The sequence below is a fragment of the Streptomyces zaomyceticus genome (assembly GCF_014656215.1).
GTDB classification, from domain to species: domain Bacteria; phylum Actinomycetota; class Actinomycetes; order Streptomycetales; family Streptomycetaceae; genus Streptomyces; species Streptomyces zaomyceticus.
Genome location: NZ_BNBZ01000015.1, coordinates 55,442 through 169,285 on the forward strand (window position 1 = coordinate 55,442; position 113,844 = coordinate 169,285).

At 72.9% G+C, this 113,844-nt stretch carries 94 protein-coding genes and 4 pseudogenes (2 of these 98 only partly in view); 58 read left to right on the plus strand and 40 right to left on the minus strand.

Annotation, left to right across the window (positions count from 1 at the left end):
- The 3 genes in view from IE311_RS20365 to IE311_RS20375 are tightly spaced (at most 52 nt apart) and all read left to right on the plus strand, a layout consistent with a single transcriptional unit that may run on beyond the window.
- Positions 1–1,011: the 3' portion of an NAD(P)-binding domain-containing protein gene (locus IE311_RS20365; protein WP_229902043.1), read on the plus strand. Its footprint begins 357 nt before the window's first position; only the last 1,011 of its 1,368 coding nucleotides appear in the window; its start codon lies beyond the left edge, outside the window; it ends in the stop codon at positions 1,009–1,011.
- Positions 1,012–1,063: 52 nt separating this feature from the next.
- On the plus strand, positions 1,064–1,531 hold the full coding sequence (locus IE311_RS20370) for an ArsI/CadI family heavy metal resistance metalloenzyme (protein WP_189833176.1): 468 nt from the start codon (positions 1,064–1,066) through the stop codon (positions 1,529–1,531).
- 7 nt (positions 1,532–1,538) lie between these two features.
- Positions 1,539–2,756: an MFS transporter gene (locus IE311_RS20375; protein WP_189833177.1), complete on the plus strand. Its 1,218-nt coding sequence runs from the start codon at positions 1,539–1,541 to the stop codon at positions 2,754–2,756.
- A gap of 31 nt (positions 2,757–2,787) precedes the next feature.
- Here the strand turns inward: IE311_RS20375 and IE311_RS20380 are convergent, their stop codons facing one another.
- On the minus strand, positions 2,788–3,651 hold the full coding sequence (locus IE311_RS20380) for a LysR family transcriptional regulator (RefSeq protein ID WP_189833178.1): 864 nt from the start codon (positions 3,649–3,651) through the stop codon (positions 2,788–2,790).
- A gap of 95 nt (positions 3,652–3,746) precedes the next feature.
- Between IE311_RS20380 and IE311_RS20385 the strand changes: the two genes are divergently transcribed.
- Positions 3,747–4,481 carry an SDR family oxidoreductase gene (locus IE311_RS20385; RefSeq protein ID WP_189833179.1) on the plus strand — a complete coding sequence of 245 codons (735 nt, stop codon included), beginning with the start codon at positions 3,747–3,749 and terminating at the stop codon, positions 4,479–4,481.
- A 55-nt stretch (positions 4,482–4,536) separates the two neighbouring features.
- On the opposite strand, the gene IE311_RS20390 is transcribed toward IE311_RS20385, so the two are convergent.
- Together IE311_RS20390 and IE311_RS20395 are read right to left on the minus strand one after the other, a co-directional pair.
- Positions 4,537–5,448 (minus strand): ADP-ribosylglycohydrolase family protein, encoded by a 912-nt coding sequence (locus tag IE311_RS20390; RefSeq protein WP_189833180.1) that lies wholly within the window; start codon positions 5,446–5,448, stop codon positions 4,537–4,539.
- 469 nt (positions 5,449–5,917) lie between these two features.
- A complete protein-coding gene (locus IE311_RS20395; protein WP_189833181.1) occupies positions 5,918–6,793 on the minus strand; it encodes an NAD(P)-dependent oxidoreductase in 876 nt (291 codons plus the stop codon).
- 48 nt (positions 6,794–6,841) lie between these two features.
- Between IE311_RS20395 and IE311_RS20400 the strand changes: the two genes are divergently transcribed.
- The 7 genes from IE311_RS20400 to IE311_RS20430 all read left to right on the plus strand — a co-directional run bounded on the left by IE311_RS20400 (position 6,842) and on the right by IE311_RS20430 (position 15,623).
- A complete protein-coding gene (locus tag IE311_RS20400; protein WP_189833275.1) occupies positions 6,842–7,252 on the plus strand; it encodes a MerR family transcriptional regulator in 411 nt (136 codons plus the stop codon).
- Between the two features lie 27 nt (positions 7,253–7,279).
- Positions 7,280–8,149, plus strand: a complete 870-nt coding sequence (locus IE311_RS20405; protein WP_189833182.1) for an oxygenase MpaB family protein — start codon at positions 7,280–7,282, stop codon at positions 8,147–8,149.
- A 25-nt stretch (positions 8,150–8,174) separates the two neighbouring features.
- Positions 8,175–10,406, plus strand: coding sequence for a serine/threonine-protein kinase (locus IE311_RS20410; protein WP_189833183.1), 2,232 nt, complete (start codon positions 8,175–8,177; stop codon positions 10,404–10,406).
- A 162-nt stretch (positions 10,407–10,568) separates the two neighbouring features.
- Positions 10,569–12,137, plus strand: coding sequence for a phytoene desaturase family protein (locus tag IE311_RS20415; RefSeq protein WP_189833184.1), 1,569 nt, complete (start codon positions 10,569–10,571; stop codon positions 12,135–12,137).
- Positions 12,138–12,373: 236 nt separating this feature from the next.
- Complete coding sequence (gene tdh, locus IE311_RS20420) at positions 12,374–13,408, plus strand: L-threonine 3-dehydrogenase (RefSeq protein WP_189833276.1); 1,035 nt, start codon at positions 12,374–12,376, stop codon at positions 13,406–13,408.
- A 3-nt stretch (positions 13,409–13,411) separates the two neighbouring features.
- Positions 13,412–14,611: a glycine C-acetyltransferase gene (locus tag IE311_RS20425; protein WP_189833185.1), complete on the plus strand. Its 1,200-nt coding sequence runs from the start codon at positions 13,412–13,414 to the stop codon at positions 14,609–14,611.
- 103 nt (positions 14,612–14,714) lie between these two features.
- Positions 14,715–15,623, plus strand: a complete 909-nt coding sequence (locus IE311_RS20430) for a LysR family transcriptional regulator (protein ID WP_189833186.1) — start codon at positions 14,715–14,717, stop codon at positions 15,621–15,623.
- 93 nt (positions 15,624–15,716) lie between these two features.
- On the opposite strand, the gene IE311_RS20435 is transcribed toward IE311_RS20430, so the two are convergent.
- Together IE311_RS20435 and IE311_RS20440 are read right to left on the minus strand one after the other, a co-directional pair.
- Positions 15,717–17,741 carry a sialidase family protein gene (locus IE311_RS20435; RefSeq protein ID WP_189833187.1) on the minus strand — a complete coding sequence of 675 codons (2,025 nt, stop codon included), beginning with the start codon at positions 17,739–17,741 and terminating at the stop codon, positions 15,717–15,719.
- 244 nt (positions 17,742–17,985) lie between these two features.
- Positions 17,986–19,791: a serine hydrolase domain-containing protein gene (locus IE311_RS20440; RefSeq protein WP_189833188.1), complete on the minus strand. Its 1,806-nt coding sequence runs from the start codon at positions 19,789–19,791 to the stop codon at positions 17,986–17,988.
- A gap of 118 nt (positions 19,792–19,909) precedes the next feature.
- On the opposite strand from IE311_RS20440, the gene IE311_RS20445 reads away from it, so the two are divergent.
- The gene (locus IE311_RS20445) at positions 19,910–21,037 is read left to right on the plus strand and encodes an NAD(P)H-dependent flavin oxidoreductase (protein WP_189833189.1); all 1,128 of its coding nucleotides are present in this window, start codon (positions 19,910–19,912) and stop codon (positions 21,035–21,037) included.
- Complete coding sequence (locus IE311_RS20450; RefSeq protein WP_189833190.1) at positions 21,034–22,590, plus strand: acyl-CoA synthetase; 1,557 nt, start codon at positions 21,034–21,036, stop codon at positions 22,588–22,590. The genes IE311_RS20445 and IE311_RS20450 overlap by 4 nt, the downstream gene beginning before the upstream one ends.
- Here IE311_RS20450 and IE311_RS36780 read toward each other — a convergent pair.
- Positions 22,508–22,896 (minus strand): annotated as a pseudogene (locus IE311_RS36780) (hypothetical protein); the annotation flags it as partial. The gene IE311_RS20450 and the pseudogene IE311_RS36780 overlap by 83 nt on opposite strands.
- A 190-nt stretch (positions 22,897–23,086) precedes the next feature.
- On the opposite strand from IE311_RS36780, the gene IE311_RS20455 reads away from it, so the two are divergent.
- Complete coding sequence (locus IE311_RS20455) at positions 23,087–23,791, plus strand: GNAT family N-acetyltransferase (protein ID WP_189833191.1); 705 nt, start codon at positions 23,087–23,089, stop codon at positions 23,789–23,791.
- Positions 23,792–23,806: 15 nt separating this feature from the next.
- On the opposite strand, the pseudogene IE311_RS20460 reads toward IE311_RS20455, so the two are convergent.
- Both IE311_RS20460 and IE311_RS20465 read right to left on the minus strand, forming a co-directional pair.
- Positions 23,807–23,923: pseudogene (locus IE311_RS20460) on the minus strand (TetR-like C-terminal domain-containing protein); the annotation flags it as partial.
- Between the two features lie 98 nt (positions 23,924–24,021).
- Positions 24,022–24,876 carry a nitroreductase/quinone reductase family protein gene (locus tag IE311_RS20465; protein WP_189833192.1) on the minus strand — a complete coding sequence of 285 codons (855 nt, stop codon included), beginning with the start codon at positions 24,874–24,876 and terminating at the stop codon, positions 24,022–24,024.
- Positions 24,877–25,029: 153 nt separating this feature from the next.
- Between IE311_RS20465 and IE311_RS20470 the strand changes: the two genes are divergently transcribed.
- Positions 25,030–25,434 carry a MarR family winged helix-turn-helix transcriptional regulator gene (locus IE311_RS20470; RefSeq protein ID WP_189833277.1) on the plus strand — a complete coding sequence of 135 codons (405 nt, stop codon included), beginning with the start codon at positions 25,030–25,032 and terminating at the stop codon, positions 25,432–25,434.
- 41 nt (positions 25,435–25,475) lie between these two features.
- Positions 25,476–26,573, plus strand: coding sequence for a calcium:cation antiporter (locus IE311_RS20475; protein ID WP_189833193.1), 1,098 nt, complete (start codon positions 25,476–25,478; stop codon positions 26,571–26,573).
- Here IE311_RS20475 and IE311_RS20480 read toward each other — a convergent pair.
- Complete coding sequence (locus IE311_RS20480; protein WP_229902056.1) at positions 26,563–28,959, minus strand: penicillin acylase family protein; 2,397 nt, start codon at positions 28,957–28,959, stop codon at positions 26,563–26,565. The two genes, IE311_RS20475 and IE311_RS20480, sit on opposite strands and share 11 nt — an antisense overlap.
- 235 nt (positions 28,960–29,194) lie before the next feature.
- Between IE311_RS20480 and IE311_RS20485 the strand changes: the two genes are divergently transcribed.
- Positions 29,195–30,712 carry a fatty acyl-CoA synthetase gene (locus tag IE311_RS20485; RefSeq protein WP_189833195.1) on the plus strand — a complete coding sequence of 506 codons (1,518 nt, stop codon included), beginning with the start codon at positions 29,195–29,197 and terminating at the stop codon, positions 30,710–30,712.
- Positions 30,713–30,772: 60 nt separating this feature from the next.
- Here IE311_RS20485 and paaK read toward each other — a convergent pair whose 3' ends face one another.
- On the minus strand, positions 30,773–32,068 hold the full coding sequence (gene paaK, locus IE311_RS20490) for a phenylacetate--CoA ligase PaaK (RefSeq protein ID WP_189833196.1): 1,296 nt from the start codon (positions 32,066–32,068) through the stop codon (positions 30,773–30,775).
- 184 nt (positions 32,069–32,252) lie between these two features.
- Here paaK and IE311_RS20495 point away from each other — a divergent pair, with 184 nt between their 5' ends.
- Both IE311_RS20495 and IE311_RS20500 read left to right on the plus strand, forming a co-directional pair.
- On the plus strand, positions 32,253–33,047 hold the full coding sequence (locus IE311_RS20495) for a GNAT family N-acetyltransferase (RefSeq protein ID WP_189833197.1): 795 nt from the start codon (positions 32,253–32,255) through the stop codon (positions 33,045–33,047).
- A 167-nt stretch (positions 33,048–33,214) separates the two neighbouring features.
- Positions 33,215–35,101 (plus strand): serine/threonine-protein kinase, encoded by a 1,887-nt coding sequence (locus tag IE311_RS20500; protein ID WP_189833198.1) that lies wholly within the window; start codon positions 33,215–33,217, stop codon positions 35,099–35,101.
- Between the two features lie 58 nt (positions 35,102–35,159).
- Here the strand turns inward: IE311_RS20500 and IE311_RS20505 are convergent, their stop codons facing one another.
- On the minus strand, positions 35,160–36,080 hold the full coding sequence (locus IE311_RS20505) for a pentapeptide repeat-containing protein (RefSeq protein ID WP_189833199.1): 921 nt from the start codon (positions 36,078–36,080) through the stop codon (positions 35,160–35,162).
- On the opposite strand from IE311_RS20505, the gene IE311_RS20510 reads away from it, so the two are divergent.
- Complete coding sequence (locus IE311_RS20510) at positions 36,079–37,599, plus strand: alpha/beta fold hydrolase (RefSeq protein WP_189833200.1); 1,521 nt, start codon at positions 36,079–36,081, stop codon at positions 37,597–37,599. The genes IE311_RS20505 and IE311_RS20510 overlap by 2 nt on opposite strands.
- On the opposite strand, the gene IE311_RS20515 is transcribed toward IE311_RS20510, so the two are convergent.
- The gene (locus IE311_RS20515; protein WP_189833278.1) at positions 37,596–39,263 is read right to left on the minus strand and encodes an acyl-CoA synthetase; all 1,668 of its coding nucleotides are present in this window, start codon (positions 39,261–39,263) and stop codon (positions 37,596–37,598) included. The two genes, IE311_RS20510 and IE311_RS20515, sit on opposite strands and share 4 nt — an antisense overlap.
- A gap of 184 nt (positions 39,264–39,447) precedes the next feature.
- Between IE311_RS20515 and IE311_RS20520 the strand changes: the two genes are divergently transcribed.
- The 8 genes from IE311_RS20520 (at position 39,448) to IE311_RS20555 (ending at position 48,486) form a co-directional block, all read left to right on the plus strand.
- Complete coding sequence (locus tag IE311_RS20520; protein ID WP_189833201.1) at positions 39,448–40,248, plus strand: crotonase/enoyl-CoA hydratase family protein; 801 nt, start codon at positions 39,448–39,450, stop codon at positions 40,246–40,248.
- A gap of 239 nt (positions 40,249–40,487) precedes the next feature.
- Complete coding sequence (locus tag IE311_RS20525) at positions 40,488–41,447, plus strand: Zn-ribbon domain-containing OB-fold protein (RefSeq protein ID WP_189833202.1); 960 nt, start codon at positions 40,488–40,490, stop codon at positions 41,445–41,447.
- Positions 41,444–42,502, plus strand: coding sequence for a thiolase domain-containing protein (locus tag IE311_RS20530; protein WP_189833203.1), 1,059 nt, complete (start codon positions 41,444–41,446; stop codon positions 42,500–42,502). Before IE311_RS20525 ends, IE311_RS20530 begins: the two co-directional genes overlap by 4 nt.
- Entirely contained in the window at positions 42,495–43,661 is a 1,167-nt protein-coding gene (locus IE311_RS20535) for a thiolase domain-containing protein (protein WP_189833204.1), read from the plus strand. The genes IE311_RS20530 and IE311_RS20535 overlap by 8 nt, the downstream gene beginning before the upstream one ends.
- Before the next feature lie 34 nt (positions 43,662–43,695).
- The gene (locus tag IE311_RS20540; RefSeq protein WP_189833205.1) at positions 43,696–44,091 is read left to right on the plus strand and encodes an ACT domain-containing protein; all 396 of its coding nucleotides are present in this window, start codon (positions 43,696–43,698) and stop codon (positions 44,089–44,091) included.
- Positions 44,092–44,492: 401 nt separating this feature from the next.
- Positions 44,493–47,546, plus strand: a complete 3,054-nt coding sequence (locus IE311_RS20545) for an ATP-binding protein (RefSeq protein WP_373313920.1) — start codon at positions 44,493–44,495, stop codon at positions 47,544–47,546.
- A gap of 56 nt (positions 47,547–47,602) precedes the next feature.
- Complete coding sequence (locus IE311_RS20550; RefSeq protein WP_189833206.1) at positions 47,603–48,103, plus strand: hypothetical protein; 501 nt, start codon at positions 47,603–47,605, stop codon at positions 48,101–48,103.
- 17 nt (positions 48,104–48,120) lie between these two features.
- Positions 48,121–48,486 carry an RNA-binding S4 domain-containing protein gene (locus IE311_RS20555; RefSeq protein WP_189833207.1) on the plus strand — a complete coding sequence of 122 codons (366 nt, stop codon included), beginning with the start codon at positions 48,121–48,123 and terminating at the stop codon, positions 48,484–48,486.
- A gap of 116 nt (positions 48,487–48,602) precedes the next feature.
- Here IE311_RS20555 and IE311_RS20560 read toward each other — a convergent pair whose 3' ends face one another.
- The 3 genes from IE311_RS20560 to IE311_RS20570 form a co-directional block, all read right to left on the minus strand.
- Positions 48,603–50,801, minus strand: coding sequence for a terpene synthase family protein (locus IE311_RS20560; RefSeq protein ID WP_189833208.1), 2,199 nt, complete (start codon positions 50,799–50,801; stop codon positions 48,603–48,605).
- A gap of 160 nt (positions 50,802–50,961) precedes the next feature.
- Positions 50,962–52,902 (minus strand): N-acetylmuramoyl-L-alanine amidase, encoded by a 1,941-nt coding sequence (locus IE311_RS20565; RefSeq protein ID WP_189833209.1) that lies wholly within the window; start codon positions 52,900–52,902, stop codon positions 50,962–50,964.
- 375 nt (positions 52,903–53,277) lie between these two features.
- Positions 53,278–54,405 (minus strand): aminoglycoside phosphotransferase family protein, encoded by a 1,128-nt coding sequence (locus IE311_RS20570; protein WP_189833210.1) that lies wholly within the window; start codon positions 54,403–54,405, stop codon positions 53,278–53,280.
- Positions 54,406–54,638: 233 nt separating this feature from the next.
- Here IE311_RS20570 and IE311_RS20575 point away from each other — a divergent pair, with 233 nt between their 5' ends.
- A complete protein-coding gene (locus tag IE311_RS20575; RefSeq protein WP_189833211.1) occupies positions 54,639–56,132 on the plus strand; it encodes a DNA-binding protein NsdB in 1,494 nt (497 codons plus the stop codon).
- A 186-nt stretch (positions 56,133–56,318) separates the two neighbouring features.
- Here IE311_RS20575 and IE311_RS20580 read toward each other — a convergent pair whose 3' ends face one another.
- Complete coding sequence (locus IE311_RS20580) at positions 56,319–57,788, minus strand: PP2C family protein-serine/threonine phosphatase (RefSeq protein WP_189833212.1); 1,470 nt, start codon at positions 57,786–57,788, stop codon at positions 56,319–56,321.
- Between the two features lie 371 nt (positions 57,789–58,159).
- Here IE311_RS20580 and IE311_RS20585 point away from each other — a divergent pair, with 371 nt between their 5' ends.
- From IE311_RS20585 to IE311_RS20595, 3 genes and pseudogenes are all read left to right on the plus strand, one after another.
- Entirely contained in the window at positions 58,160–59,518 is a 1,359-nt protein-coding gene (locus IE311_RS20585; RefSeq protein WP_308439822.1) for a hypothetical protein, read from the plus strand.
- Between the two features lie 56 nt (positions 59,519–59,574).
- Complete coding sequence (locus IE311_RS20590; protein ID WP_189833213.1) at positions 59,575–60,777, plus strand: threonine synthase; 1,203 nt, start codon at positions 59,575–59,577, stop codon at positions 60,775–60,777.
- A gap of 14 nt (positions 60,778–60,791) precedes the next feature.
- Positions 60,792–61,153: pseudogene (locus IE311_RS20595) on the plus strand (SDR family NAD(P)-dependent oxidoreductase); the annotation flags it as partial.
- A gap of 67 nt (positions 61,154–61,220) precedes the next feature.
- Here the strand turns inward: IE311_RS20595 and IE311_RS20600 are convergent.
- Positions 61,221–61,901 (minus strand): annotated as a pseudogene (locus IE311_RS20600) (NADPH-dependent F420 reductase); the annotation flags it as partial.
- Between the two features lie 153 nt (positions 61,902–62,054).
- Here IE311_RS20600 and IE311_RS20605 point away from each other — a divergent pair.
- A complete protein-coding gene (locus IE311_RS20605) occupies positions 62,055–62,615 on the plus strand; it encodes a GNAT family N-acetyltransferase (protein WP_189833215.1) in 561 nt (186 codons plus the stop codon).
- Positions 62,616–62,637: 22 nt separating this feature from the next.
- On the opposite strand, the gene IE311_RS20610 is transcribed toward IE311_RS20605, so the two are convergent.
- Positions 62,638–63,216: a YdeI/OmpD-associated family protein gene (locus tag IE311_RS20610; RefSeq protein ID WP_229902046.1), complete on the minus strand. Its 579-nt coding sequence runs from the start codon at positions 63,214–63,216 to the stop codon at positions 62,638–62,640.
- Between the two features lie 243 nt (positions 63,217–63,459).
- Here IE311_RS20610 and IE311_RS20615 point away from each other — a divergent pair, with 243 nt between their 5' ends.
- Positions 63,460–64,398: a carbohydrate kinase family protein gene (locus IE311_RS20615; RefSeq protein ID WP_189833216.1), complete on the plus strand. Its 939-nt coding sequence runs from the start codon at positions 63,460–63,462 to the stop codon at positions 64,396–64,398.
- On the opposite strand, the gene IE311_RS20620 is transcribed toward IE311_RS20615, so the two are convergent.
- The 3 genes from IE311_RS20620 to IE311_RS20630 form a co-directional block, all read right to left on the minus strand.
- Positions 64,376–65,665 carry an ATP-binding protein gene (locus IE311_RS20620; RefSeq protein WP_189833217.1) on the minus strand — a complete coding sequence of 430 codons (1,290 nt, stop codon included), beginning with the start codon at positions 65,663–65,665 and terminating at the stop codon, positions 64,376–64,378. The genes IE311_RS20615 and IE311_RS20620 overlap by 23 nt on opposite strands.
- A 339-nt stretch (positions 65,666–66,004) precedes the next feature.
- Positions 66,005–66,358, minus strand: a complete 354-nt coding sequence (locus tag IE311_RS20625) for a DUF805 domain-containing protein (RefSeq protein ID WP_189833218.1) — start codon at positions 66,356–66,358, stop codon at positions 66,005–66,007.
- A 190-nt stretch (positions 66,359–66,548) separates the two neighbouring features.
- A complete protein-coding gene (locus tag IE311_RS20630) occupies positions 66,549–66,908 on the minus strand; it encodes an SPW repeat protein (protein WP_229902047.1) in 360 nt (119 codons plus the stop codon).
- A gap of 373 nt (positions 66,909–67,281) precedes the next feature.
- Here IE311_RS20630 and IE311_RS20635 point away from each other — a divergent pair, with 373 nt between their 5' ends.
- A complete protein-coding gene (locus IE311_RS20635; RefSeq protein WP_189833282.1) occupies positions 67,282–67,650 on the plus strand; it encodes a cupin domain-containing protein in 369 nt (122 codons plus the stop codon).
- Positions 67,651–67,850: 200 nt separating this feature from the next.
- Here the strand turns inward: IE311_RS20635 and IE311_RS20640 are convergent, their stop codons facing one another.
- Both IE311_RS20640 and IE311_RS20645 read right to left on the minus strand, forming a co-directional pair.
- On the minus strand, positions 67,851–69,263 hold the full coding sequence (locus IE311_RS20640; RefSeq protein ID WP_189833220.1) for a sulfatase-like hydrolase/transferase: 1,413 nt from the start codon (positions 69,261–69,263) through the stop codon (positions 67,851–67,853).
- Positions 69,260–70,204, minus strand: coding sequence for a TauD/TfdA dioxygenase family protein (locus tag IE311_RS20645; RefSeq protein ID WP_189833221.1), 945 nt, complete (start codon positions 70,202–70,204; stop codon positions 69,260–69,262). Before IE311_RS20645 ends, IE311_RS20640 begins: the two co-directional genes overlap by 4 nt.
- A 575-nt stretch (positions 70,205–70,779) precedes the next feature.
- Between IE311_RS20645 and IE311_RS20650 the strand changes: the two genes are divergently transcribed.
- The 10 genes from IE311_RS20650 (at position 70,780) to IE311_RS20690 (ending at position 82,175) form a co-directional block, all read left to right on the plus strand.
- The gene (locus tag IE311_RS20650) at positions 70,780–72,012 is read left to right on the plus strand and encodes an ROK family transcriptional regulator (RefSeq protein ID WP_189833222.1); all 1,233 of its coding nucleotides are present in this window, start codon (positions 70,780–70,782) and stop codon (positions 72,010–72,012) included.
- A 76-nt stretch (positions 72,013–72,088) separates the two neighbouring features.
- Complete coding sequence (locus tag IE311_RS37345; protein WP_327166350.1) at positions 72,089–72,160, plus strand: putative leader peptide; 72 nt, start codon at positions 72,089–72,091, stop codon at positions 72,158–72,160.
- Between the two features lie 338 nt (positions 72,161–72,498).
- Positions 72,499–74,091 (plus strand): ABC transporter substrate-binding protein, encoded by a 1,593-nt coding sequence (locus IE311_RS20655; protein ID WP_189833223.1) that lies wholly within the window; start codon positions 72,499–72,501, stop codon positions 74,089–74,091.
- A 1-nt stretch (position 74,092) separates the two neighbouring features.
- Positions 74,093–75,037 (plus strand): ABC transporter permease, encoded by a 945-nt coding sequence (locus IE311_RS20660; RefSeq protein ID WP_189833224.1) that lies wholly within the window; start codon positions 74,093–74,095, stop codon positions 75,035–75,037.
- Between the two features lie 3 nt (positions 75,038–75,040).
- Positions 75,041–75,898 carry an ABC transporter permease gene (locus tag IE311_RS20665; RefSeq protein ID WP_189833225.1) on the plus strand — a complete coding sequence of 286 codons (858 nt, stop codon included), beginning with the start codon at positions 75,041–75,043 and terminating at the stop codon, positions 75,896–75,898.
- On the plus strand, positions 75,895–77,883 hold the full coding sequence (locus tag IE311_RS20670) for a dipeptide ABC transporter ATP-binding protein (RefSeq protein WP_189833226.1): 1,989 nt from the start codon (positions 75,895–75,897) through the stop codon (positions 77,881–77,883). Before IE311_RS20665 ends, IE311_RS20670 begins: the two co-directional genes overlap by 4 nt.
- On the plus strand, positions 77,880–78,809 hold the full coding sequence (locus tag IE311_RS20675; protein ID WP_457853427.1) for a formylglycine-generating enzyme family protein: 930 nt from the start codon (positions 77,880–77,882) through the stop codon (positions 78,807–78,809). Before IE311_RS20670 ends, IE311_RS20675 begins: the two co-directional genes overlap by 4 nt.
- Entirely contained in the window at positions 78,806–81,145 is a 2,340-nt protein-coding gene (locus IE311_RS20680; RefSeq protein WP_189833228.1) for an arylsulfatase, read from the plus strand. The genes IE311_RS20675 and IE311_RS20680 overlap by 4 nt, the downstream gene beginning before the upstream one ends.
- 83 nt (positions 81,146–81,228) lie before the next feature.
- Positions 81,229–81,738 carry a DinB family protein gene (locus tag IE311_RS20685; RefSeq protein ID WP_189833229.1) on the plus strand — a complete coding sequence of 170 codons (510 nt, stop codon included), beginning with the start codon at positions 81,229–81,231 and terminating at the stop codon, positions 81,736–81,738.
- A gap of 89 nt (positions 81,739–81,827) precedes the next feature.
- The gene (locus IE311_RS20690; RefSeq protein WP_189833283.1) at positions 81,828–82,175 is read left to right on the plus strand and encodes a nuclear transport factor 2 family protein; all 348 of its coding nucleotides are present in this window, start codon (positions 81,828–81,830) and stop codon (positions 82,173–82,175) included.
- Here the strand turns inward: IE311_RS20690 and IE311_RS20695 are convergent.
- Positions 82,166–82,531 (minus strand): hypothetical protein, encoded by a 366-nt coding sequence (locus tag IE311_RS20695; RefSeq protein WP_229902048.1) that lies wholly within the window; start codon positions 82,529–82,531, stop codon positions 82,166–82,168. The two genes, IE311_RS20690 and IE311_RS20695, sit on opposite strands and share 10 nt — an antisense overlap.
- Before the next feature lie 351 nt (positions 82,532–82,882).
- On the opposite strand from IE311_RS20695, the gene IE311_RS20700 reads away from it, so the two are divergent.
- From IE311_RS20700 to IE311_RS20710, 3 genes are all read left to right on the plus strand, one after another.
- On the plus strand, positions 82,883–84,106 hold the full coding sequence (locus tag IE311_RS20700; protein WP_189833231.1) for an MFS transporter: 1,224 nt from the start codon (positions 82,883–82,885) through the stop codon (positions 84,104–84,106).
- Positions 84,107–84,237: 131 nt separating this feature from the next.
- Positions 84,238–85,680 carry a carboxylesterase/lipase family protein gene (locus IE311_RS20705; protein ID WP_189833232.1) on the plus strand — a complete coding sequence of 481 codons (1,443 nt, stop codon included), beginning with the start codon at positions 84,238–84,240 and terminating at the stop codon, positions 85,678–85,680.
- 223 nt (positions 85,681–85,903) lie between these two features.
- Entirely contained in the window at positions 85,904–88,144 is a 2,241-nt protein-coding gene (locus tag IE311_RS20710) for a sulfatase-like hydrolase/transferase (protein WP_189833233.1), read from the plus strand.
- A 51-nt stretch (positions 88,145–88,195) separates the two neighbouring features.
- On the opposite strand, the gene IE311_RS20715 is transcribed toward IE311_RS20710, so the two are convergent.
- Both IE311_RS20715 and IE311_RS20720 read right to left on the minus strand, forming a co-directional pair.
- Entirely contained in the window at positions 88,196–88,612 is a 417-nt protein-coding gene (locus tag IE311_RS20715) for a universal stress protein (protein ID WP_189833234.1), read from the minus strand.
- Between the two features lies 1 nt (position 88,613).
- Positions 88,614–90,110: an APC family permease gene (locus IE311_RS20720; RefSeq protein ID WP_189833235.1), complete on the minus strand. Its 1,497-nt coding sequence runs from the start codon at positions 90,108–90,110 to the stop codon at positions 88,614–88,616.
- 219 nt (positions 90,111–90,329) lie between these two features.
- Here IE311_RS20720 and IE311_RS20725 point away from each other — a divergent pair, with 219 nt between their 5' ends.
- Positions 90,330–91,166 carry an RraA family protein gene (locus IE311_RS20725; protein WP_189833236.1) on the plus strand — a complete coding sequence of 279 codons (837 nt, stop codon included), beginning with the start codon at positions 90,330–90,332 and terminating at the stop codon, positions 91,164–91,166.
- A 44-nt stretch (positions 91,167–91,210) separates the two neighbouring features.
- Here IE311_RS20725 and IE311_RS20730 read toward each other — a convergent pair whose 3' ends face one another.
- Together IE311_RS20730 and IE311_RS20735 are read right to left on the minus strand one after the other, a co-directional pair.
- The gene (locus tag IE311_RS20730; protein ID WP_189833237.1) at positions 91,211–91,648 is read right to left on the minus strand and encodes an OsmC family protein; all 438 of its coding nucleotides are present in this window, start codon (positions 91,646–91,648) and stop codon (positions 91,211–91,213) included.
- Between the two features lie 78 nt (positions 91,649–91,726).
- On the minus strand, positions 91,727–92,596 hold the full coding sequence (locus IE311_RS20735) for a type 1 glutamine amidotransferase (RefSeq protein WP_229902049.1): 870 nt from the start codon (positions 92,594–92,596) through the stop codon (positions 91,727–91,729).
- A 185-nt stretch (positions 92,597–92,781) separates the two neighbouring features.
- Here IE311_RS20735 and IE311_RS36785 point away from each other — a divergent pair, with 185 nt between their 5' ends.
- The 3 genes from IE311_RS36785 (at position 92,782) to IE311_RS20750 (ending at position 96,186) form a co-directional block, all read left to right on the plus strand.
- Positions 92,782–93,129, plus strand: a complete 348-nt coding sequence (locus tag IE311_RS36785; RefSeq protein ID WP_229902050.1) for a hypothetical protein — start codon at positions 92,782–92,784, stop codon at positions 93,127–93,129.
- A 166-nt stretch (positions 93,130–93,295) separates the two neighbouring features.
- Complete coding sequence (locus tag IE311_RS20745; protein ID WP_229902051.1) at positions 93,296–95,692, plus strand: molybdopterin cofactor-binding domain-containing protein; 2,397 nt, start codon at positions 93,296–93,298, stop codon at positions 95,690–95,692.
- Between the two features lie 14 nt (positions 95,693–95,706).
- A complete protein-coding gene (locus tag IE311_RS20750; RefSeq protein WP_189833238.1) occupies positions 95,707–96,186 on the plus strand; it encodes a (2Fe-2S)-binding protein in 480 nt (159 codons plus the stop codon).
- An 87-nt stretch (positions 96,187–96,273) separates the two neighbouring features.
- On the opposite strand, the gene IE311_RS20755 is transcribed toward IE311_RS20750, so the two are convergent.
- Positions 96,274–96,648 (minus strand): MerR family transcriptional regulator, encoded by a 375-nt coding sequence (locus IE311_RS20755; protein ID WP_189833239.1) that lies wholly within the window; start codon positions 96,646–96,648, stop codon positions 96,274–96,276.
- Positions 96,649–96,711: 63 nt separating this feature from the next.
- On the opposite strand from IE311_RS20755, the gene IE311_RS20760 reads away from it, so the two are divergent.
- A complete protein-coding gene (locus tag IE311_RS20760) occupies positions 96,712–97,956 on the plus strand; it encodes an MFS transporter (RefSeq protein WP_189833240.1) in 1,245 nt (414 codons plus the stop codon).
- Between the two features lie 120 nt (positions 97,957–98,076).
- On the opposite strand, the gene IE311_RS20765 is transcribed toward IE311_RS20760, so the two are convergent.
- Both IE311_RS20765 and IE311_RS20770 read right to left on the minus strand, forming a co-directional pair.
- Positions 98,077–98,913: a hypothetical protein gene (locus tag IE311_RS20765; RefSeq protein WP_189833241.1), complete on the minus strand. Its 837-nt coding sequence runs from the start codon at positions 98,911–98,913 to the stop codon at positions 98,077–98,079.
- On the minus strand, positions 98,913–100,187 hold the full coding sequence (locus IE311_RS20770; protein ID WP_189833242.1) for a VWA domain-containing protein: 1,275 nt from the start codon (positions 100,185–100,187) through the stop codon (positions 98,913–98,915). Before IE311_RS20770 ends, IE311_RS20765 begins: the two co-directional genes overlap by 1 nt.
- Before the next feature lie 316 nt (positions 100,188–100,503).
- Between IE311_RS20770 and IE311_RS20775 the strand changes: the two genes are divergently transcribed.
- Entirely contained in the window at positions 100,504–100,917 is a 414-nt protein-coding gene (locus IE311_RS20775) for a hypothetical protein (RefSeq protein WP_189833286.1), read from the plus strand.
- A 118-nt stretch (positions 100,918–101,035) separates the two neighbouring features.
- Here the strand turns inward: IE311_RS20775 and IE311_RS20780 are convergent, their stop codons facing one another.
- The 3 genes from IE311_RS20780 to IE311_RS20790 form a co-directional block, all read right to left on the minus strand.
- On the minus strand, positions 101,036–101,752 hold the full coding sequence (locus IE311_RS20780) for a flavodoxin family protein (RefSeq protein ID WP_189833243.1): 717 nt from the start codon (positions 101,750–101,752) through the stop codon (positions 101,036–101,038).
- Between the two features lie 147 nt (positions 101,753–101,899).
- Positions 101,900–102,703: an N-formylglutamate amidohydrolase gene (locus tag IE311_RS20785; protein ID WP_189833244.1), complete on the minus strand. Its 804-nt coding sequence runs from the start codon at positions 102,701–102,703 to the stop codon at positions 101,900–101,902.
- Positions 102,704–102,772: 69 nt separating this feature from the next.
- Complete coding sequence (locus IE311_RS20790; RefSeq protein WP_189833245.1) at positions 102,773–103,198, minus strand: ATP-binding protein; 426 nt, start codon at positions 103,196–103,198, stop codon at positions 102,773–102,775.
- Positions 103,199–103,380: 182 nt separating this feature from the next.
- Between IE311_RS20790 and IE311_RS20795 the strand changes: the two genes are divergently transcribed.
- Entirely contained in the window at positions 103,381–104,253 is an 873-nt protein-coding gene (locus IE311_RS20795) for an RNA polymerase sigma factor SigF (protein ID WP_189833246.1), read from the plus strand.
- Between the two features lie 135 nt (positions 104,254–104,388).
- Here IE311_RS20795 and thpD read toward each other — a convergent pair whose 3' ends face one another.
- The 6 genes from thpD to IE311_RS20825 all read right to left on the minus strand — a co-directional run bounded on the left by thpD (position 104,389) and on the right by IE311_RS20825 (position 109,623).
- Positions 104,389–105,285, minus strand: coding sequence for an ectoine hydroxylase (gene thpD / locus IE311_RS20800; RefSeq protein ID WP_189833247.1), 897 nt, complete (start codon positions 105,283–105,285; stop codon positions 104,389–104,391).
- A gap of 140 nt (positions 105,286–105,425) precedes the next feature.
- The gene (locus IE311_RS20805) at positions 105,426–105,845 is read right to left on the minus strand and encodes an ectoine synthase (RefSeq protein WP_189833248.1); all 420 of its coding nucleotides are present in this window, start codon (positions 105,843–105,845) and stop codon (positions 105,426–105,428) included.
- A 61-nt stretch (positions 105,846–105,906) separates the two neighbouring features.
- Positions 105,907–107,178 (minus strand): diaminobutyrate--2-oxoglutarate transaminase, encoded by a 1,272-nt coding sequence (gene ectB, locus IE311_RS20810; RefSeq protein WP_189833249.1) that lies wholly within the window; start codon positions 107,176–107,178, stop codon positions 105,907–105,909.
- Between the two features lie 52 nt (positions 107,179–107,230).
- On the minus strand, positions 107,231–107,743 hold the full coding sequence (gene ectA, locus IE311_RS20815; RefSeq protein ID WP_189833250.1) for a diaminobutyrate acetyltransferase: 513 nt from the start codon (positions 107,741–107,743) through the stop codon (positions 107,231–107,233).
- 375 nt (positions 107,744–108,118) lie between these two features.
- Positions 108,119–108,922 (minus strand): endonuclease I family protein, encoded by an 804-nt coding sequence (locus tag IE311_RS20820; RefSeq protein WP_189833251.1) that lies wholly within the window; start codon positions 108,920–108,922, stop codon positions 108,119–108,121.
- A 236-nt stretch (positions 108,923–109,158) separates the two neighbouring features.
- Positions 109,159–109,623 (minus strand): Lrp/AsnC family transcriptional regulator, encoded by a 465-nt coding sequence (locus tag IE311_RS20825; RefSeq protein WP_189833252.1) that lies wholly within the window; start codon positions 109,621–109,623, stop codon positions 109,159–109,161.
- A gap of 132 nt (positions 109,624–109,755) precedes the next feature.
- Here IE311_RS20825 and IE311_RS20830 point away from each other — a divergent pair, with 132 nt between their 5' ends.
- The 3 genes from IE311_RS20830 to IE311_RS20840 form a co-directional block, all read left to right on the plus strand.
- Positions 109,756–110,871 (plus strand): asparaginase, encoded by a 1,116-nt coding sequence (locus IE311_RS20830; RefSeq protein ID WP_189833253.1) that lies wholly within the window; start codon positions 109,756–109,758, stop codon positions 110,869–110,871.
- Positions 110,872–111,243: 372 nt separating this feature from the next.
- Positions 111,244–112,677 carry an aspartate ammonia-lyase gene (locus IE311_RS20835; RefSeq protein ID WP_189833254.1) on the plus strand — a complete coding sequence of 478 codons (1,434 nt, stop codon included), beginning with the start codon at positions 111,244–111,246 and terminating at the stop codon, positions 112,675–112,677.
- 125 nt (positions 112,678–112,802) lie between these two features.
- Positions 112,803–113,844 carry the 5' portion of a GMC oxidoreductase gene (locus IE311_RS20840; RefSeq protein ID WP_189833255.1) on the plus strand. The gene runs 602 nt beyond the window's last position, so 1,042 of the gene's 1,644 nt are visible here — the first part of the coding sequence; it begins with the start codon at positions 112,803–112,805; its stop codon lies off the right edge, out of view.

Genomic DNA, 113,844 nt, shown 5'->3' on the forward strand with positions numbered 1-113,844 from the left:
CGCGACCGCGTCGTCGACGCCGACCGTGAGCAGCAGCCCTTCACCGTGCACATCCGGTACGGCGACGGACGCGAGGAGCGCGTCCTCGCCCGCGCCGTGATCGACGCCTCCGGTACGTGGTCCACCCCGAGCCCGGCCGGCGGGGACGGTCTCCCGGCCCTCGGCGAGCGCGCGGCGGCCGACCGGATCTCCTACCGCGTTCCCGACCTCAAGGACCCCGCCGTGCGCGCCCGTTACGCAGGCAGGTGCACCGCCGTCATCGGCTCCGGAGCCTCCGCCTTCACCGCGCTCGCCTCCCTCGCCGCCCTCGCGAAGTCCCAGGGCGGCGCGGACACCCGTGCGACATGGATCCTGCGGCGCGCCATCTCGGGCAACACCTTCGGCGGAGGCAGTGCCGACCAGCTCCCCGCCCGCGGGGCCCTCGGCCTTGCCGCCAAGGCCGCGGTCGACGAGGGGCACGCGGACGCCGTCACCGGCTTCCGTACGGACGCGATCGAGCGCGTCGGCGAGCGCCTGGTCCTGGTCGCCGAGGACGGCCGCCGCCTCGACCCGGTGGACGAGGTCATCGTCCTCACCGGCTTCCGCCCCGACCTGTCCTTCCTCGACGAGCTCCGCCTCGGCCTGGACGACCGTCTCCAGGCCCCGGTCGAGCTGGCTCCGCTGATCGACCCGAACCAGCACTCCTGCGGCACGGTCTATCCGCACGGCGCGAAGGAGCTGGCGCACCCGGAAGCGGGCGTGTACCTGGTGGGGATGAAGTCCTACGGCCGCGCTCCGTCCTTCCTCGCCCTCACCGGCTACGAGCAGGTCCGCTCCGTCGTCGCCGCCATCGCCGGTGACCGCGAGTCCGCCGAGCGCGTCGAGCTCGTACTCCCCGAGACCGGTGTCTGCGGCGGTGCCGGCCTCTTCGATCAGCCCGACGACACCCCGACCGACGGCGGCGGCTGCTGCGCGACCCCGACGGCGCTCCAGATCGGCGTCGGAGCCCCGGCCGCCTCCGGCGGCTGCTGACTCCCCGCCCCATCCATCCATCCATCCACCCATCCGCAGCTGGAGGAACACCATGTCCCGCGTACAGCTCGCCCTGCGCGTTCCCGACCTGGCGGCGTCCGTCGCGTTCTACACCAAGCTCTTCGGCACCGAACCGGCCAAACTCCGTGACGGCTACGCCAACTTCGCCATCGACCGACCGCCGCTCAAGCTCGTCCTCGTCGAAGGCACCGAGAACGAGGACACCCGTCTGGACCACCTCGGCGTCGAGGTGGACACCACCGAGGCGGTCCACGCCGCCACCGCCCGCCTGGCCGAGGCCGGTCTGCCGACGAAGGAGGAGAACGACACCACCTGTTGCTACGCCCTCCAGGACAAGGTGTGGGTCCACGGCCCCGGCCGTGAACCGTGGGAGGTGTACGTCGTGAAGGCCGACGCCGACACCCTGACCAGGCAACAGGGCAGCACCTGCTGCGCCGGCCCGGCGGCCACCGCCGACAACGAGGCGAGTGAACCGGTCGCCGTCGGCGGATGCTGCTGACCTCTCGATGACCGACGTTCACACCCGCGGAGCCGCGACCGGAACAGGGGACCGGTCGCGGCCCCGCGCCGTCCTGCCCGCGCTCTGCGCCACCCAGATCACCGGCTGGGGCATCGTCTACTACGCCTTCCCGGTCCTCAACCCGCAGATCACCGCCGACACCGGCTGGTCCACCGGCGGCACGACGGCGGCGTTCTCGCTCGCCCTGGTCGTCTCCGGCCTCGCCGGAATCCGGGTCGGCCGGATCATCGATCGCCGCGGCCCACGCACGGTCATGACGGCAGGCTCCGTGGCCGGGGTCCTGAGTCTGGTGATCGTGGCCCTGGCGCCGAACCTGCCGGTGTTCTTCGCAGGGTGGCTGCTGGGAGGGTCGGCCATGGCGGCCACCTTCTACCAGCCCGCGTTCGCCGCACTCACCCGCTGGTGGGCCCCCGATCACGTCCGCGCCCTCACGGTCGTCACCCTCGCCGGCGGTCTCGCCTCCACGGTCTTCGCCCCGCTCACCGCGGCCCTGTCCGACCGACTGTCGTGGCGCGAGACCTATCTGGTACTGGCGGCGATCCTCGGCGCCGTCACGATCCCGGCCCACGCGATCGCGCTCAAAGCCCCCTGGCCACCGGCACCACCCTCCTCGGCCGGTACGGACGCGAGCCCCGGCTCGGTCGCCCGCAGCCGACCGTTCCTCCTGCTCGCGGTCGCGTTCACTCTCTCGGCCTTCGCGATGTACGCCGTCGTCGTCACCCTCGTCCCCCTCCTGCTCGAACGCGGCTACACCACATCCCAGGCGGCCTGGGCTCTCGGCCTCGGCGGCGCGGGCCAGACCCTCGGCCGCACGCTCTACGCCCCGCTCGCCCGCCACACCGGCACGACAGTCCGCACCACGACCCTCATCGCCCTGGGCGCCCTGACCACCGCGGCACTCGCCGTCACGCCGGGCCCGTACGGCCTGGTGATCTCGGTGTCGATCGCGGCAGGCATGGTCCGCGGCAACCTCACGCTCCTCCAGGCGACCGCGATCACCGACCGCTGGGGCACACGGCACTACGGCAGACTCTCCGCGCTCCTCAGCGCCCCGGCCATGACGGCCTCGGCTCTCGCGCCCTTCGCCGCAGCCACCCTTGCCTCGGTTCTGGGAGGCTACCCGGAGTTGTTCGGAGTGCTTGCCGGCCTCGGGGCGGCGTCCGCTGTCGTGGCCACGGCTACATCCGCACGCGGCGAGAGCTAGTCGGATCCGATCAACCAGGGGCGGGAGCTGGTCATAGCCGTGCGGCCGTGCGGATCAGGCCGGCCAGGGCGGGGGAGCGGCTGTGGGCGGGCCAGGCGATGTGGGTCACCACGGGAGGTGCGTCGGTCAAGGGGACGGCCGTGTGCTCGGCCCACAACCAGGAGCGGGCGGAGTCGGGGACGATCGCCAGGGTGCGCCCGAGGGCGATCAACTGGGCCAGTTGCGTCTGGTTGTGGATCTCGGGGCCCGGGCCGGGTGCGTAGGTGCCGTGGGTGGGCCAGCGGGCGAGCGGCAGATCGGGGACGTCCCGGACATCGGCCAGGGACAAGGTCTCGCGGGCGGCGAGGCGGTGCCCGGCAGGCAGGACCGCGACCTGCCCCTCGGTCGTCAGCGCCTCGCTGTCGAACCCGGTGAGGGAGTTCCACGGCGTGTGCATGAGCGCGACATCGGCGCGTCCGTCGCGCAGCAGCTCCTCCTGCTCGGAGATGCCGCACGGCAGCACCTCGATCTCGGCGCTGTCCGGCTCGGCCGCGTAGGCGTCGAGAAGCTTCCGCAGCAGTTCGTGGGACGCGGCGGCCTTCACCGCGAGGACCAGCCGGCCGCGGGGACCTTCAGGGCTGTCGGCACCGCCGGCGCGCCGGGTGCGGCGAGCAGCGGCAGCGGTCGCGTCGAGGGCCGCCCGGCCCTCGCGCAACAGGACCTCTCCGGCACCTGTCAGGCGGACTCCACGCCGGTTGCGCTGCAACAGGCAGACTCCGAGGCGGCGTTCGAGCTGCTGGATCGCCCTCGACAGCGGCGGCTGGGCCATGCGGAGGCGTTCGGCGGCGCGTCCGAAGTGCAGTTCCTCGGCGACGGCCACGAAGTACCGCAGCTCGCGGGTCTCCAGGGTTTCCACGGCCGCAGCATACGCGGGGGTGATACCCGGCAGGTATCACAGGGCACCGTATCGGTGTTGGCCGCGCCACTCGTCCGCGCGCCACCATCATCGGCATGAGCGAAACGAAGATCGCGCTGGTGACAGGCGCGAACAAGGGCATCGGATACGAGATCGCGGCCGGGCTGGGCAGCCTCGGGTACCGCGTCGGCGTGGGAGCCCGCGACGAGACCCGACGCGAAACCGCCGTCGAGAAGCTGCGCGCCGCCGGCGTGGACGCGTACGGGGTACCGCTGGACGTGACCGACGACCGGAGCGTCACCGATGCCGCGGAACTGGTCGAACGGCAGGCCGGGCGCCTGGACGCCCTGGTCAACAACGCCGGAATATCGGGCGAGATGGACCCGGGGTGGGTACAGGACCCGACCGCGCTGGACCTGGAGGTGCTCCGCACGGTCGTGGACACCAACGTCATGGGTGTCGTCCGGGTGACCAACGCGATGCTGCCACTGCTGCGGCGCTCGGCCTCGCCGCGCATCGTCAACGTCTCCAGCAGCGTCGGCTCCCTGGCCCGGCAGGCGGACCCGGACACCGAGATCCCGATCATGGCGGCCTACGCGCCGTCGAAGTCGTTCCTCAACGCCCTCACCGTGCAGTACGCCCGGCAGTTCGCCGGTACGAACATCCTGATCAACGCCGCCTGCCCGGGCCTGGTCGCCACCGACTTCACGGGCTTCCAAGGACCCCGCACTCCTGAACAGGGCGCGGCCACGGCGATCCGGCTCGCCACGCTGCCCGACGGCGGTCCGACCGGTTCGTTCTTCGAGGACGACGGTGTCGTCCCCTGGTGACCGGTGTGAAGTCGCCGGCGGCCGTTCCTCCCGCACCCCCCGGAGTCGTCCGCGGTCAGGCGGGCATGATCGGCGGCAGCGGTTCGAGGGCGGTGTGCCAGGCGGCGGGGAGGGCGGCGACGCCCGTGCGGGCGGCGATCACCCCGCCGGCGACGGCGCAGGTGGTGTCGATGTCGCCGCGCCCGGCGACGGTGGTCCACAGGCCCTCGTGCAGATCGTCGAGGTGCCCCGCCGCGCACCACAGGGCGTAGGGGACGGTGTCGGGACCGGACATGCGATAGCCGGAGCCCAGGACCTCCGCGGCGTGCCGGACCGAGGTGTGCTCCGGCATCCGGGCCGCGACCCGCACCCCCGACCGCACGTCGCTCTCGGGGAGCAGTTCGGCGACCGCGTGGAGGAACTCGGGCCGGGCCGGAGCCGGCCCGCCCCGGCTGCGCGTGGCCAGCGCAGCGGCGAGGGCCACCGCCACGGCCCCGGCGACCGCCTCCGGGTGGTGGTGCGAGACGGCGCTCTGGCGGCCGGCCTGTTCCGCGACCACGTCGAGGTCGTCGGCGTGCCAGGCACCCAGCGGGGCGGCCCGCATCGCGGCCCCGTTGCCCCAGGAGCCCTGGCCGCAGAACTGCCCGGCGACCACCTCCCGCCAGGACTCGCCCGCACCGATCCGACGGAGAACGTCGTGCATCGAGGCTCCGTAACCGCGGTGCGTGTCGTCGGCGTAGGCCTCGGCGAAGCGCAGGGCGAGTCGGTCCTGGTCGACGGTGCCGTCGCCCTCGGCCAGTTCCCTTACCAGCACGATCGCCTGGGCGGTGTCGTCGCTCCACCGCCACAGCACCTCCGGGGGCGGCGTCCGCGCCTCCAGGGCCTCCGGCCCTTCCCTGCGCAGGATGCCGAACCAGCGGTCGCCGAAGGCGTCGCCGAACGCGAGCCCGTTCAGCGAGTCCAGCGCGGGGGGAGGGACGTCGATCATCGGAGCAGTATGACAATGCGCCGTCGAGTCGGCACGCTGTTATCCGGCGGTGGACGTGCGAACGAGAGGAGGGGCCCATGTCCCAGGAGGAACGCGACGCCAGGCTGGGTCTGACGGGCTTGACCGGTGCGGAGAGGCAAGCCCGAATCCGCCTGCTGACGGAGTGGATCGAGCGGGAGACCGCAGCGGCGAAAGAGGCCCTGCGGGTGCGGCGGGCGACGCGGGGGCTACTGCCGGAATCGCGGACAGGGACCTCCGAGGCCCGCTCCCCGCGCCCTCCGGAGGCGGACTGACCGCCGTCGCGGTGCCTGGCATCAACCAGCACCAGCACCAGCACCAGCAGCAGCACCAGCACCAGCAGCACCAGCACCAGCGCCCCCTCCTCCCGCGCGCCACCCCCGCGCTCTTGGTTCCGGAGGCAGACGGCGCCGCCTTCCGGACACGCCCTGGGGCGCGTCCGGAAACCCCGTCAGGGCTTGCTGAACTCCTCGATCAGTACCGGGTACTGCTCCCCGCCGTGACCCGCGGCGATCGCCCGGTCGGCCATCGCCTTGAACAGCTTGGGGAGCTCGGCGTTGACGCCCAGCGCCTCGCTCTCCTCGATCAGGTGTGCCATCGCCCGTGCGTCGGTCTCCAGGGCCGCCACCTCTGCGGGGAAGGAGCCCCGGTCGATCTGTTCGGCGTAGCCGGGCAGCCAGTCGGCCACGCCGGCGGCCATCCGGCGGGCGAACTGCGCGTACGTCGCGGCGTCGACGCCGGCGGTCCGGAGCATGGCGGTGCCCTGGAGCCAGGCGTTCAGGACGCTCCACATCATGGCGAGGCCGGCCACGTCGTACAGGGCCGCGAGGCCGTGGTCCTCGCCGAGGTGGGTGACGGCGCCGAGCGCTTCGAGGGTGGTCCTGTGCGTGTCGAAGTCGGCGTGCGGCCCGCTGAGCAGGATCGTCGCGTCGGCGGTGCCGACGACCGGGGGGACGGCCATGATGGCGCCGTCCAGGTAACGGGCGCCGTGCTGTTCGGCCCAGCGGGCGGTCTCCCGCGCCTGGGTGGAGTCGCCCGAGGTCAGGTTGAGCAGTGTCGTACCGGCGAGCCCGGCCTCGCTCGCGCCGAACAGTTCGCGCACGGCGCGGTAGTCGGTGACGCAGAGGACGGTCAGCGGGCTCGCCTCGAGGGCGGCGCCGACCGAGGGAGCCGATCGGGCGCCCCGGGCGACCAGTTCGGTGGCCCTGGAGGGCGAACGGTTCCAGACGGTGGTGGGATGTCCGGCCTTCAGGAAGGCGGTGGCGAGAGCCCGGCCCATCAGGCCGAGTCCGATGACGGTGACGGGTGCGGCGGTTCGGTTGGTCATGGCAGCATCGTCAACGTTGATACCGGTGTGAAGGTCAAGCGAGGTGCGATGCGGATCGGGGAACTCGGGCGTCGGACAGGTGTCCACACCCATCAGTTGCGCTACTACGAAGCCCAGGGCCTGCTGGACGCGGAACGCGGCGCGAACGGATACCGCGAGTACGACGAGAGCGCCGTGCTGCGGGTGAAGCAGATCCGGCACCTGCTCGGTGCCGGTCTGTCCTCCGAGGACATCGCGTACCTGCTGCCCTGCGCGGTCGGTGAGGTCCCGGAGTTGACGGGATGTCCGGAGCTGCTGGCGGCGATGCGGTCACGGATGCGGCGCATCGACGACCAGATGGAGCGGCTCGCCGAGTCCCGCGGCGCGCTCGCCGTCTACATCGACGCGGCCGAGCGCTCGGGAGCCGAGACCTATCCGCCCTTCGACGAGGCGGGTCTGGACGGGCGGGTTCCGGCATAGCCTGAAGAGGTCGAGGGAGGACGCGCCATGAGACAGGAAGCCGACCCGGGGCTCTTCGGCCCACGTTCCGTGACCTGGCAGGTGCACAGCGACCCCGTCATGTGGATCGCCGGTGTCCGGGCGCTGTGGCTGCAGGCGCTGCATCCCGTCGCCGTGCGCGGCGTCATGATCAACAGCAGCTTCCGGGAGGACCCCTGGGGGCGGCTCATGCGGACCGCGACCTTCGTCGGGACCCTGAGCTACGGGACCACCGAGGCCGCCGAGACGGCCGGGGCCAGGGTGCGTCTGATCCATCGGCGGCTCGGCGTGGACGACCCCGAACTGCTCCTCTGGGTGCACTGCGCCGAGACCGATTCGTACCTCTCGGTCGCCCGCCGCTCGGGCATCCCGCTCTCCGGCGCCCGCGCCGACCGGTACGTCGACGAACACCGCACCTCGGCCCGGCTCGTCGGGCTCGACCCGGCGACCGTCCCCGGGTCCACCGCCGAACTCGCGGACTATTTCGACGCCGTACGGCCCCGGCTCGCCGCCGGCCCGGACGCCCGCACCGTCGAGGAGTTCCTCCGCCGCCCACCCGTGGCACCGGCGCTCGTACCGGCGCGCGAGGTGATCTGGCGGCGCGTCGCGGCGCTCGCGTACGACACTCTGCCCCCTTACGCCCACGCGCTCTACGGCCGCCCCGCCCCGCCGGCCGAGACCGTCACCCGTCGTCTCGTCGCCACGGCCAACCTGCTCCGCTGCATCCCCTCCCGCCTGCGCTGGCGGCTGCCGCCCCAGCACATCCTCCGCGCCATGGACCGGCTCGGTCCGGAGACCCGGCCCGACCCCTTCGGGTACCCCGCCCCGTACCCACTGTCCGACCCGGCGTCCATACTGGAGAAGCCGGATAAGGCGTAGAAATCGACGGGGGCGGCAGCACACGATGGGGGACTCGAGACTGATCCAGGGCCGATACCGCCTGCACGAGGTCATCGGTCGCGGGGGTATGGGCGAGGTGTGGCGCGCCACCGACGAGGCGCTCGGCCGCGGTGTCGCCGTGAAGTGCCTCAAGCCGCTCGGACCGCAGCAGGACCCCCAGGTCCTCACCGTGGTCCGCGAGCGGTTCCGGCGCGAGGCCCGGGTGGCCGCCGCGCTCCAGCACCGGGGCATCACCGTCGTGCACGACTTCGGCGAGTACGACGGGGTGCTCTTCCTCGTCATGGAGCTCCTCGAAGGGCGCAACCTCAGCCAGCTCCTCGCCGCCAACGCACAGCACCCGCTGCCCGTCCAGGACGTCGTCGAGATCGCCGACCAGGTCGCCGACGCCCTCGCGTACACCCACGGGCACGGGATCGTGCACCGCGACCTGAAGCCCGCGAACATCATGCGGCTGCGGGACGGGACGGTGAAGATCTGCGACTTCGGAATAGCGCGCCTCGGCGCGGACGTGGGCTTCACGTCCAAGCTCACCGGAACCGGCATCGCCATGGGCACGCCCCACTACATGTCCCCCGAGCAGATCGGCGGAGGCGAGGTCGACCACCGCAGCGATCTCTACTCGCTGGGATGCGTGCTGTACGAGCTCGCCACCGGCGCCCCGCCGTTCGACCTGGGCGACTCCTGGGCGATCCTCATCGGGCACCGCGACACGGTGCCGAGTCCGCCGCGCGCGCACCGCGCCGAACTCCCGGACTACTTCGACCGGCTCGTCGTCGACCTGCTCGCCAAGGTGCCGGAGGAGCGGCCGGCCGACGCGGGCGACCTGCGCCGCCGGATCGTCTCCGGCCGGGTCTCGCCGCCCCTTCCGGCCGGTCCGCCCTTCCCCGGGGCCACGGTCGTGCCCGGCCCGGGCCCCGGCTTCGGTCCCGGCGCGCCCGCGCCCGTGCCCGCCTGGGTCCGGGCGATCACCGGCGGGCACCGGCCCGCCGGCGGCAGCACCCCGCGTCCCGTGGCCCACGACCCCGCCGCGGCCGTGCTCACCACCGAGTGGACCACCACCTCCGGCGGGCCCGCACCCGACGCGCGTCCGGCGGAGCGGGTCGTCCCGTCCGCCGAGCTGATCGCGGTGCTCGCCGGCCGATACCGGGCGGGCATGGGCCTCGGGCGTCTCGGCCGCTGGGGCGAGGCCGAGTCCGTGCACCGGTCCGTCGCCGAGCACCGGGCCGTGGCCCTCGGCGAGGACCACCCCGACACCCTGGCGAGCCACTACGAGGTCGGCTTCGCCCTCGCCCGGCTCGACCGCCCCGCCGAGGCCCTGGCCGTCTTCGACCGGGTCGCCGCGACCCGGTCCCGTGTCCTCGGCGAGGACCACCCCGACACTCTGGCGGCCCGGCAGGAGCGGGCCTACGCGCTCGGTCGCCTGGGACGGCACTCCGAGGCGTACGAGGTGTACGTCTCCGTGCTCGCCGCCCGTGAGCGCACGGTGGGCCCCGACCACCCCGACACCCTGCGCTGCCGGCACAACCTGGCCTTCACTCTCGGCCGCCTCGGCCGCGTCGAGGAGTCGTACCGCACGGCGCACGAGGTCGCGGAGGCACGGGCCCGGCTCCTCGGCGAGGACCATCCGGACACCCTTCTCACCCGGCAGGAAGTGGCGTACACCCTGGGCCGGCTGGGGCGGGGCGAGGAGGCGCTCGCCCAGTACCGCGCGGTCGCCGACGCGCGCGCCGCGGCCCTCGGCCCCGACCACCCGGACACCCTCGCCGCCCGGTACGAGACCGGAGTCTGCCTCGGCCGGCTCGGCCAGGCCGCGGACGCGCTCGACGTCTGTCTCGACCTCGTCGCCGCCCGCACCCGCGCGCAGGGCGCCGACGGCCCCGAGACCCTGCGCGCCCGGCACGCCCTCGCCGTCAACCTCGGCCGGCTCGGCCGCTGGTCGGAGGCGCTGACCGAGTCCGAGAGCGTCCACGCCGACCGCCTGCGGGTCCTCGGGCCCGACCACCCGGAAACACTCCTGAGCCGCCGCGAGACCGCCGTCGCCCTCGGCCGGCTCGGCCGCCGGGAGGAGGCACTCGAGTCCCACCGCGCCGTCGCCGCGGCCCGCACCCGGCTCCTCGGCCCCGCCCACCCCGACACCCTCGCGGCCCTCGACGACGAGGCCCACTGCCTGGAGCGCCTGGGGCGACACGCCGAGGCGGCCGCCCTCCACCTGAGAGCCGCGGGCCCACCGTCCTGAGCCCCTCCGGGCCCGCCGGGCCGATCCCCCGCGGGTCCGGCGGCGCGATCCCCGTCCTCCGAGTGCCTGACCGGCAGGATCCGAAGGAGACGACTTCGGCCATGTCCGGCGACCTCGCGCGGTCGGTCTTCCCCGGCCGTCGCCGGCGTGTGAGCATGAGCCATGACCGCCCCCGACACGCTCCCCGATGCCCGGACCGCCTCCCGCTCGTACGACGCCGTCGTCGTCGGAGGCGGCCACAACGGCCTGGTCGCCGCCGCCTATCTGGCCCGCGCCGGGCGTTCCGTCCTCGTCCTCGAGCGGCTCGGCACCACCGGTGGGGCGGCCGTCTCCACCCGGCCCTTCGCCGGGGTCGACGCACGGCTCTCCCGCTACTCGTACCTCGTCTCGCTCCTCCCGGAGAAGATCGTGCGCGAGCTCGGACTGCGGTTCGCCGTGCGGAAACGGTCCATCTCCTCGTACACCCCCAAGGGAGACGGGGGCCTGCTCGTCGGCGGTGGACCCGAGCGCACCCGTGCCTCCTTCGCCGCGCTCACCGGCTCCGACCGCGAGTACGAGGCCTGGCAGGCCTTCTACGACCGCACCGCCCGCGCCGCCCGCCGCATCTTCCCCACCCTCACCGAGCCCCTCCCCACCCGCGCCGAGCTCCACGCCCGCGTGGACGACGCCGACACCTGGCGGATCCTCTTCGAGGACCCCCTCGGGGTCACCGTCGAGCGGGAGTTCGCCGACGACCTCGTCCGTGGCGTGGTCCTCACCGACGCCCTCATCGGAACCTTCGCCGACGCCCACGACCCGGCGCTCCTCCAGAACCGCTGCTTCCTCTACCACGTCATCGGCGGAGGCACCGGCGACTGGGACGTGCCCATCGGCGGCATGGGCGCCCTCACCGACGCCCTCGCCGACGCGGCCCGCTCCGCCGGGGCCCACCTCCGCACCGGCCACGAGGCCACCCGGATCGAGACCGACGGGCAGCGCGCCACGGTCACCTACCGCACCGCCGACGGCGAGGGCACCGTCGACGCAGGCCAGGTCCTCGTCAACGCCTCCCCCCGCGACCTGGCCGTCCTCCTCGGCGAGGCGCCCCCGCCCGCCCCGGAAGGCGCCCAGCTCAAGGTCAACATGCTGCTCACCCGGCTGCCGAAGCTCCGCGACCGCTCCGTCGACCCGCACGAGGCCTTCGCCGGCACCTTCCACATCGCCGAGGGGTACGAGCAGCTCGCCACCGCCCATGCCGAGGCCGCCGCCGGCCGGCTGCCCTCCGCCCCGCCCTCCGAGATCTACTGCCACTCCCTGACCGACCCCACGATCCTCGGCCCCGGACTGGCCGCCACGGGTCACCACACCCTCACCCTGTTCGGGCTGCACACCCCCGCCCGGCTGTTCACCGCCGACAACGACAGCACCCGGACCGCGCTCCTCGCGGCGACCCTCGACCAGCTCGACGCCCATCTGGACGAGCCGATCGCCGACTGCCTCGCCGTCGACACCGACGGCCGCCCCTGCATCGAGGCGAAAACCCCGCTCGACCTCGAAAGGGAACTGCGGCTGCCCGGCGGCCACATCTTCCACCGGGACCTCTCCTTCCCGTACGCGGAGGAGGGCACGGGCCGCTGGGGCGTCGAGACACGCCACGCCAATGTGCTCCTGTGCGGAGCGGGCGCGATCCGGGGCGGCGGAGTGAGCGGCATCCCGGGGCACAACGCCGCGATGGCGGCACTGGGCCGCTGACGAGGGCGTCCGCCGCGGGGGCGCCACGGGCGCGCCCCCGGCGGGGGCTCTCCGTTCGGCCCCGTTGACGTCGCCCCGTCCCCGCCTGTGGTGTGAAGCTGATCTGCGAGCGCGCTTAAGAAATCCTCGATGGACCGCGAGCGCTCCGTACGGAAGATTCTCTTCCAGGGATCTTGGGCGCGCAGTCGCGCCCGTACCCCGCACATCACAGGACACGCACGTCGGGAGCCGTGGCATTGAAGGCATTGGTCAAGCTGAAGGCGGAGCCGGGACTCTGGCTCACGGACGTGCCCGAGCCGGAGACCGGCCCCGGAGACGTACTGATCAAGGTCAAGCGGACCGGCATCTGCGGGACCGACCTGCACATCCGCTCCTGGGACGGCTGGGCGCAGAAGTCGATCGCCACGCCGCTGACCGTCGGCCACGAGTTCGTCGGCGAGGTCGTCTCCGTCGGCCGTGACGTCGCCGACATCAACGTCGGCGACCTGGTCAGCGGCGAGGGCCACCTCGTCTGCGGCAAGTGCCGCAACTGTCTGGCCGGCCGCCGCCATCTCTGCCGCGCCACCATCGGTCTCGGCGTCGGCCGGGACGGTGCCTTCGCCGAGTACGTGGCGCTGCCCGCGTCCAACGTGTGGGTGCACCGCGTCCCCGTCGACCTCGACATCGCGGCGATCTTCGACCCCTTCGGCAACGCCGTCCACACGGCGCTCTCCTTCCCGCTCGTCGGCGAGGACGTCCTGGTCACCGGCGCCGGCCCGATCGGCATCATGGCCGCCGCCGTCGCCAAGCACGCCGGCGCCCGCAGCGTCATGATCACCGACGTCAGCGAGGAGCGCCTCGCCCTGGCGCGCAAGACGGGCGTCACCCTCGCCCTCAACGTCGCCGAGCACACCATCGCCGACGGCCAGCGCACCCTCGGGCTCAAGGAGGGCTTCGACGTCGGCCTGGAGATGTCCGGCAACCCCCGCGCGATGCGCGACATGGTCGCCAACATGACCAACGGCGGCAAGATCGCCATGCTGGGCCTGCCCAGCGAGGACTTCGCCGTCGACTGGGCGAAGATCGTCACCTCCATGATCACGGTCAAGGGCATCTACGGCCGCGAGATGTTCGAGACCTGGTACGCGATGTCGGTGCTCCTGGAGGGCGGTCTCGACCTCGCCCCCGTCGTCACCGGGCGCTACGCGTACACCGACTTCGAGGCCGCCTTCGACGACGCGGCCTCCGGCAAGAGCGGCAAGATCATCCTCGACTGGACTGCGGGAGCCTGACCCATGTTCGATTCCGTACGCGACGACATCCGTACCACCCTCGACGAGATCCGGCAGGCCGGGCTGCACAAGCCCGAGCGGGTCATCGGCACCCCCCAGTCGGCCACCGTCGCCGTCACCTCCGGCGGCCGCCCCGGTGAGGTGCTCAACTTCTGCGCCAACAACTACCTGGGCCTCGCCGACCACCCCGAGGTGATCGCCGCCGCCCACGAGGCGCTCGACCGCTGGGGCTACGGCATGGCGTCCGTCCGCTTCATCTGCGGCACGCAGGAGGTGCACAAGGAGCTGGAGGCGCGCCTCTCCTCCTTCCTCGGCCAGGAGGACACGATCCTCTACTCCTCCTGCTTCGACGCCAACGGCGGAGTCTTCGAGACGATCCTCGGCCCCGAGGACGCCGTCATCTCCGACGCCCTCAACCACGCCTCGATCATCGACGGCATCCGTCTCTCCAAGGCCCGCCGCTTCCGCTACGCCAACCGCGACATGGCCGACCTGGAGCAGCAGCTGAAGGAGGCCTCGGAGGGCGGCGCCCGGCGCAAGCTCATCGTCACCGACGGCGTCTTCTCCATGGACGGCTACGTCGCCCCGCTCGAGGAGATCTGCGACCTGGCCGAGCGCTACGACGCCATGGTCATGGTCGACGACTCGCACGCCGTCGGCTTCGTCGGCCCCGGCGGCCGCGGCACCCCCGAGCTGCACGGCGTCATGGACCGCGTCGACATCATCACCGGCACCCTCGGCAAGGCCCTCGGCGGAGCCTCCGGCGGCTACGTCGCGGCCCGCGCCGAGATCGTCGCCCTGCTGCGCCAGCGCTCCCGCCCGTACCTCTTCTCGAACACCCTCGCCCCGGTGATCGCGGCCGCCTCCCTCAAGGTCCTCGACCTCCTGGAGTCCGCCGGTGACCTGCGCGACCGGCTCCGCGCCAACACCGAGCTGTTCCGGATTCGGATGACGGCGGAGGGCTTCGACATCCTCCCCGGCGACCACGCCATCGCCCCCGTCATGATCGGCGACGCGTCCGAGGCCGGCCGCATGGCCGAGCTGCTCCTGGAGCGCGGTGTGTACGTGATCGGCTTCTCGTACCCGGTCGTGCCGCAGGGCCAGGCCCGCATCCGCGTCCAGCTCTCCGCCGCCCACTCCACGGACGACGTGAACCGGGCCGTCGACGCCTTCGTCGACGCCCGCGCCGCCCTGCGCGGCTGACGGCTCCACGGCGGGGCCGGTGCCGCCGCGGTGAGCGGCGGGGGTCTCGCGGGCCGGTTCCACCGCGGTGAGCAGGGGGCTCGTGGCCTGCGAGACTAGGGGCATGATCGAAGCACGGCGGTTGCACATCCTCCGTGCGGTGGCCGACCACCGCACGGTGACCGCGGCGGCCGCCGCGCTCTATCTCACCCCCTCGGCGGTCTCCCAGCAGCTCGCCGCCCTGGAGCAGGAGACCGGCCACCGCCTGGTCGACCGCAGCGCCCGGGGCGCCCGCCTCACCCCGGCCGGCGAGATCCTGCTCAGCCACGCCAACGCGGTCCTGGCCCAGTTGGAGCGCGCCGAGTCCGAACTCGCCGCCTACAGCTCCGGCGAGGCCGGTACGGTCACGGTCGCCGCCTTCGCCACCGGCATCGGGCTGGTGGTGGCCCCCGCCCTCAGGGCCCTGGCCGGCACCGCGCCGGGCATCCGGGTCCTGGTCCGGGACGCCGAGGGCGACGAGAGCCTGCTCATGGTCCTCGACCGGCAGGTGGACGTGGCCGTCGCGGTCGAGTACCGGGGCGCTCCGGGCGAGGACGACGCCCGGCTCACCCGGGTCCCCCTCTACGCCGAGCCCTTCGACGCGGTCCTGCCGACCGGCCACCCGCTCGCGCCCGGCGAGAAGGTCGCGCTCGCCGACCTGGCCAAGGACACCTGGATCGGGCAGTCCACCGGCAACCCCTGCCATGACGTGACCGTTCTGGCCTGCGAGTACGCCGGGTTCGCGCTGCGCCTCGATCACTCGTCGGACGACTTCCGCGCGGTCGTCGCCCTCGCGGCGGCGGGCGCGGGTGTGGCGCTCGTGCCGCGTTCGGCACTGCGCGGCATGGAGCTGACCGGTGTGGAGGTGCGGCCGATCGACGGCGTCGCCCCCACCCGCAGGGTCTTCGCCGCCGTCCGGCGGGGCGCGGAGGAGCACCCGCTGATCAGTCCCGTACTGAGCGCCCTGCGCGAGGCCTCGGCACCGGGCGCCTGAGACGCCCGGGAGGGTCGGCCGGTGGGATCGGCCGCCGGGTGCCCACACCCACGGCCGACGGGGGTGAATCCCGACGACCGTGGGCCGCCCCGGCTACCAGACGGTGGAGAAACCGAGACGCAGACGTTCGTCCTCGGTGGCCACGCCGAGGGAGCCGCTCCGTACCTCGGCGGCCTCCTCCGGGGTCAGCGCCTTCCCGAAGAGGCGCACGTCGTCCAGGGTGCCGCGGAAGAGCTGCGCGACGCCGGCCGGCTGGTTGGGGAAGTCGGGCCGCGCACCGATGTGGATGTTGAACTCGCCGGCCGGGGTGAGGCTGGTGCTCGTCTCCATCAGCGCCACCTTCATGGCGGCGGTGGCCGGAGCGCCCCCGTCCACCGCGAGGCTGATGCCGCCGTCGGCACGGGTGAACACGACGTGGTGCCACGCCCCGTCGTTGTACGAGGAGGGCAGGGTCACCTCCGTGACGCGGGCGTCCGTGCCGACGGTGGCGCGCAGGACGTTGCCCGAGCCGGGTTCGGCGCGGACCGAGAAGTGCCGGCCCTGCATCCCGTACGCCCACACGATCGGCAGCGTGCCGGTGGTGGCCGAGTGCCGGAACCAGGCCGTGACGGTGAAGTTCTTGTCGTCGACCCGCAGGGACGGCGAGCAGACGAGGCGCAGATAGTCGTCCGTGCCGTCGAACTCCATGGCCTTGCCGCTGCCGCGGGTTCCGAGGACGGCCCCGCCGTGGATGACGGCATGGTTGCCGGGCTCGCCGGGTGCCCGTTCGCGGGTGTCGGCGGTGCGCGGGCGGCGCAGCTCGGTGGCGGCGCCGTTCATCCCCGTCTCGGTGAAGGAGGCGAAGACGACGTTGCCGTGCGGGATGTTGGCGGCCGTCTCGTACAGGATGCCGATGGAGCGGTCCGGCAGCAGCGTCAGGTCGGAGTAGCCGGTGCGGGCCGCCGAGACCAGGGTGCCGACGGTCTTCCAGGTCCTGCCCTCGTCGTACGAGGAGCGGACAGCCAGCTCACGCCGGTCCTCCAGCGCGCTCGGGCCCAGTCGCGAGGGGCCCGAGTAGAGGAGCTGGTCGGGCTTGCCTTCGCGATCCTCCGCGTGCAGCCGCAACAGCGAGCCGAACGTCGGGGACGTGTCCAGGTTGGCCACCGGGGTGAAGGGCGCGGCGAAGGAGGCTCCGCCGTCGGCGCTCGTGGTCTCCAGCCGGTGCTCGTTGGTGGCGCAGCGGGTGGGTTCGGAGTTGCGCGCGTTGACGTACACGGCGCCGTCGGTGGTCTGGGCGACGGTCAACTCACCGGGGAACGCACCGGTCTTCGGCACGGGGGTGGTGGTGGCGCCCAGGCTCCAGGTCAGGCCGCCGTCGTCGCTGAAGTACAGCTGGGCCCCCGCGGTCGTGTCGCCTCCCGCCGTGTGGTCGCCCGGCACGATCAGCCGGCCCTGGTGCGGGCCGCGGTCGAGCTGGATGCCGTGGCCGGGGCCGGTGGAGACCCAGCCCCATCCGGCGGGCTTGAGCTGCGGCAGCGCGACGCCGGCGGACCAGGTCGCTCCGCCGTCCGTGCTGTGCACCGCGTGGACGGTGCGGGGGAATCCCTTCCGTGAAGGGGCGGCCGCGTTGCGGTTCCAGTCGCTGCTGGAATACAGCAGCGTGATCCGGCCCGTGGCCGCGTCCACGACGGGCGCGGGGTTGCCGTGCGCCAGCGCGTCACCCGCGCCGACGACGACCCTGAGGTCGTTCTCCCAGGTCCTGCCGCCGTCGAGGGACCTCCTGAGCACGATGTCGTTGTCGCCGACATCGTTGCAGCCGGTCGTGTCCAGCCGCGTGCGGCCCTCGGCGAAGGCGAGGACGATGCCCGTCCCCGTGGTGACGACGGCTGGGATCCGCGTGCAGAAGTAGTTCTCGCGGGCCTTGAAGAGCGTGGTGAGCACCTGCGTCGGGACCGACGCCGTGGTGGTGCCCGTGGAGCCGGTGACGGCTGTGGCGTTCGCCGCCGACGCGGCCGCGCGCGACGGCGGTGCGACCGCGAGGACGACCGCCGCCAGGACGGCGAGGGAGAGGGCGCACAGCCACGCGGACAGGGCGAAGGGACGCGCGCCCGGTGGGCGGCGCTCGGACAGGGAGAACACGAAGGAACACCTCGGAATGCGAAGACGAAGGACGATGGGGCGGCTGGGCCCGGAAGCGGTTGTGCCGCTCGTGGGCGGGCCGGTCGCGGCGACCCCCGCCTGCCGGAAGCGCACCGCGAACGGGCGACGCGGCAAGCGCTCGCCTAGGCGTTCGCTCCGTCCCCCCCGGTGAGATCTCCCGCCGGGACGGTACCTCAGGTGATCACTTGTGCGCACTCTGTATTGACTATGAGTCCGATCGTGCTCAATCGCCCGACCTGATCCAGCCGTTCGGCGTGATGCGCGCCCCGTCCGCGGGCCGCGCCTCGTCGAACACCGGGCGCCCCGCCCCGTCGAGAAGCCGCAGCCCGTCCACGTACACGCCCCGCCCCACGTACCGCTGGTCCGTGGTGTACCGCCAGCGCAGGAGCGTGGCCGCCTCCGGGAGTGGCGCGGACACCCGGTGCCAGACGCGGCCGGACCAGCCGCCGACCGCGCCGGTCGGGTGCGCGGTGCGGCCGTCGGTGGTGAAGGGCAGCGGCCGCCAGGTCGTACCGCCGTCGGCCGAGGACTCCAGGGCGGCCGGGTCGGCGCCCGGCTCGGTGTCCCACCACAGCGCGCACTCCAGTCGTGCGGCTCCCGCCACATGAGGGAGGGTCAGCGTGCGGGTCGTGGCGCTCGCCATTCCCGAGAACCAAGCGGTTCGGCCCCGGGCCGGCCGCACGGGCACGGCCCTGGCCAGCTGGTTCGCTGCGGCGACCCGGGGCGCCGAGCCCGAGCGCCAGGAGCGCACGGGATGGACCGAGTTGCCGAGGACGATCAGGAAGGCGTCGGTCGTCGGGTCCAGGACGAGGCTTGTGCCCGTGAAGCCGGTGTGTCCGGCGGTCCGGGGCGTGGCCATCGCTCCCATGTACCAGTGCTGGTAGAGCTCGAAGCCGAGCCCGTGCTCGTCGCCGGGGAAGGCCGTGTTGAAGTCGGTGAACATCAGCTCCACCGAGGCGGGGGAGAGGATGCGGGCCCGGCCGTACGCCCCGCCGTTGAGCAGGGTCCGGGCGAGGATCGCGAGGTCCCAGGCGCGGGAGAAGATCCCGGCGTGGCCCGCGACCCCGCCCAGGCTGTGGGCGTTCTCGTCGTGGACCTCGCCCCACACCATGCCCCGGTCGAGGCCCGACCAGGGCGGCCGGGCGTCCTCGGTGGCGGCGATATCCGGTCGCCAGGAGAGCGGCGGATTGAAACGAGTGCGGTGCATCCCGAGCGGAGCGGTGATCTCGTCGTGGAGCAGGGCATCCAGACCGTGACCGGTGATCTCCTCCAGGATCAGCTGAAGCGAGATCAGATTCAGATCGGAGTAGAGGTACGCGGACCCCGGGGGATTCGCCGGAACCTCGTCCCAGAGCAGCCGTAGCTTCCCCTCCCGCGTCGGCTCCTTGTACAGCGGGATCCAGGACCGGAAGCCGGAGGTGTGGGTGAGGAGCTGCCGTACCGTCACGTCCTGCTTCCCGCCCCCGCCGAACTCCGGGAGGTACGCCGTGACCCGCGCCTCCAGATCGAGGGTTCCGCGTTCGATCTGCTGCACCGCCAGGATCGACGTGAACAGTTTCGACACCGACGCCAGGTCGAAGACCGTCTCCTCGGTCATCGGGAGCTGTCGCTCGGGCGGCAGCTCGATCCCCGTGTCCGTCTTCTCGTCGTAGCGCGCGTACCGCACGGCGGAGCCGATGGCCCGGTGCAGGGCGACGGTCCCGCCGCGCCCGGCCAGCAGTACGGCCCCCGCGTACCAGGGGTGGACGGGGGAGGGCGCGAGAAAGGTCTCGGCCTCCGTGACGAGCCGGTCCAGGTGCCCGGAGATCAGCCCGGCCCGCTCGGCCGAGCCCCGCCGCAGCGTGGTCCGCCGCGTGGCCGAACCCCCACCGTCCCCCGCGAACCCGGAGTCTCCCCCGGACCCGGGATCCGGGGCGGCCGCCGCCCCCGGCACCGTACCGATCACCACCGCACCTCCCAGGGCCAGCAGCCCGCCGCCGAACGTGCGGCGGCTCGGTCCGCCCCGGCCTCTCGTCGCATCCGTCGCCATGCCCACCCTCTCCCACCCCGGGCGGCGGTGAAACGTCGACAGGCCGTCCCGCAAAGAATCTGACGATGCATCAGAAAACCTCTTCCCTCCGGCGCGCCGCTGCGGCATCCTGCCGCCCATGAAGACGGAGCTGAGTCGCACCCTGGGGATCGAGCACGCCATCTTCGGCTTCACGCCCTTCCCCGCGGTGGCCGCCGCGCTCACCAGAGCCGGCGGATTCGGAGTCCTCGGCGCGGTGCGCTACACCGCCCCGGACGACCTCGCCCGCGACCTCGACTGGATGCAGGAGCACACCGACGGCCTGCCCTACGGCCTCGACGTCGTGATGCCCGCCAAGAAGGTCGAGGCCGCCCCGGGAGGGCAGACACTGACCGAGGCCGACGTCGAGGCCATGATCCCGGAGGAACACCGGGCGTTCGTCCGCGCCACCCTCGCCAAGCACGGCGTGCCCGAACTCCCCGAGGGCGAGGCCTCCGGCTGGCGCATCACCGGCTGGATGGAACAGGTCGCCCGCGGCCAGCTCGACGTGGCCTTCGACTACCCGATCAAACTCCTCGCCAACGCCCTCGGCTCCCCGCCCCCGGACATCGTCGCCCGCGCCCACGACCACGGTGTCCTCGTCGCCGCCCTCGCCGGGAGCGCCCGCCACGCCCGCCACCACGCCGAGGCGGGCATCGACATCGTCGTCGCCCAGGGATACGAGGCCGGTGGCCACACCGGCGAGATCGCCTCCATGGTCCTCACCCCCGAGGTCGTCGACGCCGTGTCACCACTGCCCGTGCTCGCCGCCGGCGGCATCGGCAGCGGCGAACAGATCGCCGCCGGCCTCGCCCTCGGCGCCCAGGGCGTCTGGCTCGGCTCGATCTGGCTCACCACCACCGAGGCCGAACTGCACTCCCGGGCCCTCACCGCCAAGCTGCTCGCCGCCGGTTCCGGCGACACCGTCCGCTCCCGTGCCCTGACCGGCAAGCCCGCCCGCCAGCTCCGCACCGAGTGGACCGACGCCTGGGACGACCCGGCCGGCCCCGGGCCGCTCCCCATGCCGCTCCAGGGACTTCTGGTCGCCGAGGCCGTCTCCCGCATCCAGCGGCACGAGGTCGAACCGCTCCTCGGCACCCCCGTCGGCCAGATCGTCGGGCGGATGAACTCCGAGCGCAGTGTCCAGCAGGTCGTCGACGAGCTCACCCGGGGCTTCGAGAAGGCCGTCGACCGCATCAACCGCATCGCCGGACGGAGCGAGTCATGAGCCAGTCCACCACAGCGAGCGGATTCTGGGCGCAGGCCGCAGCGGACCCGGGCCGTACGGTCCTGGTCGCACCCGACGGCGAGGAGTGGACCGCAGGCCGGCTCCACTCCGAGGCCAACCGGCTCGTCCACGGGCTGCGCGCCGCGGGCCTCGAACGCGGTGACGCCTTCGCCGTCGTCCTGCCCAACGGCCCCGAGTTCTTCACCGCCCATCTCGCCGCCACCCAGGCGGGGTTCTACCTGGTGCCCGTCAACCACCACTTCGTCGGCCCCGAGATCGCCTGGATCGTCGCCGACTCCGGCGCCAAGGTCCTCCTCGCCCACGAGCGGTTCGCCGAGGCCGTGACCCTCGCCGCCGACGAGGCCGGACTCGCCGCCACCCACCGCTACGCCGTCGGCGCGATCCCCGGCTTCCGCCCGTACGCCGAACTGCTCGAGGGCAGGGACGCGGCCGCCCCCGCCGACCGCACCCTCGGCTGGGTCATGAACTACACCTCCGGCACCACCGGACGCCCCCGCGGCATCCGCCGCCCGCTCCCCGGAAGACTGCCCGAGGAGACCCACCTCGGCGGATTCCTCGGCATCTTCGGCATCCGCCCGGGCGACGGGAACGTCCACCTCGTCTGCTCGCCGCTCTACCACACGGCCGTGCTCCAGTTCGCCGCCGCGGCCCTCCACATTGGGCACCCACTGGTCCTGATGGACCGGTGGACACCCGAGGAGATGCTGCGCCTGATCGACCGGCACGCCTGCACCCACACCCATATGGTCCCCACCCAGTTCCACCGGCTGCTCTCCCTCCCCGAGGAGGTACGGGAGCGGTACGACGTCTCGTCCATGCGCCACGCCATCCACGGTGCCGCCCCCTGCCCCGAACACGTGAAGCGCGCGATGATCGACTGGTGGGGCCGGTGCGTCGAGGAGTACTACGCCGCCAGCGAGGGCGGCGGCGCCTTCGCCACCGCCGAGGAGTGGCTGAAGAAGCCCGGCACGGTGGGCAGGGCCTGGCCCATCAGCGAACTCGCCGTCTTCGACGACGACGGAGTGCGGCTGCCGCCCGGCGAACTCGGCACCGTCTACCTGAAGATGAACACCGGCGGCTTCCAGTACCACAAGGACCGGGCGAAGACCGCGAAGAACCGCATCGGTGACTTCTTCACCGTCGGTGACCTCGGCGTCCTCGACGAGGACGGTTATCTCTTCCTCCGCGACCGCAAGATCGACATGATCATCTCCGGCGGGGTCAACATCTACCCGGCCGAGATCGAGGCCGTGCTCCTCGCCCACCCCGCGGTCGCGGACGCCGCGGCCTTCGGCATCCCGCACGCGGACTGGGGCGAGGAGGTCAAGGCCGTCGTCGAGGCGGCGGAGGGCCGGGAGCCGGGCCCCGCGCTCGCGGAGGAGATCCTCGCCCACTGCGCCGACCGACTCGCCGGCTTCAAGCGCCCCAAGTCGGTCGACTTCGTCCCGGTCATGCCCCGCGACCCCAACGGCAAGCTGTACAAGCGCCGCCTGCGCGACCCGTACTGGGAGGGCCACGAGCGCCCGCTCTGAGGGGCCGAAGGCTCCCGGCCCGCCGCCGGGCGTCCCCTCGGTGGGAGCCGTCCGCCGGCGGAGGGCCGTCCTCGGGCGTCTGCTTCGCCGAGGGCGCTGTCGCGATGTCCTCCGGCGACCGGTCCTCCGCCGCGACGGCGAAGAACAGGGCGACCAGGCCCGCGAGGACCATGAGGGCGGCGCCGACGCGGAAGACGATGACGGCGTCGCGGACGGCCCGCTCTCCGTCGGTTCGGCGCAGAGCAACGGGCCGGAGACGCCGCCGGCCGCCGTTCCGATCGCGTGGAAGAACGCGATCGCCATCGCTCCGGCTGTCCCGCACGGTGCCGCCGCAAGGGCGCGGACACGGCCGCCGGCTCACGAATCCGCCGCCCGGCCGTACCCCGACCGGGCCCACGGGCCGTCCGCACGCCCGCATAGACTGCGCGTGCGAGGAGGTCTCCCACGGTGATCGCCTCTCCCGTTCGGCAGCAGGGCGCATGAGAGGGACGACACGATGGTGGGCCGCGATCCCGTCGTACTGGACGACCCCGTGGGCGAGTCCCTCCGGGGCCGCCACTCGCATCTCGCCCGCCGTGTCGGCCGGGCCTTCACCTATCTGCCGGACGTCTCGACCTTCGCCGCCGTGTCCACCGACCCGGACCCGGCCCGGTGGACGGACCTCATCGAACTCCTCGGCCGGGACGCGTTCGCCGACATGTTCAGCTGCCCGGTGCTGCCGCCGCCGGAGTGGGAGCCCGTCTTCGTCCTCGAGGGCCGCCAGATGATCCGGCCGGGCGACGCCCCGTCCGTGCCGTGGGGCGACGAGGCGGACGACGGCGTGGTCGAACTGGGCGCGGAGAGCCTGCCCGAGATGCTGGACCTCGTCGAGCGCACCCGGCCGGGGCCGTTCTGGTCCCGTACCCCCGAGCTCGGCACCTACCTCGGCATCCGTGACAAGGGCGTGCTCGTGGCCATGGCCGGTGAGCGGCTCCGGCCTCCGGGATGGACCGAGATCAGCGCGGTCTGCACCGCGCCCGAGGCCCGCGGGCAGGGTTGCGCGGCCCGCCTGGTCGGCGCGCTCGCGGCACGCGTCGAGGCGCGGGGCGAAGGAGCCTTCCTCCATGTGGCCGAGGCGAACACCGGCGCGATCGCCCTCTACGAGAAGCTCGGCTTCGTGACGCGCCGGCAGGTGACCTTCCGCGGGTTCCGTACGCCGTAGGGCCGGCGTACGGCCTCAGGGCCGGGGCGTCAGCAGCTCGTCCAGTTCGGCCGCGAAGAGCAGTGCCGGGTCGAGGTCCATGCCGGTGAAGTGGCCCGCGAGTTCGAGCGACAGGACGCCGTGCATACGGGTTGCGCTGACCCGACGCCCCGCGCCGTACCGCTCGGCGCGGCCCGGCGGACCTCGGTGCGGGTCGGTGCGGCGGGTCCGTCCCGTGGGGCGGACCCGCGCTACGAACCGGGCGCGACCCGGCTCTGGGTGAGGGCCGGGATCAGTCGCGCCTCCTCGTGGGCGAAGTGCTCCTCCAGTCGGGTCGCGAGTCCGTCGAACCCGGCGCGCAGGGTCTCCGGGTCGGCGCCGGAGCCGAGGAGTGCCTCCAGCTCGGCCACCGTGCCGGCGACCGCCCTGTGCTCCTCGCGCATCCGCTCCAGGGCGTCCGCCAGCTCCGGGAACTGTCGCTCCAGGAGGTCGAAGACGCTGTCCTCGTTGTGGTGGTGGGCGTGGAGGGCGCCGCAGAAGGTGAGGCAGTGGCGGGCGAGCTGCCGGCCCAGCTCCGGCGCCGGTGACTCCAGTCCCGCGCGCAAGGCGGTGAGTTCGGCACGGAGCTCGTTGTGGACGGTGACGAGATGGTCGGCGATCGCGCGGTGCCTCGCAGGGTCGGCGAGGTCCAGGCGGTGCAGGGCGACGACGGGGATAATCCTGTCGGTCGCCGCCTGGTAGGCGGCGAACGCCGGGTCCCGTGCGGTCTGCTCCGCGTACAGCCGGTCCCGCTCCTCGCCCTCCGTCACCACCGATGTCGCCGCGAAGCGTTCGACCGCCCCTTCCGGAGTGCCGAGTTCGACCGTGACGTGCGGGTCGGCGCGGAGATTGTGGAACCACGCCGGGTGCTTGGGCCCGCCGGCGTTGGAGGCGAAGACGAGTAACCGCGCCCCGTCCCGTACGTACACCGCGGGGGTGGTGTGGGCCCGGCCGCTGCGGGCGCCCGTCGTGGTGAGAAGGAGCAGGGCCGCGCCCTCGAACATGCCTCCCACGCGGCCGCTGTTGGCCCGGAACTCCTCGATGACCCGTTGGTTGAAATCGGACATGGCTGTGCCTTCCGGTAGCATCGATCCCGACAGATCTATTTGCTTTGAAAGCAAAGCTAAAAGGGAGGGTGCAGGGTGTCAACCGCACACGAGGGGGACGAGGCCGCCGCCGGGCCGGACCTGGACGAGGCCGTACGCGCGTTGCTGCTGCTCATGCCTCGGATGGTCGGGCGGGCCAAGCGCATCAGAATTCCCGACGAGTTGCAGTCGCTCACACTCGCGCCCCGTCATCTCTCCCTGCTCGCCTACCTCCTGTTCGACGGGCCGCTGAGCGTCAACGAGCTCGCGGTCCGGCTGGAGATCGCCCCCACGACCGTGAGCCTGATGGTCGGAGACCTGGCGAAGAAGGGTGTGCTGGAGCGGACCGAGGACCCCGCCGACCGCAGGCGCAAGATCGTCTCCATCGCACCGGCGCACAGTGCCGCCATCGACGGCTGGCTCGGCCGCAGCGCCGGCGCCTGGCGGGCGGCCCTCGCCCCCCTCGACGCGGCGCAGCGGCGCATGTTCCTGGAGACCCTCACCGCGTACGAGCGCGGCCTCAGCGACCCCCTGGATTGACCGAACCGGGCGAAAGCCCCCTTTGTGGCAGGATGCGGATCATGAGTTCGAGCACGGCGTCATTGACACGGCAGTGGACCACCTGGGGGCCGGTGGTGGCGGCGCTTGCGCTTGTCGCGGCCTGGGGGCGTGACCTCCCCGGCTTCGCCGTCGGGTTCATCGCGCTCTGCCTGATCGCCGCCGTTCTCGCCGCGGTCCACCACGCCGAGGTCATCGCCCACCGGGTGGGTGAACCGTACGGCTCGCTCGTCCTCGCCGTGGCCGTCACCGTCATCGAGGTCGGACTCATCGTCTCGCTGATGGTGGGAGGCGGCGAGAAGACCTCGACCTACGCCCGCGACACCGTCTTCGCCGCCGTCATGATCACCTGCAACGGCATCGTCGGTCTCTCCCTCCTCGTCGGCGCGCTCCGCAACCGGGTCGCCGTCTTCAACGCGGAGGGCTCCGGCGGCGCGCTCGCCACCGTCTGCACCCTGGCCACGATGACGCTCGTCCTGCCGACCTTCACCACCAGCCACCCGGGCCCCGAGTTCTCCGGCGTCCAGCTCGCCTTCGCCGCCGTCGCCTCCATCTGTCTGTACGGCGTGTTCGTCGGTGTCCAGACCGTCCGGCACCGGGACTACTTCCTCCCCGTGCCGCGTCCCGGCCACGACTCGGAGGACGACCACGCGGACCCGCCGACCCGGCGTGACGCCTGGACCAGCCTCGGACTCCTCGTGGTCGCCCTCGTCGCCGTCGTCGGGAACGCCAAGCTGATCTCCCCGACGATCGAGGACGGCGTGCAGTCGGCCGGCCTGCCCAAGGCGGTCGTCGGTGTCGTGATCGCCCTGATGGTGCTGCTGCCCGAGACCCTCGCCGCCGTCCGCGCGGCCCGCCGGGACCGCATGCAGACGAGCCTCAATCTCGCGTACGGCTCCGCGATCGCCAGTATCGGTCTGACGATTCCGGCGATCGCGCTCGCCTCCATCTGGCTGTCCGGGCCCCTGGTGCTCGGCCTCGGGCCGATTCACATGGTCCTGCTGGTGCTCACCGGGGTGGTGAGCGCCCTGACCGTGGTGCCCGGACGGGCCACGCTCCTCCAGGGCGGCGTCCACATGGCGATCTTCGCCGCCTTCGTGTTCCTGTCGTTCAGCCCCTGACCACCACCACCCGCAGCGCCGGCGAGCGCAGGATGTCCTTCTCGCAGAACCGGGAGGTCACCCAGCGCTCGCCCGCGTACAGCCGGGTCTGGTCGCTGTGGTGCGGCGACGCGGGGTTCGACGACTGGGAGTACGTGAGGAGCGTGCGGGCGACCGGGCACCGGCTGCCGTCCCAGCCCACCGCCTGCACATGGCTGGTCCCGTGAGCGACCTCCGTGTATCCGCCGCCCGCCGCGTCCCACACGGGCTCGGTCTTGTTCCAGACGCCCAACGACTCGGCGCCGCCGCTCACCGGGATCCGGTCCCCCTTGCGTACGACGAACTGATGTGCGCCGAGGGGCGCGTCCAGCGGGATCCCCGCCGCCCGCAGCTCCGCCACCGCGTCCGCGAGCGCCTTCGAGAAGCCCGGTGCCGCCGTGTTCAGGGTGCGCGGTGTACGCACCGGGTCGGCCGGCGAGAACGGCACCGTCCACTGCTGCGCCGACGGAACGGAGGCCGTGAACTTCCGCCAGAAGCGGTCGAAGAGCAGGGCACCCCGGCTCTCCACGTCCACCGTCCGGTCCCAGGCGCCGATCACCCGACAGGGCTCGGGATCGCCCGGCAGTGCCGCGGTACAGGCCCGCGCCACGTCGGCCGCCGCCAGATCACCGGCCGGAACCCGGTTGGCGAACTGCTGTCGCTGCAGGTCGGCCACCGTCAGGCCGCCGCGCGCCGCCATCGCCGCCACGTCCTCGACACCGCCCCGGGTCCGCAGCGAGCGCGGCGTCGCGATCGTCCCGAAGATCCGCTCGTAACCGGTCAGCGGCCGTTCGGCGTTGGTCAGCCAGGCACTGTCGTTGGAGTTCTCCACGTACGGGGTGTCCCGCAGCACCGGCATCCTCGCCGGGCCGAAGACACCCGGCTGCACCGCGTCCGGGTCGGAGCCGAGCGCGCAGTCCGTACGCGAGCCGTCGAGCACCGCGACCCCCGAGGACGGGTAGGTGGCCCGGCCGAGCGGGGTGGAGCAGCGCGTGGCGAGTTCGTCGGTGATCCGGGGGAGCACCTGGGCCTGGCTGAAGAGCGAGTGCCCCGCCGAGTCCGCCGCGATCGTGTTGACCCACGGCAGCCCCTGCGTTCGCCGCAGGGTCTCGGCCATGTCCTGGACGGAGCGGGACCTGGCGAACCCGAGCGCGGTGTCGGAGGCCCGCAGATTCGCCGCGTTGGGGTCGTTGAGCGCGTACGCCGTGGTCGTCGTCCACGGCAGCGGGAGCTGGGCGCCGAGGGAGCCGACGACCGGGCCGTACCGGGTCCACCACTGGGTACGGGTGACGGGCGGGCCGCCCTTGACCGGCACGGTCACCTGACGCGGGGTCATCCGCTCCGGCCGGCCGCCCACCAGGTACGCGGTCGGGTCGCCGGGGGCGAGCGTCAGCTGGTGCAGGTTGAACGGGACCCCGGTGGCGACGCTATGGCTCCAGGCCACCTTGTCGTTGAAGCCGATGTTGACGACGGTCGTGCCGAGGAGCGAGGCACCCGAGACGTTCAGCTCGCCCGGGATGGTCTGCTGCGACTGCCAGAAGCGACGGCCGCCCTGCCAGGGGTAGTGCGGATTGCCGAGGAGCAGCCCCCGGCCGTTCGCCGTCGTGGCGCCCGAGAAGGCGACGGCGTTGGAACCCATGGTGGCGTTCCCGGCGGCGAACAACTCCCGGGCGGCCGCGGCGGCACGTTCGGGGTCGGGCGAGCTCCCGGGGGTCCCGGTGAGAGGGGCCGGGGGAGTGGCGGGCGGCCGGGAGGAGGTGACGCCGTCGACGGCGCGGCCCTGCCCGCCGAGCACCGAGACGGCGTAGCCGCGCCGGGCCACGTCGAGGGCGGTCACCGGGCGGACCCAGTCCGCCCCGGCACAGGCGGGATCGGTGATCCGGTTCTTGCGCAGCCAGGCGTTGTATCCGGCCGCCCAGCCGCGCATGAGTTCCCGGAGCTCCCGGCTCGGGCCGGCGGGCGCCGGGGTCCCGAGCAGAGCCTCGACCGTTCCGGCCTCCTTCACCCCGCGGAAGTACAGGTCGCTGGAGAGGTTGGTGGCGGCCGAGGAGAGCGAGCCGTCCGTGGCGGCGTCCGGGCCGAAGTACCGGGAGCGTTCCCCGTTCACGGTCAGGAAGCCGTCCGCGAGCGTACAGATCTGGTCGGCGGCCTGCGCCCAGCCCGTACCGAAGCCGAGGTTCGCGTAGTCCTTGCCCACGATGTGGGGGATGCCGTACTCCGTGTACCGGACGACGGCCGACAGGCCCCGGTCGGAGGGGTGGTGGCCCCGGTCCCCGGAATCGGCCACCGCCGCGCCGGGCAGTGTGGCGACGACCACGGCGAGGGCCGCGCCGGTGAGCGCCGGACGCCTCAGCCTCGTACGGAACAGCCACGTACCGAGCAGGCGGGCACGGAGCGGCCCGGGACGGGCCGGTCGGGGACCCGTCGGACGAGTGTGTCGGTGCAAGGTGCCTCCCAACGGAAGGATGAGCACTGCGGGTCCGACCATGCACGCAGCAGGCCGCCCCCGTTGTCAACATGCCGTTCGGTATCCGAGGTCCGGGCATGTGCGGCGCGCCGCACGGTACTTGACCTCCCGCCCACGGCACACCGAGGATCGCCGCATGGATCGACTCCTCAGCCGCGCCGTCGACGGTGTCCTGCGCATGAGCGCCCAGCGCGTCCCCGACCGGATCGCCGTCCGGTACGCCGACCGCGCCTGGACGTACGCCGAGCTGGACGCGGCCGTCTCCACCGCCGCGGCCGTCCTGCGCGAACCGCACCACCTCGGCCTGGCCGAGTCCGCCCGGGTCGCGACCTACGGCCACAACTCCGACGCCTACCTCGTCGCGTTCCTCGCGTGCTCGCGGGCGGGCCTGATCCATGTGCCCGTCAACCACCATCTGGCCGGAGAGGACCTCGCGTACCTCCTGGAGCAGTCGGAGACCTCCCTGGTCCTCGCCGACCCAGCCCTCGCGGAGCGCGTACCCGACGGATTCGCGGTCAAGGCGCTGCGGGACGCGCCCGGTTCACTCCTCGACGCACTCGCCGCACCGGAGCCGTACGACAGCGACCGGGACGCCCGGGACCTCGTCCAGCTGCTCTACACCTCGGGCACCACCGCCCTGCCCAAGGGCGCGATGATGACCCACCGCGCTCTGGTCCACGAGTACGCGAGCGCGATCGAGGCCCTCGGCCTGCACGAGGACGACCGGCCGGTGCACGCCCTGCCGCTCTACCACTCGGCACAGATGCATGTCTTCCTGCTGCCGTACCTCGCCGTCGGCGCCGAGAACACGATCGTCGACGGACCCGATCCGGCGGCCCTCCTCGACCTGGTCGAGGCGGGCCGGGCGGACAGCTTCTTCGCCCCGCCGACCGTCTGGATCGCTCTCGCCAACCACCCGGACTTCGGGGACCGGGACCTGTCGGCGCTGCGCAAGGCCTACTACGGGGCCTCGATCATGCCCGTACCCGTGCTGGAGCGGCTGCGTGCCCGGCTGCCCGGACTGCGCTTCCACAACTGCTTCGGCCAGTCCGAGATCGGTCCGCTCGCCACCGTCCTCGGCCCCGACGAACACGAGGGCCGGATGGACTCCTGCGGGCGGCCGGTCCGCCACGTCGAGGCCAGGGTCGTCGGCGAGGACGGAGAGGACGTGCCCGACGGCACCCCCGGCGAGATCGTCTACCGCTCGCCCCAGCTGTGCGAGGGCTACTGGCGCAAGCCCGAGGAGACCGAGGCGGCCTTCCGGGGCGGCTGGTTCCACTCGGGCGACCTCGCCGTGCGCGATGCCGAGGGGTACCTCACGATCGTCGACCGGGTGAAGGACGTCATCAACTCCGGGGGAGTCCTGGTCGCCTCGCGTCAGGTCGAGGACGCGCTCTACACCCACCCGGGTGTCGCCGAGGTGGCCGTCATCGGCCTCCCCGACGACCGCTGGATCGAGGCGGTCACAGCCGTGGTCGTCCCGCGCGGCGAGGTCACCGAGGCCGAACTCCTCGCCCACGCACGGGAGAAGCTCGCCCACTTCAAGGCCCCGAAGCGCATCCACTTCGCCCCCGAACTGCCGCGCAACGCGAGCGGCAAGATCCTCAAGCGGGAGCTGCGCGACCGGCTCGGGGCGGCGGTCGGCGAGGAGTGAGACGGGGCGGACCCGGGGCGACGGCACCGACCCGGGCCCGGCGGCCCCCCGCCCGGCCCGTCAGGACTCCCGGGGCTCCCGCAGGTCCACGATCCGCTTGATCTTGCCCACCGAGCGCTCAAGGGTCTCGGGATCGACGACCTCGACCCCGACCGAGACCCCGATTCCGTCCTTGACCGCCGCCGCGATCGCCCGGGCCGCCGCCGTCCGCTCCTCCTCCGTCGCCCCCGCCCGGGCCTCGGCCCGTACGGTGAGGGCGTCGAGCCGCCCCTCCCGGGTCAGCCGCAGCTGGAAGTGGGGGGCCACGGACGGGGTGCGGAGGACGATCTCCTCGATCTGGGTGGGGAAGAGGTTCACCCCCCGAAGGATGATCATGTCGTCGCTGCGCCCGGTCACCTTCTCCATCCGCCGGAACACCCGCGCGGTCCCCGGCAGCAGACGGGTCAGGTCACGGGTCCGGTAGCGGACGATCGGCATGGCCTCCTTGGTGAGCGAGGTGAAGACGAGCTCGCCCTCCTCGCCGTCGGGCAGGACCTCGCCCGTGAACGGGTCCACGATCTCCGGGTAGAAGTGGTCCTCCCAGATGTGCAGACCGTCCTTGGTCTCCACGCACTCCTGCGCCACGCCCGGGCCGATCACCTCCGACAGCCCGTATATGTCGACGGCGTCGATCGCGAAGGCCTCCTCGATCTCCTTCCGCATCGCCTCCGTCCACGGCTCGGCGCCGAACACGCCCACCTTCAGGGAGGTCGACCGCGGGTCCACGCCCTGCCGCTCGAACTCGTCGAGAAGCGTGAGCATGTACGAAGGGGTGACCATGATGATCTCGGGCCGGAAGTCCTGGATGAGCTGCACCTGCCGGGCCGTCATCCCGCCCGAGGCGGGGATCACCGTGCACCCGAGGCGCTCCGCGCCGTAGTGGGCGCCGAGGCCGCCGGTGAACAGGCCGTATCCGTAGGCCACATGCACCTTGTGCCCGGGGCGGGCGCCGGCCGCCCGCAGGGAACGCGCCACCACGTCGGCCCACATGTCCAGGTCGCCGTCGGTGTAGCCGACGACGGTCGGCCGGCCGGTGGTGCCGCTGGACGCGTGGACGCGCCGGATCCGGGACTGGTCGACGGCGAACATGCCGAAGGGGTAGTGCTCGCGGAGGTCGGCCTTGGTGGTGAAGGGGAAGCGGGCCAGGTCCGCGAGCGTCCGGCAGTCGTCCGGGGTCACCCCGGCCGCGTCGAAGGAGTGCCGGTAGTGGTCCACGTTCTCGTACGCGTGGCGCAGCGTCGCGCGCAGCCGCTCCAGCTGGAGCGCCGCGAGCTCCTCGCGTCCGAGCCGTTCGCCACTGTCCAGCAGGTCCGTCATCGAGCCACCCTCCAGGGTCGTAAAACGGACTACCGATCATTCGGTAGATCCGCTCCGGGCCAGTTAAACCGGAGGTACCCGGGGGTTGGCAAGGGGGCGGGAGAACTTTTCCCCGCACGCCCGGCACCGGACGGCCCCCTAATCCCGTTGCAAGGTCCTGACCAGGGGTGTTGGAGTGGCCCGTATGGAATCCCAGCACCGCGCGCAAGCACCGCGCCTCCGCGATCTGTACGACCGCCAGCTCCGCCGCGAGGCCCGTCCCGACGGTCCCGGCTGCCGCGTCGAACGCGTCGGCGACGTCGTCCGGCAGACCGGACCCGCGCACGCCTGGAACGGCGTCCTCTGGTCCGGTCTCGACGACACCACCGCCGCCGGTGCCATCGCCGGGCAGATCGACCACTACCGGACCGCCGGTCTGTCCTTCGAGTGGAAGCTCTACGGCCACGACACCCCCGCGGACCTCGGCGACCGGCTCCTCGCCGCCGGCTTCACCGCCGAGGACCCCGAGACCCTGATGGCCGCCGAAGCCGCCGCGCTGCCCCACGACGTACCCCTGCCCGAGGGCGTCGAACTCCGCGCCGTCACCGACGAGCAGGGGGTACGCCAGGTGGTCGAGGTGCACGAACGCGCCTTCGGCACCGACAGCACCCACATCGGACGGCAGCTCCTGGACCGGCTCGCGGCCGACCCCGACACGGTCACCGCCGTCGTCGCCCTCGCCGCCGGCGAACCCGTCAGCGCCGCCCGCCTCGAACTCTGCCCCGGTACCGACTTCGCGGGACTGTGGGGCGGCGGAACCGTCGAGAGCTGGCGCGGCCGAGGCCTCTACCGCGCCCTCGTCGCCCATCGCGCCCGCATCGCGGCCGAACGCGGCCACCGCTACGTCCAGGTCGACGCGGCCGACACGAGCCGGCCCATCCTCCACCGCCTCGGCTTCCTCACCCTCTCCACCACCACCCCTTATACGTACGGCGGTTAGGCCACCGCGCTGTCGAGCCTCCGAGCGCCCCGGCCGCCGAACCCGAGCCGCCGAGCCCGAGTTGCCGAACCCGATCCGCCGAGCCGTCGAACACGGGACGGGCGCGGTGTCCTGAAACGGTAGGGTGCCGTCCGGCAATCGAGGTCTGCGTGGGGAGACACGGATCCATGAGTGATCAGAGGTCGGGGCGAAACGGCACGGGCGAGGTCTTCCACCCCCTGGCGGCGGACGACCCCACCACGGTCGCGGGCTACCGGCTCGCCGCCAAGCTGGGCGCCGGCGGCATGGGCAAGGTGTACCTCTCTTACACGCCCGGCGGCCGGCCCGTCGCCATCAAGCTGATCCGCCCCGAGTTCGGTGAGGACGCGGAGTTCCGCCGTCGCTTCGCCCAGGAGGTGCGCTCCGCGCAGCGCGTGCAGGGGCTGTTCACCGCTCCCGTGATCGACGCCGACCCCGAGGGCGCGCAGCCCTGGCTGGCCACCGCCTATGTGCCGGGCCCCTCGCTCGCCGACGCGGTCGTCTCCCACGGAGCGCTGCCCGTGGAGACGGTGCTGCTGCTCGTCGCCGGGATGGCCGAGGCCCTGCACGTCATCCACGGCGCCGGGATCGTCCACCGCGACCTCAAGCCGTCCAATGTGCTGCTCGCCGCCGACGGGCCCCGCGTCATCGACTTCGGCATCGCCCACGCCGCCGACGCGACCTCGCTGACCGGCAGCGGAGTCGCCATCGGCACCCCGTCGTTCATGGCTCCCGAGCAGGCGGCGGGACGCAAGGTGACCCCGGCCACCGACATCTTCGCGCTCGGACAGGTCGCGGCCTACGCGGCCACCGGGGTCCCGGCGTTCGGTGAGGGAACCTCGCACGGCGTCCTCTACCGGATCGTGCACGAGGAGCCGGACCTCGGCGCGGTGCCGGAGCGGCTGAGCGAGCTGGTCGCGCGGTGCCTCGCGAAGGACCCCGAGGCCAGGCCGACGCTCGCCGAGGTCATCCGGCTCTGCCAGGAGGCGAACGCGGCGACCGTGCTCCGCCGGCCCGAGGACTGGCTGCCGGCGCCGGTCTCCGCCGACATCACGGCACGCGCGGCGGCCCCCGCGCCCGTCCAGACGCCGCCGCCCCCGGCGACCGCCCCCGCGGGCTACACCCCGCCGGCTCCGGCCGGGCCGCCAGCCCCGGCGGCCCACGCGCCGACCGCTCCCTCGACTCCGGCTCCGCCGAGCCCCCCGGCCGCCCCGCCGGGTGCGTACGGGCCCGCCGTCGGACACCAGCAGACGCCGCCGCCCGGGCCGTACCGCGCGCCCGCGCCCCACACCGCGCCGACCCACGCGGCGCAGGGCCACGGCTACGGGCCGCCGCACGGGCCGGTTCCCCCGTCGGCGTATCCGTACCCCGGCGCCCCCGGCGGCCCGGGCGGCCCGATGCCCACGGGCCCCGGCGCCCCGCGGAGCGCGGCCGGGCGGGGGCTGCTCGTCGCGGTCGCCGCCGTGCTCGCCTTCGGCGCCGTCGGCGGTGTGACGGCCTACGCGCTCCTGAAGGACAAGGCGGAGACGAACGCCTCGGACAGCCACAAGCCGAGCGGGCCGGGCGGAACGACGACGTCGGGCACCACCGGCGGGACCGGCGGGAGCAGCGGTACGCCGAGCGCGAAGGCCTCGGCCGCCGCCGACCCGGCGCCCGCCGACTTCGGGAGCATCAACCTCACCGCCGGCTACCACCTGACCCTCGGGGACGACCTGGTACGGCCCCAGGACGGTGAGGACGGCGGGTACGAACTCTCCTACGACACCGGTGGGTACCTCGACGCCGAGAGCAGCGGCGGAAGCCTGGTCCTCCTCGATCCGGGGCAGCAGGGCTCCCTCGCGGTCTGCCGCGCGGAGACCCGGTTCACCCAGGAGGTCTATGTGAACAAGCTGACCACGGGCCGTCAGGTCTGCGTCACCACCGGCTCGGGGCACCTGGGCCTCGTCACCGTGAAGGGCATCTCCCCGGAGGACTCGCCCAGCACCTACCTGACGATCGACCTGACGGTCTGGCGCAACGCGGCCCCGTCGTCGTAGCGGCGTCGTCGTCATGACGCGAGGCCCGCCGTCCACCCCGTGGCGGCGGGCCCGGCCGTCAGGACGCCCAGTGCGCCGGACGCTCGAAACCCTCCGGGAGACGCGTCCCTGCGTTCCCGCGCGCCGCGTTCAGCTGGGGCTGCGTCAGGAAGAGGGCGCCCGTCAGATCCGCACCCGAAAGATCGGCGTTCCGCAGGTCCGCGCCGATCAGGTCCGTGAGCGACAGATCGGCGCCCGTCAGATCGGCGGCGATGAGCAGTGCCCCGCGCAGATCGGTGCCCCTCAGCCTCGCCCCCCGCAGCCGCTTCCCGACCAGGTCCGCCCCGCGCCGGCTCTTCGGCTTCCCGCCGGCCGTGGCGCGGACCAGTTCGCTCGTCCGCAGAAGCAGCCGGTTCACATCGGCGCGCACCTCGGGCACCCGGATCTTCTCCAGGTCGTCCGCCGATCCTCCGGTGAGCTCCTCGACCCGGGCGAGCGCGTCCCGCAGCTCGGCGTGGACCGGGCGGGCCGCCGGGCGGGCCAGCGCCTCGGTGAGGTGGCGCAGCAGCTCGTGGAGCTGACGCATCACGTAGAACACGTCGTACATCCGGCTCGCGGTCTCCGGCGCCTCGCGCCAGGAGACCCCGCCGAAGGTCACCTGGGAGACCTGCTGGCCGGCGCCGAAGCAGTCGTACACCGTGCAGCCCTGGAATCCACTGGTCCGCAGCCGGGTGTGGATGCCGCAGCGGAAGTCCTCCTGAAGGTTCCGGCAGGGCTCTCCGGGCGCCTTGTTCACGGCGAAGTCGGCCGACTTCGCGAAGGGCAGCGCCACACAGCACAGGCCGAAGCAGTTGGCGCAGTCGCCGCGCAGTGCGGGTTCCCGGGTGTCGGGCACGGTGGCACGGTTCCTTCGCTGATCGGGAGGGGTCCGGCCACCGTATCGCGCTCTCGGTGAAACCCGTTGCGAAGATCGTCCGCGGCCCGTGAGGATCGCACGCATGCCGAAGTTCATCTCGTACGACGGAACCGAACTCCACTACCGGATCGAGGGGAAGGGCGAGCCACTGGTCTGTCTGGCGGGCGGGCCGATGCGCGACGCCGCCTACCTCGGTGATCTCGGCGGACTCTCCGCCCACCGGGCACTGATCCTGCTCGATTCCCGTGGCACCGGGGCCAGTGCCGAGCCCGCCGACCCCGGCAGCTACCGCTGCGACCGCCAGGTCGGCGATGTCGAGGCGCTCCGCGTCCACCTCGGCCTGGAGCGGATCGACCTCCTCGGCCACTCCGCCTCCGGGAGCCTGGCCACCCTGTACGCCGCCGCCCACCCGGAGCGGATCCGCTCCCTCGTCCTCGTCACCTCGGGAGGCCAGGCCGTCGGCGCGGGCACCACCGACGAGGAGTGGGACGAGGCCGTCGAGATCTTCGCCGACCGGCCCTGGTACCCGGAGGCCCGGGCCGCGCTCGCGACGATCGGCCCGGACACCCCGCTGCCGCGCGTCCTCGAGATCGTCGCACCCTTCGCGTACGGCCGCTGGGACGCGGCAGCACAGGAACACGCGGCGGGCGCGGACCGGCAGATCCGCTGGGACGCCGCCAACGCCTACCACGGCGAGGGGGCGTACGACCCGGAGACGACCCGCCGCGCGCTCACCGCGCTCACGGCGCCGGTCCTGGTCCTGGCGGGGGAGTACGACGCCGGCCCCACCCCCGCCAAGGCGGCGGAGGCCGCCGCCTGCTTCCCGCACGCCGAACTCGTCGTCCTGCCCGGCGCCGGACACTTCCCCTGGGTGGACGACGCGGAGGGGTTCGTCCGCCCGATCGTCGCCTTCCTCGACCCGGAGGTCCGTACGGTCATGGTGGACGGGGTACGCCTCGCCTACCGGGTCCGGGGCTCCGAGGACGCCCCGCCGGTCGTCCTGGTCCACGGGCGCGGCGAGAACAGCACCACATGGACCCGGATCGCGGCGGAGCTCGCCGCCGACCACCGGGTGTACGCGGTCGACCTGCGCGGCCACGGACTCAGCGACCGGCCGGGCCGCTACGGCTTCGACGTCTTCCGCGACGAGCTCGGCGGCTTCCTCAGGGCGCTCGACCTCACCGGCGCCACCGTCGTCGCCCACTCGATGGGCGCCGCGGCCGCGTATCTCCTCGCCCAGCGCGAACCGGAGCTGATCGGCAGGCTCGTCCTGGAGGAGCCGCCGGTCTTCTTCCCGCTCGATCCTCCGCGACCGCGGCGCGCCCGACCCGGGGGCACCCTCGACTTCGACTGGGAGATCGTCCCGGCCACCGACGCCCAGCTGAACGCGCCCGACCCGGACTGGCGCGAGGACCTGCCCGCGATCAAGGCCCCCACCCTCGTCCTCACCGGCGGCCCGTCCAGCCACATCCCCCAGGAACAGCTGTCCTGGCTGGCCGAACGCATCCCCGGGGCCCGCCTCGTCACGAGCGAGGCGGGGCACCTCGTCCACACGGAGCAGGAGGCCGGATTCCTGGCCCAGCTGGAGGAGTTCGGGCTCTAGGCCCTGTCGGCGCCGACGCTCCCGTCGGCGTCCGTGCCCGGGCCCGCCGCGTCGGCGTCCACCGCCACCGTGCGGGCCCAGCGGTAGTCCGCCTTGCCGCTGGGGGAACGCTGGATGCGGTCGGTGAGGACCAGCTGACGGGGGACCTTGTACCCCGCCAGGCGGGGGCGGCAGTGGGTCTGGAGGGACTCCAGGTCCAGCGGAGGCGCGTCGGGGCGGAGCTGGACCACCGCGGCGACGTGGTTGCCCCAGCGGGCGTCGGGCACTCCGGCGACCAGCGCGTCGTACACGTCGGGGTGGGACTTCAGGGCCTGCTCCACCTCCTCCGGGTAGACCTTCTCGCCGCCGGTGTTGATGCACTGGGAGCCGCGCCCGAGGACGGTCACGACCCCGGACTCGTCCACGGTCGCCATGTCGCCGAGCAGCACCCACCGCACCCCGTCCCGCTCGAAGAAGGTCTCGGCGGTCTTGGCCGGGTCGTTGTAGTAGCCGAGCGGCACGTGGCCGCGCTGGGCGAGGCGGCCGATCTCGCCGGGGGCGACGGGGACGCGGGTCGCGGGGTCGACGACCTGGGTGCGTTCGTTGACGTGGAGCCGGAAGCCCCTCGCGGGGCCGGAGTCGTCGGTGGCGCGCCCGTTGGAACCGGACTCGGTGGAGCCGAAGTTGTTGAGGAGCAGGACGTTCGGCATCAGTTCCTGGAGCTGCGCCCGTACGGTCTCGGACATGATCGCCCCGGACGAGGACAGGCTGAACAGCGCGGAGAGGTCCGTTCCCTTCAGCGGCCCGCGCAGGGCGTCCACGAGCGGCCGCAGCATCGCGTCCCCGACCAGGGAGATGCTGGACACCTTCTCCTTCTCCAGGGTGCGCAGGACCTCCTCCGGCACGTACTTGCGGTGCAGGACGACCCGCTGGCCGTAGTTGAAGGCGATGAACGCGGTCAGCGTGGACGTGCCGTGCATGAGCGGCGGCGCGGGGAAGAAGGTGATGCCGGCGCCCCCGGCCGCGACCCGCTCGGCGAGCTCCTCGGGGCGCTTCACCGCCTCGCCCGAGGGGTCCCCGCCGAAGAGTCCCGCGAAGAACAGGTCCTCCTGGCGCCACAGGACGCCCTTGGGCATCCCGGTCGTACCACCGGTGTAGATGATGAAGAGGTCGTCGGCCGAGCGGGGGCCGAAGCCCCGCTCGGGTGATCCGGCGGCCTCCGCCTGCGGGTACGGGACGCAGTCGAGGCCGGTGGCTCCCTCGGGCGGGGTCCCCACCCGCACGAGGTGCCGCAGCTTCTCCGTCTGCGGCAGCGCCGCGGCGACCCGGTCGGTGAACTCGGCGTCGAAGACGAGTGCGGCCAGGTCGGCGTCCCGGTAGAGGTAGACGAGCTCCTCCTCCACGTACCGGTAGTTCACGTTCACCGGCACGATCCGCGCCTTGAGGCAGGCGAGGACGGTCTGCAGGTACTCGACCCCGTTGTAGAGGTGGAGGCCGAGGTGTTCGCCGGGCCGGATGCCCGCGTCGAGGAGGTGGTGGGCGATCCGGTTGGCGGCGGCGTCGAGCCCGGCGTAGGTGAGCCGGCGTTCCTCGCCCGTCCCCGGATGGTCGACGTACACGAGCGCCTCGCGGTCGGGTACCGCGTCGACCACCGATTCGAACAGGTCGGCAAGGTTGTACTCCACCGTTCCTCCTGACCCCGGCTCGCGCTGACTCGTACGGGTGAGCACTGACTCGGCGGTCATTAGAGCGCCGACCGGTCCCATGTGGAAGGGGGTGCGCAGAAGAATCTGACTGAGTGTCAGAAAACTATTGAACTGGACCCCCGGCTCCTGCAACCTGTTCCAGAACTGGAGACGGGAGACCCCCATGGGTGGCACCGAACACCTCGGCGTGCGGCGCGAAGGCGCCACGCTCGTACTCACCTTGAACCGGCCCGAGGCCAAGAACGCCCTCTCGCTGCCGATGCTCGTCGGCCTCTACGACGGCTGGCTGGAGGCCGACGCCGACGACGGCATCCGCTCGGTCGTCCTCACCGGCGCGGGAGGCGCCTTCTGCGCGGGCATGGACCTCAAGGCCCTGGCCGGCCGGGGAATGGAGGGCGAGCAGTACCGGGACCGCCTCAAGGCCGATCCCGACCTGCACTGGAAGGCGATGCTGCGCCACCACCGCCCCCGGAAACCCGTCATCGCCGCCGTCGAGGGGTACTGCGTCGCCGGCGGCACCGAGATCCTCCAGGGCACCGACATCCGGGTCGCCGCCTCCTCGGCCACCTTCGGCCTCTTCGAGGTCAAACGCGGCCTCTTCCCCATCGGCGGCTCCACCGTCCGGCTGCCCCGCCAGATCGCCCGCACCCACGCCCTCGAAATGCTCCTGACGGGCCGCCCGTACTCCGCTGAGGAGGCGGCCCGGATCGGTCTGGTCGGGCGCGTCGTCCCCGACGGCACGGCGCTGGACGCGGCCCTCGACATCGCCGAACGGATCAACGCGTGCGGGCCGCTGGCCGTCGAGGCGGTCAAGGCGTCGGTCTACGAGACCGCCGAGATGACCGAGACGGAGGGGCTGGCCGCCGAGTTGAAGCGGGGGTGGCCGATCTTCGACACGGCGGACGCGAAGGAGGGTGCGCGGGCCTTCGCGGAGAAGCGGGCGCCGCGGTACCGCCGGGAGTGAGCCGACCTCCCCCGCACCGCCCATTCCCGAAACCGGGGGCAAGCCCCCGGGCCCCGAACGCCCTGCGGCCGTCCCTCGGAAGCCGGGCGGGCCGAGTCTCCCGCCCGCTGGGCGGAGACTCGGCCTCGCCCGCGATCGAGGCGCGGGGTCCGGGGCGGAGCCCCAGTTCGGGAAGGGGCGGGGCGGGGAGAGCGCCCCGCGCAGCGGCCCCGTAACCCCACCACGAAGGAGCCCCGTTCATGAAAGCCACCCCGCCCCCCGAAATCCTGCAGGCACCCCTCGTCGTCGAATTCCCCTTCACCCGCTCCCTCGGCCCCGTCCAGTCCGCCTTCCTCACCGGACTCCGCGAGCGGACCGTCCTCGGAGTCCGCACCGAGACCGGCGAGATCCTCGTCCCGCCCGTCGAGTACGACCCCGCCACCGCCGCCGAGCTCCGCGACCTCGTGGAGGTCGGCGTCACCGGAACCGTCACCACCTGGGCCTGGAACCCCGAGCCGCGGCGCGGCCAGCCCCTCGCGACACCCTTCGCCTGGGTCCTCGTCCGACTCGACGGCGCCGACACCGCGGTGCTGCACGCCCTCGACGCCCCCGGACCCGAAGCCGTCCGCACCGGACTGCGGGTCCGTATCCGCTGGGCCGCCGAGCGCTCCGGAGCCATCACGGACATCGCCTGCTTCGAGCCGTACGACAGCGACCCCGTCGTCGAACACCGGCCCCACGACGGCCTGTTCGCCGACTCGGTCACCGGCATCGTCGCCCCCGCCCGACTCGACTACACCTACAGCCCCGGCGCCGCCCAGACCCGCTATCTGCGGGGGCTCGCCGAGCGCCGCACCGTCGGCGAACGCTGCCCCTCCTGCACCAAGGTGTACGTGCCGCCCCGCGGCGCCTGCCCCACCTGCGGCATCGCCACCACCGACCGGGTCGAGGTCGGCCCCGCCGGCACCGTCACCACCTTCTGCATCGTCAACATCAAGGCGAAGAACGCCGACATCGACGTGCCGTACGTCTACGCCCACATCGCTCTCGACGGAGCCGGGCTCGCCCTCCACGGCCGCATCGGCGGCATCCCCTACGACCAGGTCCGGATGGGCCTGCGCGTCGAACCCGTGTGGAGCGAGGACGGCCGCTACCCCGACCACTACCGGCCCACCGGCGAGCCCGACGCCGACTACGACACCTACAAGGAGCTGCTGTGAGGCCGGACCGAGAGGTGGCGATCGTCGCCTTCGCCCAGAGCGACCACCGCCGTCGCACCGACGACCTCTCCGAGGTCGAGATGGTCATGCCCGTCCTGCACGAGGTCCTCCGGCAGACCGGCCTCAAGACCTCCGACATCGGCTTCACCTGTTCCGGCTCCTCCGACTACCTGGCGGGCCGCGCCTTCTCCTTCACCATGGCCCTCGACGGCGTCGGCGCCTGGCCCCCGATCTCCGAGTCCCACGTCGAGACCGACGGCGCCTGGGCGCTGTACGAGGCCTGGGTCAAGCTGCTCACCGGCGAGGCCGACACGGCCCTCGTCTACTCCTACGGGAAGTCCTCGCCCGGCTCCGTCCGTGACGTCCTCACCCGCCAGCTCGACCCGTACTACCTCGCCCCGCTCTGGCCCGACTCCGTCGCCCTCGCCGCCCTCCAGGCACAGGCGCTCCTCGACTCCGGCACCACCGACGAGCCCGCCCTCGCCGCGATCGCCGCCCGCAGCCGCGAGGACGCCGCGGAGAACCCCCACGCCCAGCTGCGCGGGGCACGCCCCCAGGGCGGATACGTCGTCCGGCCGCTGCGCACCGGCGACTGCCCGCCCATCGGCGACGGAGCCGCCGCCGTGATCCTCGCCGCCGGGGACCGGGCCCGCGAACTCTGTGCCCGCCCCGCGTGGATCCGCGGCATGGACCACCGCATCGAAGCCCACTCGCTCGGGGTCCGCGACCTCACCGACTCGCCCTCCACCCGCCTCGCCGCCGAACGCGCCGGAGCCTTCGACGCGCCCGTCGACACCGCCGAACTCCACGCGCCCTTCACCTCCCAGGAGGTCGTGCTCCGGCGGGCCCTGGACCTCGACGACAGCGTGAGGGTCAACCCGTCCGGCGGAGTGCTCGCCGCCAACCCGGTGATGGCCGCCGGCCTCATCCGGCTGGGCGAGGCCGCCGCCCGCATCCACCGGGGCGACTCCGACCGCGCCCTCGCCCACGCCACCTCCGGCCCCTGCCTTCAGCAGAACCTGGTGGCCGTCCTGGAAGGGGAGAACCGTGCCTAAAGAGCCAGTCGCCGTCGTCGGGATCGGCCAGACCAAGCACGTCGCCGCCCGGCACGACGTCTCCATCGCCGGACTCGTCCGGGAGGCCGCCGTCCGCGCCCTGGCGGACGCGGAACTGACCTGGGCGGACATCGACGCCGTCGTCATCGGCAAGGCCCCCGACTTCTTCGAGGGCGTGATGATGCCGGAGCTGTACCTGGCGGACGCGCTCGGCGCGGTCGGCAAGCCCATGCTCCGGGTGCACACGGCCGGTTCGGTCGGCGGCTCCACCGCGCTCGTCGCCGCCAACCTGGTCTCCGCCCGGGTCCACCGGACCGTCCTCACCCTGGCGTTCGAGAAGCAGTCCGAGTCCAACGCCATGTGGGGCCTCTCGCTGCCCGTCCCCTTCCAGCAGCCGCTCCTCGCCGGCGCCGGGGGCTTCTTCGCCCCGCACGTCAGGGCGTACATGCGCCGCACCGGCGCCCCCGACGCGGTCGGTTCCCTCGTCGCGTACAAGGACCGGCGCAACGCCCTGAAGAACCCGTACGCCCATCTCCACGAGCACGACCTCACCCTGGAGAAGGTGCAGGCCTCCCCGATGCTCTGGGACCCCATCCGCTACTCCGAGACCTGCCCCTCCTCGGACGGCGCCTGCGCGATGGTCCTCACCGACCGCGAGGGCGCGGCCCGTGCGCCCCGCCCGCCCGCCTGGGTGCACGGCGGGGCGATGCGCAGCGAACCCACCCTCTTCGCCGGCAAGGACTTCGTCTCGCCCCGGGCCGGCCGGGACTGCGCGGCCGACGTCTACCGGCAGGCAGGGATCACCGACCCCCGGCGGGAGATCGACGCCGTCGAGATGTACGTGCCCTTCTCCTGGTACGAGCCGATGTGGCTGGAGAACCTGGGCTTCGCCGAGGAGGGCGAGGGCTGGAAGCTCACCGAGGCCGGGGTGACCGAACTCGACGGCGACCTGCCCGTGAACCCCTCCGGCGGAGTGCTCTCCACCAACCCCATCGGAGCCTCCGGGATGATCCGCTTCGCCGAGGCCGCGCTCCAGGTACGGGGGGCGGCGGGCGAGCACCAGGTCGACGGCGCCCGCCGGGCCCTCGGGCACGCCTACGGCGGTGGCGCCCAGTTCTTCTCCATGTGGCTCGTGGGGGACACCCCGCCCGCCGGCTGAACCGCTCCGGCCGGGTGCGCCTACCCTGACGGGCATGAACGCGGAACGTGATCTGACCCGGCTCATCGCCGGGATGCGGCCGGAACTGGACCCCGGCCGCTACGTCTTCACCACGGTGGACGGCCCCGCCCCGGCCGGGGTCGCCCCGGTGGTCACCGTCGCCGAGGCCGAGGGCCTCACCCTCGTCGTGCGCCAGGAGGAGGCGGACGCCGCCTCCCTCCCGTACGACTACGTGGCGGGCCGGATCACCCTGCGGGTGCACTCCGCGCTCGACGCCGTCGGGCTGACGGCCGCCGTCGCGGGCGCGCTCGCCGACGCGGGGCTGAGCTGCAACGTGGTGGCGGGCTTCCACCACGACCACCTCTTCGTCGAGCACGCGCGCGCCGAGGAGGCGTTGGGGATCCTGGAGCGGCTCACGACCGGAAGCTGAGACCGGAGCGGAGCGGAACAGACCCGAGGCGTACCGGCGTGAGCCGGACGGGCGCGAACCGGACGGGCGCGAACCGGACGGAGTCAGGGCCTCGGGCACACCGGAGGCGTCGCCGGACACCGGACCTTCGGTTTCACCTCGGGAGACGCCGAGCGTCGTATCACCCCGGCGCCGGTACCGGTTCCGACCGTGCCCGGCACGGCCGAGGCCGCCGCGACGAAGGCATTCGCCACCGCTCTGCGCCGATCCGAATGAGCCGTATGCGCCGTCGAGCGCCCCTGGCTTGGACGTTTGACCGCCCCAGCTCACTCCAACGGGCGTACGCTGGGGCTTTCGCGGGGCCACCCGCTCGACGCTCCTGACCGTGCGCCGGGCGTGCGCCCCCGGTGTGGGGGTGGAACGTGGCACGTCAGGACGGCGGGTCGGCCCGGCAGGGATTCGGCCTCTTCGAGCGCGAGGCGGCGCTCACCGCGGCCGAGGAGGCCCTTGACCTCCTGACGGGCCTGGCGGACGAGCCGCCGTGGCCCGAACGCGTCCCGACACCCCGCGAGGCCACCCGGAGCCCCCGTCTCGTCGCGGTCCGGTCCGACACCCCCCGACCCGGCGGTCCCGACTCCTTCCGGCACGGCGGTCCCGGTCCCGCGCCGGCCGAAGGACCCCGGGCCGCACGGCGCGGCGGCATCCTCGCCTACGCCGCCCCCGCGGGACTCGGCAAGACCACGCTGCTCGCCGAGATCCGACGACGCGCCGGGGCCCGCGGCTGTACCGTGCTCTCCGCCCGCGGCGGAGACCAGGAGCAGCGGGTCGCCTTCCATGTCGCCCGCCAGCTCCTCCAGCCGCAGCTGGCCCACGCCACCGACACCGAACTGCGCGAACGCCTCGGCTCCTGGTACGACATCGTCGGCCCCGCCCTCGGGCTGCGTGCCTCCGCCGAGGGCTCCCCGCCCGACCCGCAGGGGCTGCGCGACGGCCTCGACTGGGTCCTCACCCATCTCGCCGTGCGCCGGGCGCCCCTCGTCGTCGTCCTGGACGACGTCCACTGGGCCGACCCCGAGTCCCTCGGCTGGCTCGCCGCCTTCGCCCCGCGCGCCGAGGAGCTGCCCATGCTCCTCGTCGTCGCCTACCGGCCCGACGAACTCCCCGACGAGGGGATCGAGTTCACCGGTCACCGCTCCGGACAACGGCCCCACGCCCTCGCCCCGCTCACCTCCTCCGCCGTGGCCAGGCTCGTGCGCGACCGGGTCGGCGCCCACGCCGACGACACCTTCTGCCGCGACTTCTGGAACGTCACCTCCGGCAACCCCTTCGAGACGGTCGAACTCGCCGCGAAGGTCCGCGACCGCGGACTCGAACCCACCGCCGACGGCGCCCACGAACTCCGCGACCTCGCCGCCGCCCTCAAGGGCACCGGCCTCGTCACCCGCCTCGAACGGCTCGGCCCCGCCACCGTCCGCCTCGCCTGGGCCTGTGCCGTCCTCGGCACCGAGATCTCGCCCCAGCTGGCCGGAGCCGTCGCCGGTCTCGGCGGCGAGGCGGTCGCCGAATGCGCCGGGCGCCTGCGCGAGGCCCGGGTGCTCGCCGAGACCGAAGGGCCGGACGACCCGCTCCAGTTCGTCCACCCCCTCATCGCGACCACCGTCTACCGCTCCATCCCCGCCGCCACCCGCGTGGCCCTGCACGGGCAGGCCGCCTGGTGCGTCGTCGACGCGGGCCTCGGCCCCACCGCAGCCGCCCGCCACCTCCTGGAGACCCACCCCGAGGGCGACTCCTGGGTCGTGAATCAGCTGCGCGCCGCCGCCGGGGAGAACCTCCGTGCCGGAGCCCCCGACGCCGCCCGCCGCTTCCTCGCCCGCGCCCTGCGCGAACCGCCGGCCGCCGACGACCGGGCCGCCGTCCTCTTCGAGCTCGGCTGCTCCTCGCTCCTCACCGAACCCGCCACCACCGTCAACCATCTGCGCGCCGCCCTGGAGGAGCCGGTCGCCGACCCGGCGCTGCGCCACGGCATCGTCTACCGGCTCTCCCAGGTCCTCGCCCACAGCGACCGGCTCGTCGAGGCGTCCGAGCTCCTCGGCCGTGAGGCCCGGCAGGCCACCGACGCCCGCAGCAGGCTGCGGATGCAGGCCGAGAAGTTCATGTGGGACGCCTTCCGCGCCGACGAACCCGAGTCGCCCGCGCGCTCCCGCCGCCTGACGGCCCTCGCCGACCGGCTGACCGGGCGCGACCTCACCGAGCGGTACATCATCGGTCTGCGCGCCTGGGACGCCACCCTGCGCGCCGAACCCTCCGCGGTCGCCCTCCGCCACGCCGAACGGGCTCTGGAGGGCGGCCTGAGCTGGGCCGACGAGAGCCGCGGCTTCGAGGTGCCGGTCCTCGTCGCCCTCACCCATCTGTACGCCGACCGGCCGGGCCGCGCCGAAGAGCTTTTCGCCGCCGGCACCGCCGAGTTCGAGAGCCAGGGGTGGCGCGGGGCGCACCTCTCCTTCGCGTACACCCTGCAGGGCTACATCCGCTACCGCAGGGGCCGTCTCGTCGAGGCCGAGGACTTCGTCCGCGCGGGCCTGCGGCTGGCCGAACGCGTCGGGCCGCGCACCCCCGCCCAGTGGTACGCGGTCGGCGTCATCATCGAGGTGCTCCTCGCCCGCGGCCGCGTCGAGGAGGCCGCGCGGATCGCCGACACCCACGACTTCGGCGAACCCTTCCCCGCCGCCGTCACCTTCCCCGACTCCCAGACCGTCCACGCCGAACTGCTGCTGGCGCGGGGGCGTACGGAGGAGGCCGCCGCCGAGCTGGCCGCCGTCGGCCGCCGCCTCGACCCGCGCGGGATGCGCAACCCCGCCTGGTGTCCCTGGCAGCTGCACCTGGCCCTCGCCGAGTCCGCCACCACCCCCGGCCGGGCCCGCGCCACCGCCCAGGACGCGGTCGCCCGAGCCCGCCAGTACGGGGCGCCCTCCGCGATCGGCCAGGCGCTCCGGGTGACCGCCGAGGTGTCCGAGCCCTCCGAGCGCGTGAAGCTCCTGGAGGAGTCCGTCGACTGGCTCGACCAGTCGCCCGCCGCGTACGAGCTGGCCCGCTCCCTCGTCGCCCTGGGCGTGGCCCTGCGCCGCACCGAGCGCGCCGCGGAGGCCGCCGAGCACCTCTACCGCGGCCTGGAGGCCGCCCAGGACTGTGGCGCCGACGCCCTGGTCGAGGTGGCCAGGGCCGAGCTCGCGGCCGCCGGGCTGCGTCCCCGCGCGCTCCACCCCGCGGGCACCGACACGCTCACCGCGCGTGAGCGCACCGCCGCCGATCTCACCGTCCGCGACCAGGACGCGGCGGCCGTCCTCGGCGTCGACGCGACCACCGTCGGCCGGCTCCTCTCGGCCGTCTACCGCAAGCTCGGGACCGACCGCACGGGCCTCGCGCAGGCCCTGGAGAACTCGGGACGACACCCCGGGGACCACGCCGGGCGGGGCTGAGCGCCCGAAGGCGCCCGGCGCGTCGCATCGCGCGCCGGGGCACGTACCATGGCCGTATGTCCTTCCTCCGCCGCCGCAGCGCCGCCACTCCCGCGGGCCCGGACTTCGATGTCCTGGCCATGGATCCGGGGGACTGGCCCGGTAATCTCGGCGCCGGCCTGCTGCCCGCGCCCGACGGCTCCTGCCAGGGCGTCTTCCTCCGCTACGACCTGTTCGGCGGCCGCGGTCCCGCGATGATCATCGGCAATCTGCCGGAGGGCTCCCCGGCCCGTGAGCTCGCGGACACCCAGATCCCCTTCGAGGTGGCCCAGCTCCTCGCCGCTCTCGAGAACGACGAGCCGGTCGAGGTCCTCGACACCGAGGACTGCCCCGTGATGCAGGGCGACAACCTCCTCATCGTGCGCCGTCTCAAGCTCTCCGAGAGCCGCATCTCCTGCGTCCAGTTCGACCGCAGCGACAACGTCCTCGTGACGATCGCCAGTTGGGACCGGCCGATCACCGACGACCTCTACGCGCTGCTCAAGCCGCTGCCCGCCGAGCTGTTCCAGCAGGGCTGACGGGGGAGCGGGGGCCGATGAGCGCACGCGTCGACAGCTGGATCTGGGCGGTCCGCCTCACCAAGACCCGGTCCCAGGCGGCCGCGGCCTGCCGGGCCGGACACGTCAAGGTCAACGGCGAACGGGCGAAGCCCGCCCAGCCGGTGAAGCCCGGTGACGAGGTCCGGATCTTCCACGGGGGCCGGGAGCGGATCGTCGAGGTCAAGGTGCTCCACGCCAAGCGGATCGGCCCGCCGGTCGCCGCCGAGGCGTACGAGGACAACAGTCCGCCCCCGCCGCCGCGCGAACACGTGGCCGTCGCCGCCGTCCGTGACCGGGGAGCCGGACGTCCCACCAAGCGCGACCGCAGGGAACTCGACGAACTCCGCGGCCGCCACGCCTGACCTTCGCCCGATCCGACGGGGGAGAGGCCCCCGGGAGCGCATCCCGGAGGCCTCTCCCGTACGTCGGGCCCGTCCCGTACGGCCGGTCTCTTCGTACGTCCGGCCCGTCCCGTGCGTCAGCGCCCCGCCGCACCCAGGAGTCCGGCCATCCGCGCCGCCGAGGTACCGAGCCCCGTCGGTCCGCGTCGCAGCAGGGCGGCACCGCTGCCCCGGCGTACGTCCTCGGCACCGTAACGACGCACCTTCCGGTGCCAGTTGAGGATGGCCGCGAGCCAGTCCTCCAGTTCCCGCAGATACGCCTCGAAGGCCGCCCGCCCCTCCGCGTCGAGCCCGAACTCCGCGTAGAGCAACGGGACTTCCCGCTCCTTCAGATGCTCGTACTGCCGCAGCCGGCCCCTCATCAGGTCGTCGACCATGGTCACGGCCGTCGGGTAGTCGCAGTCGAAGAACTTCTGCAGCACCAGAACGCCGTTGTGCACCTCTCCCTCGACCTCGATCTCCTTCTGGTACGAGAACAGGTCGTTGATCAGCGTCCCGTAGTCCATGACGGAGTTCTCCAGGGCGCGCACCGTGCCCGAGCGGTAGAGCTCCGGCGGCAGCACCTCGGTGTGCCGCAGCCTGCACATCAGCGTGGTCAGTTCCGAACCGAAGGTGCTGCGGCGCATCTCGATGTAGTCGACGGGGTCCGGAACCCGGTGCTGGATCTGGTTGTGCAGCTCCCACATCCAGCTGTCCAGCATGACGTCGAGCGCGTACCGCAACTGGGCGCGCGCCTCGGGCGCCATCGGGCCGGCGGTGCGCGCCCAGAGGTCGGCGAGCGAGCGTTCCAGCGGGTTCACGGCGAGCGCCGCCCCGGAGGCCGGATCCTCCAGCGGCAGAAGGGACTTGAACCGGTCGGTCTGCTCCTTGGCACCGCGGAGATCGCGGGTCCGTCCGAAGACCGACGGGTAGTAGTCGTCCGCGTAGGTGCCCCAGGTCAGCCACTCGGCGCTGAGTTCCAGCTCCTCCGGAGTGGCGTCCGGATCGAGCCCGGCCGCGCACAGGGCCAGGTCGAAGCCCTCCGCCGTCGGACGGTCCCAGATGTCGTCCAGGAGACCGAACCGCTCGGCCCAGTCCAGGGAGAGACGGCGCGCCTCGGCGTGGTGCGGACTGATCGTGAGCGGGTACGGCAGGTCGAACTCCGGGAGCAGCGAAGGCCCCACCCGCTGGTGCGGTGCGTGGGTGAGCGTCCGCAGCCGGGAGGCGGCCTGGCGCCCGAAGAGCGTGCGGATGTCGAGCGCGGAGGTGCCGAGGACCCCTTCGAGGTGCGAAGGGCCGCCGACCATGCCCTCGTTCATGTATCGGCTGGAGCGCATGTGCCACTCGTGGCCCCCGGACTGCCAGTCCTGGAGCCCCTTGGCGTACGCCGCCACGGCCGCGCACTCGGCCGGTCCGAGCCCCTTCTCCGCGGCGAGCAGCGGCACCTCGGTGAGCGCCGTGTTCTCGAACTGCTGGAGCCGCGAGGTCAGCAGGTCGTTGACGGCCTCGGCCGCCTCCTGCGTCGTACAGCCGAGGAACCGCTCCAGGACCAGTACGCCGTTGCTGTTCTCGCCCTCGTCCTCCACCTCGCGCTGGTACGAGAAGAGGTCGTTCCGCAGGTGGACGGCGTCCGAGAAGGCGTCCCTGAGGACCCGCAGCGGCCGGGAGTACGCCACCTGGGCGGGGACCTCCGCTCCCGCCGCGTACTCGACGAGACCGGCGGACCAGGGCGCGCCCCCCACCTTGCGCCGCATCTCGATGTACTCGACGGGGTTGGCGACACGCCCCTCGTTGATGTTGTCGAGCTCCCAGAGCGACTCGTAGAGCAGGTGCTCCGTCGCCTCCGCGAACCGTACCCGCCACCCCTCGGACATCGAGGGGACGGTCCGGAGCCAGAGATCGGCGAGCCCCGCCTCGACGGGGTTGGTGGGCTCGGGCATGCCCGCCGCCGGGTCCGCCGGCATGAACAGCGGCAGCCGGTCCAGATAGGCCTTCCCGCCCACCCGGTCCTGGGGCCGCTTGAAGATCTCCAGGAAGTGGTCGTCGAAGAAGAAGACCCAGGTGTACCAGTCCGTGACGAGGTTCAGGGCCTCCTCGTCGCAGTCGGGGTGCGTGTACGCGCAGAGCAGTGCGTAGTCGTGGGAGTCGAGATCGCGCTGCTCCCAGACCCCCGAGCCCTCCAGCATCCCCATCCCCCGCGCCCACTCCCGGGTATGCGTGCGGGCGGCTTCCACATGGGGATTGAGCCGCGCCGGATACGGAACATAGAAATCCGGCATAACGAAGGGCTGAGGCATGCGCTGGGGGGCCTTCCGGTGAGCACGAGCTGTTGTCCGGCCCACCTTTACCCGTCGCCCGTACGGCGCACGCGATCTCCTGAATAGTCCTATGAACGCCGAAAGGGTGGTGCCGGATCGATCGTCCGGCACCACCCCGCACCTTTCGGACAGGCCTCCCTCAGGCCTGGGAAACCCGCACGTCAGCGACCTTCACAAAGGCCACCCGATGGCCGAACTGGATCTGGTAGTACTCCTCCTGGCCCCGGACGACCCGATGCCCGCTGCTGTCGAACACCGGCGCGAAGTAGTACTCGCCCGGGGTCCGGTCGCCCACCACGTACCGCTGTCCCGCGAGCAGCTGGTACGGCAGTGGCGACACCGCCTGCACCGGCACACCCGCCGGATACGCCGAGGCCTCCGGGTAGGCCCGCCCGTACACCGGCACCGACGCGAGCCCCTCGCGGGGCGTCAGGACGAGACCCCGGGCGTTCACCGCGGTCGGCTCCTGCCGCGGATTGTGGAACCAGGCCTTCTGGCCGAGGTACCAGATCGCCGTCCAGTCCCCCAGGCGCTCGGCCACCGCGTAGCTCTGCCCCGTCGAGGCGCGCGCCCCGGTGTCGTTGACCCCGGTGGTCGAGTCCTGCCCACCCGGCCGCAGACCGATGTCCTTCACCAGGGGCGCGTCGGCGCTCGGCCCGGTGTGCAGCCGCACCGCTCCGCTGCCGTGCGGCGCGCACGCCTCGCCCGCCGTCACACAGCCCGTGTACACCGGACGGTGGGCACCGAAGTCCGGCCGGATCGTCACCACTCCGGCGTCGGGCCCGGCGCTCGGTGTGATCGGACGGCCGAGCAGCCGGAAGTAGTGCGCCCAGTCCCAGTACGGCCCCGGGTCGGTGTGCATGCCCTTGATCGTGGACGTCACCGTCCCCGGCACGTTGTCGTGGCCCAGGATGTGCTGCCGGTCGATCGGGATGTCGTAGCGAGCGGCGAGATGACGCACGAGCCGCGCCGACGACCGGTACATGGCCTCCGTGTACCAGGAGTCCGGCGCGGTCAGGAAACCCTCGTGCTCGAGGCCCACGGACTTGGCGTTCACGAACCAGTTCCCCGCGTGCCAGCCCACGTCCTTGAGCGGCAGGTGCTGGGCGACGTGCCCGTCGGAGGACCGCAGTGAGTACTGCCAGGACACGTACGTCGGATCCTGCACCAGCTTCAGGGTGACGTCCCAGGTGGCCTCGGTGTCATGGACGACGATGTAGTCGATCGACTGGGAGGAGGGCCGGTTCGCCTTGTCGTGGTTGCCGTAGTCGCCCTCGCCGAACTCCTCGTAGGGTGCCGGGATCCACTCGCAGGCCACCGAGCGCGGGCACTCCACGGGACCGGTCGCGGGCGGGCGCAGTCCGAGGGCCGCGACCTGCCCCGTGGCGGGCGCGACCGCCGGGGCGGCGGGCAGCGTCACCACCTGACCGCTGTCGGTCGTCCGTGACTCCCCGGTCCTGATCACGTCGAACACGTCGTTCGCGTACGTCGTCGCCGTCGCCGAGTCCTCCGCACCGGAGTACCGGGCGACCGCCCCGTACCAGTCCGCCGGGTCCGCGCTCGCCGCCAGGCCGGACTCCCGCTGTGCGGCGGCGAGCAGCGCCGCCCCGCCCTCGATGTTCTCGGCCGTCCGGGTACGCAGCTCCTCGGCCGGAATCCCGGACAGCGCGGACGCCCGTTCCAGGGTCCGCAGCCGCGCGGGCAGCGACTCCGCGGCCGGCACCGGCACCGCCGCGCCGGAGCGCACGGCACGCGAGGAGTCCCCGCGCGCGTCCTCCTCGCCCTCCGAGTGATGGGGAGCGGCCTCGGTCAGCGCCGTCACCGCGTCCGTCAGATGCATCGGCCCGTAGCCGCCGGTCACGCTCGGCGCACCCCCGTGGGCGTCCCAGCGCGACTGCAGGTACGACACGGCGAGCAGCACGCTCTCGGGCACGCCGTGGCGTGCGGCCGCACGTGCGAACTGCCCTTGCAGGGAACTCTCCCGGGGCGCCTCGGCGCCGGCGGGCGGAGCGGCGGAGAGCAGGGGAAGGAGCAGGGCGGCGGACGCGAGGACGCCCGCCGCCCTGGCGGAACGACGCACGGACGTACGTCCTGGGGACGCGGAACGGAGCAAGGCAGCCTCCAGAGGCGGGGGGTGACACCGGGGCGTGCGGGGCCGAACCCGTACAGGGGTATCGGCTCCCGGACGATCCGTCAATCACGCTCGCATGAAGGAGAGTTCCCACGTCAGGGCGGGAATGGAGGCCATCTGGCGGAGTTTCGGTGAGACAGGTCCCGGGCCTGGGGCGCGTCAGTGGAGTGGACCATTGGCTCGACTCCCGCCGGGGATCCGGAATCGCCCGGACCGCGCCCCGCAATCGGACCGGAAGCGGAGAAGCCGATGCGCCGCGTCCCGGTGTGTCGGCACCGGGCGCACGGCGCACCCCCCCCCGTGTCGTCGGTCGGGCCCGCCCGTTCAGCGCGTCCCGACCGCCGCGCGCACGGCCCGCCGTGCCATGGCGCAGTCGTCGTGCAGCCGCCTCAGGAGCAGCCGCTGTTCCTCGCCCGGCGCGAGCGCGCCCATGGGGACCGGTACGGAACCGGCCGGCGGAGCCTCCTTCATGGTGCGCTGCACCGCCGTCTCGTACGTACGGATCTCCCGCGTCAGCACGATCATCAGGTTCACCAGGAAGGCGTCCCTGGACGCCGGCCCCGCCTGCTGGGCGAGCTGACTGATCTGGCGCCGGGCGAGCGGAGCGTCGGCGAGCACCGCCCAGAGGGTCGCCAGGTCGTAGCCGGGCAGGTACCAACCCGCGTGCTCCCAGTCGACGAGGACCGGACCGGCGGGGGAGAGGAGGATGTTGGAGAGCAGGGCGTCACCATGACAGAACTGCCCCATCCCCTGGCGGCCGCCCGCGTGCGACAGACCGTGCAGCAGCTTCTGCAGATCGTCCCGGTCCCGGTCGGTGAAGAGACCGAGCTCGTGATAGCGGGCGATCCGGGTGCCGTAGTCCAGCGGGGCGTCGAAGGTCCCGGCCGGTGGCCGCCAGGCGTTGAGCCGGGCGATCGCACCGAGCGCGGCCCGCACATCGGCCCGGGGCGGAGCCTCGACGGGGTGGCGCGAGAGCGCCGCCGCCCGCCCGGGCATCCGCTCGATCACCAGCGTGCAGTTCTCCGGGTCCGCCGCGACCAGTCGCGGCGCCCGCACCGGAGGACGGTGGCGGACGAAGGAGCGGTAGGACGCTATCTCGTGCCGGAACCGCTCGACCCACGCGGGGGAGTGGTCCAGTAAACACTTCGCGACCGCGGTGGTCCGCCCGGTCGTCCCGACGATCAGTACGGAACGCCCGCTGCGTCGCAGCACCTGCACCGGGTTGAACTCCGGGCAGATGCGGTGGACGGAGGCGATCGCGATCTTCAGCTGCGCCCCCTGGGGGCCCGACAGATCGATTCTCCCGCTGATCGGCTGGGTCCCCGTGGTCGGCGCCCAGCGCCGCGGCCGGACGGCCTGCGGGGCGGGAGCGAGGTAGGGTCCGGCGCCGGCCGGGACGATGCGGTGCTGCGGCCGGGGCGGGGCGGACACGGAGGACGATGCTGTGTACATGGAGGTGACAGATCCCTTCGTGCGCCGACGAGTTGCGTGCGTCGCCCCGCCCGCCCCCGGTCCGCACCCTGGGGAATGAGGGCCGGTCGGCGGGGCGGGGTGGCGCATTCCTACCTGACACCCGGGCGCGGGTGGCGGAACATCGGGCGCACCCTGGCGAACCCTGGCGAATAGTCGCCAGCCCTATGACAGCGGGCTACTGTCAACTCAGCCGAGAACCTGGGGGCTTAGACGTGACCGGACAAACCAACACCCGCCTGGCAGACCTGTTCGGCCTGGCCGGCTGGTCCAAGGGCGAACTCGCGAGACTCGTCAACCGGCAGGCGGCGGCCATGGGCCACCCCCAGCTGGCGACCGACACCTCGCGGGTCCGGCGCTGGATCGACCGGGGCGAAACGCCCCGCGATCCCGTCCCCCGGGTGCTGGCAGCACTGTTCACCGAGCGACTCGGCCGTGTCGTGACCATCGAGGACCTCGGGTTCGTACGACACGGGCGCAGCGGAAAGAGGCAGGACGTCAGGAAGACGGAGAACCCTGACGGGCTGCCCTGGGCACCCGATCGTACGGCGGCGGTCCTCACCGAATTCACGGGAATGGACCTCATGCTCAACCGACGCGGCCTGGTGGGCGCGGGTGCCGCGCTTGCCGCCGGCTCCGTACTCAGCAACGCCATGCACGACTGGCTGCAGACCGACCCCGCTCGCCAGGGAGCCCCCCGACGGGCCACCGATCCCCTCCACGCCGACCCCGCCGGGTTCGACCGCTACGAGGCCGCCCCCATCGGGTCGGAGGAGATCGAGGCACTGGAGCACTCGGTGGAGGTGTTCCGTGCCTGGGACGCCTCCCGGGGTGGCGGTCTCCAGCGCAAGGCCGTGGTGGGCCAGCTCAACGAGGTGGGCGGCATGCTCGCCTACCGCCACGCCGACCACCTCCAGCGGCGCCTCTGGGGCGTCGCCGCCAACCTGGCCGTCCTGGCCGGCTGGATGTCGCACGACGTGGGCCTGGAACCCACGGCACAGAAGTACTTCGTGATCGCCGCGCACGCGGCCCGCGAGGGCGGCGACCGGCCCCGGGCCGGCGAGGCACTGTCCAGGGCGGCCCGCCAGATGGTGCATCTGGGCCGGCCCGACGACGCCCTCGATCTGATGAAGCTCGCCAAGGACGGCTCGGGCGAGCGGGTGCTGCCCCGCACCCGGGCCATGTTCCACACGATCGAGGCCTGGGCCCAGGCCTCGATGGGCCGGGGGCAGGCCATGCGCCGTACCCTCGGCGAGGCCGAGGACCTGTTCGTGTCCGACCGGCGCGACGAGAAGAACCCGAGCTGGATGCAGAACTTCGACGAGGCCGACATGCACGGCATGCAAGCCCTCGCGTACCGCACACTCGCCGACCACGACCCGGCCGCGGCGGTCCCGGCCCAGCGTCACGCCAAGCTGGCGCTCGAACTGCGGCGCGGCGGCCATGACCGCTCGAAGCTCTTCGACCACATCTCGCTCGCCTCGGCCTGCTTCATCGCCGACGATCCGGAGCAGGCCGACCGGTACGCCCGGCTCGCCCTGATGTCCATGGGCGAGACCTCGTCCCACCGCACCTGGGACCGGCTGCGGGAGATGTACCGGCTCACCGGGCAGTACTCCGGCTACGCGAGGATCGAGCACCTGCGCGAGGAGATCGAGCTGGCGCTGCCGAGGTCACCGGTCAACCGGCCGAGGACGGGGCAGGCCTGAGCGGGCCGCCCGCGCCGAGGGGTCCGACGAGCCGTCGCCGAGGAGAGACGTCCGGAGCATCCGCGTACGGACGACGATCTCTCGTCAACAGGCCTGCGCCCTGCGGCCGTACGAGGGGCATGACGAATAGCCGCCCGGCGACCGTCGCGTCCGGACGTCGTCAACCACCGCCCGGCGTCGGGTGGTTCAGTTCCCGACCCGGACGATCATCACGCAGGCGTCGTCCTCGCGCCGCTCCTCGCCGAACTCCTCGACCACCGCGCGCACACCGTCCTGGGCGTCCCGCGCCCCGGCGAGCCGACGGCCGAGGGCGAGCAGCCGGCGTGTGCCCGTGTCGTCGTCCGGACCGCTGCCACGGGTCAGCCCGTCCGTGTGCAGCACCAGCAGGTCACCGGGGATCAGCCGGGTCTCGGCCTCGCCGTACACGGCCCCGGTCGTCGCCCCGAGGAGGACTCCCTCGGGCCGCCGGAGCACGTGCCCCGTCCCGTCGCGGAACAGCAGCGGGGCGGGGTGCCCGGCCTGCGCCCAGGTCAGCGTCTGGGCGACCGGGTCGTAGCGGCAGCACATCGCGCTGCCGAGCGCGGGCTGCACGGAGGTCTCCAGGAGCTGGTTGAGGTGACCCATCAGGGCCGCGGGGCGGATCCCGGCCACCGCCATACCGCGCAGCGCGCCGAGCAGCATGGCCATCGAGGAGGTCGCGGCGACCCCGTGTCCCGTCAGATCGCCGACGGTGAGCAGCGCGTCCCCGTCGGGCAGGGCCAGCGCGTCGTACCAGTCGCCACCGATGAGACCGGTGCTGGCGGCCGGGAGGTAGTGGGCGGCCACGTCGAGCGGGGCGGGGCCGTCGTGGGCGAAGAGGAGCGAGCCGCGCCACGGAGGGAGGACCGCTTCCTGGAGTTCGACGGCGACCCGTCGCTCGGTCTGCTCGATATGACGGCTGCGCTCCAGGCTGTCCCGGCTCTCCCGGACCGCCCTCTCGCTGCGCCGCAGTTCGCTGACATCACGGAGGACGGCCCACATCGAGGCGGTGCAGCCGTCGGCGTCGAGGACGGGCTCGCCCGTCATGTGCACCGTGCGCACCCGGCCGTCGGTCCGCACGATCCGGAATTCGCCGTCGATCGGCTTTCCGTCGATCAGGCAGTCCGTGACCATGCCCTGCAGGACGGGCTGGTCCTCGGCGAAGACCATCGTGGGCATCTCGTCCAGCGACATCGGGCCGCTCTCGCGCGTACGTCCGAAGATCTGGAACAGCTCTTCGGACCAGCTGACCTCGTCGGTGAGGAGGTTCCACTCGGCGCTGCCGACGCGGGAGAGCAGTGAGCCGGTGCGCGTCGGGGGGATCTCGCCGTACGCGGTGCCGGGGTCCGTCGCGAGGGCCGTGTCGAGGACGGCCTCGGGGGCCTCCTCGGGGACGACCTCCTCCGGCACGCCGGCGCGCAGCTGACCCAAGTGGGCGCCCAGGTCGTCGAGTTGGTGAACCGCCAGGTCACAGAGGGCGCGCTGCCAGCGCTGCTGGGGGTCGTCGTCGTTCACCACGGCTTCCCGGCGCACGGCGACGAGCTCGCCGCGCAGGCGACGGGTCTGTGAGATCAGCGCGTCCACCGCGCCCGGCTCCGGCTGCTGGGCGGGGCGGTCCGCGAACAGTGGGGACGGCATGTCGTACTCCGATACAGGCGCGGCACGGCCGGACCAGATGTGAAGGTGAGGCCCGAACACGACTGTTGCACAGCCCGGGACGGCTCGTAAGGGCTTTGGCAACACTCGATCCGGTGGTGCTTCTGGCATATGTCAAAGGCCCAGCGAATATCGGCCAGGGCCCGACGCGTTACGGTGCGGGGGTGGTGAACGACGACGGAATCGGCACAGTGGGCACGCGCGCGGCGGTCACGGGCGGGGCGGGTACGGGGACGGGAACGGCCAGCTCGGGGGCCTCTGGTGCGGGAGTGACGAGCGTGACGACCGAGGCTCGAACGGGAGTGACGGGAGGAGTCGGCGGGCCAGTCGCAGGCGTGACAGGTGGGACGGTTGTGGCAGCGGTGACGGGCATAGCGGGTGAGGGGCGTGCGGGCGTCGCCGCCGTCGCCGCCCCGGGCTTCCCGGGTGTGAGAAGCGAGCCGAGAGCCGGGGTCGCCGCCACCGGAACGACCGGAGTGACCGGAGTGACCGGAGTGACCGGGGTGACCGCGGGGCCGCGTGGAGGTGCCTTCGTCAACGACGTCAAGGGTCAGCCGCGCACCGGAGCGACCGGAGCGGTCGGGGCGTCCCGAGCCATCGGATCGACGGGGGCCGCCGGTGCCCCCGGAGCGACCGCCGCCGTCGGCACCGCCGTCCTGCTGGCGGCCGCCCCCGCCGGGCGGGGACGCGCGATGGACGCCGCCTCCGTGCTCCCCGTCCTCGCGGCCGTGCCGCCCGGGGTCCTCACCGGCACCACCACCGCCACGGTCGTCGAACTCGCCGATCCGCTCGACCCGCAGACCGTGCTCACCCGCCTGCGTGCCGCGGCAGGAAGTCCGGGCCCGCTGGTCCTCTGCCTCGCCGGGCAGCTCCACCTCGACCGCAGGCAGCACCTGCCCCACCTCGCGCTCGCCCGCACCACCCCGGCGACCCTCCGCTACACGGCGCTCCCCTGGCACTGGCTCGTCGGCGAGCTCGGCGTCCGGGCGCCCGGCACCACGACCGTCGTCGCGGACCTCGCCGCGGACCCCGACGTATGGGAACGCCTCGGCACCGCACCCGAGCTGCTGAACCTCGGGCCAGGACCGCTCCTCTACGGGCGGGTCACCCCGGCACCGCGCCGGGGCGAGCCCATGGCCCCCGACTATCTGCGGTCCTGGGCGGAACTCTGGCGCTCCGGCGCCCGGCTGCCGCACGCGACCCTGCACGCGGAGTCCGCCGCCCGCGCCGCCTCGGTCACGCCCGAGTCCCTGTTCCTGGCGCCCGCCCCCACTCCCGTGCCCGTGGTGGCGCAGGACCCGCACCCGGCGATCCTGGCCGCCGCCATGGCCGGGCGGCACGGCGAGGCCGCGGCGGTGGCCGCGGCCTGGGAGTCCGAGGCCCTGCGCCGCCACGGGCCCCGGTCCGCGGAGGCGGTCCACTGGACGGAGGTGCGGGCCGACCTCGCCCGCCTGGCCGGGGAACCCGCCCGCAGCTGCGAACTGTGGCTCACCGCCGCGGAGGCCCGGCTCGGCCTGGGGCAGCGGACCGACGACCCCGACGTCGAAGGGGCCGTGGACCGGGCCCACCACCAGTGGGGAGAGATCGCCGACCCCGTGAGGGCCCGTGCCCTCGGCCCCGTACTCGTCGCCCTGCGGCGAAGCGTTCCCGGCCGCCGGCCCGGAGCCCTGGCCGCGCTGACGCGCCGCATGGCCGAACACCCCGCCCCGTGACCACGTGCCCACCCGCCCACGCCACGCCGTGCACGGCGTGCCTCGAAAGGCTCCGCGTGACCTCGCTCGCCCTCGTCCAGCGTTCGCTCGCCGACCCGTCCGTACGCCACCCGCTCCTGCCACCGCTCACCGGGGGCTGCCCGGTCACCTCCACCGACGAGCTCGCGTACCCCCTGGACATCGACTACGCCTACGACGAGGTCCCCACCGATCTGTTCACCCGCCCCGCCGCCCACGGCCTCGAACGCTGGGCCCTGCTGCTTCCGCCGCTCGCCGCCCCCGGGCTGGGCGAGGGGAACACCCCGCTGGTCGAACTCCCCGACGGCGTCTGGATCAAGGACGAGTCCCGCAATCCGACCTGGAGCCACAAGGACCGCCTCAACCGGGTCGCCGTCAGCGCCGCCGTCGCCTCCGGAGCGCGCGGCATCGTCGTCTCCTCCTCCGGCAACCACGGCGCGGCCGCCGCCGCGTACGCGGCCCGTGCCGGACTGCCCTGCGCCGTGTTCACCTCCCCGGACGCCCCGCCCGCCGTCGCCACCCATCTCCGCGCCTACGGGGCGACGGTGCTGACCGCCCCGTACGCCTCGGTACGGCCCCTGATGCGGCGCATCGTCGACGAGCTCGGCTTCCAGAACGTCAGCAGTGTCACGGACAACGGCCATACCGGACACCCCTTCGGGCCCGAGGGCTACAAGACCCTCGCCTACGAGATCGCCGTCGAGCTCGGCCGCGCCCCGGCCGCGGTGCATCTCCCCACGGGCTACGGAGAGTTGTTGTTCGGAGTGGCCAAGGGCTTCCAGGAGCTCGTACGGCTCGGGGTCACCGCTTCCGTCCCCCGTATGTACGCCACCGAGCCCGCCGCGGCCGGCGCGCTGACCGAGGCCCTCCGCACCGGCCGGCCCGTCGCGCGGGTCCCCGTGGGGCCGACCGCCGCGTACGCCATCGACTGCGAGACGAACGGCTATCGCGGTGTCCTCGCCGTCCGCGACACGGGGGGAGAGGCCCGCACCGTGACCGACGATCAGATGGCGCAGGCGCGGGCGGAGCTCGCCGCACAGGGGCTCTGGTGCGAGACCTCTTCCGCCGCCGGCCTCGCCGGCCTGCGCTCCCACGGTCCGCGCGAGAGCGAGGGACCGGTGGTGTGCGTGGTCACGTCGAGCGGCTACAAGGACATCGCCACGGCGAGGGAGGCCTACGCACCCGTGGACACGGACTGGCCGTCGATCAAGGCCGCCCTGACGGCCGCCGCGGAGGGGTGACCCGGGCCGGGCGACCCGGTCGGGGCGCGTCGACGGTGGGTAGCTTCGCCGCGCGCTCCGATCGACTGGACCTGGAGGATCTGCGGTCGACCCGGGACCACCGGCCAAGCGCACCTGCGGCCGGTCGAAGCCGGCGCAGATGTCCTTCGGCTTCGAACTCGACCGCCGACCGCGAGCCGTCGGCAGCACGGTGCTCGGCGTGGTGGCCCACCCCGGCGGCGCGCCGGACTCGCCCACCCCGTCCCGCCCGCCGGTCCATGTGACGCCACGGAGCGAGCCCGTCCCTCCCCATGTGGCCGATCCGGCGGTCGCCGCGAGGCCGTGGGCCGCCACCGGTGAGCTGGCCGGCACCGATCCGCACCTCCGCTTCCGGTAGGGGAGCCGCCCCCGGGAAGGCCGTCCCGGGGGCGGCTCCGATGCTCGGCCCCGGCCGATCCGGGGTCTCAGCCGTCGGTTCCGCTCCCGCCCGAGGTGGGCAGGACGACGCGGATGCCGAACTCGTACGTGCCCGTCGCCTGCGCGATCCCCATGAAGAGCAGGGCGAAGTGTTCCTGCCCCCGGGCCGTGGCGATGCCGCCCAGGTCGAGCAGCGCGTCGTCGGACCAGCCGAGTTCGGCGACCAGTCCGCGCACCACGTCCTTGGCCGCCGCGTCCTCGCCGGAGAGGAACACCGTGCCCGGGCCCTCCAGGGAGTCCGGTGCGATCATCACCTTCCGATCGACCGTGGCGAGTGCCTTCACCACCCGTGCCCCCGGGAACGCCTGCTGGATCTCCTCGCCGAGGCTGACGACCGGGTGCGAGAGCGTCCCGTCCGCCAGGAACCCGACCCCGACGTCGAGAAGGACCTTCCCCGCGAGGGCCTCTGCTCCGATCGTGTGCAGCAGGTCCACGGAGGCGGTGCCCGGGGTGGCGTTCACCAGGACCTCCGCGTGTTCGGCCGCGGCCGCGGAGGCGACGATCCGTAAGCCCGTCGCGGTGAGTTCCCCGAGCTCCGTGAGGAGCTCCGGGTCGTCCGGTCGCCGCGACCCGAGGACCACGTCGTGGCCGGTCCGCGCCCACGCCGCCGCGAGTGCCCGTCCTACATTTCCTGTTCCGAGAATTCCGATTCGCATGACGGCCATCCTGGTCCCGAGGCCCGCACCGGCACCTCGGCCCGGGGACCGGACCCGCGTCCGTCGCTCGCCCTAGGCCGTCTCGCCCCGAGCCGCCTTGCGCCGAGCCTCCTCGTCCCCGGACGTGGCCGCCGCCGACCGGGTCCGGGCTGAGATGATCGGGGTATGCCCACCTCCTCGACCCCGACCTCGCCATCGAGCCCGGTCCCGGCAACGAGCCCCGGCCGGGAGGCGGCCCCCGCTCCGGCCCCGCGCGCTCCCCTCGTCACGGAACGGCTCCTGCTGCGCCCCGTGCGGGCCGGCGACGTGCCGGCCGTCACCCGGCTGTGGACGGATCCCGAGGTCCGACGCCATCTGGGCGGGCCGGTCGCCGAGCAGGTCGTACGGATCCGGCAGCGGCGCGTCGTCGGGGCGCCCGGCGTCCACGCGGTGGAGCGGGCGGTGGACGGGGTGCTCCTCGGGCTCGTGACGGTGGAGCCGGAGGCGCGGGACGGGGAGACGGAGGTCTCGTACCAGTTCCTGCCCGAGCACTGGGGCCGGGGCTATGCGCGCGAGGCCGTCGCCGCCGTCCTCGACGCGACGCTCCGTGACACCCCGAGCGTGGTCGCGCTGACCCAGCAGGCGAACGGTCCCTCCCGGCGACTCCTCGAGGCCGTCGGCATGACCCACGTCTCGTCGTTCGTCGAGTACGAGGCCCACCAGGTGCTCTACCGGCGTCGGCGATGATCCCGCCGGCCGCCCCCTGCGCTCACCGGATCTTCTCGCCGGCCGCCAGCTTCGCCACCATCCGTTCCAGGCGCTGAGCCCGGCCCTTCGGGGTGCGGGCCTGCCAGAGCCGCATGATCACCAGATACTGATCGGTCCTCCCCAACCCCTCGTAGGAGGCCCGCGCCTGCGCGTCGGCCTCCAGCGCCGCCGCGAGGTCGTCCGGTACGGTCGCCTCGGCCTGCGAGGGGTACGCGGACGCCCACCGGCCGTCCGCCTGCGCGGCCCGCACCTCGGCGAACCCGGGCTCACGCATCCGGCCCGCCTCCGTGAGCGCGGCGACCTTGCGGACGTTCACCTGGGACCAGAGGCTGCGGGACCGCCGCGGGGTGTACTTCTGGAAGAAGTACGCCCCGTCCCCGCCCTTGCGCTGCCCGTCGATCCAGCCGAAGCAGAGCATGCAGTCGAGGACCTCCGGAATCGTCAGCGACGCGCCCCCCTTGCCCTTCTTGGCGATCCTCAGCCAGACGCCCGGAGTGTCGGCGTGGTGGGTTTCCAGCCAAGCCTCCAGCTCGGCGGTCTCCGTGACCGTCATCAGCTCGAGCCCCTCGTACCGCTCCATCGGACCCGGTCCCCCTGTCGTCGTCGGTCGTCGCCCGCGGGCCGCGTCCGGGGCGCTCGTGACCACGATATTGACACCGGCCGCCGTGCTCCCGACTTCGCACGGCAGGTTGCCGCGTACCATCTGCGGACCGTCCACCGGGGCAGCCGCGTCCACGTCGTCCCTTCCGGATCCTGCCCGACCCGACAGGGACGACCGGGCCGGGCCGGCCGCCAGGACACCTATGCCGAGGAGCTTCGACCCATGTCCTTCCTGGTGATCGGCGAGTGCGTCGCCGACATCGTTCGCGCCCCGGCCGGTCCGGGCGCCGCCGACCGTGTCCACCCGGGCGGCAGTCCCGCCAACGTCGCCTACGGCCTCGGCCGGCTCGGCCGTGAGGTCACCCTGCTCACCCAGCTCGCGGACGACCCCGCCGGGCGGCTCATCCAGGCGCGTCTCCAGGGCGCGGGCGTCCGCGTGGAACTCGGCGACACGCCCGTACGGACGCCATCGGCGGTCGTGGGTCTCGACGCGAGCGGCAAGGCCTCGTACACCTTCGACATCGCCTGGACGCTGACGGGCGGCGTGCCGGCCGACCTCGTGCCCGACCATGTGCACATCGGCTCGATCGCCGCCGTCACCGCGCCCGGCGCGACCGCCGTCCTCGCCGTGACCGAGCGGTTCCGGGACCGGGCCACCGTCAGCTACGACCCCAACATCCGGCCGGCGCTGATGGGGGAGCACGGCGAGGCCGTCGCCCGTGTCGAGCGCTGTGTCGCCCTCGCCGACCTGGTGAAGGCGAGTGACGAGGACCTGGCCTGGCTCCACCCCGACGAGGACCCCCGCACCATCGCCGCCCGCTGGCTCGCCCTCGGACCGGCCGTCGTCCTCGTCACTCTGGGCGCCGGCGGATCGCTCGCCTTCACCCGGCACGACACGGTCTCCGCCGGGGCGCCCCGGGTCGCCGTCGTCGACACCGTCGGCGCGGGCGACTCCTTCATGTCGGCTGTCCTCGACACGCTGGCCGGCCGGGACAGGGCGGCGCTCGGCGCACTGGCCGCCGACGACCTGGCGGGGCTTCTCGCCACGGCCGGAGCGGCGGCCGCCGTGACCGTGTCCCGAGCCGGTGCCCAGCCGCCCGACCGGGCCGAACTGGACATCGCCCGGGACGGGTTCGCCCTCAGACCCGGGCGTGCGTCGTGATGTCCGACGCGAACTGCTCGACCATCTCCGGGGTGACGGTCGGCCGGCACTGCCCGATGGCCTCCAGATAGTCCGCGGTGCTCGCGCCGGGCACCGGAGCCTCGCCGCCCCGCCCGCCGACCGCGAGCAGATCACGTTCGAAGGAGGCCTGGGCGGCGATCCGGGCCGCGTGCTCGATGTCGGCGGGCGTGAACAGGTCGCTCGCCAGGACGAGTTCGTCGATGTCGACATCCGCACGGCCGTCGGTGTAGCGGGCCCAGATAGCCGCCCGCGCCGCCTTGTCCGGCGTCCCGATCGGGATGAGGTAGTCGAAGCGGCCGGGACGCAGGAACGCCGGGTCGAGCGAGCGGATGGAGTTGGTGGCACAGACGAGCAGCCGCTCGTCCCGTTCCCGGAAGCCCGGTATCAGCTTGAGGAGTTCGTTCGTCACCCCGTGCATGCCACCGGGCTGGGCGGGCTCGGAGCGCACGGGAGCGATCTCCTCGACCTCGTCGATGAAGACGAGCACCCGCTCCAGCTCGGCGATCCGCGCGAACGCGGACCGCAGGGCGGCGGCCAGGTTCCCCTCGTCGGCGAGGCGGGAGGGCAGGATCTCCACGAACGGCCAGCCGAGCCGTGAGGCGATCCCGCGCGCGAACGTCGTCTTCCCGGTGCCCGGCGGGCCGAACAGACAGACCGCACGGGGCGGTCGCACCCCGTGCCTGCCGGCCCGCTCCGGCTCGGCGAGCGGCAGCACCACCCGGCGCTCGATGAGGTCCTTCTCCCGTTCCATCCCGGCGACCCTGGCCCACAGGTCGCCGGGGAGGAGCCGGCCGCCCAGTTCGTCGAGGAGCCCGGCGGCCGGGCCGTGCAGCGGCTCCACCTTCTCGAAGTACGCCACGGCGGGCTGACGGGTGTACCCGGCGTTGAGCAGCCCCTCCCCGAGGAGTTCCTCCTCCGGCAGGACGTAGGCGATCCGCCCGACGCGGGCCGCCACCAGCCGCCGCTCCAACTCCACGAGCAGGGCACTGGCGAGACCGCGGCCGCGCCAGGCGGAGGAGATCGCGATCCGCATGACCCAGGCCCGCTCGCCCGAGACGCAGGCGAGGGCGGCCCCGATGGGCGCGCCCTGATGGACGGCGACCACGGCCGGCTGGCGGGTGGTGAGGGCGCCGATGCACTCGGCCAGCGAGAAGACGGACTCCTGGCCCAGCTCCGCGGTCGTGTCGATCAGATGGACGACGGCGGCGAGATCGCTCTCGCGGTAGTCGTGGATGTGCCAGTTCACCGGTGGTACCGCCCCTCGTTGGTGCCGATGCGGCGAGGCTAGGCGGGGTCCGGGACGACGGTCGTGCGCCATCCTGCACAAGGCGATACGGGCGAACGCGCCGTACCGGCTCTATGCGGCCCGCACGCCGGGCTCGCACCGCGCGGACGTCGTACCCGACTCGGCGCACCGCGCGGACGTCCCATCCGACACGGCGCGCCGCGCGGACGTCGTACCCGACTCGGCGCACCGCGCCCGGGCCGCGCCGGGTCCGCACCGGCTCCAGGATGCGGAAAACCCCCGGAAGGAATCCTTCCGGGGGTGATACGCGAGCTCGGGGCCTTCAGCGGGGCGAGACCGTCAGAAGGCGGGCGCCAGCTTCGGGTTCGGGCCGTGCGCGTTCTGCTGCTGCTCGCCCTCGGTGGCCGCGAAGACGATCAGGATGATGAAGCCGACGATCGGAACCAGGCCGATGAGGATCCACCAGCCCGAACGGCCGGTGTCGTGGAGTCGGCGGACGGTCACACCGAGGGACGGCAGGAAGACGGCCAGCGAGTAGATCGTGCTGAGCAGCGAGAAGTCGAGCACCACGCCGATGATGGCGAGCACGATCGCGATGATGATGTTGAAGAGCTCGAACATCCAGAATTCCTGGCGACGCGCCCGGCCGTTGAAGACGGCGTACTTCTTGATGACGTCGAGGTACCAGTTCACTTTGTCCCCCCAAGGACTGGGTATGAGCGGGAGAGCCTGTCCCTGTGGAGCAAGCTTTACGCAGAACTTAGGTGGCTGAAACCACATGGGTCAATTCGTTACCGGGCAGTGGCCGTTCCGGGGCGGGAAACAGTGAACGGCGGCACCTCCGGGAGGGGAGGGGCCGCCGTTCCGGGAGAGGATCAGAACGTCACGTCCTTCGCTTGGTCATGAGCAGTCCGCCGGCCGTGAGGGAGAACAGGCAGACGCACGCGCCGGTGATCACGTTGCTGAGGACGGTGCCGGTGTCGGGGCTCGACCCGACCACCCACGGGGCGATGATCAGCCACGCGCCCATCAGCAGGACGACGAAGTTGAGGTCCTGCGACCGCTCCGGAACCATCGACATGCACAGGCCGAGGACCGCGAGGGCGATGCCCACGACCAGGTTGGTGATGGCGAGCGCGGGCTGGGCCGCGGAGAAGTGGACCGTCCACGCGGAGATCGCGGCGTAGATACCGGCGAGGATCACGAGTTCCTCCACCGCCGCGACACCACGGGTCTGGAGCATACGGGCATATCGGTCCCGCATTTCCGGCGCATCGGGGTGTCCTGCGATATCACCGGGACGGTGAGAGACGTCGGCCATACGACTCGCCTCCTTACGGCGTCATACACGTCTGACCGCGCTTGCGGCGAATGCTGCCGCTGCTTCATTGTGCGCTTATCTGGCCTTTATGTGTAGGTCTGCCCGATAAGGGATGTGTACAGAATTTGAGCTGCGGATATGCGTGGACCCACCAAATGGCGAGGGGTGTTCAACAAAAATTCAATGCACGAGCGAACCGTCTGCCGTATCGGCACGCGGGGTGCCCGCCGGAACCCCGGCGCGTAGCCTGGAAGTGGACTCGGGGACTCCATCTCTCCACCGCCGGGAGCGCATGATGGCCGGCATCGTGAAGAAGAGCTTCGACGCAGCGGACGAGACCCGCCCCTTCGAGGACGGCAAGGGCAGGCTTGACCTGGTCAGCGGTGTGCACGGCGCGGTGGGCCGCGCCGTGTTCGAGCCGGGCTGGCAGTGGACCAAGCACGTCAAACCGATCGCCGGTACCGACAGTTGCCAGGCGTCGCACGTGGGATACATCGTCAGCGGCCGGATGAAGGTCGTGATGGACGACGGCGAGACCACCGAGTACGGCGCGGGGGACTACATGGAGGTCCAGCCCGGCCACGACGCGTGGGTCCTCGGCGAGGAGGCCTGCGTGGCCCTGGACTGGAAGGGCTTCAGCGACTACGCGAAGCCGTCCGGCTGACGACACGGGACGACGGCCGACCGGCCGGCGACGCGGATGCGTCCGGCCGTCGGCGCCCGGCGGTCCGGTTCGCCACGCGAGGCCGTCCGGTCGGCCACGCCGGGCCGACCGGCGCCCCCGGCGGCCCCCCCCCGGCCCGCCGCCGGCTCCCGACGCCCCCGGCGGCGACGCCCCCGGCGGCCCCGCCCCGGTGCCGCCGCTCAGTGGTGCCCGAACCGCACCCCCTCCCACGGGACACGGTCGTCCGGGAACGACTCGGGGCGCCGCTGGTCGAGCGTCCGGGCGGGCGCCGCCTCGATCACCGGCGCGGCCCCCTCGATCCGCAGCAGCCAGGCGGCGAGTTCGTCCCGCAGCCCGTCCGCCACCGCGCGGTGGGAGGTGAGGCCCACCAGGTTCTCCAGTTCGTACGGATCGGCCGCCAGGTCGTACAACTCCGTCTCCCGGTAGAGCTCCGCGGCGGCCTCCCGCCACGGGTCCGCGCCGGGCGCCGCCGACACCGCGTACTTCCACCGCTCCGTCCGGACCGCCCGCCCCACCTGGTCCTCGCTGATCTGGACGAGGACCGACGACGGCCGGTCGGGGTCCTTCCCGCCGCCGACCAGCGGCAGCAGCGACCGCCCCTGCACCCCCTCCGGTACGTCGAGCCCCACCGCCTCGACGAGGGTCGGCATCAGGTCGACCGTCGACACGGGCTGCCGGACCAGCCCACCGCCGCGGAACCCGGGACCCGTCAGTACCCACGGCACCCGCACCGACGCCTCGTGCGCCGAGCGCTTGTACTCGGAGTTGCGGGTACGGAAGTGGGAGCCGTGATCCGCGGTCCAGGCGAACACGGTGTCGTCCTCGATGCCCAGGCTGCGCAGGGCGTCGCGCAACCGCCCCACCCCCTCGTCCACGCGCTTGATCTGCCCCAGATAGCCGCCGATGTGGCGGTGCGCACCGCCCTGCGGCGCGGACGGGCCGAGCGCGGCGAGATCCGGCGGGAGCCACCGGCCCTCGTACCGTTCCCGGTACCCGGCGGGGGCCGGGTAGTCGTCCGTCGGGTTCTGATGGTGCGGTTCGAGCAGGGAGAGGAAGAGCAGGAACGGCCTGTCGTGATGGTCGGCGACGAACCGGATCGCCGCGTCGACGAGGGCGTCCGAGCGGTAGCCCGGGAGACGGACCGGCTCGCCCTCGCCGTCGAACACCACCGTGCGGTGGGCGTCCGAGGTGAACTCCAGCCGGTCCGAGGCCAGCCAGTGGTCGTAGCCGCCGCGCCGCTCGGGCGGGACGGGCCCGTCGGGCCCGTCCTCGCCGGCCAGGTGCCACTTGCCGATGTAGCCCGTCGCCCAGCCCGCCGCGCCGAGGACCGAGGCGAGCGTGGGCGTGTCCGTCGGCAGGGGCAGACCGTTGCGGAAGACCCCGGTGGAGGTCGGCCAACGGCCGGTCTGCAGCGCCGAACGGGCGGGCGCGCAGACCGGGTTGGGGGTGATCGCCTGCTCGACGAGGGTGCCTTCACGGGCCAGCCGGTCGAACTCGGGTGTCACCCCCGCCGGATTGCCGTGGGCGCCCGTGGTGTCCCACCGCTGCTGGTCGGTGAGCACCACGATCACCCGGGGCGGGACGACGGTCATACGGCGGCCGGCTCCTCCGTGGAGCTGCCCGAGGCGATGCCGAACGCCGGGTCCGGGACCGACTCGGGCGCGAGCAGGGCCGAGGAACGGCCGTCCACGCCGATCGGCACGTCGCCGTCGATGGTGACGCGGCGCAGCTTGCGCACGTGGTCGTCGGAGTCGTCCACCCCGTAGTGCTGCGTGGCGCGGTTGTCCCAGATGGCCACGTCCCCGACCTGCCACTGCCAGCGCACGGTGTTCTCCGGGCGCTCGACGTGCGACTGGAAGAGGCCGAGGAGGGCGCGGGAGTCGGCGCCCGTCAGACCGCTGATCCGCTGGACGAAGTTGCCGAGCAGCAAGGTCCTTTCGCCGGTCTCGGGGTGGACGCGCACCACCGGGTGCTCCGTGAGGAACTTCGTGGAGGCGAAGATCTCGCGGAAGCGGGCGAGCTGCTCGGGCAGGGCGCCGGGACGCAGCGCCGCGTAGTCGTAGTCGTTGGAGTGCACCGCGCGCAGGTTGTCGGCCAGGGCGCGCAGCGGCTCGGGGAGGTTCTCGTACGCGGTCGCCGTGTTGGCCCACAGGGTGTTTCCGCCGTACGGCGGGATGACCACCGCGCGCAGGATCGAGAAGGCCGGGTAGGCGGGCACGAAGGTCACGTCGGTGTGCCACTGGTTGGCGCGGCCGCCGTAGTCCGAGTCGATCGGGAAGGAGTAGCGGCCGTCGGCGGAGGGGACGGTGGGGTGGGCGACGGGCGTTCCGAGGAGCCGGCCGAAGGCCTCGTGGGCCTCCTCGTCCAGATGGTCCTGGCCGCGGAAGAAGACGACCTTGTGCGCGAGGAGGGCGGCGCGGATCTCTGCCACGGTCTCGGCGGGGAGATCACCGCCGAGGCGGACCCCGGAGATGACGGCGCCGAGGCGGCCGCCGACCTTCTGGACGGTGAGGGTGCTGGTCGCGGTCGACATGGTGGGTCCTTTCGTGGGTCCGGGACGGACCCGGAGACAATTAATCTCGGAGCGGAAGTAATGAGGGGACGAGAGGCCCCGTGAGATCCCGAACATGTCGGCGTGTTCGGACGGGATCGGAGGGGCCCGGTCGAGGTCGAGGGAGTCGGACGCGGGCGGAGAAGGGAGTGCCCGGCCGGGCCGCGGAGGAGACGCCTCGTCGGGGAGGCGGGGCCTACGGGAGCGCGAGCGGCGGACCGGTCCCGCGAGAGGGTCGCGAGGATCAGACGCCGGAAGCGGCGGAGGCGCCGGGGGCGGCGGGACAGGAGGAGATCGCGAACATGTCCCGGAGACTCGCAGCGGCCGCCGCCGCGCGTCAAGCACCGGCCGACTCCCCGAACCACCGTCACCGATGGTTCAATCGGCGCCTGCCGGGCGCCGGCGGACCAGCCCGGAGCACCCCGTCGCACCACCCCTGAGCTGCGATGTCCTGCCGTTCCTCGCGGAGTGGAGCCGACGGCGGCGGCGGACCGGCGCCGGGCGTGGGGGCCCTTCCGGGAATTCACACCACCGCAACAGTGACCAGAGAGGCACCCATGACGAGGAACCTTCCCCGCACTTCGCGGATGGCGGGCGACGGACGGCGCGAGGCCAATGCCGCCACCGTCCTGCGCACGGTCCTCGACCACGGACCGGTGGCCCGCGGCGCCGTCGCCCGGCTCTCCGGTCTGAGCCCCGCCGCGGTCTCGCGCCAGGCCACCGACCTCACCCGGCTCGGCCTGCTGCGCGAGCTGCCCGAACTGGCCGGGGGCGGGGGAGTCGGACGGCCCCAGATCCCCGTCGACCTGCACATCGGCGCCTCCGGGGGGCCCGTCGCCGGAGGCGTCCATCTCGGCGTCCCCAGCTCGACCTTCGCCCTCGTCGACCTGCGCGGACAGGTCCTGGCCCATCGCACGTACGCCCATGACGGCATCGCGCCGGACAGGCTGCCCGGAGCCGTGGCCCGTGAACTCCGCGCCTTCCTCGACGCGGGGACGAAGGGGCGCCCGCTCCTCGGCGTCGGCGCCGCCGTCGGCGGCTGGGTGGATCCCGCCGAGGGGGTGGTCGTCCGGCATCAGGTCCTGGGCTGGCGCCGTCGGCCGCTCGCCGCCGAGCTCGCCCGCGGCCTCGGCGGACGCACCGTGCGCCTGGACAACCACGCCCGCTCCATCGCCCAGTCGGAGATTCTCTTCGGCCGGCCCGCCGCCCGGCGGAGCCTGGTCCACCTGTTCATCGGCAATGTCGTCGACGCGGCCGTCGGGCTGGCGGGAGTCGTCCACCAGGGGCCCGGCGCGGCGGCCGGCGACGTGGCACACCTGCCCGTACCGGACTCCACCGTGCCCTGCCCGTGCGGGCGTTCAGGCTGCCTGGAGGCGACCGCGTCGAACACCGCCCTCGGTCTCACGGCCGTGCGGCGCGGGATCGTGCCCGAGCCCGACACCTCCCTCGTGGTGGACGCGGCGGCCGCGGGGGACCGACGAGCCGACCGGCTGCTGCGCGAGCGCGCCCGCGCGGTGGGCCGCGCCGTCGCCCTCCTGCTCGACGTCCTGAACCCCGATCTGGTCGTCGTCACCGAGCAGTCGAGCGTCATCGAACCGGAGTACCTGGAGGAGATCCGGGGGGCCGCGATCGATCTCTCGCACGTCTGCGACGATCCCGAACGCATCGTCAGTCCACATGCTGGACCTGCCACGCTGCCTGTCGCCGCGGGCACGGTTCTGCTGAATCCCCTGTTCAGGAGGCCTCTTCAGACAGTCGGAGAGCTGCTGGCGCCGGAGGGTGATGCGTGATGTCGTCTCGGAATGCGGTCAAGCCCGGTTGACCGCCGCGCGAAGCCGCTGTCATATTGCTCCCGTGAATCCGGACATGAGCCTCATCTCCCGCAGGCACGTCGACCTCTGTCGACAGGCCAGCGCGGTCTGTGCCGTCCGCGTCTGACCCAGGCGCCGGTCGCCGCACCGGCCACGCCCGTCCCGCTCCGGCCCTGCCGAAGGCGGGTCGCCCGCCGTCGCTCCGCTGACGGCCGCGTTCCCGCCGTTCCCGTCGCCGGACCGGGCCGCACCTTCTCCCGCACCGCACCGTAGAGCCGTCCGTACCGGATCCCCGGTGCCTCGCGGTGCCGCGGTGTGCCCGCGCCGGCTGCCCCCGGACCGTTCGCGACCTCCCGAACTCCCAGCTTCCCCGCTGCTCCACCACCCGCTCTCCTCCTTTCCTTCCGCTGCGGAAGGAATCCGTGCGTCCCGCGCGCCTCCGACCCCATTCACAGGCAGGCTTCGATGACCGAGCTGTACTCCACCCCTTCCACCGCCCTGTCCCGGCGCACCACCCTGCGCGCCGCGGGCGGCGGCACCCTGCTGCTCGGTCTCGGCCTCGCGGGCTGCCGCTCGGCGGTCTCCGAGGCCGAGGCACCCGCCGGGAAAGCCGGTACGGGGCCCCGCCGCGGCGGCACCCTCACCGTCGCCGTCAACAGCGACTTCACTCCCAGCCTGCTCTTCGCCCAGAGCGGTCAGTCGCTCCAGCACCGGCTGATCTACAACACCCTCACCCGCTACGACGACCGGCTGAGGCCGCAGCCCGAACTCGCCACCTCCTGGGAGTACGCCCAGGACGGCCGCAGCATCACCCTCAAGCTCCGTTCCGGCGTCACGTACCACGACGGCCGTCCCTTCACGGCCGACGATGTGATCTTCGCGGTGAAGAACCTTCAGAACCCGCTCCGCGCAGCCCAGTTGAGGGCCACCGCGGCCGCCGTCACCGGCTTCGAGAAGCGCGGCGACCACGAGCTCGTCCTCCGGCTCGCCCATCCGGTGAACAACCTCTTCGACCTCTTCGAATTCATGATCGTCACCGACCGGCACAGCGTCGAGGACGCCGTCGCCGGCAAGAAGCTCAACGGCACCGGCCCGTTCAAGCTCACCAAGTGGAGCCCCGGCACCGGCCTCCGCTTCACCCGCAACGAGAAGTACTGGCAGCCCGACCGCCCCTACCTCGACGGCGTCGAGTTCCGCGTCGTACCCCAGGCCGACGCCCTGCTGTCCTCCCTCCGGACCGGCCAGTCCCAGCTCTCCTTCAGCGTCCCCGGCAAGAACCTCGCCGTCGTCGCCTCCACCCCCGACCTCGCCATCAGCGAGTACACCACCGGAGGCGGAGCCTTCTACCTCGGCGTCAACACCACCGTGGCCCCGCTGAACGACAAGACCGTCCGGCAGGCCCTCGCCTGGGCCGTCGACCGCGAGCGCATCCTCAAGCAGGTCCTCGGCGGCTACGGACTGGCCTCCGCCACCCCCTGGCCCAAGTCCTCACCCGCCTTCAGCGAGACGGGCCGCACCCACTACACCTACGACCCCGGCAAGGCACGCGAGCTCCTCAAGTCGGCCGGCCACAGCAGGCTCGACCTGCCCCTGCTCCACATCAACCTGCCCGGGGACACCGCGGTCGCCGAGGCCATCCAGTACGACCTCAAGCAGATCGGCGTCCAGGTCACTCTGCGGCCCACCGACCCGGCCACCGCCCAGAAGAACCTCATCGCCCAGAAGATGCCCGGCCTCTGGGCCATGAGCCACGGCTTCGCCCAGGTCCAGCCCTCCACCCTGGCCGTCAGCGCCTACCCCTTCAACGAGGCCAAGAACACCTCGAAGTTCCGCTCCGCCGCGTACACCAAGGTCGTCCGCGAGGCCTGGACCACCCCCGAGACCGGCGCCCGCGCCAACACCCTCCGGCAGCAGATCACCGACACCCTCCTCGACGAGGCGTTCATCATCGACCTCGTCATCCGCGGCGCCGTCCAGGTCGCCGCCAAGAAGCTGCACGGCGTCACCCTCAACAAGTTCTCCTACCTCAACCTCGACGACGCCTACCTGGCGGGCTGAGATGCGCGGCTACCTGCTGCGGAGACTCCCCTCCGCCCTCCTCGTCCTCCTCGTCGCCTCCTTCGTCGCCTTCGCCCTCCTGCGGCTCGTCCCCGGCGACCCCGCGGCCGTCCTCGCGGGCCCGGACGCGAGCCCCGAGACGGAGGCGGCCATCCGCACCCGCCTCGGGCTCGACGCACCCCTGCACACCCAGTACCTCCAGTGGATCGGCGACCTCCTCACCGGAGACCTGGGACCGTCCTACGCGATCGGCGGGCAGACCGCCGACCTCATCGCCGACGGGCTCGGTGCCACCGTCGAACTCACCCTCGGTGCGCTGCTGTTCGTCGTCGTCCTCGGCGCCGCCTTCGGCATCCTCGGCGCCACCTCCCGCAATCGCTGGGTACGGGGGACCGTACGGGCCCTCACCACCGCGGCGCTCGCCGTGCCGCCCTTCGTCACCGGCGTCCTCCTCGTCCTCCTCTTCGCCGTCCTCCTCGGCGCACTGCCGCCGGGCGGCCGCGTCCCGCTCCTCACCGCACCCGACCTGGGCGTCCAGTACCTGCTGCTCCCCGCGCTCTGCCTGGCCCTGCCCAGCGCCGCCGTCCTCGGCCGCTACCTCAAGGACGGCATCGAACGCGCACTCGCCGAGGACTACGTCCGCACCGCCACCGCGGCCGGCGTCGCCCCCCGGCGCCTGCTCTGGCGGCACGCCCTGCCGAACGCCCTCCCACCCGTCGTCACCCTCCTCGGGATGCAGACCGGGCACCTCCTCGGCGGCGCCGTCCTCGTCGAGGCGATCTTCGCCTGGCCCGGCCTCGGGCAACTCGCCGAACAGGCCCTGGTCCGCCGGGACTACCCCGTCGTCCAGGACCTCCTGCTCCTCCTCGTCACCGTGTTCGTCCTCGTCCAACTGCTCACCGACCTCGTCCACGCCCGGCTCGACCCCCGGATCAGGTGGGAGTGACCCATGACCGCACAGACAGCGGCCCACCCGCCGCTCGCCCGCAAGCCCCGCCACCCCTACCGGGCCGCCCTCGCCACCGTCCGCGGACGCACCGGTCTCACCCTCGTCGGCCTGGTCGTCCTCGCCGGACTCCTCGCTCCGCTCCTCGCCGGACACGGCCCCACCGACCAGAGCGGCCTCGCGCTCGCTCCGCCCGGTACCCCCGGGCACCCGCTCGGCACCGACGACCTCGGCCGTGACCTCCTCGCCCGGCTGCTCCACGGCATCCGGGCCGACCTCGGCATCATCGCCGTCGCCGTCCCCCTCGGCGCCGTCCTCGGCTGCCTGTTCGCCCTGGCCGCCGCCGCCCACCCGATCGCCGACACCGTCGTCCAGCGCACCTTCGACCTGATCCTCGCGTTCCCCGGGCTCATCCTCGCGCTGGCCGTCACCGCCGTCCTCGGTCCCGGCCGGCTCCCCGTGATCCTCGTCATCGCCCTCGCCGAGATCCCCGTCTTCGGACGGCTGCTGCGCACCGGAATCCTCGTCCAGAGCGGCCGGGAGTACGTGACGGCCGCGCGTGTCGGCGGCACCTCGGGCCGCCGGATCCTCACCCGGCACATCCTGCCCAACGCCGCCGACCCGCTCGTCGTCCAGATCGCCGTCTCCCTCACCGTCGCCGTCTTCATCGAAGGTGCGATGAGCTTCCTCGGCGTGGGGGTCCGCCCACCCGAGCCCACCCTCGGAGCCGTCCTCAGCCAGTCGATGCCCTACCTCGCCCAGGCCCCGCACTTCGCCGCCGGACCGCTCGTTACCGTGACCGCGCTCGTCCTCGGCCTCTCCCTGACCGCCGAGGCACTGAACCGGGAGATACGCCGATGACCACCCCGCCACTCCTCGAAGTCCAGGGCCTCGACGTCGAGTTCACCACTCCCGACGGCGGGGGACTGCACGCCGTCCGGGACGTGTCGTTCACGCTCCGCCGGGGCGAGACCCTCGCCGTCGTCGGCGAGTCGGGCTCCGGCAAGTCCACCACCGCCCTCGCCCTGCTCGGCATGCTGCCCGGCACCGGCCGGATCAGCGGCGGCTCCGTCCGACTCGACGGGGAGGACCTCGTCACCGCCGGGGAGGACCGGCTCAGGGCCGTACGGGGCGTCCGCATCGGCATGATCTTCCAGGACCCGATGACGGCCCTCAACCCCGTCCTCACCATCGGCCGCCACCTCGACGAGGTCCTCCGCGCCCACGCCGGACGCGACAGGGCCGCCGGACGCGACAAGGCGTCCAGAGGCGACAAGGCCACCGCAGGCGACAGCGCCGACCCCCGCACCGGAGGCGACAGCGCCGTCCCCCGATCCGGACGGGACAAGACCGCTCCCCGCACCGGACGGGACAGGGCCGCCCGGCGCGCCCGCGCCGTCGAGCTCCTCCACCTCGTCGGCATCCCCGAGCCCGAGCGCCGACTCGACGACCATCCGCACCAGTTCTCCGGCGGCCAGCGTCAGCGCATCCTCATCGCCATGGCCCTCGCCGGCGAACCCGACATCCTCCTCGCGGACGAACCCACCACCGCCCTCGACGCCACCGTCCAGGACCAGATCCTCACGCTTCTCGGCGAGCTCACCCGGACCACCGGCACGGCGGTCGTCCTCATCACCCACAACATGGGCGTCGTCGCCCGCGCCTGCGAGCGCGTCCTCGTGATGTACGGCGGCACGGTCGTCGAGGACGGGCCCACCGCCGAAGTCCTCACCCGCCCCCGACACCCCTACACCGCGGGCCTCCTTGCCGCCGTGCTCCGGCTCTCCGCCCCCTCCGGGACCCGTCTCGTAGGCATCCCCGGCACCCCGCCCGATCTGCGACTCCCCCTCGCCGGGTGCGCGTTCGCCGCCCGCTGCGCCCTGGCCGAGGACCGCTGCCACACCGCCCTACCCCCGCTCGTCGCCCTCACCGACACCGTGCGGGCCGCCTGCCTGCCGGCCGCCGAACGGGCCGAGCCGCTGCCGCCGCCCGTGCCGCCCACCCCGCTCGACCGGCCCGCGCCCGGGGCCGTCGTCCTCACCGCCGAGGGAATCCGCAAGACGTACAAGGGGCGCGGCCGGCGCTCCTTCACGGCGCTGGACGACGTCTCCCTCAGCCTCGCGGCGGGGGAGACCCTGGGCATCGTCGGCGAATCCGGATCCGGCAAGTCGACCCTCGCGCGGGTCCTCGCCCACGCCCACCCCGCCGACGCCGGCCGGATCCTCCTCGACGGCCGGGACGTCACCCGCCCCGGCCGCGCCGAGTTGCACTCCGTACGCCGCCGGGTGCAGATGGTCTTCCAGGACCCGTACGCCTCCCTCAACCCCCGGATGACCGTCGGCGAGATTGTCGCCGAACCCCTGCGGGCCTTCCGTGTCGGAGCCCCCGAGGAGCGGCCCGCCCGCGTCGCGGAACTCCTGCGCCTCGTGGGGCTCGACCCGGCCGCCGCCGACCGGCACCCCCGTTCGTTCTCCGGCGGCCAGCGCCAGCGCATCGGCATCGCCCGCGCCCTCGCCCCGGAACCGGCCGTCCTCATCTGCGACGAGCCCGTCTCGGCTCTCGACGTCTCCGTCCAGGCCCAGATCGTCGGCCTCCTCACCGACCTCCAGCGCGACCTGGGGCTCGCCCTCGTCTTCATCGCCCACGACCTGGCCGTCGTCCGCCAGGTCAGCCACCGCATCGCCGTCATGCACGGCGGCCGGATCGTGGAGACCGGCGGCGCCGACGAACTGTGCGAGCGCCCCCGCGACCCCTACACGCGCGCGCTGCTCGCCGCCGCGCCCGACCCCGTACCGGTCGCGGCCCGGCCGTCCGTAGCGCGCACGCCCGAGGCGGTGTCCGTATGAGCGCCTGCTGCACACCGGGCCGCGGCTGCACGGGGAACACCGGGCGTCCCGACGCCCTCACGCTCCTCCCGCCGCCCCGGGTACGGACCGCCCCGAGGCTCCACCCCATGGTGGAGCTGCCGGGCGGCACCTTCCGCATGGGCGACGCCTTCGACGAGGGCTACCCCGCCGACCGCGAGGGACCCGTGCGGGAGGTGACCGTCGCCCCCTTCGCGATCGACGCCACCGCCGTCACCAACGCCCGGTTCGCCGCGTTCGTCGAGGCCACCGGACACCGCACCGACGCCGAACGCTTCGGCTCCTCCTTCGTCTTCCACCTGCTGCTCCACCCCGTGGCCGAACGCCACGTCCTCGGCGCGGTCGCGGGGGCGCCCTGGTGGCTCGGCGTCGAAGGCGCCGCCTGGCACACCCCCGAGGGACCCGGCTCCGACCTCGCGGGCCGCGCCGACCATCCCGTCGTCCACATCAGTCACGACGACGCCCTCGCCTACTGCGCCTGGGCCGGTGTCCGGCTGCCCACCGAGGCCGAATGGGAGTACGCCGCCCGCGGTGGCCTGGACGGTGCCCGCTACCCCTGGGGCGACGACTTCACCCCCGACGGCCGGGAGCGGTGCAACACCTGGATCGGTACCTTCCCGCACCGGTCCGAGCGGCCCGGCGGACACATCGGCACCGTCCCGGTCACGTCGTACGACCCCAACGGATTCGGCCTGTACAACACCTCCGGCAACGTCTGGGAGTGGTGCGCGGACGCCTTCGGACCGGGGGAGCGCGTCATCCGCGGCGGCTCCTACCTCTGCCACACCTCCTACTGCAACCGCTACCGGGTCGCCGCCCGCTCCCACAACACCCCCGACTCCTCGACCGGCCACGGCGGATTCCGCGCCGCCCGCTCGCTGTCCCCGGAAGGATCCGCCCCCGCATGACCACCGGCACCCCGCGCGAAGCCACCACCGCCCACCGCCGCGACCCCTACGAGGGCTTCCCCGGCCGCGTCGGCCGCACCTTCGCCGAGTCCGAGCCCGCCTGGCCCACCCGTACGACCCCGCCCGCCAAGGCCCCCAACATCGTCGTCGTCCTCGTCGACGACATGGGCTTCAGCGACATCGGGCCCTTCGGGTCGGAGATCCCCACGCCGGTCCTCGACACCCTGGCCGACACGGGCGTCCGGCTCACCAACTACCACACCATGCCGCTCTGCTCACCGGCCCGCGCGGCCCTGCTCACCGGCCTCAACCCGCACCGCGTCGGCTACGCCATGGTCGCCAACTCCGACCCCGGATTCCCCGGCTACGGCATGGAGGTCGCCGGCGACATCCCCACCCTCGCCGAACTGCTGCACGACAGCGGCTACGCCACCTACGCCGTCGGCAAGTGGCACCTCGTCCGCGACTCCGCCTCCAACGCGGCGAACGACCGCGCCAACTGGCCCCTCCAGAAGGGCTTCGACCAGTACTACGGCGTGCTGGAGGGCCTGACCAGCCTCTTCCACCCGCACCAGCTCGTCCGGGACAACAGCCCCCTGGACATCGACGAGTTCCCCGACGACTACTACTACACCGACGACATCACCGACCAGGCGATCTCCATGGTGAAGTCGCTGCGCGCCCACGAGCCCGACAAGCCCTTCTTCCTCTACCTGGCGCACAACGCCGTCCACGGCCCCCTCCAGGCCAAGGCCGAGGACATCGCCCGCCACCGCGGCCGCTACGACGAGGGCTGGGACGTGCTGCGCGAGCGGCGCTTCGCCGCCCAGCTGGCCGCCGGCCTCTTCCCGCCCGGCACCGAACTCCCCGACCGCAACAGCGAGGCCGGACTCGACGTGCCCGCCTGGGACTCCCTGACCTTCGACCGGCAGCGCCTCTACGCGCGCTACATGGAGGTCTACGCGGCGCTCGTCGACAACATCGACCAGAACCTCGGCCGCCTCACCGACACCCTCGCCGCGCTCGGCGAACTCGACAACACCATCATCGTGTTCACCTCCGACAACGGAGGCACCGGCGAGGGCGGCGCCGAAGGCACCCGTTCCTACTTCAGCCGTTTCGTCCACCACCCCCGCCTCCCCGGCGACTGGAACCCCGACGTCGACCGCGATCCCGAACTCATCGGCGGCCCCCGCAGCCTGGTCCACTACCCCCGGGGCTGGGGCATGGCCTCCAACACCCCCTTCCGCCTCTACAAGGGCCACACCTACGCCGGCGGCGTGCGGGTGCCCTTCGTCCTCTCCTGGCCACAAGGCGCCGGTGACGGCCGGATCACGAGCGGACTGCGCCCCCAGTACCAGTACGTCACCGACATCGCCCCCACCCTGCTCGAACTGGCCGGTCTCGCCCGGCCCGAGAGCCGCCGGGGAGTCCCGCTCCAGGAACCCGACGGAACGAGCTTCACCCCCGTCCTCGCCGACCCCGCCCACGCCTCCACCCACCCCGAGCAGTACTGCGAGATGACCGGCAACCGCAGCCACTACCGCGACGGCCACAAACTCGTCACCCTCCACCGGCCCGGCGCCCCCTACGACGACTCAGAGTGGGCCCTGTACGACATCCGGACCGACCCCACCGAGATCCACGACCTCGCGGCCGGGCTCCCCGAGCTCGTCAAGGAGCTCTCCGCCGCCTGGGAGGAAGCCGCCTGGCGCAACGGCGTCTTCCCGCTGCCCGACCACAGCGGAGCACTCGCCCGCCGGAACCCCGCCGACGAGCGGCTCGCCCGCCCCGTCACGCTGCTGCCCGGCACGCCGGAGCTGGAGCGCTACCGCTCCTCGCGGCTCGTCTCCCTGCGCTCCTTCGAGATCGCCGTGGCCGTCGACGAGACGGGAGACGGCGTCCTGGTCTCCCACGGCGACCAGGGCGGCGGCTACAGCCTGTACGTCGAGAACGGTCGGCTGGTCCTCGCGTACAACGAGTACGGCACCCTCCACGAGACCGATGCCGGACCCCTCGGTCCCGGACCGCACGAGATCCTCCTCGCCGCCACGGCGGAGGAGGGGCTGCGCTGGCGGTTCACCCTCACCGTGGACGGCGCACACCGCGCCTCGCCCGACAGCGTGCACCAGCTGATCGGCATGGCCCCCTTCCAGGGCATCAGCGTCGGAGTCGACCGCAAGTCCCCCGTCTCCTGGCCCCTCTTCGAACGCCACCGCTCCTTCCGCTTCACCGGCCGTCTGCGCTCGGTGACCTACCGGCCCGGCGCCCCGGGCCCCGACGCGCCCGAGGTCGTCGCCGCCGCGCTCCAGGAGGCCGCCGCGGCCTTCGAGTAGCGCACTCGCCGGCCTGGCCGGACGGACGGGCGGCCCGGGGAAATCCACGGGCCGCCCGCCCGCTCGGACGGCACAATGCCCGTATGACGCTCCAAGATCACCGCACGTCCGTGCCGTACACCGGGGACGAACGCGCCACGCTCACGGCCATGCTCGACTTCCAGCGCGACACCCTCGCCCTGAAGTGCTCGGGACTCACCCCCGACCAGCTGAAGGAACGGGCGGTCACCCCCTCGGCGCTGTCCCTCCTCGGTCTCGTCCGCCATCTCGCCGAGGTCGAGCGCGGCTGGTTCCGCAACACCCTCAACGGCGAGCGGAGCCAGAGCCCCTGGACTCCGCCCGGCTCCACCGACTGGGCCGACTTCGACGTGGACGAGGCCGACGTGGACGAGGCCTTCGCCATCTGGCGCGAGGAGTGTGCGCGCTCCCGCGCGATCGTGGCCGCGGCCGGCTCCCTCGACGTCACCGGAACCCACGAGGGGGAGACGTACTCCGTGCGCTACGTCCTCGCCCACATGATCGAGGAGTACGCGCGGCACAACGGCCATGCCGACCTGCTGCGCGAACGCCTCGACGGCACGACGGGGGAGTGACCCGCGTGCCCGCGTCCGCCACTCCCGACGACCCCGATGCCCCCGGCGACCCCGACGTCGCCGAGGCCATCGCCGGCGAACTGGCCCTGATGGACCCGGCCGTACGCGTCTCCCGGACGCTCGCGGCAGAGCTGCTCGACCCGGAGTTCGTCGAGGTCGGTGCCTCCGGACGCCGCTGGACGTACGAGGAGATGCTCGCCGAGCTCCCGGAGATGGCCGGCAGCGACGAGGAGGGATCGCCGTACACGCCGACGGCCCTCGCCGGGACGCTCCTCGCACCCGGCCTCGTCCACCTCACCTACGAGACGCTCCACGACGGGCACCGGGCCCGGCGCAGCTCGCTCTGGCGCCGCGACCCCGCCGCGCCGGCCGGCGCGGGCCTGCGGTTGTACTACCACCAGGGAACGCCCGTCCCCGGGAGCGACGATCAGCCGTAGGCGTCCGTGACGCAGTCGACCGCGCAGCGCCCGTGCTCGTACCGACGGCGCAGCGCCGCCGCCGCGTGCCGCCGCTCCACCCCGGCGTACCCGTAGCGGTCCCGGGTCGCCCGGACCACCGCCTCGACGGTGACGATCGCCGGTTCGCCCTCGCCGGCGGACCGGCGAGCCGCCGCGATCACCTGGTCGGCGGCACGCTGGAGATCGCGGGCGTACTCCCGCTGCGCCACCGACCGCGCCCGCGAGGCCGCGAACGGCCGGACCGCCCGCCCCTTCCAGACCACACCGGCGGTCACGAGTCCCACGCCGAGCAGGACGACGAGCACCCCCACGACCGCATCGGGGCCCCACCTCATCACCGGCCGCCTTCCCCCTGGACCCGCCCGTCCGTACGTGCGCTCCGATTTTAGGGCCCGGGACGCGGCGCGCGGGGCCGCGTCCCGGGCGGGTGTCCGGATGTCGGCCTCCCGGTCGGCGGGCGCTCAGCCCGCACCGACCGGGCCGGGGTCCTGGTTCGTCCCCCGGTGAGGGGAGGCGAGGCGAGGAAGCCCGGCGAGGTGCGACCCGGCTCGGCGCGGCTCGCACGGCAGGGCCGGGCCCGGCTCGTTCGGCAGGGCTCGGCCCGGCTCGCTCGGCTCTGCCGGGCCCGGCTTGGTGTCGGTGGTCGGCGCGTGGTTGTGTGTCCGGTCGGCGAGAGGAGCGCGGGTATGGCGGGCGGGGTGTCCCTGGGACGGGACTTCGGACGGCTGTGGGCGGCCTACGCGGCGAGCACCCTGGGCACCTGGGTCGCCTTCAACGCCTTTCCGCTGCTCGCGATCACCGTGCTGCACAAGGGGACCGCCGAAGTGGCCGCGCTGGCCGCCGTCGGAGCCGCCGTGGGTGCGGCGGTCGCAGTGCCGCTCGGCCCCTGGGTCGAGTTCCGCCGCAAGCGGCCCGTGATGATCGCCATGGACCTCGTCCGGTGTGCGGCGCTGCTCAGCATCGCCTGCGCGTACGCGCTGGACCGGCTCTCCTTCGCCCAGCTCCTGCTCGTCTCCGTCGTCGTCGCCGCGTCGGACATCACCTTCGGCGCGGCTTCCGGCGCGTTCCTGAAGGCGCTCGTCCCGCCGGAGCACCGGGTCGTCGCGCAGGCCCGGTTCGAATCCACCACCTGGACCGCCACCGTGCTCGGACCGCCGCTCGGCGGCGGCCTCGTCGCGCTGTTCGGCCCGGTGGTGGTGGTCGTCGTCGACGCCCTGAGCTATGTCCTCTCGGCCGCGGGCATCCGCGCGATCAGGAAGCGCGAGTCCCCGCCGGTCCGCGCGCACGGGAGACGTCTGGGGGCCGGCGACCTCCTCGAAGGATGGCGGCACATCCTCGGCCACCCCGTGCTGCGCCCGTTGTTCTTCAACGTCGTGCTGGTCAACGGCCTGATCATGGCGACCGCTCCGCTCCTCGCCGTGCTCATGCTGGGTCCGCTCGGCTTCGCTCCCTGGCAGTACGGACTCGCCTTCGCCGTCCCGTGCGTCGGCGGGCTCGTCGGCTCCCGGCTCGCCCCACAGCTCGTCGCACGCTTCGGCCGGCACCGGGTCCTGCTGACCGCGGGCGTGCTGCGCGTGTGCTGGCCCGTCGGGCTGGCCTTCGTCCACCCCGGTGTGACGGGACTGCTGCTCGTGATGGGTGTCGAACTCGCGCTGATCACCTGCTCGGCCGTGTTCAACCCGGTGCTCGCCGCCCACCGCCTCGACCTGACGGCGACCGACCGGATCGCCCGTACCCTCGTCGCCTGGTCCGTCACCACGAAGGCGGGCATCGCGGGGCTGACCGCGCTCTGGGGACTGCTCGCCGTCGCCGTCGGGCCCCGGGCCGCGATCGCCCTGGCGGGCGTGCTGCTGCTGGCGACACCGCTGCTCCTTCCCCGGCGCGAGGTGAGCGCGGCGGTGCGCGACTGACGCGACCGACGTGGGATTGACACGTGTAAGTAGCCGGTGACAGGCTCCTTCCCCGGGCTCGTGTGCCCCGCGCGGAACCCGTGCGCCTCCGTGCCGAACCCGTGTGCCCCCGTGCAGAAGGAGCAGCACCCATGAGCACCACCGTCACCACCGCCCGCGGGCCCGTCCGCGGCGAGCGCCGCGCCGACGGCAGTCTCCGCTTCCTGGGCATCCCGTACGCGCGGCCTCCCGTCGGCGACCTTCGCTTCGCCGCGCCCGTACCGCCGGAGCCCTGGTCGGAGCCGCTGGACGCCACCGTCTACGGGCCGACGGCCCAGCGCCGCCCCTTCGCCGAGATCACCACCATCCCCGAGCCCTCCGTCCCCGGCGCCGCGGTCCTCAACCTCAACGTCTTCACCCCCGACACCGACCCCGCCGCCGCGCTGCCCGTCCTCGTCTGGATCCACGGCGGCGGTTACGTCGCGGGCTCGGCGGCCAGCCCCTGGTACGACGGGGCCGCCTTCAACCGGGACGGCGTAGTCCTCGTCTCGGTGGGCTACCGGCTCGGCATCGAGGGCTTCCTGCACCTGGAGGACGCCCCCGACAACCGGGGCGTACGAGACTGGATCGCCGCCCTGGAATGGGTCAGGGACAACATCGCCGCCTTCGGCGGCGACCCCGCCAAGGTCACCGTCGCCGGACAGTCGGCGGGCGGCGGCGCCGTCCAGACCCTCCTCGCCGTCCCCACCGCCCGTGGCCTGTTCCGAGGGGCCCTCTCGGTCTCGGGCGCGGTCCCGCGGCCCGACGGCCCCGAGACCGCCCGTGCCGCCTCCCGCCTCCTGACCTCCCGCACCGGCCTGCCGGCCACCGCCGCCGCCCTCCGCGACCTCGGCGACGACGAGATCCTCGCCCTCCAGGACCGGCTGGCCGAGCCGGGGCCCGACCGCGAGGGCCTGCCGCCCATGCTGGTCCTCGCGCCCTTCGCCGACGGCGAGCTGATCCCCCTCCCCACCCTCGACGCCCTCACGACGGGCGAGGCGGGCGCGGACGTGCCGCTGATGCTCGGCTTCACCGAGCACGAGTTCACGATGTTTCCCGCACCGGGACCCGAGGCACCGCCCCTGCCCGTGCTGCTCGGCGGCCTCGGCCTCGACCCCGTGCGGGCCGAGGCCCTCATCGAGGCGTACGGGGAGGACGGCCCGGAGCGGATCTTCGGCCAGGCGCTGACCGACGCGACCTTCCGCGCCCCGAACCTCGCCGTCGCCGACGCCCGCGCCGCGCGGGAACGGCCCACCTGGCTCTACGAGTTCACCTGGCGCTCACCGCTCTCGGGGCTCGCCCTCCACTGCCTGGACCTGCCGTTCGCCTTCGATCTCCTCGACGCCGAGGGTGTCACGGCCGTCGCGGGCGACGCGCCGCCACGCGAGCTCGCCGACGCCCTGCACCAGGCCTGGGTCGCCTTCGTGACCGACCAGGACCCGGGTCCTGGCTGGCCCCGCTACACGGCCGGGAAGCGCGCCACGATGATCTGGGACGCGGAGCCCCGGATCGCGTCGGACCCGGTGGGGCGGGTCCGCGCCCTCTGGCTCGACTGAGGGGGAGGCAGCGGCGCCGGGCACCGCGTCACACGTTCTTCATGCGCCGTGCATGGTCCGCGGGGACGGGTGAGCCGATGATCGACTGCGTGCCGGGGGCGCGACGACAGGCCCTCGTCCGCCCCCGGCACGCCGTCCGCCGAGCCGCCACCGGGCCGCCCTCGGCCGTCCGTGCGGGCCGGTGGAGTCCGCCGCGACCGCCGTCCTGCCCAAGGAGCCTCCGATGTCCAGCCGCCGCCGCTTCCTCGCCGGGTCCGCAGCCACCCTCGGCCTCGGTGCCCTGCCCGTGTCCGGCGCCGGCGGAGCGCCCACGGCCTCCGCCGCCGCGGCGCGGACACCGGAGGACACGACCCGCCCGCCGAATCTCGTCGTCGTGCTCGCCGACGACCTCGGGTGGGGCGAACTCGGCGCGTACGGTCAGAAGCTCATCACCACCCCCCGCGTCGACGGGCTCGCCGCCGAAGGGCTGCGGTTCACGGACGCGTACTCGACGGCGGCCGTCTGCGCCCCCTCCCGCTGCTCGCTCCTCACCGGTCTGCACACCGGGCACGCGACCGTGCGCGCCAACCCGTCCGGGGCACAGGGCTCCCTCACCGCCACCGACACCACCTTCGCCCAGGTGCTCGGGGCCCGCGGATACCGCACCGGTGTGATCGGCAAGTGGGGCTTCGGGCCGGAGAGCGCCGACCAGGAGAGCCACCCCAACGCCCGCGGGTTCGAGGAGTTCTTCGGCTACATCGACCACGGCCACGCCCACCAGTACTACCCCGCGTACCTCTGGCACAACGGCGTCAAGGAGCCGATCGCAGCCAACGCGGGCGGCGCCAAGGGCGCCTACGCACCGGACCTGCTGAGGCAGCGGGCGCTCGACTTCCTCGACCGCCACGCGGCCGAACCGTTCCTCCTGCTGCTGACCCCCACCGTCCCCCACGCCCCCAGCGACATCCCCGACACCGGCGCGTACGCCTCCAGGAGCTGGAGCGCCGCCAACAAGGGGCACGCGGCGCAGGTGAGCCTCCTCGACGCCCTCGTCGGCGACATCGTCGACCGGCTGCGCGCCCTCGGCCTGGAGGACGACACGATCCTGCTCGTCACCAGCGACAACGGCCCTCACGAGGAGGGCGGCGTCAATCCCGACCTGTTCGACGCCAACGGTCCGCTGCGGGGCTACAAGCGCAACCTGTACGAGGGCGGCGTCCGCGTCCCCCTCATCGCCTGGGGCCCCGGCCGGGTCCGGCCCGGCACGAGCGACCGCCCGACCCCGCTCACCGACCTCCTCCCCACCCTCGCCGACCTCGGCGGCGCCCCCGCGCCCTCCGACGTGGACGGGCTGTCGGTCGCGCCCCTGCTCACCGGAGGCGCGCCCGCCGCCCGCCACGACCACCTCTACTGGTTCCGCGACGAGCGGGGCGTCACCGCCCGCGCCGACGCCCAGGACCGGCAGCGGGCCACCTGGCTCGCGGAGGCGCTCCGCAGGGACCGCTGGAAGGCGGTCCGGTTCGCCCCCGTTCGCGACCGCACGCTGCCCGACGACCAGTGGCAGGTCGAGCTGTACGACCTGGCCACCGACCCCGGCGAGAGCTCCGACCTCGCCTCCCGGCACCCCGCACGGGTCGCCGAACTGGTCGCGCTCATGCGGTCCTCCTGGCAGGAGCAGTACCCGCGCGGCGCCTTCGGGACGTCCCTGACGGCGCCCCGGCTCGCCGTACCCGGACAGCCCCTCACGGTCACCGCCACGCTCGCCAACGGCTCCGCGCGGGCGTGGAGTTCCTCCGCCGTCACCCTGCGCGCACCGGCCGGCTGGACCGTGCGGGCCACCACGGCGACCACCGCGGGGCAGCTCGCCCCCGGTGCGGCGCTCACCGCCGGCTGGCAGGTCACCCCGCCCGTCGGAGCCCCCGCGGCGACGCCGTGGACACTCACCGCCGAGGGCACCGCCCTCGCCCCCGGCGGCCCGGTGCGGTACCCGGCCACGGGTGTTGTCACCACCCCGCCCCCGGCCCCGACCCGCGACAGCTATCTCTCCGACCTTCCCTGGATCCACGCCGTCAACGGCTGGGGCCCTGTCGAACGCGACAGCTCCAACGGCAAGAACGCCGCCGGGGACGGCACCCCGATCGCCTTCCGAGGCACCACCTACGCCAAGGGGCTCGGCGTCCACGCCCCCAGCGATGTCGCCTTCCATCTGGGCGGCGCCGGGGACCGTTTCACCGCGCTGGTCGGCATCGACGACTTCTCGGCCCGCCAGAGCTCCGTCGGTGCCACCCGCGCCACCGTGTACGGCGACGACCGTGCCCTCCTCACCACCCCCGTCCTGACCGCCGCGGGCGGTCCCGTGCCGGTGGACGTGGACGTCCGGGGCGTCCGGGTCCTGCGGCTCGAGGTGACGGACGCCAACGCCAGGACGTCCTTCGACCACACGTCCTGGGCCCTGGCCCGGGTCACGGTCGTCCAGGGGATGTGACGCGACCCGGATGCCCCGGCCGCCTTCACGACCCCGATCGGTCCCGGCCGGTCACAGCTCCGGCGGGACGCAGAGCACCGGCACGGTCGACATGTGCAGGAGTTTGTGGGGCGTGGAGCCGAGGAGCGCGCCGCGCATCGGGCTCTCGCCCCAGCTGCCCACCACGATGACGCGGGCCGAGTGGCGGGTCGCCGCGTCGATCAGGGCCTGGGCCGGCTTGTCGTCGAGCACCTCGACGACGGTCGGCACACCCGCCCGGTCGGCCTCCGTGACCGCGTGTTCGAGGCCGGACCGGCCGATCTGACGGATGGCCTCGTAGTGGGAGCGGTACTCCTCGCCCAGGGGGCCGGGGGCGGCCGCCCCGTAGACGAGCACCAGCTGTTCGTCGAACGCGGCGGCCACCTCGACCGCGATGCGCAGCGCGCGGGCGGCGCCGGGGGACTCGTCGTAACCGAGGACGACCGACATCTCAGTGCTCCTTGCCGTGCACCAGATCGGGATCGACCACGCTCGGCCGCTCCTCCCAGAAGGCGGGCGCCCGCAGCCGCCACACGATCATCACGACCACCCCGGTGAGGGCGATGCCGATACCGATGACGAGCGGCGGTCCCAGGCCGAACCAGGAGGTGCCGCTGTACGAGTTCGCGGGATCGGACATGTCGGAGACCGACCTCACCAGGAGCCAGGTCAGCAGACCGGCTCCGACCAGCGGGCCGAGGCCGATCAGCAGGAAGTTGTGGACGCTCTCGAAGAGATGGCGCCGGTAGTAGACCGCGCAGGCGATCCCCGTGAGCGCGTAGTAGAAGGCGATGAGCAGCGAGAGCGCCGTCAGCGAGTCGAAGAGGGCGTTGGCGCTGATCTGGTTCACCACGAGATACCAGCCGATGGCGATGCCGGCGACCCACCAGGTGCTCACGTCGGGGGTCCGGAAGCGCGGACTGATGTGCCCGTAGTGCGTGGGCAGCGCACGGCGGCGGGCCATGGACAGGGCGGTCCGCGACGCCGGGATGATCGTCGTCTGGGTGGAGGCGATGGCGGAGGTGGAGACCGCCAGGAGCAGGACCCAGTCCCAGCCGCCGAGGACGTCGGTGGCGAGCTGGGCGAAGATGAACTCCTCCTCGCCCGCGTTCTCCGCCAGGAACGCCGGTCCGGCGTACGCGACGACCGCGAACCCCACCGACACGTAGGTGATCAGCAGGATGACCGTCGACCAGATGCCCGCCTTGCCGGGCGCCGTCGCGGAGTCCTGGACCTCCTCGGTGAGATTGACCGCCGACTCCCAGCCCCAGTAGATGAAGACGCCGAGCAGCAGCCCGCCCGTGAGCGCCGCGCCACCTGCGCCGAAGGGGTTCAGCCAGCTCAGGGAGGGTTCGACCGAGTCGTACGCGCTCGTTCCCGCGTACACCTTGTACAGCGCCACACCCACGAAGATCAGCAGGAACGCGACCTGCGCGAGGATGAGGACGTTCTGCACCTTGGCCGAGAGCTCGGTGCCGATGACGCAGACGGCCGTCATCACCAGGATCAGCAGCACGGTGAGCGACTGGCGTACGAAGGCGTTGTCCACCCAGCTGTCGAGGCCGAAGGAGAGGAGCGCGAAGCTCACGGCCACATCGGCGAGCGAGCCGACGACCAGGACACCGGTCATCGCGATGGCCCAGCCGCCCAGCCAGCCGGCCCAGGGGCCCATGGCGCGGGTGACCCAGGAGAAGGTCGTGCCGCAGTCCTGGTCGACCTTGTTCAGGTAGTAGAACGCCGACGCGATGAGCAGCATCGGGATGAAGGACGCGAACATCACGCCGGGCGCGTAGATCCCGGCGAGAGCGACGATGGGGCCGATGACGGCCGCGAGGGAGTACGCCGGGGAGGTCGAATTGAGCCCGATGACGAGGGCGTCGACAAAACCGATCGCGTTCGCCTTCAGGCCCGGGGGCCTGCCTTCGGGTGCGGCATCCTCTGCGGCCATGTTCCCTCGCTCCGGTTCCGCCTGGTCAGCGCCCTGAACGGGCACCCCGTACGCAACAGAGAGGCGTATTTCCTTCATGGTAGGGAGACCGGGCGCCGGTCGCACGCCAGGAGACGGCCGACCGGGCGGCCTCCCGGCGAGGCCGGGACGTACGTACGCCGGGCGCCCGATAGCATCGCGCGGCCGCCGTACCGTACCCGCCGAAGAACGGAACGCCCGATGCAGAAGGACTTCGCCGACCCCGCGGTCTCCGGCCGCCCCGGAGACTCCACCCGTTCAGGAGACTCGGTCCGTTCCGGAGACTCCACCCCTTCCGGAGTCTCGGTCGACGCCGGGGACTCCATCCGCCCCGGAGACTCCGTCGACCCCTCGGACTTCGCCGGTCTCTCCACGCCGCTCGTCGCCGACGCGTGTGTGCGCCTCGGTGAACCGCTGCGCGCCGCGCCCGCGGGAATCCTGCCCGTCGTCGACGGGCAGCGCGTCGCGGGCCGGGCCCTGCCCGTCCGGCACTACGGCAGCGTCGACGTCTTCCTGGAGGCGTTCACCCGTGCCCGGCCCGGTGACGTCCTCGTCATCGACAACGCGGGCCGTCGCGACGAGGCCTGCATCGGCGACCTCGCCGTCCTGGAGGCGGAAGCGGCCGGAGTCGCCGGGGTCGTCGTCTGGGGCCTGCACCGCGACACCCCCGACCTCGTCGAGATCGGGCTCCCCGTCTTCTCGTACGGACGGCACGCGCCCGGACCGGTACGCCTCGACCCCCGTGACCCGGACGCGCTGACCACGGCCCGGTTCGGCCAACACCGGGTCACCGCGGCCGACATCGTCCTCGGGGACGACGACGGGGTGCTCTTCGTGACGGCCGACCGCGCGGCGGCCGTCCTGGAGACGGCCCGGGACCTCTTCCGCACGGAGCGCGAACAGGCCCGCCGTATCAGGGCGGGGGAGACGCTCCGGGCCCAGACCCGGTTCGACGCCTATCTGGCGGGCCGGGCCGAAGACCCCTCGTACACCTTCCGGCAGCACCTGCGCCGGACCGGCGGCGCGATCGAGGAGTGAGCCCGCCGGTCCGGTGACCGGCGGGCGATCCGGCCCGGGAGGCGTCAGCCCTCGAACCCGACGGTGCCGTCCGGCAGGATCGCCTCCACGCGCGCGCCGTGCTCCACGGTCCGGCTCACCGTGCAGAACTTCTCGTGGGTCAGCCGCACCCCGCGGGCGAACACCTCGGCCGCCCGCGGGTTGTTGTCCGGCAGCTCGAACTCGTAGCTCACCCGGATGCGCCCCACCCGCCCGTCGTCCTCCGGACCGGAGACCGACTCGACCACGATCTTCAGGTCGTCGTGGTCCACGGCCCGCGCGGTCCGGTCCACGACGAGTCCGCCGCAGCCGCCCATCGCCGCGAGCAGCAACTCGACCGGTGTGAAAGAGGGCTGGGCGTCGGCGTCGTCCGCGGCGGCCATCCGGACCTCCGCGCCCCGGTCGTTACGGGCGGTCCAGTTCCGGTACCCGGTGCGGACGGTCTCGATCCGGTAGTCGGCCATGACGGCGATCTCCTCAACGCTGGTGCTGGTGCTCGTGTGCTCCCCCGTACGGTACGGTCGCCCGCCCGGGCAACCCCACTACCCCCTCCCGGCCACGTCGACGCGCCGGGATGCCGGGGCGAGCGCACGGGCCCGCACCACCGCCCCCCACGCCTCCGACACGGCGCCCCAGACCGAGCGGAGTTCGGGTTCCGCCTCGCGCACCGAGGAGACCGCGGCGCCCGGGTCGCCGCCGGCCTCGCGTACGAGCTCCGCGTCGGCGAGCGCCCACTCCGCGACCGCGTCCCCGTCCACCTCCGGGTGGAACTGCACCGCCCACGCCGTCCGCCCGACCCGGAAGGCCTGGTGCGGGCAGTCGTCGCCGGTCAGCAGGGGCACCGCCCCGGACGGCAGCCGGTCCACCTCGTCCCAGTGCCACTGGGCCGCCACGGCCCCGTCCGGCACCTCGCCGAACACCGGGTCGTCCGACACGGCCGGCAGCCTCCGCAGCGGCACCGCGCCCACCTCCGGGCCCTGGGGCCGTACGGCGACCGAACCGCCCAGCGCGTGGGCGACGATCTGGCCGCCCAGGCATATCCCCAGCAGCGGTGTCTCCCCGGCCACGGCCTCGCGTACGAGCGCCCGGACCCCGGGCAGCCACGGAGCGGCCTCGTCGGCCTCGCAGTTCACGGATCCGCCGAGGACCAGCAGTCCGGCGTGACCGCGCAGGTCGGCCGGGAGGGGCTCGCCCTCCCAGGCGCGCACCAGGTCGAGGCGGAGGCCGGTGCGCACCAGGTGGCTGCCGACGAGTCCGGGGCCCGCGTCCTCCTCGTGCTGCACCACCAGCACGGCCGGAGCGGGCGCGGATCCTTCCGCCGCCCGCATCCGGCGGGCTTCGGCCACCTCGATCGTCCCTGCCTTCTCCACCTTCTCCGCCGTCTCCGCCGTCTCCGCCGTCTCCACAGTCACGGTTGTCCCGCCTCCACGTTCTGCCCCCCCCGGGTGCGCCCGGTCGCGTTCCCAGAGGATCGCCGAATCAGGGCCCGTACGGCACCCCTCGGGGCCTCCGCGCGAGCGCGACTGAGTACCCCCGTGCGCACGCCTGAGTACCTCGGCCGATACGGCGGGCTCCCGTCGGCTGCTGAACTGTCACCATGACCTCCGACGCCCGGCGCGCCCGCCCTCTCCAGCACGTGACCGCCACCGGCACGGCCCTCGCCGTCGCCCTGGCCCCGGTGGTGCTCGGGGCCCTGATCGCCCGGTCGGTGGGTGGCGACCCGATGGCCTCCGTCAACGCCCTGATCGCGGGCGGCGGCCAGCGCGCCCGGATCTCACCCGCCCAGCTCCGTACGGGCGCGCTGCGTCGCCCCGGCTCGGTCGCGCGGCTCGCGCGCCGGGAGGAAGGCCTGCGGCGTCCTCTCCTGGGCGTGCGGTTCCCGCTCCACGCGCGCCGACTCGACGGGCCCGGCGGCCGGCGGCCCCTCCGCGACGCGGTCCGGTGACCGGCCGTACCGGCACCTGGTGGCGGGGCGAGGTCGATCCTTGACGGCAACCTGACAACCGCCCGGACGAACGGCCTCCGAAGGCCGCCCACATGAGCGATGATCAACGCATCCGAGGAGGCTGAGGCCGGCGCGCGGCGCCGGGCCATGACGAAGGGCACACCGAATGGCGAGGCGGCACCCCGTGCGGGACGACCACCCCAAGAGCGGCACCGGGGACGGGACCGCCCGGCCCGGGAGCACGGACGGCGGCGACGCGCCCGGCATCGGCCGCCGACGATTCCTCGGGTACGTCCTCGCCGCTCCCACCCTCACCGTCGCCGCCCGGCTCGGCGTCGAGGCCCTCGCGCCGGCGGAGGCCGCCGCGGCGGCCCCCGCGCTCGTCCCGTCCCTGCCGGGACCCGCCGAACTCCTCGATCTGAACGAGCTCCTCACCCTCGCGGCCCTGCCCACCAGCCACCTCATCACCATCCGCCTCGACGCCGACGGGACGGCCCACTTCGCCCTTCCGCGCGCCGAGGTCGGCCAGGGCGTCACCACCTCCAGCGCCATGATCGTCGCCGAGGAACTCGACCTGCCCCTCGACAAGGTGAAGGTGACGCTCGCCGACGCCCGGCCCGAGCTGCTCTTCAACCAGCTGACCGGCGGCTCCAACACGACCTACTCCACCTACACCCCCCTCCGCGTCGCCGCCGCCGTCGCCCGCGGCCGGCTGCTGCAGGCCGCCTCCCTCGTCCTCGGTGAGGCCGTCTCCACCCTCACCACCAAGGCCGGTGCCGTCCTCTCCCCGGCCGGGGCGCTGCTCGGCTACGGCGAACTCGCCGCGAAGGCCGCCGCGCTGTCCGACACCGCCGTGGCGGTCACCCTCAAGGACCGCGCCCGATTCCGCGTCATCGGCACCGGGCAGCGCCGCGTCGACGCCCTCGACGCGGTCACCGGCCGCAAGAAGTTCGCGATGGACCTCCAGGTCCCGGACGCCCTGCCCACCATGGTCTGCCGCCCGCCGACCATCAACGGCACGGTCCGCTCGGTCGCCAATCTCGCCGAGGTCCGGGCCATGCCCGGCGTCACCGACGTCGTCACCGTCTCCACCGGCGTCGCCGTCCGCGGCCGCACCTTCGGCCAGTGCATCGACGCGGTGCGCGCCCTCCGGGTCGACTGGGGGCCCGGCACCGCCGAAGGCGCCTCCGACGCCACCGTCCTTGCGAAGCTCCGCAAGGCCGAACTCCCCCTGGTGGTGCCGCCGCTGCCGCTGCTCACCAAAGCGGTCGACGCACGGTTCACCTTCCACTTCGCCAGCAACGCGGCCCTGGAGACCAACTGCGCGATCGCCGACGTGCGGGAGGACTCGGCGGAGATCTGGGCCTCGCTCAAGGCCCCGATCGTCGCCCAGGAGAAGATCGCGCTCGAGCTGGGACTGCCGGTCTCCGCCGTCCGCGTCCATGTCACCGAAGGCGGCGGCTCCTTCGGCCGCAAGCTCTTCCACGACGCGGCCCACGAGGCCGCCGAGATCTCCCGGGCCATGGGCAGGCCCGTGAAGCTGATGTGGCACCGCACCGACGACTTCCGCCAGGGCCGTACGCACCCGATGTCCACCTCCCGGGTCCGCGCCACGTACACCCTCGGTGAGGTCCTCACGTACGAGCAGCGCCACACCTCCGTCGCCACCGACTTCGGGCACGGCATCGGCGAGGTCCTCACGGCGGAGGCGGCTCGGCTGCCCGTCGCCGATCTCGCCTTCTCCGAGACGATGTTCCAGCTCACCCAGATCAGCCCCTACCACCTCGGCGTCACCACCCAGCTGCTGTCCGAGACCGACAAGGGCTTCAACACCGGTTCCATGCGGAACATCTACTCGCCCAACGTGCGCTGCGCGCAGGAGCTCGTCATGGACGAACTGGCGAAGCGCATGGGCCAGGACGGGTACGCGTTCCGCCGCCGGCTCATGAAGGACCCGCGGGCCCGCGCCGTCCTCGACAAGGTCGCCGAGGTGGGGGACTGGGGCAGGAGCATGCCCGCCGGCACCGCCCAGGGCATCGCCGTCCACACCGAGTACCACTCCGCCGTCGCGATGCTCGCCGAGATCGACTGCCGCCCCGGGACCACCGGCCGGAAGATCCCCGGCGCGGTCACCGGACCACGGGTGACCAAGGTGGTCTGCGCCGTGGACGTCGGCCTCGCCGTCAACCCGCGCGGCCTGGAGGCCCAGATGATGGGCGGCATCTCCGACGCCATCGCCGTCACCCTCACCTCCGGCCTCCATCTGCGCGACGGGCACTTCCTCGAAGGCAGCTGGGACCAGTACTTCTACACCCGGCAGTGGAACACCCCGCCCGAGCTGGAGATCATCGTGATGCCCCCGACCGGCGACAAGCCCGGCGGCGCGGGCGAGCTGGCCGTGGCCGGCGCCATGGCGGCCGTCGCCTGCGCCTACGGCCGGGCCACCGGCACGATGCCGACGGTCTTCCCCGTCAACCACGCCGATCCGCTCGCCTTCACCCCCCTGCCGACCGTCCCGCCCGTCCCCGCCTCGCCGACCGACGGCCGCGACCGCGCACTCTGAGACCTGGAGCATCCGTGCCGCAGTACACCTTCATCCTGAACGGCAAGGCCGTCACCGCGGACGTCGAGGGCGACGTCCGGCTCCTCTGGGTCCTCCGGGACGTCCTCGGCGTCACCGGCCCCAAGTACGGCTGCGGGGTCGGCGTCTGCCGGGCCTGTACGAGCCACCTCAACGGCAAGGCGTTCACACCCTGCGCCGTGCCCGTCGAGGACCTCGCGCAGGACGACGAGGTCACCACGATCGAGGGTCTCCCGGACACCGTCGGGAGCGAGCTCCACCCGATGCAGGAGGCCTGGCTCGACCTCGACGTCGCCCAGTGCGGCTACTGCCAGCCCGGGCAGATCATGACCGCCGTGGCGGAGGTCCGCCGGGCCCGGGAGGCCGGGCGCGAGATCACCGAGGCCGACCTCGACACGATCCGCAACATCTGCCGCTGCGGGACCTACCACCGCATCCGGCAGGCCGTTCTGGAGGGCGCCGCCCGAATGTCCTGACAGCAGCGGTCCGGTGGACGGCGCCGCCGGGACGCCCCGAGCGGGACGGCCGGGCGGACGGCGCCGGCGGCATGTCCTGAGAACAGGTCAGACGGACGGCGCCGGCGTCTCCCGCACCGCTGCCAGATACTCCGCCACCGCGTCCCGGTTGCGGGTGAGGCAGCGGATCCGCTCGGTCATCCGGTCCCGCTCGTCCTCCAGGGTGGCCAGCATCTCCGGTGTGGCGTCGGGGAAGTGGATGATCCGCGGTTTGTTGAGGCACGGAAGAATCTGCTTGATGATCCGGGTCGGCAGACCGGCATCCAGCAGGCCCCGGATCTGCAAGACCCGGTCCACGTTCGACCCGTCGTAGACCCGGTAGCCGTTCGGCAGCCGGTCCGCGACGATGAGTCCCTGCTCCTCGTAGTAGCGCAGCAGACGACGTGGTGTTCCGGTGCGCTCCGACAGTTCCCCGATCCGCATGGGAAGCCCCCTCCCGGGACTCGCTTGACCCTCACACCAATGTGAGGGTTCGAGCATAGATCCATGCCCAACGACACGACAGCGGCCGCCCGTTCAGACGTGCCCGCCACCACATCAGCGACCCCCGACAACACCACTGCACCCTCCGGCCGACTGCCCCTCGCCGCACTGCTCGCCCTCGCCACCGCGGTCTTCGTCACCAGCCTCACCGAGACCCTCCCCGCCGGTGTGCTGCCCGCCATGAGCGCCGACCTCGGCGTCGGGGAGGCCGCGACGGGTCAGGCGGTCACCGTCTACGCCCTCGGCACGGCTCTGACCGCCGTCCCCCTGGCGGCCCGCACCGCGGGATGGCGCCGCAAGCGCCTGCTGCTCACCTCGGTCGCCGGATTCGCCGTCGCCAACACCGTCACCGCCGTCTCCTCCTCGTACGCCCTCACCATGGGCGCCCGGTTCCTCGCCGGCGTCGCGGCGGGCCTCGCCTGGGCCCTGCTCGCCGGATACGCCCGCCGTATCGCCCCACCGCACCTCCAGGGCAGGGCCGTCGCCGTCGCCATGACCGGTATCCCCCTGGCGCTCTCCCTCGGCGTCCCCGCCGGAACCTTCCTCGGCGAAGCCGTGGGGTGGCGTGTCGCCTTCACCGCCATGACCGTGATCGCCGCCGGGCTCCTCGGCTGGATCGCCCTCGCCGTCCCCGACCTGCCAGGCGAAGCACGGGGCGGGCGCGCCCCGATCGCCCGGACCGTGCGGGTGCCCGGCGTCCTGCCGGTGCTCGCCGTCACGGTCACGCTCGTCCTGGCCCACACCGTCCTCTACACCTATGTCGCCGCCTACCTCGGCCATCGCGGCCTCGCCGACTCCACCGGTCTCGTCCTGCTGGTCTTCGGTGCCGCCTCGCTCGCCGGAATCTGGTTCACCGGCCGGCACATCGACCGCAGGCTCCGGAGCCTGACCCTGGGCGGCACCGTCCTCATCGCCGTGGCCGCCGCCGTGCTCGCCGTCCCGGCCGACAGCGCTGCGCTCGTCCTGACGGCCGCCGCTCTCTGGGGGTTCGGCTGGGGCGGTGCGCCCACCCTGCTGCAGACGGCCGTCGCCGACGCGGGCGGCGACCACGCCGACACCGCCCAGACGATGCTCGTCAGCCTCTGGAACGCGGCGATGGCGGCGGGCGGCATCGCCGGTGGCGTACTGCTCGACGCGTTCGGCGCGGGAGCCCTGACCCTGGGTGTGCTCGTCGTGCTGGTCCCGGTGGTGGCGATCGTGGCGGGCGCCCGTGCCCACGGATTCCCGGCCCACGGGCGAATCCGGTGAATCCGGTCGACCCCGGACCGTGTCCGGACGCTCGCCGAGCCCCTTCGCACGGGATCCCGGAACGGCCGAAGGCCCCCACCGCGCCGATGCGGTGGGGGCCTTCGTCCGTTCCGGAACGGGTCAGGCGGCGGGCGGAACGCGGGGCGGGCGGCCCGTACCGCGCGTCAGCACGTAGCCACCGATCCCGGCGAGGGCCGCGAGAACGCCACCCGCTCCCGTCCACAGCCAGCGGTCGGACCACCAGCCGGAGGACCAGCCGTCCTCCGGGGCCGCGGCCTCGACGGCCGAGGGCCGGCCGGCGTCGGCATCGGCCTCCGCCTGGTCGGCGGTGGTCGCCCCGGGCACGAGCGGCGCGGCGAGCGAGCCGTCCGTGGCGTAGGCGCCGCCCTTGTCGACGGTGCTCACCCCTATCCGGGCGGTGAACGGCTGGCCGAGGTCGTCGTCAGGCAGCGAGGTGACGGTCAGCCGCACGTAGTAGCTGCCCGGCAGCGGGTCGTCGGCCCAGGCGTCGGCCGAGGCACGGACCGGCCGCAGCACACAGGCCAGCTCCACGGTCGCGGTCTCCTCGGCCGCCGTACGGGACTGGGTCCCGTACATGCACGGCTGGCGCCGCCGCAGCCCGTCGTACACGTCGACCCGCCAGACGGCGGGCCCGTGCCGCAGGGCCGCGTCGGGCAGGGTGACGGTGGCGTTCACCGTCGGCCTCTGGCCGACGTCGGCGGGGAACACCCAGTACAGGTAGTCACCCGTGGCGGCCTGCGCCGTGGCCTGCTGTCCGGGAAGGAACCGCGCGGCGGTACGGAAGGTGGTGCCCGCCTCCGTCGGCCCCGAGGTGGAGCGGGTGTCGTCGGGGTTCGCCGTGGCGGTGGGGGAGTCGGCCAGGGCGGCCGGAGCCGCGAGACCGAGGAGAGCGGCGCCCGTGAGCGCGGCCGCGGCGAGCATACGTACGGTACGCATCAGTTGGTCCTCCAGACAGCGACGCGCCAGCGGGACAGCCAGCCCCAGAGCAGACCGGCCACGAAGCCGACGAGGACCAGCGCGCCGAGCAGCCACCAGCCGCGGCCGAGGCCGAACGAGGCCACGTCCGACGCGGCCGACGGGCCGTCGACGACGTCGACCGTCAGCTCGATCGGCATGCCCGGGGTCGTCTTGACCGACGGGGGAGCGGAGAACGAGTTGCTGATCTGGAGACAGACGGTCTCGGCGGCGGGCTTGGCGTCACCAGGCTCGTCGTCGAGCTCCGGCTTCGGGTAGCGCAGTCCGGTCGAGATCACATCGGTGCGCCCGTCGCCGGCCTCGGAGCCGCGGACGATCTCCCGTCCGTGCTTGGTGACGGCCCGGAGCAGCACCCCGTAGTCGTTGTTGACGGCACGGTCGGCCGACACGCTGACGGAGGCGCGGAGTTCCTGACCGGGCAGCAGGTCCACCCGGTACCAGCGGTGCTGACCGAAGGCCTCGCGGTCGGTGTACAGACCGGGCTTGAGCTGCGGCGCGTCGGCGCACCGCACCGCGCCCTCGGTGGCGACCGGAGTCACGACCGGGTCGGCGGCGCGGTCGACGAGCTGCCGGACGCGGCGGGAGAGGTCCTCGGTGCGGTGGACCGAGGTGTACGTGCCTCCGGTCGCCTCCGCGATACAGGTGAGCTGCTGCCGGGTCTTGGCGTCCGGCACCAGGCCCAGGGTGTCGATGACGAGATGGATGCCCTTCGCCGCGATCTCCCGCGCCACCTGGCACGGGTCGAGCGGGGCGCAGGTGTCCTCGCCGTCCGTGATGAGCACGATCCGGCGGGTGGCCTCACCACCTTCCAGGTCCTCGGCCGCGCCGAGCAGCGCCGGGCCGATCGGTGTCCAGCCCGTCGGGGCCAGCGTGGCCACGGCGGTCTTGGCCTCGGTCCGGTCGAGCGGCCCCACCGGGTACAGCTGCCGGGTGTCCTTGCAGCCCCGCTTGCGGTCCTGCCCGGGGTAGTCGGCGCCCAGGGTGCGGATGCCCAGCTGGACCTCCTCGGGCACCGCGTCGAGGACCTCGTTGAAGGCCTGCTTGGCCGCGGCCATCCGGGACTTGCCGTCGATGTCCTTGGCCCGCATCGAGCCGCTGACGTCGAGGACCAGCTCGACCTTGGGGGATTCCTTCGCCACCGGCTCGTCGGCGGTCGCGCTCGTCGGCAGGAGCGCGACGCTCAGGGCGGCGAGCAGCGCGCAGGCCCCGGTCGCCAGCCGTTTTCTCGTGATCATCGCCGGATCGTATTGATGATCCTCCGACAATCCAAAACGGGGGGTGGTCGCTCAGACCCGGGACACGGCGGGAGGAGGGGAGCCGAGCGGCCCGCCGAGCCCGCCGGCCTGCCGACTTGCGATCAGGATTGCGGGGTGCTGCTCTGGAATGGGCAGGGGGTAAGGGCGAAATGATCCGGGCCCGAACGAGTGGCGTTCAGCCGAGGTACGGGGGACAACGCGTCGTGTGACGACGGGATGCCCCGCGCTGCGGACCCGCTATCGGAGGTTCACGATGACACAGGTCTCTGCTGCCCGCATTCCACTACGCCGGCTCATGGCCGTGCTCCTGACGACCGCCCTGACACTCTCCCTCTCGGTGGTGCTCACCGTCACCTCCACGAAAGAGGCAGCCGCCTCGTGCTCCGCCAACCGGTTCAACGGAACGTGGCGCTCGTCCGACGCGAGACTGAAGCGCATCGACGTATGGCAGGGAGAGGACTGCCATCTGTACGCCAGAGCCTGGTCGGTCTGCGAGAACGACTCGTCGCACATCTGCAGCTGGGGAAACAGGAGAATGGGAGACAGCCCGGAGCCGAACTTCCAGTTCGTCGGGTACAACTGGAGCAACGCCAATGAGGTGCTGCACCTGCGGATGAAGGACAGGTCCCACATCTCGGTGTGGGACAGCACCGACTACCACAACGGTAAGAAGGTCAGCTTCACGGTGACGATGTCCAAGAGCCGCTGAGCCCGCGAAGGGCAGCAACTCCGCCCGCGCCGCTACTGGACGAGACCCTCTCCCGAGACAGGTGGGGGTCTCGCCGTTCGTCCCCTCGACAGGATCCCCCGACCGTTCCGGCACGCACTCAACGGTGCTCGGGGTTCTCGAAGTCGAACCGGCAGCCGGCGTCCCACTCGGAGCGCTGGTTGCCGTACGCCGGGATGCCGCCGGCGTCCTTGAGCATCCGGGCGAGGTGCAGCTGGTTCCACGTCATGAAGGTGGCGTTGCGGTTGGTGAAGTCGTTCTCCGGGCCGCCCGAGCCCTCGTCCAGGTACGACGGGCCCGGCCCGGCCGGGCCGACCCAGCCCGCGTCCGCCTGCGGCGGGATCACGTACCCCAGGTGCTGGAGGCTGTAGAGGACGTTCATCGCGCAGTGCTTGGCGCCGTCCTCGTTGCCGGTGATCAGGCAGCCGCCCACGCGTCCGTAGTAGGCGTACTGGCCTCGCTCGTTGAGGATCGACGAGCAGGCGTACAGGCGCTCGATCACCTTCTTCATGACCGAGGAGTTGTCTCCCAGCCACACGGGCCCCGCCAGGGTCAGGATGTCGGCGGCCATCACCTGCGAGTAGATGACCGGCCACTCGTCCGTCTCCCACCCGTGCTCCGTCATGTCCGGCCAGACACCGGTGGCGATGTCGATGTCCACCGCCCTGAGCACCTCGACCTGCACGCCCTGGCGCTCCATGATCCCGGTGCTGATGTCGATCAGCCCCTGTGTATGGCTGCGCTCCGGGGAACGTTTCAGGGTGCAGTTGATCACCAGGGCGCGCAGGTCGGCGTACGACGTCGTTGAGTCCGGCACGGAATGTTCCTCCAAACGCAGCGGGAGTCCGGATGTGAAGGCGCTGGCGATCTCCCGGTTCAGCTCACCAGACCTTCGCCCCGGGCGCTCGCGGAGCGGGGCCGGTTGCCTGACAGCCCGCCCGCCGCGGGTGCCGGCCCCTCGACGCTACGCGGAGTGGTGCGACGGCACGGCGTCGACGAGTGCGGCCAGGGCCGCGCCCAGCGCCGCCGTGCCCGGGCCGGCCTCGCCACCCGGCTCGTCCATGTAGAGATCGCGGCGGATCTCGATCATCAGCGCGCCGACCCGCGGATCCTTGCCGTAGTACGGCAGCGGTACGTACGTCCCGGCGAAGGGCGTGTCCGTGGCCAGGCCCCCGAACCCGCCGAACGCCTCCCGCGCGGCGTCCAGGAGGGACGGCGGGGTGTGGAACGGGTCCGTGCCGAGGCACACCGGCGGGCGGGGCCCGTCACCGTGCAGTTCGTACGGCAGCGGCTCCGTCGGGTACGAGTGGACGTCGACGATCACCGCGCGTCCCGTCGCCGCCAGCCGCTCAGCCACGGCGTCGGCCATGGCCCCGGCGTACGGCGTGAAGTACCGGTCGAGCAGCGGCGCCGGGTCGAACCCGGCCGGCCTGAGCGCGCCGCGGTGCGTGGTCCGGGTGTACACCGCGCCCATCCCGACGGCCAGCATCTCCTCGCGCTCGTCCGGGAAGCGCTCGGGGTCGACGACCAGCCGGGAGAGCCGATTGACGAACCGCCAGGGGGTGATCCCCGCGCCCGCCGCGGCGAAGGCGGCGATCTCCGCCGTGTGGGCGTCGGTGATGTGGTCCAGCTCGCGGCCCAGTTCCGCGTCGCCGAGCAGGATGCCCTCGCGCACGTCCGGGGGCACCACCCGTGAGGAGTGCGGCACATGGAGAAGGACGGGGGAGTCCGGAGCACCGGCGAGAACGTCGAACGAGCGTGAGGTCATCGCCTCAGCCTCCCACAGGCCGCGCCCGCCGTGTCCTGATCCGGCGCCCGGCACATCCGTCGGTACGGGTCAGTGGTCCAGTGCCACGGCCGCGTGGATGGTCTTGCCGTCCGGGCGGGTGTCCACGGTCACCTCGCGGCAGAGCCGCAGCACGATCGGCCAGCCGTAGCCGCCGGACGGCAACTCCCCGCGGCGTTCGTAGAGGGGGGACTTCCCGCTGGAGTCGGAGACGGACACGGTCGCACGGTCACGTTCGACCCCGATGCCGAAACCGGTGACGCCGCCGCCGTGGCGGTGGGCGTTCGTGACGAGTTCCGAGGTGACGAGGAGCAGGTCGTCGACCTGCGCGGGCCGCAGGGGGCCGAGCCCCGCGAGGGTGTGACGGACGAGCTGCCGCGCGTCGGCGGGCGTACGGACCGAGGAGCATCCGTCGGTTCCGGTGGTGTGCGGGTGGGTCCCGGGTGTCCAAGACCAGGTCTCGCTCCGGGTATTCATGACAGGTCCCTTTCTCCCTGGTTCATCGGGCGGTGTCGGTTTTCGCCTTCCCGTTCGAGCCGGGGTGATGCGTCCCTCCGGGCACGCAAGAGGCCTTCCGCGGGGCAGGGAGTGCCTCCCGGAAGCGGGGGTACGAGAACGGGGACCGCTGAACGGACCGAGAACAAGAGGAGGTTGTTCCCGTGCGGACCGATCCGGCCGAGGCGACGACGACGTACGCGACGAACGGCACGCGTGAGGACCTGCCTGTTCTCGAGGTACCGCATGAGCTCCCACCCCAGGACGCGCGCGCCCTGTCGAAGGTGTTCCTCCGCGAGTTGGCGGCGCGGGAGGAAGGGACGGAGGGCCATCAGTACGTCCGTAACACCCTGATCGAGATGAACATGTCGCTGGTGGTCTACGCGGCGGGCAGGTTCCGCGCGCGGGGCGACGAGACGGAGGACGTCGTCCAGGTCGGCATGATCGGTCTGATCAAGGCGATCGACCGCTTCGACCTGTCGCGCGAGGTGGAGTTCGCCACGTTCGCGGTGCCGTACATCGTGGGCGAGATCAAGCGGTTCTTCCGTGACACCACCTGGGCGGTGCACGTGCCGCGGCGGCTCCAGGAGGCGCGTGTGGAGCTGGCGAAGGCGACCGACGAGCTGAGTTCACGGCTCGGCCGGGCCCCGCTGATCGCGGAGCTGGCACCCGTCATGGAGTTGTCCGAGGACCAGGTGGTGGAGGCCCAGGTCGCCGCCAACGGCTACAACTCGACGTCGCTGGACGCCAGGATCGCCGGCGGTGGCGACGAGGACGAGGACGCCGCACTGGGCGATCTGCTCGGCCAGGAGGACCCGGCGCTCGCACTGTTCGAGGAGTTCCACACCCTGGCGCCGCTGGTGGAGGCCCTCGGCGAGCGCGACCGGCTGCTGCTGCACCTCCGCTTCGTCGAGGAGCTGACCCAGACGCAGATCGGCGAGCGGCTCGGTGTCTCCCAGATGCATGTCTCCCGGCTGCTGGCCCGGAGCCTGAAGCGGCTGCGGGAGGGCATGGTCGAGCCGGGCACGGACGGCTGAGGGGCACCATGCCCCGGGCGGACCCTGGTCCAAGGTGGGGAACAGGCGTCTGAAGAGACGTGGCACGAGACGGCTGTGGAGGGTGCGCGGCCCGGCGGTGGCCGGGCCGCGCACCCTTCTGCGCGCCGGGATCTGTCAGGAGTGGTCCCACGCGGGTGCGGCGATGAAGGAGGGGCGCCGGACGGGGGCGGCGAAGGGCGCCTCGGGCTGGTTCTCGACGCTGTTGAAGACGAGGAACACATTGGACCGGGGGTACGGGGTGATGTTGTCGCCCGACCCGTGCAGGGCGTTGCAGTCGAACCAGGTGGCCGATCCGGCGGGACCCGTGAAGTGGCGGATGCCGCACGCGTCGGCGAAGGTGGTCAGCGCCTCGTGGGAGGGGGTGCCCGCGTCCTGCATCCGGAGCGACTTCTTGTAGTTGTCCCGGGGAGTGGCCCCGGCACAGCCCAGGAAGGTGCGGTGCGAACCCGGCATGATCATCAGGCTGCCGTTGGTGGTGTGGTTCGGGGTCAGCGCGATCGAGACCGAGACGGTCCGCATCTGCGGCAGGCCGTCCTCCGCGTGCCAGGTCTCGAAGTCGGAGTGCCAGTAGAAGCCGCTGGCGCCGAAGCCGGGCTTGACGTTGACCCGCGACTGGTGGACGTATACCTCGGAGCCGAGGATCTGGCGGGCGCGTCCGACGATCCGGGGGTCCTCGGCCAGCCGGCCGAAGACCTCGCTGATCCGGTGGACCTCGAAGACGGACCGTATCTCCCGGGAGTGGGGCTCGACCACGGCGCGCTCGTCGGCCTGCACGGCGGGGTCGGAGACGAGCCGGTCCAGCTCCGCCCGGAGCGCGTCGACCTCCTCGGGGGTGACGAGCTCGTCCACCGTGACGAAGCCGTCGCGGTCGTACTCCTCCAGTTCACGGTCCCAGAAGGGACCTGCCGTGCCGGGCTCGGACCACACGACCGGGTCCTTGCGGCCGATCAGTTCCTCCTTGGGGCCACGGGTGGGGTAGAGGTCGACGGGGCGGGTGGGTGCGGAGGGCATGAGGGAGCGTGCTTCCTTTCTCGTACGCGTGCGTGCGGTCTCGTGACACCTGTCCGGTGTCTCGTGACGCGCCGCTCGTGGTGGCGCGCGTTTCGTCCGTCTCGCGACTCGTGGGGCGTCGGCCGGACCGTGCCGTGGGCTCAGGCGTCGTCCCGGACGGTCCCGTCGGGCTCGGTGAGCAGGGGGTAGACACCGTTCTCGTCGTGGTCCTCGCGCCCGGTGACGGGCGGGTTGAAGACGCACAGGCAGCGGAAGTCCTGCTTGACCTTGAGGGTGTGGCGCTCGTGTCCGTCGAGCAGATACATCGTCCCGGGCACGATCGTGTACGTGCGACCCGTCTCGTGGTCGGTGAGCTCGGCCTCGCCGGCCGTGCAGACGACGGCCTCGACGTGGTGCGCGTACCACATGGAGGTCTCGGTTCCGGCGTACAGCACCGTCTCGTGGAGGGAGAAGCCGACCCGTTCGCGGGCCAGGACGATGCGCTTGCTCTCCCAGGTGCCGGACGTGGCCCTCACGTGCCGCTCTGTGTTCTCCAGCTCGTCGAAGGAACGGACGATCATGGGTGTGCCTTTCGGATCTGTGCCGCCCCGGGGGCGGGCGGTGGGGGTACGGCGGTGAGGATCAGGCGCTGTGCCGGACGGAGCGGGCGAGGATGCCGAGGCCCTCGTCGAGTTCGTCGTCGGTCGCGGTCAGCGGGGGCAGCAGCTTGACCACCTCGCCGCGCGGACCCGAGGTCTCGACGAGCAGACCGGTCTCGAAGGCGCGCCTGCACACGGCGTCGGCGCGCTCCCCGTCGGTGAACTCCAGGCCCCACACCAGTCCGCGGCCGCGGACCGAGAGCCCGCCGCGTCCGTCGTCCGCGCAGAGGTCGAGGAGGGCGCGCTCCACCCGGTCCGCCCGGCTCAGGGTGCGCTCGCGCAGGGCGCCGTCGCGCCAGTAGGTGTCGAGGGCGGCGGTGGCGGTGACGAAGGCGGGGTTGTTGCCGCGGAAGGTGCCGTTGTGCTCGCCGGGCTGCCACACGTCGAGCTCCGGCCGGAACAGGCAGAGCGCCATGGGCAGGCCGTAGCCGCCGATGGACTTGGACAGGGTGACGATGTCGGGCGTGATGCCCGCCTCCTCGAAGGAGAAGAAGTCGCCCGTGCGTCCGCAGCCCATCTGGACGTCGTCCACGATGAGGAGCATGTCGTGGCGGCGGCAGAGGTCGGCGAGTCCGCGCAGCCATTCGGCCCTGGCGACGTTGACGCCGCCCTCGCCCTGCACGGTCTCGACGATCACGGCCGCCGGGTGGTCGAGGCCTGAGCCGGCGTCGTCCAGGAGCCGTTCGAACCAGAGGAAGTCGGGGAGCCGCCCGTCGAGGTAGTCGTCGAAGGGCATGCGGATCGCGTGGTTCAGCGGGACGCCCGCGCCGGCGCGCTTGGCGGCGTTGCCGGTGACGGCGAGCGAACCGAGCGACATGCCGTGGAAGGCGTTGGTGAAGGAGACGATCGTCTGCCGTCCGGTGACCTTCCGGGCGAGCTTCAGGGCGGCTTCCACGGCGTTGGTGCCGGTGGGGCCGGGGAACATCACCTTGTAGGGCAGGGCGCGGGGTTCCAGGACCGTCGAGTGGAAGGTCTCCAGGAAGGCGCGTTTGGCGGTCGTCGACATGTCGAGACCGTGGGTGATCCCGTCGTCGGCGAGGTAGTCGAGGAGGGCCCGCTTGAGCGCGGGGTTGTTGTGGCCGTAGTTCAGCGAGCCGGCGCCCGCGAAGAAGTCGAGGTACGGGCGCCCCTGCTCGTCGTACAGCCGGCTGCCCACCGCGCGCTCGAACACGACGGGCCAGGCGCGGCAGTAGCTGCGGACCTCGGATTCGACGGTCTCGAAGACGGTGGGCGTGGCGATGTCGGTCAGGGTCACGAAGTCTCTTCTCCAGAGTGTTGTGGGGATCGTGGGGTGCGCGGACGACGGGTCAGGACGCCGTGTCACCGAGGGGGCCGATGCGGTACAGGACCTCGGAGTCGTGCCCCGCGGCGGGGAAGGCGGACGAGGGGAACAGGACCTCCTGCGTCACCTCCGCGCCGTGACGGCGTGCGTACGACCGGAACAGCCGGTCGGACGCCAGGTTTCCCGGGGTGACCGTCGCCTCGACACGGCTGATTCCGTGTGTGGCCGCCACCCGTGCGGACAGATCGTCGAGCAGGGTCCCGGCTACCCCGCTTCCGCGGTGCGAACCCTCGACGGCGATCTGCCAGACGAAAAGGGTCTCCGGGGCGTCGGGCCGCAGGTAGCCGGTGACAAAGCCGATCGGGCGTCCGGAGGAGTCACGGGCGACGGCGGTCGTGTCGGCGAAGTCACGGCACCACAGCAGGTAGCTGTACGGCGAGTTGAGGTCCAGCTCTCCCGAGCCGCGTGCGATGCGCCAGAGCTCGGCGCCGTCCGCGATCGTCGGGGGAGTCGTGCGGGCAGTGGTCATGGGAGTCATGGGCGCCGAAGTTACCCAGTGGATCTCGGAACTTCCTGGCCCGGAGGGCTTGTTCCGGGCGGCACCACGTGATAGGTGCACTGGGGGCCTCAGGGGTGCGAATACCTGCTCCACTGCTCGGCAAACCACCGCAAAAGGGTGTGAAGTCCCCGTTTGTAACGGATGGATAACGGCTCAGGGGTACTTCCACCGTTCACGCCAAGAGCGTGAGAACATCCGCCATTTGACGTTTGAAGGCGTCGGGAGCGGTCAGGCGTACGGGTCGCCCCGAGCGGGCCGCCGTCGCGCACTCCGGAACGCGGCGGAGCCGGGCCGGGTGCTGCGAGCCCGGCCCGGCTCCGTTCGCTTCCGGCGCGCACGCGTCGCGCCGTCGGCCTACCAGATCGCCTCGACCCACTCCGGGTGGTCGATGAACGGGTTCCGGTTGCCCTGGTAGGTGTTGTATATGACGTCGTTGCGACGCTCTTCGAAGGCGCTCGGCGGGTCCTGCTCGTTCCACTGCTTCAGGACCGAGAGGCGGCCGTGGAAGCGGACGCTTCCGTTGGTGGTCGACTCGTTGGGCTCCAGATCGGCCCAGGCGTCGTCACCCTCGTAACGGACGGCCATGTAGAGGATCATCCGGGCCACGTCGCCCTTGTCGGCGTCGCGCGGCTCGAACGAGTTGCTGTCCGTGTAGCTGCCGGGAGCGCCGCTGACGGCGCTGCCGCCGTTGTCGAAGTCCTTGTTCCCCCGGATGCCGTTGACCTGGACGTCCGCCGCGCGCAGATGGTGGAGGTCGGTGCCCGGGCCGGCCGAGGTGCCGAAGTTGCCGTGGGACTGGGCCCAGGTGTGCTCACGGTTCCAGTCGCCGACGTCACCGCCGTTGAGGCTCTTGCTCCGCGAGGTGCCGCTGTAGAGCAGGATCACGTTGTTGGTGTTGCCGGGGTCCTGGTCGGTGACCTTCAGCGCGTTCCAGACCGCGTCGTACGAGATCTTGCTCTGGCTGCCGATGATGGTGTGCAGCGAGGACTTGAGGCTCGTGCCGGTCTTGCCGACCGCGTTCTTGTAGTACGTGCTGTCGTAGGCGTTGGTGGTGGCGCCGGCGGGGGTTGCGGCGACCGTGGGGAGCGTGACGCCGACGAGGGTGGCGGCGACAGCCGCCGCCCACACCTTCCAGCTGCCGATCCGCACAACGGACATGGGGGGCCCTTTCCCGGGGACGGTACACGTGGGGGCAGCGGGTCGTCGGCTCAACGATTCCGCTGTCTACGCGTGTTGACTTCGTGTCATCGGGAGAGTGGCACACGGCAGGTACCTGTCATGTAACGAGGAGGAGGCTGTTGCATGACGAGTTTGCATATGGCCGAAACGAGGGGTGCCCTCCGGAGCCTGTCGCGGAGATCGCCCCCGTCGGATCGGGGCGGTCCCGGGTGTCCTCAGGCGCCCCGGACGTCCACCGGCATCCCCTTCGGCTCCTTGATCCGCTTCATGATGATCTGCGAGTTCACCTCGGTGACCCCGGTCAGGGTCGTCAGCCGCTCGATCCACAGCCGCTCGTACGCCGCGAGGTCGGCCACCGCGATCCGCAGCAGACAGCCGGGGCTCCCGAACAGCCGGTACGCCTCGATGACGTCCGGCACGTCCTGGAGCGCCTCCTCGAAGGCCTCGACCGTCTCCCGGTCGCGCCGCACCTCCACCGAGACGAGCACCTCGAAGCCCCGCCCCACCGCCTCCGGGTCGATGATCGCCCGGTAGCCCTGGATCACGCCGTCCTGCTCCAGCTGACGTACCCGGCGCAGACAGGGGGAGGGGCTCAGCCCCACCCGCTGGGCCAGCTCCTGGTTGCTGAGCCGGCCGTCGTTCTGAAGCTCGCGCACGATATGGAGATCGATTCGGTCCATGGCGCAATTATCTACCACGCTGAAACATTCCTGCGGCTGATTTCGCAATCGCCTTGCGCACCTCCTGTCCTATCGTTGCGATGCCGGGAGATTTCGGTACGGAGTAAGCAAGACGGAGTAAGGGCGGCAGTCATGAAGCGGACGAACGACGGGGGAGCGCGCCGGATCGTCGTCATCAGCACCGGCGGCACGATCGCCAGCCGCTGGCAGGGCACCGGCTACGCGGCCGACGCCTCCGGCAACGACGTCCTGGCCACCGCCCCCCTCCCCGAGGGCGTCACCGTCGAGGTCGTCGACCTCTTCAACGTCAACAGCTCCCGGATGACCGCGGCCCACCAGCTCGCCCTCCTGCGGACCGTCCACGAGACCTTCGCCGACCCCGGCGTCGACGGCATCGTGATCACCCACGGCACCGACACCCTGGAGGAGACCGCCTTCCTCCTGGACCTCCACCACAGCGACTCCCGACCGGTCGTCCTCACCGGCGCCCAGCGCCCCTTCGGCACCGGCGACGGGGACGGCCCGGGGAACCTCTACGACGCGCTCCAGGTCGCCTCCACCGTCAGCGACCTCGGCGTCCTCGTCGTCTTCGACGGCCGTGTCCACGCCGCCCGCGGCACGGTCAAGACCCAGACCCTCGCCGCCGACGCCTTCTCCGACCCCTCGGCCGAGCGCCTGGGCCGCGTCGGGTTCTCCCGCGTCGACATCGAGCGGCAGCCGGAGCGCCCGACGCCGCTGCCGCTGCCCGCCGCCGCGTACAAGGCCGCCCCCGGCAACACCGGCCCCGGCGCCTTCCCTCTGCCCCGCGTCTCCGTCGTCACGCATCACTCCGACGGCGACCCCTTCCTCCTGAACGCGGCGGTCGCGGCCGGCGCCCGGGGCATCGTCCTCGTGGCGACCGGCGCCGGCAACGCCACCCCCGAGATCGCCGCCGCCGTGGCCGACGCGGTCGCCCAGGGCGTCCTCGTCGCCGTCACCACCCGCGTTCCCGCGGGGCCGCTCGCCGAGATCTACACCGGTGGCGGTGCCGTCGACCTCGTCGCCGCCGGGGCCCTGCTCACCGGCACGCTCCGTGCCGCGCAGGCGCGGATCGCGGTCCTGGCGACGCTCCTCGCCGAGGGCGGCTCCGGCGACCCCGCCCGGAGTACGGCCCTGCTGCGCCGCCTCCTCGACGGCCCGGTCCGCGCGGAACCGGCCCTGGCCACCGGCGGCTCCCGCTCGGCCTCGGCGGTCGCCGCCCGCGCCTGACCGCGCACCCGAAACCCCGGCTCGCGGGTGGCGCCCCCCAGCCCGCCCGCGAGCCGGCGCCAACTCCTCGGCGCCCGCCGGAGCCCGCGCCGCGGGTCACCGCGCTCTCCGTAGGGCCTGTACGGCCCCGTACCGGCCCGGAGCCCGCCGCCGTCCTCCCGACGCGCGGTGCACGGGCTCGTACGGCTCCGGGCCCGGCCGTCGCCCCCTCGCCGCGCGCCGATACCCGCGCCCGCGGGCGTTCTGCCCTCACCACCCCCGGCGCGCTGTCGCCGGACCCCAGCCCTTCGTGTCGCGACGAGGACGCAACGCGCCCTCCGGCGCGCCGTCCAACCTGCCCGCCCCTCCCCTCCCTCCCCAAGGACGACATCCATGGTTCCCGCACCGGCCCCGCACCCCCTTCCCGTCCGTCGCGAGCACGATCTGCTGGGTGACCGGGACGTGCCCGCCGACGCCTACTGGGGTGTCCACACCCTGCGCGCCACCGAGAACTTCACCGTCACCGGCACCCCGATCTCCGTCTACCCGCTGCTGATCGACGCGCTCGCCGCCGTCAAGGAGGCCGCCGCCCGCGCCAACGAGGAGCTGGGTCTGCTCCCCGCCGACAAGGCCGCCGCCATCGCCGGTGCCTGCCGGGAGATCCGTGCGGGGGAGCTCCACGAGCAGTTCGTCGTCGACGTCGTCCAGGGCGGCGCCGGTACCTCCACCAACATGAACGCCAACGAGGTCGTCGCCAACCGCGCCCTGGAACTCCTCGGCCACGCCAAGGGCGACTACGACCGGCTCCACCCCAACGAGGACGTCAACCTCGGTCAGTCCACCAACGACGTCTACCCGACCGCCATCCGCATCGCGGCGATCGGCGCGGCCCGTGAACTCCTGCTCGCGATGGCCGTGCTCCAGGACGCCTTCGCCGCCAAGGCCCTGGAGTTCCGCGAGGTCGTGAAGATGGGCCGGACCCAGCTCCAGGACGCGGTTCCCATGACGCTGGGCCAGGAGTTCTCCACGTACGCCGTGATGCTGGAGGAGGACCGCAGCCGGCTCGCCGAGGCCGTCGAGCTCATCCACGAGATCAACCTCGGGGCCACCGCCATCGGCACCGGTCTCAACGCGGCCCCGGGCTACGCCGAGACCGCCCGCCGCAACCTGGCCGAGCTGACCGGCCTGCCGCTGGTGACCTCCGTCAACCTGATCGAGGCCACCCAGGACTGCGGTGCCTTCGTGCAGCTGTCCGGAGTCCTCAAGCGCATCGCGGTCAAGCTCTCCAAGACCTGCAACGACCTCCGACTGCTCTCCTCGGGGCCGCGCGCCGGGCTCAACGAGATCAACCTGCCGCCGGTCCAGGCCGGTTCGAGCATCATGCCCGGCAAGGTCAACCCGGTGATCCCCGAGGTCGTCAACCAGGTCGCCTTCGAGGTGATCGGCAACGACATCACCATCACCATGGCCGCCGAGGCGGGTCAGCTCCAGCTCAACGCCTTCGAGCCGGTCATCTTCCACGCCCTGTCGAAGAGTCTGCTCTCGCTGCGCGCCGCCTGTCTGACCCTCGCCGAGCGGTGCGTCAGCGGCATCACGGCCAACACCGAGGCCCTCCGGGCGGCCGTGGAGAACTCCATCGGCCTCGCCACCGCGCTCAACCCCCACCTCGGCTACACGGCCGCCACGGCCATCGCGCAGGAGGCGCTCGCCACCGGGCGCGGAGTCGTCGAACTCACCCTGGAGAAGGGGCTGCTGCCCGCCGAGCGGCTTGCCGAGCTGCTCACCCCCGAGCGTCTCACCGGCGCCCCGGGACCCGCGCTCGCCTGACCGGCCGCGGGGGGCATCCCTTCGAGAAGGGGAGTCGCACGGAAGTTACCCGTCGGTTTCTCGTGACTTCCCCGATGCCCGACAGTAGAACATGTTCCCATTCGCTCACGAGTGAGGAACGTCACATGAGTGAACACCCCCTGCCCGCAAAGGGAATCGGCGGCGTGAGCCGCCGCCGATTCCTCGCGGGAACAGGTTCTGTTCTGGGCGCCGCGGCCCTCGTCGGTCACGCCGCCCCGGCCCATGCCCAACCCCGCCTCGCCGACACCCCCATCCCCACCGGCTCCCACGTCCCCGCCCTCGTCATCGGCACCGGATACGGCGGCTCCGTCGCCGCCCTCCGTCTCGCCCGCGCCGGCGTCGACGTCCACATGGTCGAGATGGGCATGGCCTGGGACACCCCGGGACCCGACGGGAAGATCTTCGCCAACACCACCCGACCCGACTACCGCTCCTTCTGGCTGCGGACCCGTACCAAGCAGCCGCTGAGCAACTTCCTCGGCTTCCCCCTCGACAAGGACATCCCCCGGCACACCGGCATCCTCGACGCCGAGGACTTCGCCGGCATCACCGTCTACCAGGGCCGTGGCGTCGGCGGCGGCTCCCTCGTCAACGGCGGTATGGCCGTCACCCCGCGCCGGGAGAACTTCGCCGCCATCCTCCCCACCGTCGACGCGGCGGAGATGTACTCCACGTACTACCCGCGCGCCAACGCCGGACTCGGCGTCACCGCCGTGGACCAGGCCTGGTGGGAGAGCACCTCCTGCTACCAGTACGCCCGCGTCGGCCGCAAGCACGCCCAGCGCTCCGGCTTCCCCTTCGTGTTCGTCCCGAACGTCTACGACTGGGACTACATGAAGCAGGAGGCCGCCGGGGCCGTCCCGAAGTCGGCCCTGGACGGCGAGGTCATCTACGGCAACAACGCCGGCAAGAAGACCCTCCAGAAGACCTATCTGGCCCAGGCCGCGGCCACCGGCCGCGTCACCGTATCGGCGCTGCACAAGGTCACCTCCGTCACCCCCGCGGCGGGCGGCGGCTACACGGTCGCCATCGACCAGATCGACACGACCGGCGCCACCCTCGCGAGCAAGACCGTCACCGCCGACAAGGTCTTCTTCGCCGCCGGAAGCATCGGGACGAGCAAGCTCCTCACCCGCCTCAAGGCCA

What these genes read in the sequence shown, in the direction of transcription:
- IE311_RS20370 (WP_189833176.1), top strand. Translation starts at nt 1,064, where the DNA reads ATGTCCCGCGTACAGCTCGCCCTGCGCGTTCCCGACCTGGCGGCGTCC.
- IE311_RS20375 (WP_189833177.1), top strand. Translation starts at nt 1,539, where the DNA reads ATGACCGACGTTCACACCCGCGGAGCCGCGACCGGAACAGGGGACCGG.
- IE311_RS20385 (WP_189833179.1), top strand. Translation starts at nt 3,747, where the DNA reads ATGAGCGAAACGAAGATCGCGCTGGTGACAGGCGCGAACAAGGGCATC.
- IE311_RS20390 (WP_189833180.1), bottom strand. Translation starts at nt 5,448, where the DNA reads ATGATCGACGTCCCTCCCCCCGCGCTGGACTCGCTGAACGGGCTCGCG.
- IE311_RS20395 (WP_189833181.1), bottom strand. Translation starts at nt 6,793, where the DNA reads ATGACCAACCGAACCGCCGCACCCGTCACCGTCATCGGACTCGGCCTG.
- IE311_RS20400 (WP_189833275.1), top strand. Translation starts at nt 6,842, where the DNA reads ATGCGGATCGGGGAACTCGGGCGTCGGACAGGTGTCCACACCCATCAG.
- IE311_RS20405 (WP_189833182.1), top strand. Translation starts at nt 7,280, where the DNA reads ATGAGACAGGAAGCCGACCCGGGGCTCTTCGGCCCACGTTCCGTGACC.
- IE311_RS20410 (WP_189833183.1), top strand. Translation starts at nt 8,175, where the DNA reads ATGGGGGACTCGAGACTGATCCAGGGCCGATACCGCCTGCACGAGGTC.
- IE311_RS20415 (WP_189833184.1), top strand. Translation starts at nt 10,569, where the DNA reads ATGACCGCCCCCGACACGCTCCCCGATGCCCGGACCGCCTCCCGCTCG.
- IE311_RS20425 (WP_189833185.1), top strand. Translation starts at nt 13,412, where the DNA reads ATGTTCGATTCCGTACGCGACGACATCCGTACCACCCTCGACGAGATC.
- IE311_RS20430 (WP_189833186.1), top strand. Translation starts at nt 14,715, where the DNA reads ATGATCGAAGCACGGCGGTTGCACATCCTCCGTGCGGTGGCCGACCAC.
- IE311_RS20440 (WP_189833188.1), bottom strand. Translation starts at nt 19,791, where the DNA reads ATGGCGACGGATGCGACGAGAGGCCGGGGCGGACCGAGCCGCCGCACG.
- IE311_RS20445 (WP_189833189.1), top strand. Translation starts at nt 19,910, where the DNA reads ATGAAGACGGAGCTGAGTCGCACCCTGGGGATCGAGCACGCCATCTTC.
- IE311_RS20450 (WP_189833190.1), top strand. Translation starts at nt 21,034, where the DNA reads ATGAGCCAGTCCACCACAGCGAGCGGATTCTGGGCGCAGGCCGCAGCG.
- IE311_RS20455 (WP_189833191.1), top strand. Translation starts at nt 23,087, where the DNA reads ATGGTGGGCCGCGATCCCGTCGTACTGGACGACCCCGTGGGCGAGTCC.
- IE311_RS20465 (WP_189833192.1), bottom strand. Translation starts at nt 24,876, where the DNA reads ATGTCCGATTTCAACCAACGGGTCATCGAGGAGTTCCGGGCCAACAGC.
- IE311_RS20470 (WP_189833277.1), top strand. Translation starts at nt 25,030, where the DNA reads ATGCCTCGGATGGTCGGGCGGGCCAAGCGCATCAGAATTCCCGACGAG.
- IE311_RS20475 (WP_189833193.1), top strand. Translation starts at nt 25,476, where the DNA reads ATGAGTTCGAGCACGGCGTCATTGACACGGCAGTGGACCACCTGGGGG.
- IE311_RS20485 (WP_189833195.1), top strand. Translation starts at nt 29,195, where the DNA reads ATGGATCGACTCCTCAGCCGCGCCGTCGACGGTGTCCTGCGCATGAGC.
- paaK (WP_189833196.1), bottom strand. Translation starts at nt 32,068, where the DNA reads ATGACGGACCTGCTGGACAGTGGCGAACGGCTCGGACGCGAGGAGCTC.
- IE311_RS20495 (WP_189833197.1), top strand. Translation starts at nt 32,253, where the DNA reads ATGGAATCCCAGCACCGCGCGCAAGCACCGCGCCTCCGCGATCTGTAC.
- IE311_RS20500 (WP_189833198.1), top strand. Translation starts at nt 33,215, where the DNA reads ATGAGTGATCAGAGGTCGGGGCGAAACGGCACGGGCGAGGTCTTCCAC.
- IE311_RS20510 (WP_189833200.1), top strand. Translation starts at nt 36,079, where the DNA reads ATGCCGAAGTTCATCTCGTACGACGGAACCGAACTCCACTACCGGATC.
- IE311_RS20505 (WP_189833199.1), bottom strand. Translation starts at nt 36,080, where the DNA reads ATGCGTGCGATCCTCACGGGCCGCGGACGATCTTCGCAACGGGTTTCA.
- IE311_RS20520 (WP_189833201.1), top strand. Translation starts at nt 39,448, where the DNA reads ATGGGTGGCACCGAACACCTCGGCGTGCGGCGCGAAGGCGCCACGCTC.
- IE311_RS20525 (WP_189833202.1), top strand. Translation starts at nt 40,488, where the DNA reads ATGAAAGCCACCCCGCCCCCCGAAATCCTGCAGGCACCCCTCGTCGTC.
- IE311_RS20540 (WP_189833205.1), top strand. Translation starts at nt 43,696, where the DNA reads ATGAACGCGGAACGTGATCTGACCCGGCTCATCGCCGGGATGCGGCCG.
- IE311_RS20550 (WP_189833206.1), top strand. Translation starts at nt 47,603, where the DNA reads ATGTCCTTCCTCCGCCGCCGCAGCGCCGCCACTCCCGCGGGCCCGGAC.
- IE311_RS20555 (WP_189833207.1), top strand. Translation starts at nt 48,121, where the DNA reads ATGAGCGCACGCGTCGACAGCTGGATCTGGGCGGTCCGCCTCACCAAG.
- IE311_RS20560 (WP_189833208.1), bottom strand. Translation starts at nt 50,801, where the DNA reads ATGCCTCAGCCCTTCGTTATGCCGGATTTCTATGTTCCGTATCCGGCG.
- IE311_RS20570 (WP_189833210.1), bottom strand. Translation starts at nt 54,405, where the DNA reads ATGTACACAGCATCGTCCTCCGTGTCCGCCCCGCCCCGGCCGCAGCAC.
- IE311_RS20580 (WP_189833212.1), bottom strand. Translation starts at nt 57,788, where the DNA reads ATGCCGTCCCCACTGTTCGCGGACCGCCCCGCCCAGCAGCCGGAGCCG.
- IE311_RS20605 (WP_189833215.1), top strand. Translation starts at nt 62,055, where the DNA reads ATGCCCACCTCCTCGACCCCGACCTCGCCATCGAGCCCGGTCCCGGCA.
- IE311_RS20610 (WP_229902046.1), bottom strand. Translation starts at nt 63,216, where the DNA reads ATGGAGCGGTACGAGGGGCTCGAGCTGATGACGGTCACGGAGACCGCC.
- IE311_RS20615 (WP_189833216.1), top strand. Translation starts at nt 63,460, where the DNA reads ATGTCCTTCCTGGTGATCGGCGAGTGCGTCGCCGACATCGTTCGCGCC.
- IE311_RS20630 (WP_229902047.1), bottom strand. Translation starts at nt 66,908, where the DNA reads ATGCTCCAGACCCGTGGTGTCGCGGCGGTGGAGGAACTCGTGATCCTC.
- IE311_RS20635 (WP_189833282.1), top strand. Translation starts at nt 67,282, where the DNA reads ATGGCCGGCATCGTGAAGAAGAGCTTCGACGCAGCGGACGAGACCCGC.
- IE311_RS20640 (WP_189833220.1), bottom strand. Translation starts at nt 69,263, where the DNA reads ATGACCGTCGTCCCGCCCCGGGTGATCGTGGTGCTCACCGACCAGCAG.
- IE311_RS20645 (WP_189833221.1), bottom strand. Translation starts at nt 70,204, where the DNA reads ATGTCGACCGCGACCAGCACCCTCACCGTCCAGAAGGTCGGCGGCCGC.
- IE311_RS20650 (WP_189833222.1), top strand. Translation starts at nt 70,780, where the DNA reads ATGACGAGGAACCTTCCCCGCACTTCGCGGATGGCGGGCGACGGACGG.
- IE311_RS20655 (WP_189833223.1), top strand. Translation starts at nt 72,499, where the DNA reads ATGACCGAGCTGTACTCCACCCCTTCCACCGCCCTGTCCCGGCGCACC.
- IE311_RS20660 (WP_189833224.1), top strand. Translation starts at nt 74,093, where the DNA reads ATGCGCGGCTACCTGCTGCGGAGACTCCCCTCCGCCCTCCTCGTCCTC.
- IE311_RS20665 (WP_189833225.1), top strand. Translation starts at nt 75,041, where the DNA reads ATGACCGCACAGACAGCGGCCCACCCGCCGCTCGCCCGCAAGCCCCGC.
- IE311_RS20670 (WP_189833226.1), top strand. Translation starts at nt 75,895, where the DNA reads ATGACCACCCCGCCACTCCTCGAAGTCCAGGGCCTCGACGTCGAGTTC.
- IE311_RS20675 (WP_457853427.1), top strand. Translation starts at nt 77,880, where the DNA reads ATGAGCGCCTGCTGCACACCGGGCCGCGGCTGCACGGGGAACACCGGG.
- IE311_RS20680 (WP_189833228.1), top strand. Translation starts at nt 78,806, where the DNA reads ATGACCACCGGCACCCCGCGCGAAGCCACCACCGCCCACCGCCGCGAC.
- IE311_RS20685 (WP_189833229.1), top strand. Translation starts at nt 81,229, where the DNA reads ATGACGCTCCAAGATCACCGCACGTCCGTGCCGTACACCGGGGACGAA.
- IE311_RS20690 (WP_189833283.1), top strand. Translation starts at nt 81,828, where the DNA reads ATGGACCCGGCCGTACGCGTCTCCCGGACGCTCGCGGCAGAGCTGCTC.
- IE311_RS20695 (WP_229902048.1), bottom strand. Translation starts at nt 82,531, where the DNA reads ATGAGGTGGGGCCCCGATGCGGTCGTGGGGGTGCTCGTCGTCCTGCTC.
- IE311_RS20700 (WP_189833231.1), top strand. Translation starts at nt 82,883, where the DNA reads ATGGCGGGCGGGGTGTCCCTGGGACGGGACTTCGGACGGCTGTGGGCG.
- IE311_RS20705 (WP_189833232.1), top strand. Translation starts at nt 84,238, where the DNA reads ATGAGCACCACCGTCACCACCGCCCGCGGGCCCGTCCGCGGCGAGCGC.
- IE311_RS20710 (WP_189833233.1), top strand. Translation starts at nt 85,904, where the DNA reads ATGTCCAGCCGCCGCCGCTTCCTCGCCGGGTCCGCAGCCACCCTCGGC.
- IE311_RS20715 (WP_189833234.1), bottom strand. Translation starts at nt 88,612, where the DNA reads ATGTCGGTCGTCCTCGGTTACGACGAGTCCCCCGGCGCCGCCCGCGCG.
- IE311_RS20720 (WP_189833235.1), bottom strand. Translation starts at nt 90,110, where the DNA reads ATGGCCGCAGAGGATGCCGCACCCGAAGGCAGGCCCCCGGGCCTGAAG.
- IE311_RS20725 (WP_189833236.1), top strand. Translation starts at nt 90,330, where the DNA reads ATGCAGAAGGACTTCGCCGACCCCGCGGTCTCCGGCCGCCCCGGAGAC.
- IE311_RS20730 (WP_189833237.1), bottom strand. Translation starts at nt 91,648, where the DNA reads ATGGCCGACTACCGGATCGAGACCGTCCGCACCGGGTACCGGAACTGG.
- IE311_RS36785 (WP_229902050.1), top strand. Translation starts at nt 92,782, where the DNA reads ATGACCTCCGACGCCCGGCGCGCCCGCCCTCTCCAGCACGTGACCGCC.
- IE311_RS20745 (WP_229902051.1), top strand. Translation starts at nt 93,296, where the DNA reads ATGGCGAGGCGGCACCCCGTGCGGGACGACCACCCCAAGAGCGGCACC.
- IE311_RS20755 (WP_189833239.1), bottom strand. Translation starts at nt 96,648, where the DNA reads ATGCGGATCGGGGAACTGTCGGAGCGCACCGGAACACCACGTCGTCTG.
- IE311_RS20760 (WP_189833240.1), top strand. Translation starts at nt 96,712, where the DNA reads ATGCCCAACGACACGACAGCGGCCGCCCGTTCAGACGTGCCCGCCACC.
- IE311_RS20765 (WP_189833241.1), bottom strand. Translation starts at nt 98,913, where the DNA reads ATGCGTACCGTACGTATGCTCGCCGCGGCCGCGCTCACGGGCGCCGCT.
- IE311_RS20770 (WP_189833242.1), bottom strand. Translation starts at nt 100,187, where the DNA reads ATGATCACGAGAAAACGGCTGGCGACCGGGGCCTGCGCGCTGCTCGCC.
- IE311_RS20775 (WP_189833286.1), top strand. Translation starts at nt 100,504, where the DNA reads ATGGCCGTGCTCCTGACGACCGCCCTGACACTCTCCCTCTCGGTGGTG.
- IE311_RS20785 (WP_189833244.1), bottom strand. Translation starts at nt 102,703, where the DNA reads ATGACCTCACGCTCGTTCGACGTTCTCGCCGGTGCTCCGGACTCCCCC.
- IE311_RS20790 (WP_189833245.1), bottom strand. Translation starts at nt 103,198, where the DNA reads ATGAATACCCGGAGCGAGACCTGGTCTTGGACACCCGGGACCCACCCG.
- thpD (WP_189833247.1), bottom strand. Translation starts at nt 105,285, where the DNA reads ATGCCCTCCGCACCCACCCGCCCCGTCGACCTCTACCCCACCCGTGGC.
- IE311_RS20805 (WP_189833248.1), bottom strand. Translation starts at nt 105,845, where the DNA reads ATGATCGTCCGTTCCTTCGACGAGCTGGAGAACACAGAGCGGCACGTG.
- ectA (WP_189833250.1), bottom strand. Translation starts at nt 107,743, where the DNA reads ATGACTCCCATGACCACTGCCCGCACGACTCCCCCGACGATCGCGGAC.
- IE311_RS20820 (WP_189833251.1), bottom strand. Translation starts at nt 108,922, where the DNA reads ATGTCCGTTGTGCGGATCGGCAGCTGGAAGGTGTGGGCGGCGGCTGTC.
- IE311_RS20825 (WP_189833252.1), bottom strand. Translation starts at nt 109,623, where the DNA reads ATGGACCGAATCGATCTCCATATCGTGCGCGAGCTTCAGAACGACGGC.
- IE311_RS20830 (WP_189833253.1), top strand. Translation starts at nt 109,756, where the DNA reads ATGAAGCGGACGAACGACGGGGGAGCGCGCCGGATCGTCGTCATCAGC.
- IE311_RS20835 (WP_189833254.1), top strand. Translation starts at nt 111,244, where the DNA reads ATGGTTCCCGCACCGGCCCCGCACCCCCTTCCCGTCCGTCGCGAGCAC.